Consider the following 110,660-nt stretch of genomic DNA (forward strand, 5'->3'; position numbering starts at 1 on the left):
TGCGCGGCCCGCCCCTGGTTGGGCGGGGCGCCGCCCCGCGGGGGGGGGGGGGGGGGGGGGGGGGGGGGGGGGGGGGGGGGGGGTCCCCCCCCCCACCACCGGAGCCACTTCAGCCCCCCGGAGGTATGCCTGGAGGTAGGCCAAGAGGCTGTCAGGCACCACATCGGGCTGCCCCAGCGGGGCGTGCAGTTCCCGCCGCCGCAGCGGTTCCGTTGCGGAAGCAGCGTCATCCAGCGGCGGCAGCTTCAGGTGCCAGCCGGCGTCGGTTCCGCCGGTGCGGCGGCGGAGGGTGATCCGGTGGGACGCCAGTGTATGGCGCTTCGTGTCGAAGTAGACGGCCTGAAGCACAGCAGTATGGGGAAGACCCGCCCTGGTGACTCCTGGGAGCCCCTCCAGCGGAGGCACTGTGGCGTCCTCGTCGACGTCGTACTTCTTCTCAATCTCCGTTTGTTGGCTCACCGAAACAGGCCGTCCTTCCGCGTCGTTGCGGCGGGTCCGGACCTGGCTGGCCCGGTGCCGTAACCGGATTCTATTGCCCGAAGATGAACGGCCGGGAGAGAGGTCCGCCACAAAACTGCAGACGTCAAACGTCTAACCTTTAGACTCGAGAGATGCCTGAGTCGTATCCTCCCGCCGCCAACGCGCCCGCTGCTGCCGCCCCGGCAACCCCGGCCGTCCCGGCCGCCGCTTTGTCCGGGACGGGCACCAAGCCCCGGTCCGCCGTCGTTTTCGGCGTGATTGCGCTGGTGCTGATCGGACTGAACCTGCGCGCGGGCATCACCGGAGCGTCCGCCCTGCTGCATGACCTCCAGGCAGTCCTCGGGTATGGGGCGCTGGTGGCCGCCGTCATCCCGTCCATCCCCACGCTGTGCTTTGCGCTGGCGGGCGCCGGCACCTCCTGGCTAACCGGGCGCCTTGGCGTGGAAAAGGCGATCCTGGTGGCCCTGGCCATGCTGGCCGGCGGGCTCCTCCTGCGCGGCATTCCGGCCACCGGCATGCTGGTGGCCGGCAGCGTCCTTGGCATGTCCGGCCTGGCCGTCTGCAACGTGGCCATGCCCTCTTTCATCCGGGAACACTTCGCGCGCCGCACGTCGCTCATGACCGCCGTCTACACGGTGACCATGACCACGGGTGCCACCGTGACCGCCGTCGCCGTGGTTCCGCTGGCCCACGCCCTCGGCTCGCCGTCGGCGGCCGTCGGTGCCATTGGCATCACCGCCGTCGCGGCCCTCCTTGGCTTCCTGCCCGTGGCACTGCACGCCCACCGCAACAGCCCCCGGAGGCCGGCGGCCCGCGTCTCGCCGTGGCCGCTGCTGCGGACCCGCAAAGGGCTGCTCCTTACAGTGATCTTCACGCTGCAGGCCCTGCTCGCCTATGCCCTGCTGAGCTGGTTCCCCTACATGCTGACCACCATGGGCATGAGCGCCTCGGACAGCGGACTGATGTTTGGGCTGATGCAGCTGGTCTCCGTGCCGGCAGGCATGGTGCTGATCGCGATCGGCTCCCGGCCCCGGATGCTGCGGCCTGCGTTCTACCTGGTCAGCGTCACCATGGTGGCGGGCATGGTGCTGCTACTGGTGCTCCCGGTGGGGCTGGCCGCCGTCCCTGCCGCCCTGCTGGGCTTCGGCCTGGGCATCTTCCCGCTGGTGATGGTGATGATCAGCCGCAGCGGGGCGAGCACCGCCGAAACCACCGCACTGTCCACGCTTGCCCAGTCCACGGGTTACCTCCTGGCCACGGCCGGACCGTTCGGGATGGGACTGCTGCACAGCGCCACCGGCGGCTGGACCCTGCCCCTCCTGCTCCTGCTTGGCCTGGCGCTGGCCCAGATCGTGGTGGCCCACCTGATCACCGGCAGGGCCATGACCAACGCCGTTGGAAGGAAGTAGCACGCCATGGCCCTAAGCCCATCCTCCCGCCCGCCGCTCGCGGACGAGGTCACCGCCAAGCTGCGCAGCATGGTCCACTCCGGCGAATGGCCCCTGCACCGGCGCATCCCGTCCGAAACCGAGCTGATAGCCCGCCTCGGCGTCTCCCGCGGCACCCTCCGCGAGGCCGTCAAGGCCCTTGCCCACAGCGGAATGCTGGAGGTCCGGCGCGGTGACGGCACCTACGTCCGGGCCACCAGTGAAATTTCCGGCGCGGCCCGCCGGCTGTACCAGGACCACACCGAGGAGCACATCCTGGAAGTCAGGCTGGGCCTGGACACCCAGGCGGCCCGGCTGGCGGCGAGGAATGCCACGGCCGACGACGTCACGGCGCTGCGTGCCCTGCTCGCCGCCCGGGACCAGGCCTGGGGCGCCGGCGACTACGAGGCCTGGGCGCGCGCTGACTGGGGTTTCCATGAACGGGTAGCCCAGGCCTCCGGCAACCCCCTGCTGCACGAGCTGTATGCCAGCTTTGGCGCCGCCTTCCACCAGGACCTCCTGAAGCAGCAGGGCCGGCCGGGTTTCGACGGGCGCCCGCATGAGGGGCACGGCCTGCTGGTTGATGCCATTGAACTCCGTGACGCGGAGGCCGCCGTGGCCACCGTGAACCGGAACCTGAACTCCTGCGCCGAATGGCTCGCCGGATAGTCCTCCGGGGTTTCACCCTTGCCCAATCCGTCAGTAGGCTTACTACCTGAGAAGGTAGTAAGCCTGTCCGGCATCCCGGCGCGGCAGGCACCCGCCGACGATGAGGAGTTCCCATGGCGCGATCATCACGCCTCACCGAGCACGACGTGAGCCACGAACCCCCGCAGGAGGCCACGGCACAATCACCGGCTGTTGCGGCTGCCGCTGCCGCCGCGCACGGGGAGCCGGGCGGCGAAGGCCACCGCCCTGCGGCTGCCCGGAAGCCCAAGGAACCCAGGTCCCCCTCCGAGCTCTGGGGTGACGGCCTGGGCAGGGTGGGCATCCGCGCCGCCCAGGTCCTGCTGATCCTTATCGTGGCGGTTGTATCCGTCTACGCGCTGATGCAGATCAAGCTTTTGGTCATTCCAGTCCTGATAGCGCTGATCCTGGCCGCGGCCATCGGCCCGTTCGTGAACATGCTCCGGCGCCGGGGGCTGCCCGGGGGACTGGCAACAGGGATCGCGTTCATCGGCCTTTTGCTGGCGCTGGGCGGCGTGTCCACCGTCATCTACTTCTCGGTGCGCAACCAGTGGAGCGAGCTCGCCCAGCAGGCCTCCTCCGGACTGGATGAGCTGGAGAAGTTCCTGCTGACCGGACCCGTCCCCATCGAGCAGGAACAGCTGGACCAGGCCCGGCAGGGCATCATCGACTTCGCCACCAGCAGCCAGGTCCGCTCCGGCGCCATCACCGGATTGTCCGTGGTCACCGAGTTCATCGCCGGGGCCGGCCTGATGATCGTCATCCTCTTTTTCTTCCTGAAGGACGGCGCCAAGATCTGGAACTTCTTCCTCCGCCCGTTCACCGGAGCCCGTGAAGCCAAGCTGCGCCGCGTGGGCCGCCGCACCCTTGAGGTGCTCGGCGGCTACGTCCGCGGCACCGCGATCGTCGCCCTGGTGGACACGGTGGCCATCGGCGCCGCGCTGCTGATCATGCAGGTGCCCCTGGCCATCCCGCTGGCCATCGTCGTCTTCATCACCGCCTTCATCCCCCTGGTTGGCGCCACCGTGGCCGGGATCCTTGCAGCCCTGGTGGCGCTGGTGGCGAACGGGCCGGTGGTCGCCCTGATCGTGGTGGCCGTGGTCATCGCCGTCAACCAGCTCGAGGGCGACCTCCTGCAGCCCATCGTCATGGGCAAGTCCCTGCAGCTCCACGCCCTGGTGATCCTGATGGCGTTGACGGCCGGAACCATCCTCGCCGGCATCGTGGGTGCGGTGCTGTCCGTGCCGCTGGCCGCCGTTGCCTGGGCCATCATCCAGGTATGGACTGCCGAGGACCCGAACCTCGAGGACATGAACCCGAACCTGCCACCGGCGGGCACCAAACCGATCTAGGCCGGCCGGCAAGGACACCTTCCCGGCCCGTGCACGACGACGGTCCGGCACCCAGGTGCCGGACCGTCGTCGTGCGTTGCCGCCTTACCCCGGGGCAGGCACCCGTATGGCTAGGAGCGCAGGCCCGCGAGGACGTTCTTGGGACGCTGCATCTCGCCGTGCTTCGCGCCCAGGACAACCACCAGGCCGGCGAACGCCGGGATGACCCACTGCAGCACCTTCAGCTGCTGCTGGGCCGCCTTCAGTTCGTCGGATGCCTCCGGCCGGGGCTCCGTGGCACCCGCGGCGCCCTGGTCCGCAAGCTTCTCCACCTTCTTGCCAAGGATGCCGGAGTACAGCGTTACCGCCGCGCCTACCACCGTCACCGCCGTCTTGATCACGGTGTCCCGGGCCACGCCCTCCTGCTTGGCAATGCGTCCCTTGTTCTCCCAGGCGATGGCCAGGTCCGCCACGAGGTGGGAGGCGAAGGCCGCCGTCTGGAACGGCGCCCACTTCATCCAGCCGGCACTGGAGAGCCGGGTGCGTTCGGACGGATCCTTGGCTGCCGCCGCTGCACCGTTGAGGCCGATGGCCCCCATGAGGGATCCGCCGAACCACGCCGCTGCCGTCAAATCGTGAACTGACCGGGCAATGAGATTTCCTGCCATGTTGTGCATTCCTAACGTCGAAGTGGTTGCGGGATGCCGCTCGTGCGGTCTTCGCTTGCCGTGTCCCGTCAGGGTCTTGGCCCGCCCATGGTAAGCACACTTACTAATGTTACGAAAGCCCGTCTTCCCAGAGCAGAACGCGTAACATCGTCGCCATGGGAAACACAGGGACTTTGTTTGGCTGGGCTTTTGGGGACCCGGCCCGTGAAGACGAGAACGCATACATAGAAGGCCTGCAGAACGAGGCACTGGGCAACGCCCGGGAGACGGCCAAAGCCAAGGGGGTGGCCGTGGTGCCGGACTCCCAGGTGTTCACGGTCCTGAGTGCGGACGACTCCCTGGTGGAACTGGACAACGCCCCCGGAAGGCTCGTGGTCCGCTGCACCGTGCACGTCGAGGGGCCCGGCGCCGAGAAGCTGCGGGCCGAAGGACCAATGAACGGCTGAGCCATGTCTGACGGGGAATCCACCATCCGCCAGGCCGCGGACGCTGTCGAGGAGGCCTCCAACCACAAGGCCCTGGACGTCCTGGCGCGCACCGGATTCGCCGTCATGGCCCTGCTGCACGTGATCATCGGCGCCATTGCCATCGCCGTGGCGTTCGGCCAGCCCGGCGAGGCCGAACCCACCGGGGCGATCGAGCAGCTCGCCGCCAACGCCTGGGGCCCGGCCGTGATGTGGGCCTGCGTACTGGCTTGCCTCGGCCTGGGGCTGTGGCAGGCAAGCGAGGCCACCCTGCGGGCACGCCGGCTCCCCCGCAAGGAGCGCGTGTCCAAGCTCATTTCCTCCGGTTTCCTGGCCATCGCCTACAGCAGCGTGGGGTTCAGCTTCGCCGGTTTCGCCGTCGGGCTGCGTGGGGATTCCAGTGACAGCACCCGGGATTTCAGCGCCTCGCTGATGGCTACGCCGCCAGGGCTGTGGACGCTGGTGGCCCTCGGCCTGACGATCATTGGGATTGGAATCTACTTCATGGCCAAGGGGGTCCGCCGGGGGTTCAAGGAGGAGCTGTACTACTTCGACGGCAGGCGGCGCGGCAGGCTGATCGACGTCCTGGGCGTCGGCGGCCACATCGCCAAAGGCGTAGCCCTGGTCCTCACCGGACTGCTCTTCGTCATCGCCGCCGCCAAGCACAGCCCGGACGAATCCACCGGGCTGGACGGCAGCCTCAAGGCCCTCCAGGACCATCCCTTCGGGCCGTACCTCCTGGTGGCCATCGGTGCCGGATTCATCGCCTATGGGATTTTCGCCCTTGTCCGGTCGCGGTTCGGACGCATGTAGTTCCGCCTTTTCGGGGTAGGAAGGAAGCATGACGGACCACCTTGTGAGTGACCAACCAGCGGCCGGCCGCGCCGGACCCATAGGTACGACGGCGGGCGGGGCCTTAAGTGCGACGGCGGGCGGCGCCTTCGCGGGCATGTTCCGCCTCGTCAAGCTGGCCCGGCCTGACCGGCCCATCCATCCGGACGGGGTGGCGCTGGCCGGTGACCTGGCTAGGACCGGCAGCCCCGGTGAGCCGAGCGGGCTGGACTGGCTGGACCAGCCCGGCACGGACACCGTCGAGGCGAGGTTTTCCCGTTCGGCGGGCCTGCCGCAGAACCTTCCGGACATCCTGGGGCTTGCGCTTCGGGTCACCCCGCCCGGCGGTCATGCTCCCGGCGGCCCTGCTGCCGGCTTTGCCGGCCCCGGCCCGGCCGACGTCCTCTTCGCGTCCACCGGCTGGCGGCTGCCCGGCCGGTTCCTGCTCCAGCCCAAACTCGACGTCGCAAGCGCCACCCTGACCACCCTCATGCCGTACCGCGGCCGGAAAGGTCCGGTGCTGCTGGGCCTGCGGACGGAGCAGCTTCCGGACGCGTCGCTGGCTTCCGGGGAATGGATTCTTGGACTGTACTGGGCCAGGCCAGCCGGGCAGTGGCATGAGTGCGGCGAGCTGCGCCTGCGCGCCGCCCCCGAGCCGCGGGACACTCCCCTGCGCTTCGACCCGCTCGCCAACCAGCCGCCCGGAACACAAACGTATGCCTGGGCGCGCCGCCTCCGGGAGCGCTCCTACCTGGCGGCACAGCAGCCGGCTCCTGCCGTCGTCGTACGCTCCCCCGCTGCGGCTCCCGCTGCGGCGGGAAATCCTGCCCGCTCCACCACCACAGGAAGGAACACCATGTCCACCGTGTCCCAGCTGTTCAACTCCCCCGCCGCCGATATCTGGAAAGTCATCGCCGACGGCTGGCTGTACTCCGGCTGGGTGGTGGGCGCTTCCCGGATCAGGGCCGTGGATGACACGTGGCCGCAGGCCGGCTCACGCCTGCACCACTCCGTGGGCGCGTGGCCGCTGGTGATCAACGACAGCACGCAGGTGACCGGCGTCGAACCCGGTAAATCCCTGGAACTGGTGGCCCGCGGCTGGCCCATGGGCGAAGCGAAGGTGGCCATCACCCTTGAGGACCGGGGCGATCAGTGCCTGGTGACCATCGCCGAGGACGCCATCCGCGGACCCGGCAAGCGGGTGCCCAAGGTACTGCGTGACCCCGCAATCTCAGTGCGCAACCGCGAGACCCTCAAGCGGCTCGAACTCATGGCAGCAGGCGGGGCAGGGAGATAGCACGCACGGGTTAAAGCAACGCGGGTCACATCCCGCCCAATAACTTCGGATTATCGGGCGGAAAGTGACCCCGCGTTGTTCCTGCGAACTAGACCTGCGCGGCCACGCCGTCGCGGGAGATGTCCACCATGTCCTCGCGCGGCACCACCTTGATGCGCTCACGCTTGACCTCGACACCGTGGGAGCCGCCGGCCTCGGTGGCCGCAGCACCGAGCGCGAGCTCGTGCGCGTCCAGCGCCAGCCAGCCTTCCCAGCTGGTGAACTTCACGCCCCGGGCATCGAGGAGTTCCACGACGGCGTCCTCTGCGGGAACACTGGCCACCGGGAGGTTTTCGCGGTCCTCCAGCAGGTAGGTGACGGTCTCGAGGGCGTCGCCCTTGGTGTGGCCGATCAGGCCCACCGGTCCGCGCTTGATCCAGCCGGTGGCGTAGATGCCCGGCACGTGGGTGCCCGAGGCGTCCAGGACGCGGCCGCCGTCGTTCGGGATGACGCCCTTGGTGTGGTCGAACTCGATCTCCGGCAGGGCGGAGCCGAAGTAGCCGATGGCGCGGTACACGGCCTGGACCGGGTACTCCACGAACTCGCCGGTGCCGCGGGCGTTGCCCGTGCCGTCCAGCTCGGTGCGCTCAAACCGCATGCCGGCCACCTTGCCCGGGGTCTCGGCGTCGTCATAGATCTCCACCGGGCTGTGCAGGAAGTGCAGGTGCAGGCGGCGGGAGGCCTTGAGCTCGGAGAGGTCCTCGGGCTGCTCGGCGATCCAGTTAGTGAGCGTGCCCACCATGGTCTTGGTCTGATTGTTCGTCTGGATCTGGCGGTCCGATTCCTCGTCGAACTCGAAGTCCTCCGGGTACAGGATGATGTCCACGTCCTTGGAGTGGGACAGCTCGCGCAGCTCCAGCGGGGTGAACTTCACCTGGGCGGGGCCGCGGCGGCCAAAGACGTGCACGTCCGTGACCGGGGAAGCCTTCAGGCCGGCGTAGACGTTGTCCGGGATTTCAGAGACCAGCAGGTCGTCGGCGTGCTTGGACAGGACGCGGGCCACGTCCAGGGCCACGTTGCCGTTGCCGATCACGGCGATCTCCTTGGCCTCGAGCGGCCATTCGCGCGGCACGTCCGGGTGGCCGTCGTACCAGGAGACGAAGTCTGCGCCGCCGAAGGAGCCTTCGAGCTCGATGCCGGGGATGTTCAGGTCCGCGTCCTTGATGGCGCCGGTGGCGAAGATGACGGCGTCGTAGTGGGTGCGGAGGTCCTCGATGGTGAGGTCGGTGCCGTAGTCCACGTTGCCGAAGAAGCGGATGTCGCCGCGGTCCAGGACCTTGTGCAGGGCGTTGACGATGCCCTTGATGCGGGGGTGGTCCGGGGCAACGCCGTAGCGGATCAGGCCGTAGGGTGCCGGGTAGCGGTCAAAGAGGTCGATGCTCACGGTCAGCTCGCCGCTCTTGACGGCCTCGCTCTTGGTGAGGATGTCCGCGGCATAGACGCCGGCCGGGCCGGAGCCCACGACGGCGACGCGCAGCGGACGTTCGGCAGAACCTACGGTGGTGCTTGATGACACGGCTGTGTTCCTTTTCTTCGGTCCGTCCCAACTAGGTAGCGCTAAGTGTCGTTATGAGGGTTCAAAACGACACTTGGCGCTACTTAGTTGGGTGGGGGCTACTAGGTTGTGAGGACTCGGGGCTTGCGGGGGCTGTTCGGGGTGGTGGTGCTGTAGTCAGCGGTTTTGAAGTGCGACGGCGCGAAGGGGCTCACGCCCACCACGTCGCCGATGACAATGACTGCGGGATTTGCGACGCCGGCGGCTTCCGCCTGGTCCGCAATGGAACCAAGGGTGCCGATCGTCACGCGCTGGTCCGGCAAATAGCCGTTTTCCACGATACCAACTGGCGTCCCGTCAGGCAGTCCGGCTTTGCCGAGGGCGGACGCGGACTCGCGAAGTTGGCCCACACCCATGAGCAGGACGATGGTGTGGTCGGGGCGGGCGGGGATTTCAGAGAGTTCCTCGTGGCCGGTCACCACGCTGAAGCCCTTCGCCAGTCCGCGGTGCGTCACCGGGATTCCGGCTGCGGCGGGAACGGAGATCGCCGACGTGACGCCGGAAACCACTTCAACCTCGACGCCGTGCTGCCGGCAGTGTTCGGCCTCTTCCCCGCCGCGGCCCAGGACGTACGGGTCGCCGCCCTTGAGCCGGACCACCCGGTGGCCTTTGAGGGCTTCCTCGACGAGGATCCGGTTGATCTCCGCCTGCGGCACGGGGTGGTGGCCGGGCGTCTTGCCAACCTCGATCACGCGGACATCGGGTGCAAGTTCGTTCAGGAGTTCGCGGGGGCCCAGGCGGTCGGCCACCACGACGTCGGCCTGGCCCAGGAGCCGGCGGCCGCGGACGGTGATGAGCCCGGTATCGCCGGGGCCGCCACCCACCAGCGCAACGGAACCGCGGTGGGCCCGGCGGCGGCGCAACGGAAGGTCACCCGTTTCGAGGGCGGTAGCAACGGCGTCGCGCACTGCCATGGCACGGCGGGGGTCTCCCCCGGCGTTCACTGCGATCTTGACGTCGTCCACCTCGGCGACTGCCGGGGTCCAGGCGGCGGAGGCTTCATGGTCGGAGGCGTTGACGCACCAGACGCGCTGCGCCTCGGCGTCGTTCGAGACCTGGGCGTCCACGGCGGTATCGCCGGTGGCGGTCTGGACGAACCAGGCGCCGTCGACGTCGGACGGAAGGTAGGTGCGTTGCTCCCAGGTGAGGAGGCCGGCGTCGGCCATGTCCTGGAGCGCGGCGGAGGCAACGGGAGCCACAACGGTGACCACTGCACCGGCGTCGAGCAACCCCTTGGCGCGGCGGGCAGCAACGGGGCCCCCACCCACCACCAGCACCGGGCGGCCGAGGAGGCGCAGCGCGGTGGGGTAAATATCCTGAATTGCCATGAATCAACGGTAGGGCCGCGTCACAATCGCCCACAAAGGCCGAGCAACACCAGTTCACGCAAGGTAACGCTTCGTCACAAAGCTGGCAGGCCGTCGTCGTGCGCCTTCACGGGGCACATTGGCGGGGCTCAGGGCCGTCTGCGCCCTTGTCCCCGGCGCGTCCTTGCCAATGTGCCCGGTTCAGTTGCTGATGCCGGCGAGGAACCGGCCGCGGTCCCGGATGAGCCGGTGCAGGTAGGGCCGCAGGACCAGCTTTTCGGCTGCACGGCCAAGGAGCCCGAACGGCGCCGTGAACTCCACCCGGTCTGTCATGATGCAGCCGCCGGGGGTGGCCTCGAATTCATGGACGTGGCGGAAGGACCGGAACGGGCCGCGGATTTGCTCGTCCGTGAAGCTCCGCGGGTAGTCCATCTGGGTGACGCGGCTGGTCATCGTGAGCGAAAGCCCGAAATGCCGTGCCCGCCAGGAGACTTCCTGGCCCTCACCGATCAGCCCGGACGTCACGCCGGCCACCGCCCGCTCCCCCGAGCCTTTCTGGGATTCCACGTGGGCGTCGACGCTGCGGGCCAGGTCGAACAGCCTCTCCGGTGGAAGGGAACTCTCGGTGTGGCACGCAAAATTGGCGGTCATGGAGCCAGTCTGCCATCCAGGTCCTTTGGGTCGGCACCTCCCGGGTCCGGCCGCAAATGCGTAACTTTTGGGCCTGATGCAGGATGGTGCCCGCGATACCGCGCGGCGGGGGCGGCCCCGGGCGGTCAGAAGTTACGCATTTAGGTCGGCGGACACGGCAAAGCCCGACGGCGGGAGGTCGCCGTCGGGCTTTGCGGGGTGCGGAAGGCGGGGGTGCTTAGCGGGTACTGCCGGCCAGGAGCCCGCGGCTGCGGAGGAGCCGCTTCTCGATGGGCCCGAAGACCAACAGCTCTATCAGGATGCCGACGGCGAGGATCAGCAGGATCGCCGACATCACCACGGCCATGTCGGACAGCTGCCTTCCCTGATCCAGCAGGGAGCCCAGGCCGAAGCCGATGGTGCCGCCCACGGCGATGATTTCCGCCGCCATGAGAGACCGCCAGGAGAAGGCCCAGCCCTGCTTCAGGCCGCCCAGGTAGCCGGGCAGCGCGGCGGGGAGGATGATCTGCAGCGCCATCTCCAGCCGGGACGCGCCCAGGACGGTGCCCACGCGCCGGTACTGCGGCGGGATCTGGTCCACACCGGAAATCAGGCCGTTGATGATGGACGGGATGGCGCCCATGAACACCACGAAATACACGGTGGCGTCGGTGAGGCCGAACCAGATGATGGCCGCCGGGACCCAGGCAACCGACGGCAGCACCTGGAGGCCGGAAATCAGCGGACCAAAGGCCCGGCGCAGCGGCGCGACCTGGGCCAGCAGCAGTCCCACCGGTGTGGCGATGGCGACCGAAATGACGAAGCCCACCAGCCCTCGCTGCAGTGACGTCCATACGGATTCCTGCACTTTGCCCTCGCTCCAGAGGACTCCCATCTGGCCCAGCACGTCCATCGGGCCTGGCACCTGATCGCGGCGCTTGAACCCAAGCGAGACGTAGAACTGCCACGCCAGCACCAGCACCACCAGGGCGGCGATGGGCAGCAGGATGCGGCTCCAGTCCACCCGGCGCTTCCGGTCGGCGTCGGACTGCAGGGAGTCCAGCCCGGACTCGAGTTCGCGCAGGTCCTCGCGCCCGGTGGAGGACCGGGTCAGCGCGGCGTGGATGTGGCGGGGCTCGGCCGGTTCGGCGGAAGCTTCGGCCAGGGGCGTTGGGTTACTTGGCATGGCGGCGGATCTCCTCCCGGAGCCGGGCAGTGATGACCCCGGTCAGCTGGCCGGCGAGCCCGGCGTCGGTTCGGTGTTCCTCGGTGACGTCCCACTCCTGGACCACCCGGCCCGGCCGCGAGGACAGCAGCAGCACGCGCTGGCCCAGCCGGACGGCCTCGCGGACGTTGTGGGTCACGAAGACGATGGTCCGCCCGGTTTCCTTCCAGATCCGCTCCAGTTCATCGTGCAGCAGGTCGCGGGTGATGGCGTCGAGGGCGGCGAAGGGCTCGTCCATCAGGAGCAGCTGCCGGTCCTGGGCGAGCGAGCGCGCCAGTGACACGCGCTGGCGCATGCCGCCGGAGAGCTCGTGCGGGCGCTTGTCCCCGGCCGAACCCAGGTGCACCAGCTCAAGGAGTTCCTGGGCCTTGGCCTTGCGCTCCGCCTTGCCCACGCCGCGGAGTTTCAGGGCCAGCTCGATGTTTTCCCGGGCGGTCAGCCACGGGAACAGCGCGGCGTCCTGGAACATGAAGGCGGCACCGTCGCTGGGCACCTCCAGGGCGCCCGACGACGGCGGCTCCAGTCCCGCGATGATGTTCAGCAGGGTGGATTTGCCGCAGCCGGAGGCGCCGAGGAGGGCAACGAACTCGCCCTTCCCGATGGTGGCGTTGACGTCGTCCAGTACCGGGGCGCCGTCGCCGAAGCGCTTGCCCAGGTGTTCCAGTACGACTGGCATGGTGCCGTCCTTAAGTAGGTGGGTGGGATCAGTCCTGGCCGAGGCCGGCTGATGAAATCTTGCTGCTGCCTTGGCCGGCGGGGCCTTCGCCCGCCACGTCGTTGAGCGGGCGGAGGTCGAAGAGCCCGTTGATCTCGGCCTGCTTGGTGGTGCCGGCCTCGACGCCGTCGCGCAGCAGCCGCGGGTAGCTTCCGGCCAGCGGGTCCAGCGTGTAGGTGATGTTGGCCAGGGACCGGGCCAGGACGTCCTCGGCAAGGGCCGCGCCGGCGGATTCCTGCAGTGCCGAGTTGATGACGGAAGCTTTTTCCGCGGCGGGGGCCTCGTTCAGCCAGGCCACCGACTTCGCATGGCCGGCCAGCAGTGCCTTGACGGTGTCCGGATGGTCCGCGGCGAACTTCTGGTTCACGATCAGCACCGTTGTGGGAAACTCGCCCGGCTTCCCGGTGCCGCTGCCGTCCCACAGGTCCTTTTCGTCCACCAGCACCTTGGCTCCGGCCTGGAGCACCAGGCGTGACGCCCACGGCTCAGGCAACCACGCGCCGTCGAGCTTTCCGTCCTGGAACAGCTTCAGCGTTTGCGCGTTTTCCGTGGGGTTGATGGCGACGTCGCCGCTGCCGTCCACGTTGGTCTTGTAGCCCTGGGAGGCCAGCCAGGCGCGGAGGGCAACGTCCTGCGTGCCGCCCAACTGCGGGGAGGCAAGGGTCTTACCCTGGAGGTCGGCGGCCGATTTGATCTCCGGCTTGACCACCAGCTGGGCGCCGCCCGCGGCAGCACCGGCAATGATCCTGACGGACTCGCCCCGGCTCTTGACGTACGAGTTGATGGCCGGGTTCGGGCCGATGTAGGCGGCGTCGATGGCGCCGGCGTTCAGGGCCTCGATGGCTGCCGGCCCGGCGTTGAAGGTTTCGGTGCTGAGCGACGTGCTGCCCAGGGCTTCGGCGAGGAACCCCTCCTTGATGCCAACCAGTGCCGGGGCATGGGTGACATTGCCGAAGTACCCGAGCTTCAGCTCGGCGGCTGGCGTGGGCTCAGCGGCCTGCGCCTCCGTGTTCCGCGAAACGGTGGACGCCACCACGGCCCCGACGGCGATCAGCAGGACCAGTCCGATGGCAAGGGCGGCCTCGACGGCACGCTTGCGCTTGGGTGCTGCGCTTTCGCCTGCCACGATGCGGATCATCCCGGGCTTGGAACTAGTCATTGTTTCACCATAGGGAGAGTCATATTCCCGTTCAATGAAGCCTAAACGGGGGGTCACGCACGTTCATCTAGCGTCACATTCGGCCGCCCTGCCACCGGACTTCCGCGATTCAGTTGCCCTTCACATTGACCAGCTGTCGCAGCTTGTGCCGCACCGACACCAGGTCCGCGGCGTCGTGCATCACCTGGTCAATGGGCTTGTAGGCTGCCGGAATCTCGTCGATGAAGGCCTCCGACGCCCGGAACTCAATCCCCCGCATGGCCTTCTTCAGCTCCTCCAGGGAGAACGCCTTGCGGGCGGCGTTGCGGGAGTACTCACGGCCGGCCCCGTGGGGCGAGGAGTTCAGCGACGCGGGGTTGCCGCGGCCTTCCACTACGTACGACGCCGTCCCCATAGACCCGGGAATGAGTCCAGGATCGCCGGGCCCGGCTTTGATGGCGCCCTTGCGGGACACCCACACCGACTTGCCGTAGTGCGTCTCCTGCTGGGTGAAGTTGTGGTGGCAGTTGATCCGTTCCAGCTCGCGCACCCGGCCGCGCACCCAGTGGCCGAACCGGGTGGTAACGCGGTCCATCATCTCCTCGCGGTTCAGCAGCGCGAAGTGCTGGGCCCAGCGCAGCTCCGCGATGTACCTCTCGAACTCGGGCGTGCCCTCCTCGAGGTAGGCCAGGTCCCGGTCAGGGAGGTGGACCCTGCTTTTCGTCACCACGCGCTGCGCGACGCCGATGTGGTGCTGGGCGATCTTGTTGCCGACGCCGCGCGAGCCGGAGTGCAGGAAGAGCCAGACCGCGTCGGCTTCGTCTGCGCAGACCTCGATGAAGTGGTTGCCCGAGCCCAGGGAGCCCAACTGCAGTTCCCATTTTTCGACATACTGGCCCGGATTGAAGCCGGCTTTCGCGGCCAGCCTCTTCAGCTCCGCGATCCGGGGTTCCGCCGTGGGGAGCACTGTCCGGTTGTTGTGACCGGCCGAAAGCGGGATGGCGCGTTCAATGTCCTCGCGCAGCGTCTTGCGGTTCTTGGGAAGGTCCTTAAGCGCGTACTGGGTCCGGACCGCGATCATGCCGCAGCCGATGTCCACCCCCACCGCCGCCGGGATGATGGCGCCGAGCGTGGGGATGACGGAGCCCACGGTGGCGCCCAGGCCCAGGTGCGCGTCCGGCATCAGGGCCAGGTGGGGATAGATGAAGGGCAGCTGTGAGGTCATCACGGCCTGCTCGCGGGTCTTTTCATCCAGGATCGAAGCCCAGTTCAGAAGCTTCGGGTTGATGGTCTCCATGCTCCGCCTCCTTCCAACAACCATACGAGACGACAAAACCGCGGCTTGTTCGCGAATCAGGACCTTGAAGGTCCGGATCTGCGAACAAGCCGCGGCTTCGAAAGGGAGTCCCTAGATGCTGTAGCGCTCGTCCTCGTGGTCGCCCGGGTGGTCCTTGACCAGGCCGGCGGCGAGGGTGTTGCCGTCCAGCGGGTCGATCACCAGGAACGCGCCGGTGCGGCGGTGGTGCAGGTAGTTCTCCAGCGGCAGCGGCGCGGCGAGCCGGAGCTGCGCGTTGCCGATGTCGTTCAGTTCCAGGGTGGACGCCGGTTCCAGCTTGAACGATGCCAGGTCCAGCTTGCCTCCAACGTTGCGGACCAGCGCCTGGACAGTGCGGGTGCCGTGCTTGACCAGCACCTTCTGGCCCTCGCGCAAGGGCTTCGGGGACAGCCAGCACAGTGACGCGTACAGGTCTGCGGAGGCCTCGCGGACGGTGCCGGCTGCAGCGATGGTGTCGCCGCGGGCGACGTCGAATTCCTCGGCCAGGCGGATGGCCACGGACTGCGGGGCGGCGGCTTCCTCCAGCGAGGCGCCGGCGAAGTCGATGCCCACCACCGTTGTGGTGCGCGGGTCCTGGCCGGGGGTCAGGACCGAGACCTTGTCCCCCACCTTGACCGAGCCTTCGGTGATCTGGCCGGCGTACGCGCGGTAGTCGCGGTAGTCCTCCACGTCCAGCCCGGCGGCAACGGCGTCCGGTGCCAGGGCGCCCTGCGGCCGGATGACCAGCTGCACCGGGAAGCGGAAGCTTTCCAGGTGGCTTTCCAGTTCGTCGGCGGCCGGCAGGGTCTCAAGGACCTCAAGCAGGGCGGGGCCGGTGTACCAGGGGGTCCGCTCGGAGCGGTCCACCACGTTGTCGCCGTCGAGGGCGGACACGGGGATGACCAGCAGGTCGGTGATTCCATCGGAACCCAGGCCCAGCTCGCGGCCCACCTGCTGCACGTCGGCTTCGATCCCGCGGAACACGGATTCGCTGAAGTCCACCAGGTCGATCTTGTTCACGGCCACGATCACGTGCGCCACGCGCAGCAGCTGCAGCACGGACAGGTGCCGGCGGGTCTGCTCCAGCACGCCCTTGCGGGCGTCGATGAGGACGACGACGGCATCCGCAGTGGACGCGCCGGTCACCGTGTTCTTGGTGTACTGGACGTGCCCGGGGCAGTCGGCCAGGATGAAGCTGCGGCGGTCGGTGGCGAAGTAGCGGTAGGCCACGTCGATGGTGATGCCCTGCTCGCGCTCGGCACGCAGGCCGTCCGTCAGCAGCGCCAGGTCGATCCCGCCGGCAGCCCCGCCGAAGCCGCGGTCCGCGGAGGTGCGGGCAACGGCGTCGAGGGTGTCAGCCAGGATGGCCTTGGAATCGTGAAGGAGGCGGCCCACCAAAGTGGACTTGCCGTCGTCGACCGATCCCGCGGTGGCGAAGCGGAAGAGCGTTGTGGGCAGGGCAGCTTCGAGGTCGCCGGCCGCGCCGGACAAAACTGTGTCGGTGCTCATTTAGAAATACCCGTCCTTCTTGCGGTCTTCCATGGCGGCCTCGGAGATGCGGTCATCTGCACGGGTGGCGCCACGTTCGGTCAGGGTGGAGGCAGCGACTTCAACCACGACGTCGGACACGGTGTACGCGTCCGATTCGACGGCGCCGGTGCAGGACATGTCCCCCACGGTGCGGTAGCGGACGGTCTTGGTGATGACTTCCTCGTGCGGCAGCGGCTGGGACACTTCGCCCACCGCGCGCCACATGCCGTCGCGGGCGAAGACTTCGCGCTCGTGGGCGTAGTACAGGCCGGGCAGCTCGATGTTCTCGCGCTCGATGTAGCGCCAGATGTCCAGCTCGGTCCAGTTGCTGATGGGGAACGCGCGGACGTGCTGGCCCACAGTGTGGCGGCCGTTGTAGAGGTTCCACAGCTCGGGCCGCTGGTTGCGCGGGTCCCACTGGCCGAACTCGTCGCGGAGGCTCAGGATGCGCTCCTTGGCGCGGGCCTTATCCTCGTCGCGGCGGCCGCCGCCGAAGACGGCGTCGAACTTGTTCCGCTGGATCGCGTCCAGCAGCGGGACGGTCTGCAGCGGGTTGCGGGTGCCGTCGGCACGCTCGGCGAGCTCGCCGCGGTCAATGAACTCCTGGACGGAGCCGACGACGAGCTTCAGGCCGAGGCGTTCAACGGTGCGGTCACGGAAGTCGATGACCTCGGGGAAGTTGTGGCCGGTGTCCACGTGCAGCACGGGGAAGGGGACCTTGCCCGGCCAGAAGGCCTTGGTGGCCAGGTGCAGCATCACCACGGAGTCCTTGCCGCCGGAGAACAGCAGCGCGGGCTTCTCGAACTCGGCGACAACCTCGCGGATGATGTGGATGGCCTCGGATTCGAGGGTGTCCAGGCTGCTCAGTCGGGTTGAGACGGCGGAGTCGGTCACCTGGGTAGTCTCCTCGGTTAGGAAAGTGCTCATACGTGTAGCCCGCATTCTGTCTTGTCGGTACCTGCCCAGCGGCCGGCGCGGGGGTCGTCGCCGGGCGCCACCTTGCGGGTGCAGGGCTGGCAGCCAATGGAGGGGTAACCCTGGGATAGCAGCGGGTTGACGGGCAGGAGGTTGTCGTCGGAGTACTGGACCAGCTGGTCGAATGTCCATGCGGCCACCGGGTTGACCTTGACCAGGCCGTTCTTGTCGTCCCAGCTGACCAGCGGAGTGTTGGTGCGGGTGGGCGCCTCGTCGCGGCGGACACCGGTGAACCAGAGTTCGTAGCCGGCCAGGGTGCGCTGCAGCGGGGCCACCTTGCGGAGGGCGCAGCACTGGGCGGCGTCGCGGGCGAAGAGGTCCTTGCCCAGGAGGCGGTCCTGCTGTTCCACGGTGTTCTCCGGAAGCACGTCCACCACGTTGACGCGGAGGTTAGCGGCCACCTCGTCGCGCGTGGCATAGGTTTCCGGGAAGTGGTAGCCGGTCTCCAGGAACAGGACGTCGACGCCGGGCATCTGGTCAGCGACGAGGGCCGGCAGGACGGCGTCGGCCATGGAGCAGGCGACGGCGACGGCCGGCAGTTCGAAGTTGCGCTCCACCCAGGCGATGACATCGCGGGCGGGGGCGTCCCAGCCGAGCTCGGCCGCGCCGGCTTCGGCCAGGGCCTTGAGCTCTTCCACAGGACGCTTGGCAGGTGCGGGTGCGAGATGTTTTGCCATTACTGGAGTGCCTCCTCGTCTGCTGCGTGGGCCCATTCGGCGAAGGTCTGGCCTTCGGCCCGCTGGGCTACGAAGGTGCGGACTACGCGCTCCACGTAGTCCGGGAGATCGTCCACGTAGACCTTGAGCCCGCGGACGGTGCGGCCCAGGCCTGCTTCCTCGCGGTCGTTGGAAGCCAGCCCGCCGCCCAGGTGGACCTGGAAACCCGGGGAGGGGTCGCCGTCGGGCGTGGGAAGCATCATGCCCTTGAGGCCGATGTCCGCCGTCTGGATGCGGGCGCAGGAGTTGGGGCAGCCGTTGATGTGCAGGGACAGTGCGTGCGGCAGCTCGCCGGATTCTGCGAGGTCGGCCAGGCGGCGCTCCAGCTCGGCAACTGCGGTGGCTGCCGTGTGCTTGGTTTCCACGATGGCCAGCTTGCAGTACTCGATGCCGGTGCAGGCGATGGTGCCGCGGCGGAACACGGACGGGCGGGCGGAGAGGCCCAGCGCATCCAGTTCAGCCACCAGGGGCTCAACCTGTTCCTTCTCGACGTCCAGGACCACGAGCTTCTGGTGCGGGGTGGTGCGCAGCCGGTAGGAGCCGCGGGCCTCGAGGGTGTCCGCCAGCTTGACCAGCGCGGCGCCGGACAGGCGGCCGGCCAGCGGGGTGGCACCAATGAAGAACTTGCCGTCCTTCTGCTCATGCACGCCGACGTGGTCACCGGGCGTGGTGGGCTTGGGCGCGGCGGGGCCGTCGGCCAGCTTGTAGCCGAGGTATTCGTCCTCGAGGATCTGGCGGAATTTCTCCGGACCCCAGTCGGCCATCAGGAACTTCAGGCGGGCCTTGGTGCGCATGCGCCGGTAGCCGTAGTCGCGGAAGATGCTGGTAACGCCGAGCCACACGTCGGCAGCCTGCTCCGGCGTCACGAAGGCACCGAGGCGCTTGCCGAGCATCGGGTTGGTGGACAGCGCGCCGCCGGCCCAGAGGTCGTAGCCGATGCCAAGTTCCGGGTGGCGGACACCCACCAGGGCGAAGTCGTTGATCTCGTGGACCACGTCCTGGCTGGGGTGGCCGGTGATGGCGGTCTTGTACTTGCGCGGCAGGTTGGACAGCAGCGGGTTGCCGATGAACCGCTCCCCCAGCTCCGCGATCAGCGGCGTGGGGTCGATGATCTCGTCCTTGGCGATGCCGGCCACGGGCGAACCAAGGATCACGCGGGGAACGTCGCCGCAGGCCTCGGTGGTGGACAGGCCAACACCTTCCAGGCGGGTCCAGATCTCGGGGATGTCCTCCACGCGGATCCAGTGCAGCTGGATGTTCTGGCGGTCCGTGAGGTCAGCGGAGTCACGCGCGAAGTCCACGGAGATCTGGCCGATGACGCGCAGCTGCTCGGTGGTGAGCGCCCCGCCGTCGATCCGAACCCGGAGCATGAAGTACTTGTCCTCGAGCTCGTGCGGCTCAAGGGTTGCGGTCTTGCCGCCGTCGATCCCGGGCTTGCGCTGGGTGTACAGGCCCCACCAGCGGAACCGGCCGTGCAGGTCCTGGCCGGGGATGGCGTCGAAGCCCTCTTTGGAATAGATGGTCTCGATACGCTCGCGCACGTTGAGGCCGTCGTCTTCCTGTTTCCAGGTTTCGTTGGCGTTCAGGGGCGTTTTGCCGTCCACTTTCCACTGCCCGTGCGGCTTCGCGGCGGGGCGGTTGGTGCGCGCGGGGCGCTTGGCGGCAGCGGAGTCCGCGGACGCTCCGGCTAGAGCTGTATCAGTCATGCATCGACTGTAGGTCCCGCCCGAAGTGCGTCACAAAGGCCCGGAAACGCTAAGTCACCTAGGGAAATATTTCGTCACGAAACGCCGGACAGCCTTGAAGAAGCCACCCTCCTGTGTTTCGGGCTCCGGTTCTGCGGGGGCTTCCTGGGGCTCGGGGGCCGGGGCGGCGGCCGGCGCCTGGGCCGCGGTTTCGCGGGCCTTTGCGACGGCGGCGTCGTACCGTTCCAGCGCGATCTCGGCCAGCACGGGGGACGGCAGCAGGGGTTCCGTCACAAGGTCGGCCCCGGCCTTGGCGAGCTGGTCGTGGAAGAAGCCCGGCGCCAGGAGGTAGGAGGCAATCACCACGCGCCCGCCGACGTCGACAGCCCCCGCGGACTCACCCGCCCCGGCACCGCCTTCCAGTTCCTCGCGGAGCATCGCAACGGCGTCGGGCACGGACGGCTTGGCCGAGGCACCATAGGCCGCCACCATCCGGTTGGACCGCAGTTCGCGGAGCTGGCCCAGCAGGTCTTCGACGCTGACCGCGGCGTTGGGGTTGGAGGAGCCCGCGGCGGCGAGCACGATCACGTCGTTGTCCGTGACACCGGCCTCCCGCAGCCGCTGGTCCAGCAGCGCGGCCAGGCGCGGATCCGGCCCCAGCGGCGCGGCAGCAGCACTGCCCGGCCGGCTCTTCACGGCCCGGGCGATGTCCACCTTGACGTGGTAGCCAACGCTGAGCAGCAGCGGAACCACGACAGCGGGTTCACCCTCGGGCAGGCCGGCCACCACATCCACCAGGTCCGGCTGCTGGACATCCACATAGGCTTCCCGGACATCGAGGCCCGGGCGGAGGGCGGCGATGGCGGCGCGCAGGGCGTTGACCTCCGCGGCTCCCTGTGTGTTGGACGTCCCATGGGCGCAGGCGATCATGATGGGGCTGTTCATAGGGGCTAGCGTAACGTTGGAGCCGCCCTGTCCGCCCTCTTTAAACCGCCGGGACGCTCCATGACATTCCCTTTTGACATCGCCCTGGTATGGCTGGACCTGGCCGGCATCTTCTTCTTCGCCGTGTCCGGATCGCTGCTGGCGGCCCGGAAGCAGTTCGACATCGTGGGCTCGCTCCTGCTGGCCTCGCTGGTGTCCCTCGGCGGGGGCGTGATCAGGGACATCATCCTCGCCGTCATCCCGGCCGCGTTCACCAACCCCGCATACCTCGTCCCGCCGGTGCTGGCCACGGTCCTGGTGTACTTCCTGTTCCCCGCGTTCCAGCGCTTCACGTCCCTGCTGGTGCTGTTCGACGCCGGCGGGCTGGCCCTCTTCTGCATCACCGGCACACTGAAGGCGCTGTCCTTTGGTGTGAACCCCCCGGCCGCGGTCCTGCTGGGGGTCACAACGGCGGTGGGCGGCGGGCTGCTCCGGGACATCACGGCCAACGAGGTGCCACAGCTGTTCAACCCCGCGGACCTGTACGCGGTGCCCGCGTTTTGCGGGGCCGCGCTGACCGGAGTGCTCTGGGTGACCGGAACCTTCAATGCGCTCACCGCATGCGCCGTTGCCGCCGTCGTATTTGCCTTCCGGGTGGCAAGCTGGCGGCGGTCCTGGCGCATCCCCCTGGCCGTCCACGGCTGGCACCGGGCTGAGGCCGACAGCGGCGAATCGCGGGGCCGCGATTAGCTAGGATTGAACCATGACTGACATGTTCCTCGAGAAATTCCGTGCGCTGGTTCCAAAGTATCTCGAGGACGAATGGCAGGCAGAGGACGGGCTGACTCCGGAGGAGCTGGACAAGGCCCTGGCCGACCACCAATTCCAGATTCCCCTGGTGCTCCGCGAGTTCTACCTGGCCGTTGGCGGCTGCGAGGACCTGATGGAGGCGTACCACTACTTCTGGGATCCGGACGAACTGGAAGTCGACGACGAAGGCTTCCTGATGTTCCTCGAGGACGAGGAAGAGGAGTACACCTGGGGGTTCCGCATGGGAGACCTCAGCGTCCCGGACCCCATCGTGTACCGCCGCAACAACGCCCGCGGCCAGTGGAAGTCCGAGGAAGGCACCTTCTCGGAGTTCGTGTTCGACATGTTCGAGTGGGCCTTCGAGGACGACGAAGACTAGGTTTCCGGCCAAAGCGGGGCACCTTGACACGGACGCGCCGGCCGGAAATGCGTGACTTATAGAGCCGGCACTCTGGCAGATCCCTGAGTTTCCGGGAACGGGCAGCCGTGGCAGGGCCAAAAGTTACGCATTTTCGTCGCCGCCATCGGCAGGACGCGCCGGAAAGACACCTCTGCGCCTCAACTCGAGGACAGACAGGACCTCTGCGACCATCGCCTCCGGCGCGTGGACCACGTCCTCGTAGTAGTAGCGGAGCACCAGGTAACCGCCCAGGATGCTCCGGTTGTTCCGCCGCTGGTCCTTCTTGACCGAACGTGGTTCAAAGTGGGTTGAGCCGTCGGTCTCCACAACAAGGCACTCCTCGATAAGGAAGTCCACCTCCCCCACCCCTGGAATATTCACGTGCCTCCGCACTCTTAGCCCAGCTCTGGCAAAGTGCGTATTGGCAAGCACTTCAAGCAATGAGTCCGCCCTGGGGATCACCAGGTCCAGAAGCTTCCTGGCCTTGCCATTGCGCTTGCCACTACAGCTGGCATAGAGGAACTCGAGAGAGATGTCGCCGCGTCCGGCAGCAGACTGGATCATTATCAGAGCCTCCAGCTCGGGTAGGCAACGCATGCTATGCAGCAGGACGTCTGCCAGGCCCACAACAGGAAGCCAGCCGTGCCTCGGATGTCTGGGCCGCCCATGCTCCACCACTCCCGGGGTGCGCCCCGGATGACTGCGGCAGATGTGCAAGGCCGGGTCACTCTTCAAGGTCCACAACCCGTATACGGGCGCAGCAGACACACACGTCAGAAGCCCTCCCCGATTCATGGCCTGCTGCAGGGGATTTGCTGCCGGAATGGCGTAAACGCCGCGGCTGGACTTCACGATCCGGCCACTGGCCACGGCACCCCTGACGGCTGCCCGTCCAAATCCGGCCTTTTCCAGATGCGATGTCCGGGCCACGCCACCGCGGCGCTGAAGATAGTCGCTGATGTCCACCACGACAGCGTCACCCGAGGCGGCCCGATCCGCGAGGCAAGGGAGGAGCTATGTGGACGAAGACTGAGCGTCACTCAAGGAAGGTGGTCCCGGACGCGTATCTTTTGGCGCCTTTCGGTCATTTACCCACCGGCCGCAATATGGCTTCAACGCCTGTGACAAAAGAGGTAACAACCTACTTGCGCGATGTGACAAAGCTGTCATAGACTATTCACGGATCCGCTAAACGCCTCCGGCGGGTCTGATGCGAACGGAGAGATAGCCTCGGTTCAAAGCAACGTATGACTCGTATCGTTGCGGAGAACCGGGGCTATCCCGTTTAACCCATCGATTGCTCCATACCTGCCGTTATGTGGCGCCAAAACGCCATCTGCACAGCAATCGATGACACGGAAAAGCCCGGCACCGCCTGCGGCAACCGGGCTTCCACGCAGGCACGGGCTAGCTGGCGCGGTCCACCACAGCAAGCGCGAAGTTGGACAGCGAGTCCTTGACCACGCCTTCGGGCAGCGGGGCCAGGGCGGCGATGGCTTCATCGGCCCACCGGCGGGCAACAACCCAGGACTCCGCAGTCACGGGGTGCTCGCGCAGCCCGGCGACGGCCTCGGCAAGCGCCTCATCCGAGGACAGGTCCCCGTCAATGAGCCGGAGAAGCCCGACGGCGGACTGGTCACCGTCCGCGGCCGCCTTGCGCAGGAGCAGCACCGGCAGGGTGGGAACACCTTCGCGCAGGTCGGTGCCCGGGGACTTGCCGGACTTGACCTTGATCCCGGTGACATCGATGACGTCGTCCGCGAGCTGGAAGGCCACACCCACCTTCTCGCCATATTCCACCAGGACGGGCTCGAACGCGGGATCGGCGTTGGCGAAGATGGCGCCGAGCTGGCCGGACGCCGCCACCAGCGAACCGGTCTTGTCAGCAATCACGGAAAGGTAGTGCTCGATCGGATCTTCATCCGGACGCGGCCCCACGGTCTCGTGCAGCTGGCCCAGGCACAGCCGCTCGAATGTGCGGGCCTGGATGCCGAGGGCCCGCGAACCGAGTTCGGACACCAGGATTGAGGCCCGCGCGAAGATCAGGTCGCCGGTGAGCACCGCCACCGAGTTGCCCCAGACCTCGTGGGCCGTGGGCGCGCCGCGGCGGAACGGGGCAGAGTCCATGACGTCGTCGTGGTACAGGGTGGCCAGGTGCGTCAGTTCCACCACGACGGCGGCCTGCACCACGGCGGGAAGGGAAGCGTCGCCGAGGTGAGCGCACAGCAGGGTCAGCAGGGGCCTGATGCGCTTGCCGCCGGCCTCCACCAGGTGCCGCGACGTGGCATCAGCCAGGGGATCAGAGTTGGCGATCGCTTCGCGGAGTTTCTTCTCCACGCGTGCCAGGTTGTTGGTGATGGCCGGGCCCAGCTCGGCGTCTCCGGCAATGGCGGCGAAGCCCGCAGGCAGCTGCAAACCCGTAGCGATGGCGGTGGTGTTGAGGCTGGGTTCGGAGTCCGGCAGGCCGTGCCCGGCGTGCGTCCAGCTGTGGTCTGCGGCGTTGGTCACGGGTTAACCCTAACTTTTTGTAGCGGATACCGCTGATTGGAGTCTGCCGGGGCGGGCTTTGTATTGGATGTGGCCGGAACCAGAGACTCCAGGACGCGGATCACCCGGTCCTCAAAGCCCCTCGCGGATGGGTCCGTGAGGTTGGCCAGGAGCCTGACCACAAAGCGCATCAGAACCGGGATGGGCATGCCGGTGCGCAGCGCGAGCTTCATGACGGCCGGCTTGCCGATCAGCGCGGCGAAGGCCCGGCCCAAGGTGAAGTGGGAGCCCCACTGGTCCCGCACGTAGTCCGCGTACCGCGCAAGGTGCGCGTCGGCGTCGTACGTTCCTCCCGCTGCCAGCGAGCGGGAGGAGGCGTCGACCAGGAACTCGGCGGCGAAGCGGGCGGATTCCATGGCGTAGGAGATGCCCTCGCCGTTGAACGGGGACACCATGCCGCCGGCGTCACCCAGCAGGAGCAGCCCCGGCGAATAGTGCGGGGTGCGGTTGAAGCCCATGGGCAGCGCTGCGCCGCGGATCTCGCCCACCTGGTTTTCCGGTGTGAAGCCCCATTCGGCGGGCATGCCGGCGGTCCATTCGCGCAGGACCTGCTTGTAGTCGAGCTTGCCGAATTCCTTCGAGGAGTTCAGGATGCCCAGGCCCACGTTGGAAGTGCCGTCGCCCACGCCGAACACCCAGCCGTAGCCGGGCAGCAGTTTGCCGTCGCGGCCGGGGAGCTCCAGCCAGCCTTCCATCCAGTCGTCGTCCGTGCGCGGCGAGGTGAAGTAGGTGCGCACGGCGACGCCGAGCGGGCGGTCGTCCCGCTTCTGGATGCCGAGTGAGACGGCGGTGCGGGTGGAGTTGCCGTCCGCTGCGAGGACGACGTCGGCACTGAAGTCGCGCGTCTCCCCCGCCTTGCGTCCGGACTCGTCCAGGAGCGCTGCGCGGACGCCGGTGACCCGGCCGCCGCCGTTGCGCAGTGCTTCGGTGACGCTGTGCCGCTCAAGGATGGTGGCACCGGCGGCCTGGGCGTGCCGGGCCAGTTCCTCGTCAAAGCCAAGCCGGGTGCGGATCAGGCCGTACTGCGGGAAGTCGGACACCTCGGGCCAGGGCAGTTCGATGGTGCGGCCGCCGGCGATCAGGCGCAGGCCCTTGTTCCGGCGCCAGCCTTCTCCCTCGGGGTGGGGCAGGCCCAGCTTCTGGATTTCACGGACGGCGCGGGGGGTGAGGCCGTCGCCGCAGACCTTCTCGCGCGGGAAGCTCGTTTTCTCCAGAACGGTGACGTCGATGCCCGCCTTGGCAAGGTAGTACGCGGCGGTGGAGCCGGCCGGCCCCGCGCCGACAATCAGTACCTTCACAGGTCAGCGGACGATGTTGCGGCGCAGCTTGGCCACCGGGCCCTTGTGCGCGGCGATGGCGGCAGCCGCATTGTCCGGGGCCGGCCCTGCAGGCTTGAACGCGCGGTGGACGGCCACGATCCCGCCGGAAAGGTTGCGGTAGGTGACCTGTTCCCACCCGGATTCCTGCAGCCAGGCGGCCAGGTGGTCCTGGTCCGGCCAGGCGCGGATGGACTCAGCGAGGTAGACGTACGCGTCCGGGTTGGAGGCCACCTTCGTGGCGATGGCCGGCAGGGCGCGCATCAGGTATTCGGTATACATGGTGCGCCAGAGCGGGATCACCGGCTGGGAGAACTCCGCGATGACCAGCTTGCCGCCCGGTTTGGTGACGCGGAGCATCTCCTGCAGCGCCTTCTTCGGCTCGTTGACGTTGCGGAGGCCGAAGGAGATCGTGCTGGCGTCGAACGAGTTGTCGGCGAAAGGCAGGTTGGTGGCATCCCCGGCAACAAAATTGATGTCCGGGCGGCGGCGCTTTCCAACCTTGAGCATTCCCAGGGAGAAGTCGCAGGCCACAACGTCTATTCCAGCATCGGCATACGGCTCGCTGGAGGTGCCGGTACCGGCTGCCAGGTCAAGGACGCGCTGGCCTTTGCTGACGTCCATGGCTTCCACCACAACCTTGCGCCAGCGCCGGGTCTGCCCCAGGGACAGGACATCGTTGACGACGTCGTATTTCGGTGCGACGTCGTCAAACATCGTGGCTACTTCGTCCGGACGCTTATCCAAGGATGCTCGGTTCACCATGCCATTGTCTCAAATGTTCGGGAAGGTCCGGACCAAGGCGGCATGGAGTCAAAGCTTCGCGAGGAATGCCCTGGTATCCGCGGCCACCCGCTCCGGGCATTCCCAGAGGACCACGTGGCCGGTTCCGGCGTACGTTTTCAGGACGGAGCCGGGTATGCGGGCTGCCAGGATTTCCTGCTGGCTGCGGGGCAGAAACCCGTCCTGCTCTCCCCACAGGATCAGCGTGGGCGCGTGGATGGTTCCGGTTTCGGTGGGCGGTGCCGCCAGGCAGAGCCCCGCAAGCACGGACTTCCACACGTGCGCGGGCATTTTCAGCCCATCCGCCACCCGGTCATCGAGGTACCAGCCGGGCACGGCCTGGCCCAGGGGAAACCACAGCAGCGACTGACGCACCCAGTCCTCGTCGAGCGGGTCGGCCAGGGCGTCCACTTCGTCGGCGAACGCGGGCCGGCCTTGAAGGGTCAGCGGCGAACCCACCAGGATCAGGGCATCAACACGTTCAGGCTGCATCACGGCCAGCTGCTGGGCCACGTAGCCCCCGCTTGAGGAGCCCAGGACGGCGGCCGATTCAAGAGCCAGCGCATCGAGGATGGCCGCCACGTCCCGGGCCTGGTCCTCCAGCGAGTAGCCGTTGGCAGGCTTGTCCGCGTCTCCGTGGCCGCGCAGGTCAGGCGCGAGGATCCGGAATCCCTCCAGAAGCGGGGCCAGCCGGTCAAAGCTCCGGCGCGATTCCCCCCAGGCATGGAGCAGCAGCAGGGGCCGCGGCGACGCGTCCCCCTGGATCAGGCACGGCACGTGGATCCCGGTGCTGAGGAACAGCTGGCGGACTTCGGAGTCCATGACTGAAGGGTACGCCCGCCCCCGCCGCCGCGGGTACCTCCAGCAGGCCTCCCGGGCCACCGCACGCTCGGGAGTAGTGTTGTCTCATCATGACGAGCACGTTCCGCACCTTGACAGTCCCCCTGGATGGAAAAGAATTCCCCGGGGGGCTTCCTGCGTTTCTGGTCCGGGACGATGTCCTCTGCTGGACCCGCCGCGAGGCCGGACTGGCAGGATTCGGCGAGATCGCGCGCTTCACGGCAACGGGCCCTGAGCGGTTCCTTGAGGCAGACATCTGGTGGCGCCACCTGGTCCTCGAGGCCGAAGTCATTGATACCGTGGAGCTTCCCGGCACCGGACCGGTGGCTTTCGGATCCTTTGCCTTTTCCAAGACCTCGGCGCACGAATCGCGGCTGATCGTGCCCGAAATCGTGGTGGGCGTGCGCGACGGGCAGGTGTGGCTCACCCAGCTGACGTTCGACGACGGTCTCCTCACGGAGGACGGTGCCCTCGCCGCACTGGACCGCTGGCTTGCCGGCGGTCCCGCAGCTGCCGCGGCCGCACCCGTTGCAGCAGGCACGACGGCGGCAGCGGACCCGGCCGGGGACGGCACCATGGGTGGTGCCCGCGCCAAGGCGGGCGGCGCCGTCGTACGTCCCCTCCCGCTCGCCGCGGCGGCAACCCTGCACACCGGCTCCCTGAGCGAGGAATCCTGGATGGCCGCGGTCGAAGCGGGCGTGGCGGAAATCCGGACGGGCGCACTGGAGAAGCTGGTGCTTGCGCGCGACGTGGTGGCCACTATTCCGTCGGGCGTACATGCGTCGGCGGTGCTGAGGGAGCTCGCCGCGCGGTACCGCGAGTGCTGGACGTACGGGGTAGACGGGCTGGTGGGGGCGACTCCGGAGATGCTGATCCAGGTTGAGGGCCGCACTGCCCAGGCCCGCGTGCTGGCCGGAACTCTGGACCGACGGGATGCGCACGGCGAGGACGGCCTTCCGATGGATTACGCCACCAGGGTGTTGGCAGGATCGGAAAAGCAGCGGCATGAACACGAGATCGCCATCCAATCGCTGACCTCACAGCTGGCACCGTTCTCGGAAGCCATGAACGCGCACGACGAGCCGTTCATCCTGGAACTGCCCAACGTGTGGCACCTGGCGTCCGATGTAAAGGCCGAGCTCGCCGAGATCGAAGGCCATGTGCCTACCTGCCTTGCCCTGATCAACGCCCTGCACCCCACCGCCGCCGTCTGCGGGACCCCCACGGAGGTGGCCGGTGCGCTCATCCGCAAGCTGGAGCACCTGGACCGCGGACCGTACGCCGGGCCGGTGGGCTGGCTTGACGCCGCCGGAAACGGCGAATGGGGCATTGCCCTGCGCGGCGCCGTCATCGAGTCCCCCACTTCGGTGCGGTTGTATGCCGGCTGCGGCATAGTCGACGGCTCGCAGCCGGAGGCCGAGCTTGCCGAAACGTGGGCCAAATTCCGGCCGATGCTGGAATCGCTCGGCATCAGCAGCTGACCCCTCAGTCCCAGGAAGTCCGGGATCGGAGACAAGCTCTTCTCCGACGCGCTTGATTTTCACTGTGCTTTAGTTATCCAATAGTGAAACTAAGTTTCCTGTGATGCACATCTCATAATCGGCGCTACACTATGTACCGATTTAGCACCACATACTCCCCGCAACAAAAGGTAAGAAAACATGCAGCTCAAGTCCCTGGCCACGGCCAAAATGACCGCCAAGGCAGCAGCACTCTTCGCCGTCGGCGCCCTCACCCTCACGGCCTGCGGTGGCGGAAGCTCCACCCCGGCTGCCTCCGCAGGCGGCATCCAGCTCATCAACGCCGGCAAGCTCACGGTCTGCTCGGACATCCCCTACGAGCCGTTCGAGTTCGAGAAGGACGGCCAGACCGTCGGCTTCGACATCGACATCGCCAAGGAGGTTGCCAAGGACCTCGGTGCCGAACTGAGCATCGTGGACAGCTCCTTCGAGGCCATCGAGACCGGTACCGCGCTGACCCAGTGCGACCTGGGGATCTCCTCGATCTCCATCACGGACACCCGCAAGTCCGTGATGGACTTCTCCACCCCGTACCTGGATGACGACCTGGCCCTGGTTGCCAGCGATGACTCCGGCATCAAGGGCCTGGACGACGCCAAGGGCAAGAAGGTGGGCGTCCAGCAGGCCACCACCGGCGCCGACTACGCCCAGGAAAAGGGCATCGACGCCCAGCAGTTCGAGGACACCGGCCTCCTGGTGCAGGCCCTCGAGGCCGGCACCATCGACGCCGCCCTGGGCAACCAGTCCGTCCTGGGCTACGCGATCAAGGACCAGCCCAAGTTCAAGAGCGTTGAGGACTTTGCCACCGGCGAGCAGCTGGGCATCTCCATCAAGAAGGGCAACACCGCCATGGCGGAGAAGGTCAACGGCACGCTCAAGCGCCTGACCGACGACGGCTCCCTGGCAAAGTTCAAGACCACCTGGTTCGGCGAAACCGCCAAGTAACCACGGCACTGTAGTCGCCGCGAAGGCCCCGCCCCGGGTCCTGCACGGCACTGAGGACTACGCCGCCTTGAGAACTCCGCAGTTGGGGCCCCGGACGAGCTGTACCCAGTCCGTCCGGGGCCTCTGCCACGCACTACGAATGTGAGCACCCCATGGCAATGACCGCACGTCAACGAGCCAGAGTAAGCCTGTACGTCCAAGCCGGAATCTTTGTTGTGGCCATCGCCGCGCTGATCCTGGCCACCGACTGGAAGACCATCGGCAACAGCGTCTTCAACTTCGCCAAGATCGGGCCGATGTTCCCGGGCATCTTTGTCACCGGCCTGGTCAACACCCTGATCTATACCGTCCTCGGCTTCATCGTGGGCCTCTCCGGCGGTCTGCTGCTGGCCCTGATGAAGCTCTCCAGTTTCCCCCTCTACCGCTGGATCGCCACCGGCTACATCGAGTTCTTCCGCGGCATCCCCGCGCTGCTGGTCTTCATTGCCTTCGGCTACGGCGTGCCGCTGGCGTTCGGCGTCTCGTGGAACATCACCGTGATCGTGATGGTTTCACTCGGCATGGTGGCCTCGGCGTACATCGCCGAAACCCTCCGCGCCGGCCTGCAGGCGGTGCCGAAGGGCCAGCTGGAAGCCGCCCGGTCGCTGGGCATGCCCCAGTGGCGGGCCATGGTGACCATCGTCATCCCGCAGGCCTTCAAGATTGTCCTGCCGCCGCTGACCAACGAGGTCATCCTGCTCACCAAGGACTCGTCCCTGATCTATGTCCTGGGCCTCACCGCCTCCCAGTACGAACTCACCAAGTTTGGCCGCGACGGCATCTCAAGCCTCGGTGCCGGCCTGACGCCGCTCCTCGTGGCCGGCGCCTTCTACCTGGTGATCACCATCCCCCTGAGCTTCCTGGCCCGGAAGTTCGAAAGCCGCACCGCGCGGAACAATCGATAGGCAGGGAAGACCATGAACGACGTCGTAATTCACTCCCGCAATCACACGGGTCCCGTCCACGCGGCCGGCGTGTCCATCAAGGACCTGCGCAAGTCCTACGGCAGCAACGAAGTCCTCAAGGGCATCAGCCTGGACGTGGCGCCGGGTGAAGTGGTGTGCCTGATCGGCCCGTCCGGCTCCGGCAAGTCCACCCTGCTGCGCTGCGTGAACCTGCTGGAGCAGCCCAATGAGGGCGCCATCCACGTGGGCGGATTCGAAGCCACCGACCCCGACGTGGACATCGACAAAATGCGCCGCAAGGTAGGCATGGTGTTCCAGCAGTTCAACCTGTTCCCGCACCTGGACGCCAAGCGCAACTGCTCCATCGCCCAAACGAAGGTCCTCAAGCGCTCCCAGGCCGAGGCGGACAAGGTGTCCATGCACAACCTTGAGCGCGTGGGCCTGGGACACCTCGCGGACCGTTTCCCGGACCAGCTCTCCGGTGGCCAGCAGCAGCGTGTGGCCATTGCCCGGGCGCTCAGCATGGACCCGGAGCTGATGCTCTTCGACGAGCCCACCTCCGCGCTGGATCCCGAGACCGTGGGCGATGTCCTCTCCGTCATGCGGAACCTCGCCAAGGAGGGCATGACCATGCTGGTGGTGACCCACGAGATGGGCTTCGCCCGCGAGGTGGCGGACCGCGTGGTGTTCATGGACGGCGGCGTTGTGGTGGAGGAAGGCGCGGCCGAGCAGGTCATTGCCGCCCCCACCCAGCCCCGCACCAAGGAGTTCCTGCGCCGCGTCCTCGATCCGACGCACATCGGCCTCGAGGAGTAGCGCGTTTCGCGCCCGAAAAGGACAGCCGCTATCCGGCCCCGGATGGCGGCTGTCCTTTTCGGGCGCGAACACCCGGAATGGTGGCGCGAAGCGGTAGCTTGGGCACCCCCTCCGCGATAAGGAAGGCCGCAAAAGTCTCCGCATCCCGCAGCTCAGCCCAGGTCCACCGGACAACCCTCCGTCCAGTTGCACGGACCCGGTCCTCCCTCCTTTTTTCGGCAATCACCACCTCGGAGACAGTGCGGCCCCGCAGAAACTCCGGTTTCTGGTACTTGATGAGACCATCAAACTCGCCTGCTATTCTTTCCACGCCCCATTCGAAGTCGAGGTAGGCCACAAAGCCTTTCCTGTCCGCCACCCTGCACTGAAGCAAGGGGATGGAAAACCCTCCAAGGAACATGTAGGCGCGACTCAAGGATTCACCCGGTGATCCGGAATTCGGGTCGGCGAAGTCCAGTGCCGTACTGATGCGCCTGGCCGCGGCGGCACTGTATCTTTCGGTTGCCATCGCCTTCAAAGCGTCCCTGTCCAGGGGTGGCAGCCCCGTAACGGCGTCCGGTTTGAGGACGTGGTCGAAGGCAATGACGGCCTGCTCAAACGGCCGCAGAGCGCCTAGGTCCAGAACAGTACGCTCCCTTGAGGTCACCAGGAGCCCTGTACGCTCGCAAATCTCCGAACCACTCACGCTGATGCGGTGGCGGCTGATTCCTGCCTTTGACCGGCCACCGGCCGCATCGTCGGTGCAGGAATGGACCACCTTCTGGGCCCCCAGGAGCGGAATGCGCCAAAGGGCTGCCGCCGATTCCAGGCAAAACACGTTCCGCGTCCTCAATGTGGTGGCTGTGGCCAGGATCAGCAGCGGATACCGGTCCCATGGCTTGAGGGCTTTCCAGACGGGCTCGGCAACGTATACGCCCTGCCTGATCCGGCGCAACTCCCCCGCTGCGCACTTCCGTGCAAGTTCCCGGGAGTCTTTGCCAAGGCGGGCATAATCGCTGCTGAGTATGAGTGCGTTGGTGTCCATCCAGCCATAATTGCGGGGCGTGTACGCCGCCGTAATGCCCGATCACGTGTATGTGGATTAAGGTGGCGCGCCCGATTCGGATGTCCGCTACCCGGTTCCCGGGGGCCGATGTCCGAACGGGTAGCGCAGACCCGATCCGGCCGCCGTCACCGGGCCAGCACTCCCCCGACGGCCGCGGCTACGGCTTCCGTGATCCGCGCGTGCAGGGCGCGCAGGCCGTGCCGGTCCGTGCGGACCTCCACGATGGTGCGGCCTTCGACCGGCCGGGCAAGCGCCTCGGCGAGTCCCGCCGTCGTACCCACCACTGAATGCCCGACGCCGTACGCTGCGGCGAGTGCCGAGAGGTCCACTGTGTGCGGGGTACCGAAGAGGCGCTCGACGGCGTCCCCGTAGGTTCCGGCCTCGCGCACCGCACCATGTTCCAGCAGGTCGAAGATGGCACCGCCGGAGTCGTTCAGGACCACGATCCGGAGCTGCGGCGGTTCCTCCCCGGAACCGAGGAACAGCCCCCCGGCGTCGTGCAGGAAAGTTACATCCCCCAGCAGGACGGTGGTTTCCCGCCGGCCCCCGAGCGCTATGCCGGTAGCCGTGGAGATGGTGCCGTCAATGCCTGACAGCCCGCGGTTGGCATAGACCGTGGCGGCTGGTTCCGGGGCGGGCACCCCGGCCAGGTCCACGTCCCGGATTCCATTGGAAGATCCCAGCAGCAGTTGGCCTCCGCTGTGCTTCCACACCAGCGACCCCACTGACGGGCCGGTGGCGGCGGTGTCGGCGGAAAGTATTCCATCGAGGGCATGTTGGGCTGCGGAGCCGGCCAGAAGCCAGGTATCCAGCCATTCCGGCGTCCCGCGGCCCGCGAATTCCGCCAGGTCTGCAAGGTTTTCCAGCGGCAGTTCGGTGCGGCGGCCGGGCTCGAACCAGGCTACGGGAACCGGCTGGTACAGGGCGGACGGAACCTCTGCACGGGCCAGCAGGGCTGCCACCGGGCGGGACAGGGTGGGGCGGCCGAACAACACCACGCGTTCGACCGGCATCACGGACCCTGGCCCGAAGTGCTCCAGCAGAAGCCGGTACGGCCCCACGGCGTTCGGGCCGAAGCGTGCGTTGGATGACGGCTCCGCCAGCAGCGGCAGGCCGTGGGCGCGGGCGAACGCTTCGGCGACGGGCCCGGCGTCGTGCCCTGCCAGGACCACCGTCCGCCGCTCCGGCAGCCCTGCTGAAGCTGGCGGCAGGTTCATGATGAGGGGCTCGGTGCCGACCCGGTAGCGCTGCCGCCCGGCCGCCGGCGGGAGCGCCTCCCCCGGGGAGGGGACCAGTGGATCGCGGAACGCGAGATTGAGCTGGACGGGGCCCGGCGGGAGTTCCGGGAAGGCGCCGGTGGCGGCTGACAGGCCTGTCCGGATAGCGCGCGCGGGGTCCGATCCCGCGGGCACATCGGCGGCGAAGCGCACCTGGTCGCCGAAGAGGTCCGGCTGGATGGTGGTCTGGTTGGCGCCCGTGCCGCGGAGCTCGTCGGGACGGTCGGCGGACAGCACAACCAGGGGAACCGCGGCGTGGTTGGCCTCCATGACGGCGGGCAGCAGGTTTCCGACGGCGGTCCCGGACGTTGTCAGCACGGCCGCTGGAGAGCCGGTGGACAGCGCCAGGCCCAGCGCAGTGAACCCGGCGGAGCGCTCGTCGATCCGCACCAGCAGTTCCAGGCGGCCTTCAGCTGACGCTTCGGCCAGCGCGTACGCCATGGGGGCCGAGCGGGAACCGGGTGAAACCACCACGTGCTGCACGCCGCCGTCGATCAAAACCCCGACGGCGATCCTCGCCGCCGCGATGGCGCTGAGCGAAGGGGCGGCGTCCGGTGAGCCTGTCTGGGAAGTGCCGGGAGCGGAATCGTTGTGCGAAGTCACCAAACCAGTCTGCCACCCGGCCGGTGCGTTCCGGGTCCGGCGCTCCCCCGGTTCCGTACTAAGCGCATAGACTCTGACCAGAAGGAGAATCACATGGCAAAGCGCCCCACTGTTTACCACGTCGCGGAGCGGGCAGGCGTGTCGATAGCCACCGTCTCGTTCACCTTCAGGCAGCCGGAAAAGGTCAAGGCCTCGACCCGCGAACTGGTGCTGGCGGCGGCGCAGGAACTGGGCTATGTCCCCAGCGCGAGCGCCCGCGGCCTGGCGCGCGGCAGGACCGGCGCCCTGGGCCTGTTCGCCTACGATTACCTGCTGGACCCTTCAGCACGTCCCGGCGGGCAGGCCGAACTCCCGCAGGATCCGGCGTCGGAGGGCGACCGCGAGGACGGGGACCTCCGCCTGTTCCCCTTGTATGTGGATGAGGTCCAGCGCGGTGTTGAACTGGAGTGCTGGCGCCGGGGGCAGGCGCTGCTGGTGGGCGGCGGCAATCCGGCCAACAACGAGGCCGTGCTCTCCGACATTGCCGGCCGGGTTGACGGACTTGCTGTCTTTCCGCGGTCGGTACCCGTCGATGCACTGACCCGGATAGCCCGCCGCATTCCCGTGGTGGAGGTTTCGGAGAGCCTGCGCAACCGCGGCGTGGACCATGTGACCGTGGACAACGCCGCCGGCATGCGGGCCATGACGGAGCACCTGGTCGACGTGCACGGGCTGACCGAACTGATGTTCATTGGCGCCATGCCGTCCTCCGACAACGACGAACGGCTCGAAGCCTTCCAAGCGGCACTGGCAGAGGCCGGCGTGGGGATGCGCCACGATCCCTGCTACCCGGCCGGCAGCGAAACCGCCGTCGCGGAAACCGTCCGGACCCTCTGCAGGCTCGGTACCCTGCCGCAGGCCTTCGTGTGCGCCACCGACCAGGATGCGCTGGTGGTAATGGACATGCTGGCGGAGGCCGGAGTTGACGTGCCCCGGCACGTGGCCGTCACTGGCTTCGACGGCATCGCCGCCGGGCGCGTCATCCGGCCGCCGCTGACCACAGTGCGCCAGCCCATGGAGCGGATGGGGCGGACCATGGTGGACCTGCTGCTGGACAGGCTTGACCACCCCGAAAAGCCCCCGGTGGAGCTTCGCCTGCCGGTCCGCATGGTCCTGCGCGAAAGCTGCGGCTGCCGCCCGGGCTGAGCACGCCTGCCCGCGCCGGGGCGCAACTTCGTGGGAGCCCGGCCATTTTGAGAAAGTTGGCGGCAGCTGTTGCCAAACTCACATTCAATGCGCTTAGATTGGTTTACACCGTAAATCAAAGCGCTTAGATAATTTTCGGCGGGATGACTCCCCTGCTCCTGCCTCCTCCGCTCAGTTCGGCCTGCCGGCTCGCGGAACCCCCGAAAGGAACAATGATGATCCATGCCAATGCCAAGAAGGCGGCAGCCGTCGGCATCGCCGCAGCGTTGCTTCTGACTGCTTGCGGACGGGACTCCGCCGGTCCGGCAGCAACCTCTCCGGCCAAAGCCGTCGCATCTGGTCCAGCGACCGGCACCCTCACAGTGTGGGCACAGGGCGCTGAAGGCGAGGCCCTGCCGGCGCTGCTGAAGGACTTCGAATCCGAGAACCCCGACGTCAAAGTCAATGTCACGGCCATCCCCTGGGATGCCGCGCTGAGCAAGTACCAGACCGCCATCGCCGGCGGCACCACACCTGACGTGGCCCAGATGGGAACCACCTGGATGGGTGACTTCAGCACCGCCTTCGACCCGACCCCGGCCGAAATCGACACCAGCTCCTTCTTCCCGGGCTCCTTGAAGTCCACCGAGGTCGAAGGAACCAAGTACGGCGTGCCCTGGTATGTGGACACCCGCGTGGTCTACTACCGGAGCGACCTGGCGGAAAAGGCCGGCATCACCAAGGCACCCGCGACCTGGGAGGACTTCAGGGCCCTGGCTGAGGCGCTCCAGACCAAGGCCGGCGCCAAATTCGGCGTCCAGCTGCCTACCGGCGGCGCCGACTCGTACCAGGCCACCCTGCCGTTCCAGTGGTCCAACGGCGCCAAGCTTATGAACGACGACGGCACCAAGTGGACGCTCGACACCCCGGAGTCAGCCGAGGCCCTCAAGTACTACGCGGGCTTCTTCAAGGACGGCATCGCCTCCAAGGCGGTCTCCACCGGGACCACGGCCGAGGCCTCGTTCGTGGACGGTTCCGCGCCGATGATGATCAGCGGCCCGTGGCACGTCGGTCTGCTGAACAAGACCGGCGGCGAGGGATTCGCCGACAAGTACAAGGTGGCTCCGATGCCGAAGGCAAAGACCGCCACATCCTTCGTGGGCGGCTCCAACATGGTGGTCTTCAAGAAGTCCGAAAACCGCGATTCGGCCTGGAAGCTCCTCCAGTGGCTGTCCAAGCCGGAGGTGCAGCTCAAGTGGTACAAGGCAACCGGTGACCTGCCGTCCCAGCAGACTGCCTGGAAAGACCCGACCCTGGCCGACGACAGCAAGCTCTCCGTTTTCGGTGAGCAGCTGAAGACCACCGACAACCCGCCCGCCGTCCAGACCTGGACCCAGGTTTCGGCAGCCGCAGACTCCGAAATTGAACAGATCGTCAAGGCAGGAAAAGACCCCGCCGACGCCCTGAAATCCCTGCAGCAGACCGCAGACTCGATCGGCACCGGGAAGTAACAGTGGCTGCAACCACCACCACGACGTCTGCCGGCACCTCACGGGGTGCCGGCAGGGGTCCGGCCAGGCCTGGCGGTTCGCGCCGGCGTCGCAACGCCGTGACGGCATGGCTGTTCGCTTTGCCTTTCGTCCTCATTTTCGGCGTGTTCATGCTGGGTCCGCTGGTGTCATCGTTCGTGATGTCCTTCACGGATTTCACCAGCCGCGACATCGAAAACCCGCTGTCCGTGGGATTCGTGGGGCTTGACCAGTACGCCGCACTGTTCCGGAACCCCCAGTTCCTGCACTCGGTCCTGAACACGGCTTACTTCGTGCTGGCCGGCATTCCCCTCACCACCGTCCTGGCCCTCGCCCTCGCAGTTGCCCTGAACAGCGGCATCACGCGCTTCCGCACCGCCTTCCGCGTGGGCTTCTACACCCCGGTGGTCACCAGCATCGTGGCCGTGGCCGTGGTGTGGCGGTTCATCCTCCAGCCTGACGGCCTGCTGAACGTGATCCTCGGATGGGTGGGCATCGCCGGTCCGGACTGGCTCAACAGCACCACCTGGTCCATGCCCGCCCTGATCATGCTTGCTGTCTGGCGCAACCTGGGCACGCTGATGATCATTTTCCTGGCCGGGCTCCAGGCCGTTCCGGGCGACATCCTCGAGGCGGCCCAGGTTGATGGAGCCAACGCCTGGCAGCGGTTCATGAAGATCACGCTGCCCATGCTGCGCCCCACCCTCCTCCTGGGCACAGTCCTTCTCTCGGTCGGATTCCTGCAGTTTTTCGAGGAGCCGTTCGTGATGACCAAGGGCGGGCCCCTGGACTCCACCCTCTCGGTCAGCTACTTCACCTTCAACCAGTTCGGGTTCGGTAAGTACGGGCTCGCCTCGGCCGCGAGCTATGTGCTCTTTATAGCCATTGCCCTGTTGAGCCTCATCCAATTCCGAGCCCTGCGATCCAAGGACTGAGCTCCATGACAATCCCGGAAACCGCACCCACCCCCACGGAAAAAATGCTGACAGAACGCAAAAAAGCCGAACGGACGACGGCGGGAGGCCCCCGGGTGCCGGCCGCCCCGCCCGGCCCGGCCCGCCGCCGTCGTACCGGCCGGCCGCCCGCACACCGGGCACTGACGTACGCAGTCCTCCTGGTCGCCGTCACTGCCACACTGCTGCCCTTCGCGTGGATGTTCCTTGGCGCCTTCAAGACCCAGGGAGAGCTGCTCCGCCGTCCCATCACCTGGTGGCCGGAACAGCCCACGCTGGAGAACTTCGTGGTCTGGTTCACCGAGCTGCAGATCGGCACTTTCTTCCTGAACAGCGTTGTGGTGGCGGTGTTCACCGTGCTCGGCAACTTGCTGTTTTGCTCCATGGTTGGCTACGCCTTGGCCAAGATGGACTTCCCGGGCAAGCGCTTCCTGTTCCTGCTGGTAATGGTCATGCTGATGGTCCCGGGCGTGGTGACGTTCGTCCCGCTGTTCGTCCTGATCAGCAAACTGGGGATGGTCAGCACCTATCCGGCCCTGATCCTGCCGTTCCTCGCGGCACCGATGGGTGTGTTCCTGATGCGGCAGTTCATCGCCGGGATCCCGGATTCCCTTATCGAGGCCGCACGGATCGACGGCGCCGGCGAACTGCGCACCTTCCTGCGGATCGTGATGCCGCTGTGCGGGCCGCCGCTGGCCACGCTCGGCATCCTGACCTTCCTCGGTTCGTGGAACAACTTCCTTTGGCCGCTGGTGGTGGCGCAGAGCGAGGAAATGTACACCCTGCCGGTGGCACTTTCCCTCTACTCCACGGGCCAGAACGCCACCGACTACGGGCTGCTCCTCGCCGGCTCGGTGCTGGTGATCACGCCCATCATCCTGCTTTTCGTCGCCCTCCAGCGGTACTTCATCCAGGGCGTTGCGGCCACCGGCATCAAATAGCCGTCCCTGCCCCCCACCTCCCCAGAAAGTCCCCATGACTGAAACCCAGAATCACCCGCGCCCCGGGACGCCCGTCGCCGACGGAAAAACGTTCCGGGACCTCAACGGCAACGGGATCATGGATCCCTTCGAAAATCCCGACCTCAGCCCGCAGGAGCGCGCCGCAGACCTGGTAGGCCGCCTCAGCCTCGAGGAAAAGGCCGGGCTGATGTTCCACACCGTCATCGAGACCGGTCCGGAAGGCACCCTGCTCGAGACCCCGGGCAATATCAGCAAATCGCCCACCAGCACGGTGATCCTGGGCAAGTTCATGAACCACTTCAATGTCCATGCGCTCGGCAGCGCCCGCGAGGCCGCCCGCTGGAGCAACGCCCTGCAGGAGCTGGCCGCGCAAACCCCGCACGGAATTCCCGTGACGATCTCCACAGACCCGCGCCACGCGTTCATCGAAAACTCCGGCGTTTCGTTCACGGCCGCCCATTTCTCGCAGTGGCCCGAGCCGATCGGCCTCGCGGCCGTGGGCAGCACAGACCTCATCCGCCGCTTCGCCGAGATCGCGCGCAAGGAATACACCGCCGTCGGGATCCGCGCGGCGCTGCACCCAACCGTTGACCTTGCCACCGAACCCCGATGGTGCCGGCAGGCCGGGACGTTCGGCCAGGACTCCGCGATCAGCGCAGCCTACGTGGTGGAGTACCTCCAGGGGTTCCAGGGCGAGGAGCTGGGACCGGACAGCGTCGCGTGCACCACCAAGCACTTCCCCGGCGGCGGTCCACAGGCCGACGGCGAGGACGCGCACTTCCCCTACGGCCGCGAGCAGGTCTACCCCGGCGGCCGCTTCGACGAGCACCTGGCTCCGTTCCGGGCGGCAATTGCCGAAAAGACCAGCGCCATCATGCCCTACTACGGAATGCCTGTCGGGGTTGAACTCGACGGCGAGCCGGTTGAGGAAGTCGGTTTCGGTTACAACAAGCAGATCATCACCAACCTCCTGCGGGAAAAACTCGGCTATGACGGCGTGGTCCTCAGCGACTGGGAACTGGTCAATGACAACATCGTGGGCGACCAGGTGCTCCCGGCGCGGGCCTGGGGCGTTGAGGAGCTCACCGCGCCCGAACGCATGCTGAAGATCCTCAACGCCGGCGTGGACCAGTTCGGCGGCGAGGAGTGCACCGACCTGCTGATCGGGCTGGTCCGCGACGGCCTGGTCAGCGAGGAGCGCCTCGACGAGTCCGCGCGCCGGCTGCTGCTGGTCAAGTTCCAGCTGGGCCTGTTCGACAACCCGTTCGTGGATGAGGACGCAGCAGACGCCATTGTGGGGAACGCCGAGTTCCGGCGTGAGGGCCACCGGGCGCAGTCCCGGTCCGTCACCGTGCTGACCAACGGGACGTCCGACGCCGGGCCGGTCCTGCCGCTGTCCGGCTCACCGGCGGTGTACGTGGAAGGAATGGATCCCGCAAGCCTCGACGGCTTCGGGACCGCGGTGCAGGATCCCGCCGAGGCGGACGTTGCCCTGATCCGGCTGCACTCGCCCTGGGACCACCGCGACGACCTGTTCCTGGAGCAGCATTTCCACGCCGGAAGCCTGGATTTCCCGCCGGGCCTCATCTCCCGGCTCCGCACCCTGGCCGAAAAGGTTCCGCTGGTCATCGACGTGCGGCTGGACCGGCCTGCCATCCTCACGCCCCTGGCCGGCTTCGCCACAGCATTGGTGGGCACCTTCGGGGTCTCGGACGGGGCTCTCCTGGACGCCCTGTTCGGACGCATCGGGCCCAGGGGCCGCCTGCCGTTCGAAATCCCCCGGTCCATGGACGCCGTGCGTGCTTCCCGTCCGGACGTACCGGGCGACACCGCAGATCCACTCTTCCCGTTCGGGCACGGCCTCGCCCTGCCCGAACCGGCCGCCGCAACAACCATGGAAACGCCAGGAGACACACTATGAGCCGCAACCTTGGACCAAACCCAAGCATCTCCACCGCCACGCGTCGCCAGCTTCTTGCGGGAGCGGCCGCGTTCGCTGTGACGGGCCTCGCTGCGGCATCCGCGACTCCGGGCCATGCCGCCCGGTCCGCCTCACCCGCTGCATCCGGGCTGGGAGCGCCGCTGTCCCGGGCGCGGAACAAAGAGGGCATCGACCGGAAAACCATCAACCGCTGGGCGCACGACACGTGGCAGTCCCTGGTTGCCATGACGGATCCCGAAACAGGCCTGCCGGCAGACTACATTGGCGAGTCCACCACCGCTCCGAAGCGCAGCCGCTTCACGTCGCCCACCAATATCGGCGGCTACATGTGGAGCACGGTGGTGGCCCGCGAGCTGAACATCATCAGCGCGAGCGAGTGCCGGGAACGGCTGACGCGCACCCTCACCACGCTGGCCGGGCTCAAGCACCATGAGCCCAGCGGCATGCTCTACAACTGGTACGACGAGGCCACCGGCGAGGTCATCACCATCTGGCCGGAGAACGGGAACCCCGTGGCGCCATTCATGTCCAGCGTCGACAATGGCTGGTTCGCTGCCGCCCTCATGGTGGTCCGCAACGCCGAGCCGAAGGTGGCCGGCTTGGCGAACACCATCCTTGGCAGGATGGACTTCGGGATCTTCTACAACAAGGACGCCCGGGCGGGTGTGGCGGCTGGCCTGCTGCGGGGCGGGTTCTACGACGTCAAACCGACGGTGGAAACTATCCAGGGCAACTACCTCGGCAAGGGCCCCGACGTCTTCTACACCATGAACCACTACGACATCACCAACTCCGAGCCGCGCATCGCCACGTACATCGGGATAGCCTTGGGCCAGATTCCGCCATCCCACTACTTCGCCACCATGCGCGTCTTCCCCGACACCTGCGACTGGTCCTGGCAGGAACAGAAGCCCGTCGGCGAACACCGGACCTACATGGGCATCGACGTCTTCGAAGGCGCCTACACGTACCGCGGAATGCGGATCGTCCCGAGCTGGGGAGGCGACATGTTTGAGGCTCTGATGCCCGACCTGTTCGTCCCCGAAGCCACCTGGGCACCGAAGGCCTGGGGCATCAACCACCCCCTGACCGTGCGGGCGCAGCGCGAATTCGGCTTGGACGAGGCCCAGTACGGATACTGGGGCTTCTCCCCGGCCAGCCACCCCAACGGCGGGTACTCCGAATGGGGCGTGGACATCCTGGGCATGAGCAGCGACGGCTACCCGTCCGACGTCGAACGCACCAGCGTTGACGTGGGCTTTGAGGGCTGCCGGCCGGCCACCAACCCGACGCCGGCCTGGGGCGACGGCGTGGTCACTCCGCACGCGGCGTTCCTCGCCATGGAGTACGAGCCCCAAGAGGCATACGACAACCTCGTGAAGATCGAGAACGACCTCGGCGCCTACGGCCAGGGCGGATTCTTCGATGCCGTGGCCGTGAAGTCCGGAACCATCGCCCGGCGGTACCTCTCGCTGGACCAGGCCATGGTGTTGGGTGCGATCGGCAACGTATTCGGTAACGACGTGATCCGCCGCAACTTCGTCCAGGGCGAGGTGGAGGCGGTCATCAAGCCGCTCATCGCCGACGAGGAGTTCGGCGCGGGCCTGATCGGCTAAAAGCGCTCTCTCACTTAACGTCGCTTAAACCCAAACGCTCTCTCACTTAATGTCGCTTAAACCCAAGCGCTCTCTCACCTTTCGGCCCGGACAGGGCGAAAGGTGAGAGAGCGCCTCACATCGGGCGGGGATCAGGCGTCGGTGCGGAACACCTGGACCACGGACGGGCGGGGTGCGCGCACCTGGCCGGGAGCCGGCGTCGTGCCTTCCGCGACGTAGTCAGGGAAGAAGGATACCTGCGTCTCGAACGTGCCGTCCTCGCCCGGGTGCTGCACGGCGACGAACACGCTGCGCTCCTCATCGTGGATGACGGGGCCACAGGTCTCGGCGTCGCGCGGAACAGCCAGGAACTGCTCTACCTTGCCGCGCTCCGCGCCTTCCAGAGTGACCTTGAAGAGCCCGTCCGCGCGGCCGATGCCGGAGGGGGCGCCGTCGGTGGAGATCCAGAGGTTGCCCACGGAGTCGAACGCGAGGTTGTCCGGGCAGGAGATGGGCGAGACCTGGTCCACCGGGAAGCCGGAGAAGTAGGTGACGTCGCCCTGCTTGGGATCGCCGCAGACCATGAGCAGGTTCCAGGTGAAGGTGGTGGAGGTCTGGTCGCCGGTCTCGGTGATTTCCACGATGTGGCCGTCGCGGTTCTGGTTGCGCGGGTTGACCTCGGTGGCGCCTTCGTTCGTTCCGGTGCCGCGGTTGGAGTTGTTGGTGCACGCCACGTAGACCTTGCCGGTGTGGAGGCTGGGCTGCACGTCTTCGCAGCGGTCCATCTTGGTGGGGCCAACCTTGTCGGCCGCGAGGCGGGTGTAGACCAGGACCTCTTCGACGGTCATGCCCGCAACAGCGGACTTGCCGTCCACCACCAGCGGCAGCCACTGGCCGATGCCGTCGAACGCACCGTCGGCGGGGACTGCCCCGGTGCCGGTGATTTCAGCGGCCGGTGAGTTGCCGGTGAACTTGGCGACGTACAGGTTGCCGGCGGAGAGCAGCGTCATGTTGTGCTTGCGGTCGCCCTCAATGTACTTGTCCTTGGAAACGAACTTGTACAGGTAGTCGAAGCGCTCGTCGTCGCCGGAGTAGGCCACCACGTGGCCGGACTCGGCGATGATGACGTTGGCGCCCTCGTGCTTGAAGCGGCCCAGGGCGGAGTGCTTCTTCGGGGTGGAGGTGGGGTCGAACGGGTCGACTTCCACGATCCAGCCGAAGCGGTTGGCCTCGTTCTCGTAGCCGGGCTTGCGGGTGTCCCAGCGGTCCTCGTCCAGTTCCCACTTGCGGGCGGTTGGCTTGCTGGTGATGCCGTAGCGCTTGTCTCCGGCGGAAGTGCCGTTGCCGACGAAGTAGCCCTGGAAGTTTTCCTCACCGGAGAGGATGGTGCCCCAAGGGGTGGTTCCGCCGGAGCAGTTGCCCAGGGTGCCCTTGATGAAGCGGCCGTCCTTGTCCTCAACGGTCTTGACCAGTGCCGATCCGGCAACGGGGCCGGTCAGTTCGTAGACCGTGCTGTTCAGGTAGCGGCGGTTCAGTGCCGCGCCCTTGACGTAGGTCCACGGCTGGTTCTTGTTGTGGCGCTCCAGCTCCACCACGGTCAGCCCGTGCGCGGCTGCTCCCACTTTGCGCTGCTGCTCGGCCGGCATGGCGGGAGGGAACATGATGGCGTCGTTGGTGTACTCGTGGTTGGAGAACAGAACGGCGCGGCGGCCCTTGCTGCCCGGAATCTCAAGGATGTCCGTGTAGTCGTTGTTGTACCCGAACTGCTTTTCCTGGGCTGCAACCGTCTGGTTGTTCAGGTCCAGCTCCGGCGCGTCGTTGAAGATGGGGTCTCCCCAGCGGATGACCGGCTTCCAGGTGAAGCCTTCCGGCACGGTGACAGCGTCCACCATCGCATCAATCGAGGGAATGGCGGTGAACTGCAGCTTGGACGCGCCGAAGCCTTCCTTCGCGGCCTTGGAGAGGCCGGCGGCCTGTGCGGAGTCCGGCGAGGTGACGGCGCTGCCGAGGACGACGGCGAGGGCACCGGCGGCGCCAAAGCCCAGGGCGGCGCGGCGGGACATGGTGGCGGAGGCGATGTCGCGGAAGTAGCTGTTGGAGCTGGTGTTGCAGACGTCGCCTGCGCAGGCGTTGTCGCACTTCAGGGCGCAGGTGACGGCGCTGCGCTTGCCCTTGGTGTGGCCGAGCATCGGCAGCAGGGTGAACTTGCGGGCAGTTTCAGACATGGTTGCCTTCCAAAAAATCGATGCGGTGCCCTCACCCTGCCAGCCGGTTCCTACGGGGAGCCGTCAGCGAGGTGAACCGGAGGTAAACCCGCCGGTAACCCCTGATGACCTGCGCATATGCGAGAGGGTCGGCCCAAAAGGCACGTTAAGTGAGAGAGCGTCGGCCCAAAAGGCACGTTAAGTGAGAGAGCGTCGGGGTGGGCTAGTGGGCGGCCAGGAGCGCGTGGACGCGGCGGAGCCGGTCCAGCCACCAGTCCCGCCGTTCCGCGGAAGCCGCGTACCGCTCCAGCAGCCCGGCGTCGGCGGCGACGTCACGCAGGCGGATGGCGCCGTCGTCGGCCACTAACGGATCCCGGGTGATGTCCGATTCGAACAGGGACACCGTCCCCAGACCGCACGCATACGGCAGGTCCGGCAGCGCTGCCGCCAGGGCCAGTCCCGCGCGGATTCCCACCGAGGTGTCCAGGGCGGAACTGACGACGGCGGGCAGCCCGGCCTGTGCCACGATGTCCAGGGCGCGCCGCACTCCCCCGAGCGGTGCCACCTTGACCACGATCAGGTCCGCCGCGCCGGCGCGGGCAACCCGCAGGGGGTCGGATTCCTTGCGGACGCTTTCGTCGGCCGCGATCAGCACCGGCGTTCCTGCCTCGCGCAGGGCTCGCCGCACCTCCGCCAGGCCCTCAACCGTGGGCACCGGCTGCTCTGCGTATTCAAGCCCGACGCCGGCCAGCCGGGTGAGTGCCTCGACGGCGGCCGGAACGTCCCAGCCGCCGTTGGCGTCGACGCGGACGGCGGCGTCCGGGAGGGCGGAGCGGACGGCGGCGAGGCGGGCGGCGTCGTCGTCCAGCGTTTGTCCCTGCTCGGCCACCTTGACCTTGACCGCGTCCACCCGGCCGAAGCGTGCCAGGACGTCCGGCACGCGGTCCGCGGGTACGGCGGGAACCGTGGCGTTGACGGGGATCACGGAACGCAGCGGGGCGGGGAAGCCATGCCAGCCGGCTTCGACGGCGGCGGCGAGCCAGCGGGAGGCCTCGGCGTCGCCGTACTCGGGGAACGGGCAGAACTCGCCCCAGCCGGCGGGGCCGTGCAGCAGCAGGGACTCGCGCTCCATGATGCCGCGGAACTTGACCCGCATGGGCAGGCTCACGACGTGCGCGCCGGCCAGGAGTTCCTCGAACGGGGGCACGGTGGGCAGCGGCGTGGGCATGGACCCACTGTACAAGCGGGGGCTAGATCCACCTGTTGTGGCGGAAGGTCCCGTAGAGCGCCAGCCCCATGGCAATCATCAGGCCAAGGGCAAACGGGTAGCCGAACACCCAGTCGAGCTCCGGCATGGAGCGGAAGTTCATGCCGTAGATGGTTCCCACCAGCGTGGGCGCAAACAGGATGGCCGCCCAGGAGGAAATCCGCTTGACCTGCTCGCTCTGGGCGATGCTGGATTCCGTGAGGCGGCGCATCTCGTCGTTCTGCCGCTGGGCCACGAGCGCGGCGTTCACGGCCAGTGCGTTCTGCAGCAGCACACGGAAGGATGCCACGCGTTCATTGAGCCGGAGCACGTGGTCCAGCACGTCGCGGAAGTGGTCCTGGAGTTCCGGATCGGGCTCCCGCTCCGGCGTCCCGGCCATCAGCACCTGCAGGATCCCTGCCAGCGGGCTGGTGGCGCGCTGGAACATGATGACCTGGCGGGAAAGCTCGTAGATGCGCCGGGAGACCTCCGGGTCCGCCCCGAAGAGGTCGTCCTCGATCTCGTCAATGTCGTTTTCAAGCCCCGCCGCCACGGGTTCGTACTCGTCCACCACCTGGTCCAGGATGCCGTAAAGGACCGCATCCGGGCCCAGGGCCAGGAACTCCGGCATGGCCTCCATCCGCCGGCGCACCTTGGCCAGGTCCGGGGATTCGGCATGCCGCACGGTCACTACGTAGTCGGCGCCGACAAAGACGTGGATCTCGCCGAAGTCCACCTTCTCCACATCATCCAGGTAGCGGGCCGGCCGCAGCACCAGGAAGACGCACTCGCCGTAATGCTCCAGTTTGGCGCGTTGGTGGCCGGCCAGGGCGTCCTCGACGGCGAGCGCGCTGAGGTCGAATTCCTCGGCCACCGACTGCAGTTCCGCGGGGTCCGGCCGGTAGAGGCCGATCCACGCCATCCCCTCGCGCTGGCGGAGCACGAAGTAGGTTTCGTCCAGGCTGCCCGGATCCTCCGTCCGCAGCCCGCCGACGTATACGGCGTTGTCGATGATGGTCACGGCTGGCCTCCTTTGTGTCTGCGTCCTCCTCCGGCAGGTGCACGGCGGTGGTGTCAGGAACCGTCCCCGCCGTCAGGCTGTCCCGGTTTCGCGGCGCCGCATCGCTGCCGCGGCCACGGCGGCAGTAGCCACGGCAATGGCCAGCATCCACCACGCTCCGCTCCAGTCCGTCGTCGAACCACTGGGAACAGGGGTGTGGGTGAACGGCGAGAGGTCGCGGATGGCCTGGTCCAGCCCCAGCATCCCGCCAAAGATGCCCAGCACCACGCCCGCGCCCAGGAATGCCCAGCTGGCAGCGATGGTTGCCGATGGCCACAGGACGAACACCAGCGCCGGGACGGCAAGGTAGATGAACGCCGCGGGAAGCTGGGCTGCGGCGGTCTCCCAGATGGCACCGGCGTCCATCGAGTCCTCGCCGGCTGCCGCCAGCGATGCCCAGGCCCCGAACGCCGTCAGGAACATCACCAGGACCACCGAGGCCGCGCCCAGCAGAAGGTAGCTGGCCAGCCAGCGCATCCGGCTGACGGGGGTGGCGAGGAGGAGTTCGGCCGTGCCGGCAGCCTCCTCCTGCCGCATCCTGATGATGGCCTGCAGCGCGCAGGCGGCTGCCAGGATCCCGGCGACCGAAAACATGGCCGACACCATGAGCTGGGTCAGGGACACACCCTGCGCCTGGATCATGGCCCGCAGGGCGGATGTGACACTGCTGTTGACAGTGTCCGCGGCGGCGATGGCGCTGCCGATGGACCCGGCCAGCAGCCCCATCGCCAGCCCGCCGATGCTCCAGCCTATGATCGACCCCGCCTGCAGCCGCAGCGCCAGGGCCGCAGGGCTGTTCAACCCGGGGCGGGCAGCAGCACGGCCGGGAAGCGCGCCCCACACGCTCGCGCCGCTGTCGCGCCGGTTCAGGATGAGCCAGACCGCACCCCCGCAGGCGAGGGCGAGCGCCAGCGGCAGGAGCAGCGGCCACCACCGGTCGCCGGTGTACGCGAACGTCTGCTGGCCCCAGCCGATCGGGGAAAACCAACTGGCGGGCCCCGCTGTGACCACCGTCCCGCCCGGGTCCGGCGTTCCGGTGGCGTCCCCGATGCCCCTCAGGATGTACGCCAGCACGACGAGCGCCGCGGAGAACCCGTTGGCGCCGCGGGATGTGGCCATCAGCTGGGCCACCAGCAGGCCTATACCGAGGAATGCCAGCCCGACGGCGCCCGTGGCGGCTCCCGCAACCAGGGCACCTGTGGGATCAAGCCCCGCCGCCGTGAAGCCTGCGAACACCGCGAGCGCCACGAGGACGTTGGCAGCGGTCCCGTGCAGGATCGTCGCAGCCGCGGGAGTCAGGCGCCCGGCGGGGGTGGATGCCACCAGTTCCGCGGCGCCGGTTTCCTCGTCGGCCCGGGCATGCCGCACAGCGAGGAAGGTGCTCATCAGGCCTGCCAGCAGTGCGAGGAAGGAGTAGATCTGGAAGAAGGTGAAGGCGCCGACGCCCGCCCCGCGCGCCAGGCCGCGGAGCATCAGGATCGCGGGTGTGGCAACCGCTATCTGCAGGAGCTCCGCCCGGCTGGATTCGTCGCCGTAGGTCTGTTGGATCGCCGTTGCCGAGAACAGGGCGAGGGCGCCGATGCCCGGCACCCAGATGGCCAGCTGCCAGCGGTCACGCCGCAGCCGCTGGCTCCACAGGATCCGGAGCTCGCGCACCTCAGCCACGGCCCCTCGCGCCGAGCAGGTGCCGCCGCCGGGCGTGCTGGGCAGGCCCGTTCTCCGCAGTCTCCGCGTTGGCCTGCACCGAGGTGTCACCATAGTGGCGCAGGAACAGCTCCTCCAGGGACGGCGGCGTGATGGTCAGCCCCTGGACGCCCAGGGCTCCCAGGGCCGGAAGCACCTCCGCAATACGGTCCGAGTCGGCACCAAACCTGACCCTGCCGCCGTCGGCCGTCAGGTCATGCACAGCGCCCAGCTGAGCCAGGGAACCGGTGTCCAGCCCGTCCGCTGCGAAGGAAACCTCCGTGCGCGTGAGGTGGCGCAGCGAGTCCAGCGTGCCGCCGTCCACGATCCTGCCGGCGCGGATGATGCTGACGCGGTGGCAGAGCACTTCCACCTCGGAGAGGATGTGGCTGGACAGGAGCACCGTTGCACCGCGTCCGACGGCGGCCAGCGCCTCCCGCCGGAACACCGCCTCCATGAGCGGGTCAAGGCCGCTCGTGGGCTCGTCAAAGAGGTAGAGCTCGGCGTCCGTCACCAGGGCCGCGATCAGCGCCACCTTCTGGCGGTTGCCCTTGGAGTAGGCGCGGCCCTTCTTTCCAGGGTCGAAGTCGAACGCTTCACAGAGACGGTCCTTGCGCTCCCGGTAGCTGCGGGAGTCGGAGGTGCCGCCGCGGAGGCGGGAGAGGAGGTCGATGGTCTCGCCGCCGGAAAGGTTGGGCCAGAGCCGGACGTCGCCGGGGACATAGGCGAGGCGGCGGTGCAGCTCTACCGACTGTGTCCACGGGTCGAGGCCCAGGACGGTGGCCGTGCCGGAGGTGGCCTTGGCCAGGCCCAGCAGGACGCGGAGGGTGGTTGACTTGCCCGCACCGTTGGGGCCAAGGAACCCGTGGATCTCGCCGCGCTGGACCTCCAGGTTGAGTCCGTCGAGGGCCCGCACCCGGCCAAAATGCTTGTGCAATTCAACAGTGTGGATGATGGCTTCCATAGTCCGGACACTACTCAGATTCATCCGTTTGTGAAGGGCCGAAAGTCGGCCCTTGGAGGGTGCCGCGCAGCCCTTCCAATCCATATCCATATGGATATACAATCGCGGCATGGCACGGGCGGCAACAACAGCGGACGCGTTCAACGCGGTGGCGGAACCCCGCCGGCGCGAAATCCTGGACGCCCTGGCCGCCGGCGAACGGCCGGTCAGCGAGATCGTTGACCTGCTCGGCCTGGCCCAGCCACACGTGTCCCGGCACCTGCGGGTCCTTCGCGAGGTGGGCGCCGTCGTGGTCCGCGACGAAGGGCGGCAGCGGGTGTACCGGCTGAACCCGCAGGCGCTGAAGCCTATCCACGACTGGGTTTCGGGCTACCAGCATCTCTGGAACGAGCGCTTCGAGCTGCTCGATGACGTTCTCGAGGATCTTCAACAGGAAGACACGCAAGAATAAGGGAGCAGGGCAATGGCACCAACAAACACCTTGGACATCAGCTTCCCCACCGACGAGGAAATCCTCATCACGCGCACGGTCAACGCACCCCGGCATCTCGTCTACAAGGCCTGGACCACGCCGGAACTGGTCAGGAGGTGGTGGCCCGGCCGGCGCGGCGGGATGACCGTGGCGGACATGGACTTCCGTGTGGGCGGGGCCTGGCGGTACGTCATGGTGGCGCACGGCGAATTCGAGGTGGCCTTCCACGGGACGTACCGGGAGATCGTCCCGAACGAGCGGATTGTCCACACCGAGGTGATGGAGACGCCGGGAACGCGGCCGGACAGCGAGGAGGGTGCGGTGGTCACCACGGTCACCTTTGAGGAGGCCGACGGCGGCGCGACCGTGGTGCGCATCCGCACCAACGCGGGCAGCAAGGAAGTCCGGGACATGATCGCGCAGTCCGGCATGGAGGGCGGCGTGCGGGAACAGTTCGAGATTATCGAGGAGCTGGCGGCTGCGCTCGGCTGACCCCCGCCCCTTCCCAACTAGGTAGCGCTAAGTGTCGTTCTGGAGCGTCAAAACGACACTTAGCGCTACCTACTTGGGAGGGAGGCAACCCGCACTCCCGATCATGTAACAGTTGTTACACTTCATGGTGTGACTTCCCTTGAACAAGCGCCCTGGCTGGTGATGCTCGTGCAGGTACCCTCGGAACCTTCGCGGCACCGGGTGGCGGTCTGGCGTGAACTCCGGCGCTTCGGCGCGGTCCCCGTCGGGCAGGGCGCCTGGACGGCGCCCGACGTGCCCGCCTGCCGCGAAGGCGCGAAGAAGGCCAAGGAGCTGGCCGCCGCCGGAAACGGCGAAGTGCTCCTGCTCACCACCGCGCCGGCCGACGACGACGCCGCCAGGCTGCGTGAACTCTTCACCGCTGCACGCGCGGAGGAGTGGGCGGAATTCGTTGCCGACTGCGGCAAGTTCACCGACGAAATCGCGAAGGAAATCGCCAAGCGGAAGTTCACGCTGGCCGAGCTTGAGGAGGAGGAGCAGAGCCTGGACCGGCTGCGCCGCTGGTTCCGCGCCCTCCGGACCAAGGACGTCTTCGGCAGCCCGGCTTCTGCGGGTGCCGAGCGGAAGCTCGGTGACTGCGCCGCAGCCCTGGACGGTTTTGCCGCCCTCGTCTACGGCGAGGTGCACTCGTGACCGCCGCCCGCACCGCTGCAGCCAAGGCCGCCAGCGTCTCCGCGCCCCTCTATGCCGCCGGGTTCGTTACGGCATTCGGTGCCCACAGCATCGCGGCGGGCTTGGGCGCGCAAAGCGGGAACATCGGCCTGACGCTGCTTAACCTGGGCATCCTCCTCGCCCTGTACGACGTTTCCGAAGTCTTCCTCAAGCCCGTCTTCGGTGCCCTGAGCGACAGGATCGGCGCCAAACCCGTCATCGTCGGCGGGCTGCTCGCTTTTGCCGCACTGTCCCTGATCGGGCTCTGGGCGGCGGATCCGCTGATGCTGGCCCTGGCGCGGCTCGGCCAGGGCGCGGCGGCATCCGCGTTCTCGCCGGCGTCGTCCGCCATGGTGGCCCGGCTCGCACGGGGCGGAAATGCGGGCACGTACTTCGGCAGGTACGGGTCGTGGAAAAGCCTGGGCTACATCATCGGGCCGCTGCTGGGCGCGGGCCTGATCTGGGCCGGCGGCTTCGCCCTGCTTTTCGGCACCCTGTCCGTGCTCGCGGCAGCCACGGCAGTCTGGGTCCTGCTGGTCGTGCCACACCTTGAACCCCTGCCCCGCCAGCGCTACACCGTGCTGGACCTCGCACGGCAGGTGGGCGAGCGGCGCTTCCTCGTTCCCACGCTGGTCCTGGCGGCTTCGACGGCGGCGCTCGGAGCCGCCGTCGGATTCCTCCCGGCGCTGGCCACGAGGCACGGCCTGGACGCCGTCGCCGGCACCGCCGCGGTCAGCCTCCTGGCGCTCGGCTCCGTCCTGACCCAGCCGCGGATCGGCCGGCTGCGGGACCGGAACCGCATCACGGACAACAAGGGCACGACGGCGGGGCTCCTCCTCATCGCGGCGGGCGTCGGCGTGCTCGCGGCCGCCCCGGGCCCGGTCACCATCTTCCTTGCCGCTGCGGCAATCGGGGTCGGCGTTGGGGCGGCCACGCCGCTGGGTTTCGCGCACCTGGCGGACACCACCCCGCCCGAGCGCATGGGCCGCACCATGGGCTCCGCCGAACTCGGGCGCGAACTCGGCGACGCCGGCGGGCCGCTGCTGGTAGGGGGCGTGGCCACGCTGACCGCCCTGCCCTTCGGACTCGGCGCCCTCGCGCTGTTGATAGCAGCGGCCAGCCTCCCCCGCCTCGCCCCGGCCGGCCCGCCCCCGCCCAACTAGGTAGCGCCAAGTGTCGTTATGAACCCTGAAAACGACACTTGGCGCTACCCAGTTGGGTGACGCCGGCTCCCAGCTTTCTGTGACACCCTTAAACCGATGACTTTCCAACGGCAGGCACCCAGCAGGACACCGGCCCGACCCGCGCCGGGGTCGGGCTTCCTGTTCGTGCTTGCCACCCTGGCCTGCGTGGCCGGACTGATCGCCACCTACTACTACTTCGTGCAGACCACCACCGGCCAGTTCATCGATGAGTCGGCGCTGGTGGAGGCCGTGGGCATCCACGGCCCGGCGGGCAAGGCGAGCACACGGTTCCTGGACCTGCTGCCCACCATCTCACTGGTGATGGCCGCCGTCGTGGTTTTGTTTGTCACGGTGATCCGGAAGCACTGGACGGAGGCCGGGATCGCCGTGGCCGCGTGCGTCGGGGCGAACATCGCCACCCAGGTGCTGAAGGACCTGCTCCCGGCCCGTCCGGACAAGGGTGTGGTGACGCTGGAGCTGAACTCGCTGCCGTCCGGGCACACCACGCTGGCGGCGTCGGCTGCGGCCGCGGTCTTCCTCATGGCCTCCCCCCGGTGGCGTCCGATGGCCGGTTTCGTGGGCGGCACCTTCGCCATCGCCTCAGGGGTCTCCACGCTGATCAACCAGTGGCACCGGCCTGCTGACGTGGTGGCCGCGTTCCTGCTGGTGGGCGCGTTCATGATTCCGGCGGGGTGGCTCATCATGCGGCGCGGGTCCTGGAATGAGTGGGACGGGTTCGGCAGGCACATCGGCTCGGCACGGCTCTGGCTGACGCTGCCGGTTGCGATCGGGCTGGTGTCCGCGGCGGTGGCGGTGTACTCGCTGGCCCGCATCGCGCCCGGCCCCTGGCAGGAGGCCAGCACCACGAACTATTTCTGGGCCGGGATCGCGCTGATCGTGATCGCCGGGTACCTGGCCACCGTCGCCACCACCTCACTGTTCGCGTATGCCGCACGACGGCGGGACCCGCCAGGGCGCTGACGGTCGCTTCTGACCCCGGCTGGGTGAATGTTGACCGTTTCTTGAGGAATTTCCGGCCCCTTTTTTGATACAGCCCGTGAATACTTGCTGGTGCTTGGCCGGGGATTTCGACCACATTGGTGCTCTTTGACCCCGCCCATCGGTCTCCTGGCGTCGTTTTGAAGTGGGCGCCGCCAGGTATCCCGCGTCCCGGCGCCGTATGCCCCCCAAGGCGGCGCCGGGACTTCCGGCCGCCTACCCCGTGCCGAGTGTGGTGCAGCCCAACGGGGTCAGGGATACTGTCGGTATGAACCGGGAGGCGCGGTCGTGAGGGTCCTGATCGTCGACGACGAAGTGGTGCTGGCCGAAACGGTTCGGCGCGGGCTGCGCAATGAGGGGTTCGTCGTGGACCTGGCACACGACGGCGTCAGCGGCCTGCGGGCTGCGGTGGAGAACCCCTATGACGTGATCCTGCTGGACCTGATGCTGCCCCTGAAGAACGGCTACGACGTACTCAGGGGAATCCGGGAACACCGGATCTGGACGCCGGTCCTGATGCTGACGGCAAAAGACGGTGAGTACGACCAGACCGACGCCTTCGATCTTGGCGCGGACGACTACCTTACAAAGCCCTTCAGCTTCCTGGTGCTGGTGGCCCGCATCCGGGCCCTGGCACGCCGCGGCGCCCCCGAGCGGCCTGTGGTCCTCGCCCTCGGGAGCCTGAACCTGGATTCCGTGAGCCGCAGTGTCCGCCGCGGAGACACCCCCATCGGGCTCACCGCCAAGGAATACGCGCTGCTGTATTACCTGATGCGCCGGCACGGCCAGGTGGTGTCCAAGTCCGAAATCCTGGACAACGTCTGGGGTTCCGACTTCGAGGGAGGGGGCAACGTCGTCGAGGTGTACATGGGCTACCTGAGGCGGAAAATCGATACGCCTTTCGGGCTGCACACCCTGACCACCATCCGGGGAATGGGGTACATGCTCACCCCCGACCGCCCTGCCGCAGCGGTTTCCCCGGCCCTTTCAGCGGAGTGAGCGGCTGGACCAAGGCCTTCTCGGCGGACTCAGCCCTGGTGGCCTGGGCGGGAAATGCCAGCTCGAACCGGCAGCCGCCGTCGGGAGCTTCCGTGCACAGGATCCGGCCGCCGTGGGCGCTGACGATCGCGGACGTGATGGCCAAACCCAGGCCGCTGCCGCCGCTTTCGCGCGACCGGCTTTCGTCAAGCCGGACAAAGCGTTCAAAGATCCGCTCTCGTTCGGCAACGGGCACCGGCGGCCCGTCGTCATCGATGGTGAGCAGCACGCCGTCCGGGGAGCTGCGCACCTGGATGCCGATCCGGGCCCGCGCGTACCGCTGCGCGTTGTCCAGGACATTCCTGATGGCCCGGCCGAGGCTCCGGACATCACCGGTGATCCGGGCCGGTTCAAGCCTGGCCTCGATCTCGTGCCTGCTGGTGCAGCGCAGGCGGCGGACTTCGTCGTTGAGGACGTCGTCCAGGTCCACGTCCGCCGCCTCCAGGCGCAGGCCCTGGTCATCGGCCTTGGCCAGGGTCAGCAGGTCCTGGACCAGGTAGCGCATCCGGGCCGTTTCCCCGGCCACAACTTCCTTGCTCTCCTCCCACATGGCCCCGGACGGATCGGCAGCTGCGATCTCCACCGCGGCGCTGAGGGTTGCCAGCGGGCTGCGCAGTTCGTGGCTCGCATCGGAAACGAAGCGCCGCTGTTCCCGGTCCGAGGCCTCCAGCCGGTCCAGCATCATGTTCATCGTCTGCGCCAAGGCCTGGATCTCGTCGGACGTCCGGGGCACCCCCACCCGGCCGTCCAGGCTCCGGGCGTTAATGCCCGCAACCTGATCGCGGATCTGCTCAACCTGCCGCAGTGACCGTCCCACGAGGACCCAGACCCCGAAGCCCACACCTGCCAGGAGGAGTGGCGCGGCGCCAAGGATGAACCATGCCACGGTGGCCACGGTCTCCGCCTGCACTGTTACCGTGGCGGCAACGGCTACGGTGTACACCTTCCCGTCCTCGCCGACGCCCGTGGCCGCAACGAGCAGGTCATCATCGAACAGGCTCTGCTGCACGGAGACATTCTCGAACAGCGTTTGTTTGGCTTCCGGCCGCAGCGCCGTAATGGGCCTGGTAGCCGCGGCGGGGACCGACGCCGCCAGGACAGCTCCGTTGGGGTCCAGGATCTGGATGTACTGGCCCGGGCGCGCCGCAGACCTGACGTAGTTGGCCGCTTCCTCGAGGTCCTGTTCCGCGATGTGGGCCACCACATCCTCGGCTTGGAGCCGGGTGAGCCTTTCGGTGGACGCTACCAGGGCCCTCTGCAGCAGCAGCAGCAGAATCAGGCCGCCGACGAGCAGCGCGGCCGCCACAAAGGCGACCGCCGTGGCCGTTGCCCGTTTGCGCACCCCCCAGCGTCGGGTGCGCGTTTTCCCGAAGCGGGGGCGCCGCTTTTCGGCATCCATGAACCAAGGATGCGTCCCGCTGCCGCCTGTGACAAACCCTCCCGGCAACTGTTTTTGATTCCCTTGTCCAGGCTGTGCCCCTGCTGAGGCAAACTGAGACCTGGCTGAGATTTGCCCGGCGGAATTTGTGGGCGCAGAAGCCTTGGCAGCACACTGGTTTTATCGATCAGGATCTGCTGGGGGCCACACAACAGGAGACCGTCATGGGCCGGAAAATTCTATTGATCACAGGCGTTGCTGCCGCGGCAGCCGCCATCACCGGAGCGTCCGTCGCCACTGCCGGCACCGCCCCGGGCGACGACCAGCCGTTGACCGGAAGCGCCCTGCAGCAGGCCAGCGATGCGGCCATTGCCCGCACGGGTCCCGGCACCGTTATCAGCGCCGAGACTGACAACGACCCCAATACTTCCTATGAAGTAAACGTTCAGTTGAACAACGGCAACCGGGTGGAAGTGGAACTCGACAGCTCGTTCCGGGTGGTCTCGGAGGGCCGGGACGACGATTCAGGGCAGCCGCTGAGCGCTGCAGACCGCGACAGGGCAGGACAAGCCGCACTGGCGAACGTGGGCAAGGGCCGGATCGGGGACGTCGAAAGGGAGAATGAAGGCGGCGCCGCCTACGAGGCGGAAATCATTCTTGACGACGGCTCCGAAGTTGACGTTGAACTGGGAGCAGACTTCCAGGTCCTGCGCACGGGCGCGCCTGAACGCGACTGATCCGCGGGCCAGGCAAAGCGTGCCGGGCGGGGAGGCGTCAGATGAGGATACCGCCGAGGATTCACTTCCTCGCCTTGGCAATGGACAGCGGGTTCCTGGCCGCGGGCTTGCTGGCCGGGCCCGAGGCCACAGGTACTGCCCTCATCCTGGTTTCGATTGGACTCGGAACGTATGCGAGGTTCGGGCGCCGCGCACCTGCAGTCAGGCGGAAACACCCGGCCGGCCCGGCTCGTACAGGTCAATGATCGGCAGATGCCCGTCGGTGCGGATGGCATCGCCGCCGCCGTTGCGGTGGTGGTAGCCGCTGGAGTAGTTGAGGATGACGTGCACGGACTGCACGGCCTCGGCTGCCTGCAGCGTGGCGATGATGAAGTCGCGTTCCTCGTCCGTACGGTCGGCAATTTTGTGCGTGATCTGGAACGTGAACAGGGACAGTCCCACGCTCCTGTCGTACGTGCCGGCCCCCACCCAGTCCACGGACAGGCCTCCCGGCAGCATCCAACCGGGCGGGCACTTCCAGAACCGGACATGGTGCCGCTTGCGCGGGTTCCCGTCGATCTCGCGCTGGAACGCCAGGTCCTGCCTGTTGCCGAAGACGTACAGGGAACTTACCGGGGCGGCGGGATAGCTGCGGCCCAGGACGGTGGACACCAGGGTGTGCCAGGCGGTCGCCGGGGTGATGGGATCCGCCTCCACCCAGCCGGCGGAAAGCATGGCCCGCCGCAGCTCTTCCTCCGTCCCCACTACGGCGAGATTGACGGGATCGCCCAGCACGCCGTCGCCCGTCCTTGCCCGGCCGATGAAGTAGTCAGGGATGTACAGGCTGCTCAGGATCTTGTGGACGCGCGGCAGCAGCGCATAGGCCAGGATCAGCCAGACGGGCAGGAACACCCACGCCTGCTCAGGGCCGCGGGAAAGCCTGGCGAGCAGGAAAAAGTACACCGCCCAGCCAACGGCGACGGTGACCGCCAGGTACAGCAGCCGCTGCAGCACCGCCAGGACTGTGGCCCACCTGCTCTGCCGGCGCTCCACGGCGCTGCTGGAACGGGAGTGGTCAGGCTCGTCCGGAACCGCCCGCGCGGACCCCGCGTCGGAGGACCCCGCATGCGGATCCCCGACATCCGGATTTTCCAGCCCGGGGGTCACGGCTCGTCGAGGTTCAGCTGCTCAACGATGATCCGCGCCGTCTCAGGATCACCCAAAATCCGGAAGTGCCCTGCGGTGGGCAGCTCGATGTTGGTGGCGCCCGGAAGGACGCTGCCCTCCGGAATGTGCGGATCGAACGGGCCGTAGATGGACGTGATCCGGCTGTTGATCGCCTCTTCGCGGGCCAGTTCGAGGGTCAGGGGGTGCCGGGGCGAAAAGATGCGCAGGCTCGGCATCAGCATGTACCTGGCATAGCGTGAACCGGAGAACGGCGTGCACACCGTGACCATCCTGTCGATCCGCTGCTCGGGGTCCAGCATCAGCATGGCGTACTTTCCGATCAGGCCGCCCTTGCTGTGCGCCACGATCGCGGCGTCCCGCAGCCCCGCTTCCTCCAGGTGCTGCGCCACCATCCGGGCCGCCGCGGGGACGTCCAGCTGGTTCCGCTGCAGCACCGTGACCACGTGGACGGGATGGCCGGCATCGTGGATGGACTGGATGAGCGGCATCATGAACTGCCAGTTTTCGTATACACCCGGGATGATCAGCACCGGCCGCCGGTGGCCCTGGTGGAACGACCCGGGCTGGACGCGCGACAACATGCCGCGGACCTGCCATCCCGCGGCATAAAGGTAGTCCTGCAGCCACCAGACACCTTTTTGCAGCGCACTGATCCTCATGGGCGTGCCCGGTTCACTCATCTGTCGAGGATATCCCGCGCTCCCGCCGGTCAGTAGTTGCGGCGGTGCTTCAGGCGCGGAATCACGACGGCGAACACGGCCGCCGCCGCGAACCCCAGTAGGCCGGTGGCTGAGATCCCCGCGCCAAGGGTGGCAAGGGCAGTCACCCCGGAGAGCAGCACGGGCCCGGCGGTGGAGCCTGCGTCGGCCATGAACCGCCACAGCCCCAGGAACTGCCCGCGGCCCCGGTCCGGCGAAAAGTCGGCGCCCAGCGTCATCACCAGGCCCGAACTGATGCCGTTGCCGAACCCGATCAGCAGTGCCGCCAGCAGCAGCCCCGCAAAGGAGCCGGTCAGCGGAATCACCAGCAGGGCCGCGCCCATCAGCAGCGTGGACGGGACGGCGACGAACTGCCTGCCCTTCCGGTCCATGAGCTTGCCGGCGGGATAGAACACCAGCATGTCGATCGCGCCGGAGAGCCCGTAGATCAGTGAAGCTGAGGTGGCATCCAGGCCCAGGTTGTCCGCCCACAGCGGGATGACCACCTGCCGGGAGGAGCGGAGGGCGCTGAGCAGCAGGATCCCCACCCCCAGCGAAAGGAACACGCCTGCGTGGGACGCCGCAACGCTCCGGAGGGTGGGCTCCGGACCCTTGTGGCCGCCGTCGGGCCCTGGCGCAACGGCCAGGTCCGGGATGGTGAGGGACAGCAGCGCGGCTCCCGCCATGGCCACCACGCCCACCCAGTAGGCACCGCTGATCCCGGCGAACTGCATCACCGCCGCGCCCAGGAACGGGCCGATGAACACGCCGATGCGGTTCACCCCGCCCAGCGTGGAGAGCGCCCGGGCCCGGAATTCGACGGGCACGGCCTCGGTGAGGTACTTCTGCCGGGCCAGGCCGAACACGGCCCCGGACATCCCGACGACGGCCATCGCCACTGCGAGCAGCCACAGCCCGTTGGGGACCACGGAAGTCAGCCCGGCCGCCGCGAGCGCGAGCCCGGCGGCGACGGCGGCAGCCACGATGGACCAGCGCTCACCGAACTTGAGGGTCACCAGGGAGGCGGGCAGGTTGAAGAACCAGGACCCCACGCCGATCAGCGTGACGACCAGGGCCGCGACGGCCACCGAAGCGCCGAGATCGCGGGCGGTGAGGGCCACCACGGGCAGGATGGCTCCCGTGCCGATCCCGTAGAGCAGCGTGGGCCCGAAAGCAGCCACCGCCATGCCGCGCAGGCTGAAGGGCTGGGGGTCGTCCGGGGAAGTCATCAGATTTATCCTATGACCGCGCCCGGCACGCCCTTCCCCGGCACGCCGCCGGCCTGCGCCTCGAGGCCCGGGCTCAGTGCGCAGGGACTGTCCGTGCGCACCGAACCCGGGCCTCGGTGCGCAGCGCGGTACAACGCCAAGCCGACTATCCCCAGCGCCGGGAGACTACTGGCGGGCCCGCTCTCCGAAGCCTGCCAGCGACCTGAACATGGCCACGATTTCCACCACCATGCCGATGATGGAGCCCACGATGCCCAGCACCAGCAGGACCCGCACCACCACGGGCCAGCCGGACCAGCTGTCCCCAAAGTCGAAGGGAAAGACCTCCAGCATCCGGAGGGTGGCCGCAAGTCCGATGCCCAGGACCACCAGGTTCCCCAGGGCCATGACGCCCCGGTTGCGGATCACCACGAAGATGAGGTTGGCGATGATGCCCGCGGTCAGGGACGCGTTGATCATTCCGAGCACACGTTCCATGTCCGCCGTCAGGAAGGGCACAACCTTCCAGCCCGGCCAGATGTTGATCCCCCACAGCAGCACGGCGTTAACCAGCACGGAGCCAATGTTGCCGCCGCGGGTGGTCACGGTCTTGTCCGCCATAGTGACTCCCAAAGCGAGTGGACGGCCGGAATGATTGGGCGCGCCGCCTGCCAACATCGTTCCCACGGGAAACCCCGGCCGGAAGTGCCAAAAGGCCCGTAAATGTAGCAATTCGGGGGTCACAAATGCCCCGCGGAGGAGTAGCGTTCGCTTTATGGGGCGCTGTTCCGCGCCCATGCCAACGGGGAGGTCATTCGATGGGTGAAGTGTGGATCCGCACGCTCGGCAACGGGCTGGTCCGGGCAGACAGAGTCACCGAAATTTCATCCACCAGGGGGTCCTTGCACGAGGACCAGGGGTATTCACTGAAAGTCATCGTGGACGGCAAGGGCCATGTGCTGATTGACGACGCCGACCTGCAGGGCACGCTGGCGGAGCGGCTGGAGTACGCCCGGCACGTGGAGGACGCCCTGCTGCTCGCCATGGACGAGGCACGGGACAGCGACGCCGCCGTCGTCATTTCCTATGAGCCCGAGCGCGAGCGCTGGTCCGCCGCACCGGTCACGGTGTTAGCCGGAAGGCTTGCCGAACCGGTGGGCTGAGCCTGTTGCCTTTCGCCGCGGACGACGCCGGGCGGCCGCTGGGGTGCCGCCCGCTGCGGCTTGGCAGCCGCTTGCGCCTGCACGGGTTCACCGGTCCGCGCCGGCAGGCCCGTTATGCTCGTGCGCGTGAAGCAGAGCGCCCAGAGCGCAACCACCAGCACCACCACGGCCACCCAGGGCAGGTCCGGCCACGCCAGCATGAACGGCACGGCCACGGCCACCGCCGTCACGATCAGCAAATACCACGTGACGTACCACCAGGGGTTGGCCGGCAGGTTCCGCCTGGGATCGCTGGACTGCCGGAAGGACGGCTTGCGCAGCCGCTGCAGCCGGTCGTGCAGCACTCCCCACACCGGCCCGTTCAGGAGTCCCACCAGCACGCCGGCGAACACGGCGGTTGTCACGGCCAGCACGCCCAGGTCCTGCCAGTGCGCCCAGTGGTAGGTCGGGCCGGAGCACAGCCAGGCGGACCACCAGGGATCCCCGGCGGCGCCGGGCGGGCCGCACTGGACCAGGTTCCGCGTCCAGTCCAGGGAACCGAGCCACACCAGCGCAGCAGGAGCGCTCAGCGCTGAGGTGATGACGGCGAGAAGCCGCGTCACGCCCAGGCTCTTCACCATGACGCGGTGCGGGCGGAGCCGCCGGTCGCCGTCGAGCATCCTGAACGCCAGCCCGGCAGTGTCCGGTGGCGGCGGGTCCAGGACCAGCCTCGCCAGCGGATCCAGCACCTCAACGCGGTTCTTGGAGTAGACAATGTGGTCGTAGATCAGGGCGGACCTGTTGTACACGGGATGTTCCTCGGGGCCCGGACCGCCGTCGCCCCCGGTGTCCCGGGCGTAGATCTTGCCGAAGACCGGCAGCGGGCCGTTGGCGTGCGTGGAGATGGGCCCGGCGGGCACAAAGTCGAACTTCCCCCACACGTTAATCCACCGGGGGCGACGGGGGTTGGCCAGCCAGTCCGTCACCGGGTCCTCCCCCGTCCCGCCGCCCCACTGCGCGTAGCCCAGCAGGTCCAGCCCGCTGCCCACGCTGACAAAGTTGGTGGCGCGGGCCTGGTTCTGGAACAGGACCTGCCCGGTGATCGCCGCGCCCTGGCTGTGCGCCACCACGGTCACCTCCGTGCCCGGGCTGTGGTCCCAGCGCTGGAGCGTGTCCACCACCCGCTGCCGCATGGCCGCGGCCTGAAGTGGCTTGCGCTTCCACACCTGGGGATCGCCCAGGAAGTCCGCGAACAGGGACACGAGCTTCCCCGCCCAACGTCCCGGCCCCGGAATCCAAGCCAGGATGATGATCAGGAGCAGCACCACCAGCACCGCAAGCAGGATGAAGAACCCGGCGAACGCGGCCAGCGATGTGAGGACCAGCTGCCTCAGCCAGGCGCCGAGCCACCGGATGTCCTTCCGCCGGCCGGGATGGAGGTTCCACTTGATCAGCTGCACGGACCGCATGTACACGCGCAGGGCCGTGCGCAGCGCCCACGAGTAGGTTGAAGCGGCCGACGCCGGCTCGAAGTCCCTGCCCCAGGACGCCTCGGTCATGAGCACAGTCAGGTAGTCCGGTTCGTGGCCGTCCACGCCGCGGAGGACCTTGACCAGCACCTCCGGCGCGTCGCCCACCGCGTTGGCCTTGGTGATCACCAGGTGCGGATGCGCGGTGTGCGGCACCATGTCCAGGGAGAGATCGTGCAGGCTCAGCATCAGCGGCTGGGCCCACTCCTGCAGGGTGCCGCCCTTGAGGGCCCGGCCCATGCCGTGGACGAACACCACCACGTGGTCCGGCCGGCCAGGTTGCCCGGGGCGCCCGGGCCCGTTCGCGGCCTCCGCGCCCTCGGCGGCGCCATGGCCGCCACGGCTTGCGCGCTTGTCCATGGCTAAATGATCCACCCGCGCCAACTGGCGGGGAAGGGAAAGTGCGGAACCCGGATCCTGGTTCCGCACTGCGGTCCGGACGTTCCCCGGGGTGGAGGCGGGCGCTCAGCGGCCGGACGGCGGCGGCCCGGATGCCGGGGTTTCCGGCGCCGGCTGGGCGTCTGCCTGGCAGCCGGTGCAGCAGGCAGCGTCTTCTTCACCAGGGCCGTTGCCGTCATTGGCGTGCAGGACAGGGCAGCAGGCCTCACCCCGCCAGGCGTCGATTCCTTCACGGACGGCGATGCCGGCGATGACCAGGGCGGCCCCGGCATCGGCCCACCACCAGCCCAATGCACTGTTCAGGACCAGGCCAACCAGCAGCACGGCCGAAAGGTACGTGCAGAGCAGCGTCTGCTTGGAATCGGCCACGGCGGTCCTGGAGCCCAGTTCCCGCCCGGCGCGGCGCTGCGCCCAGGACAGGACAGGCATGACCGCCAGGCTCAAGGCTGCGATTGCGATTCCCGGCGCCGAGTGCCGGGCTTCTCCCCCGCCCGTGAGTGACCGGACCGCGTCCACGCTCACGAACGCGGCCAGGGCAAAGAAGGAAATGGCAATGATCCGCAGGGTCAGGTGCTCGCGCCGCTCCGGATCCTTGGCGGTGAACTGCCAGGACAGCGCCAGGGCGGATGCCACCTCTATGACCGAGTCCAGGCCGAAGCCCACCAGCGCCGAGGAGTCCGCGGTCCCGCCGGCCCAGAGTGCCACCACGGCCTCGATGACGTTATAGCTGATGGTGGCGGCCGCGAACAGCCGGATCCTCCGGCTCAACACCGCACGGCGTTCCGGGGTTGGTGTGTGGATCAGCGTCATGCCACGCACTCCCCGTCCGGGGCGCAGCAGGCCGGATCCACGGCAAGGACAACGCCGATCAGGTCCTTGATGGCGTGGCCAAGCCGGGCGTCCGCGAGTTCGTAGCGGCTCCGCCGCCCGTCCTGGACAGCAACCACCAGTCCACAGCCGCGCAGGCAGGCCAGGTGGTTGGACATGCTCTGCCGCGAGACGCCCAGGGAGTCCGCCAAATCCGAGGGATAAGCAGGCGCTTCCGAGAGGGCCAGGAGAATCCGCGCTCGGGTGGCATCCGACACCGCATAACCGAACCTGGACAGCACGGGGGCCTGAGTGAGCAATTCCATGGACTCAAAGTACATCCACAGATGTATTCAGGCAAGCGTGTACTAACGGCCGGAGGTTACTCCGCCTTTACCCGTTACCTTTGCCCTTGCCCTTCTCGGCGTCCTTCTTGGCATCCTCGAGCTGCTTTTCAGCCTCCTTTTGGGCGTCCTCCTGGTCCTCAGCGGCCGTTGGTTCCGCGGAAGGTGCGGGCTGCGGCTCCGCCGCCTGCTGCGCCGCCTCGAGTTCAGCCCTGATCTTGCTGATCGCAGCCTCCGCGCGCGCCTTCCGTTCGGCCGACATCAGGCCCTTTTCCGCTGCGGTTGCCACGTCCTGGCCCAGCTGTTGAAGCTCGGCGAGCGCCGCCGGAAAGTCCTGCTGCGCGGCGAACTGCTTAGCCGAGGCCACCCGGGCCTGCAGGCCTTCCGCCGTTCCTGCATCCAGCTCCGACGCACCGGCGCAGGACGTCAACAGCACAAGCCCCAGGCAGGCGGCCAGGATCCGGACCGCGTGTTTTGTCCGGCTCATGGCGTGACGCTCTCTTCCAGTTCCTTGAAGTGCTCGCCCAGCGGTCCGGTGATGACCGGTTGGGGTGTTTCCACGGGGGCCGGGGAGGGGCGTTGGATGGCGGCCAGCAGGACTGCCGCGAGGACCAGCCCAAGAACGGCGACGGCGGCAAGGACCCAGGGCCGGCGGCCTCCCATTGTGCCGGGCTTCTTCCACGGACGCCGCGCGATTGATGGCCCGCGGGCCGGCGCTTCAGGGATTCCTGCCCCGGCTTCAGGGATTCCTGACCGGGGAGCCCGCTGCCATGACGTCGCGTTGGTTGCTTCGCTGCCGGAAAGGGAGGGAATCCTGGGACCCCGGGTACCTGCCGGCGCTGCGGGCCCGGAGTTCCCGGACGGTCCGGGAGCATTTCCGGGCCGTTGGGGAGCAAGGACGCGGGTGGGCTGCGGAAGGGCTGCGGTGGCGGCCGTTGCCCCGCCGCCTGCATCGGCCAGCCGGCCCCAGTCTCCGGCCGTGCCGAATTCTGCGGCCACGGCCGAGGCCTCCGGCCGTGCACGGGGGTCCCGTGCAGTCATGGCGGCGAGAAGCGGCACCCAGCTCGGGCCCAGGGAAGCGGGAATATCCGGGTCCCGCGAGAGCCTGGCCACTGCGGCCTCAAGCGGCGGCCCGGGGAATGCCACCTTCCCGGTCAGCGCCTCCAGCAGCACAAGCCCCAGCGCATAGATGTCCGCCGGCGGTCCAACCTGCTCCCCGCTGGCCTGCTCCGGACTCAAGTAGGCCGCCGTCCCCGGAACCATGTTGGTGGCGGTGACCCGGGCGCCGTCGAGCATCCGTGCGATGCCGAAGTCCGCCAGCTTGGGGCGCAGGGGGGAATCCGCCGTGTAACGGGTCAGGAGGATGTTGGCGGGTTTGATGTCGCGATGGACCACGCCCCGGTGGTGGATGTACTGCAGCGCCCCCGCGAGCTCGGCGCCCAGCCGGGCCACCTCAGCGCCGGGCAGCGGGCCCGAAGCCAGGTGGCCGCGCAGGTCCACGCCGCTGACCAGTTCCATCACCAGGAACGGCACCTCCCGCCCGCCGCTCAGCAGGGTTCCGGTGTCGAAGAGCGTGACCAGGCCGGGGTGGTTCAGCCCGGCAAGCATCCGGGCTTCTGCCTGCTGCCTCCGCAGTTCGTCCGGATCGGTGACGTCGGCACGGAAGACCTTAAGCGCCACTTCCCTGCCCAGCACCACGTCGGTTCCCCGGTAGACGCTCCCCATGCCGCCGTCGCCAATTACCTGGCCAACCCTGTAGCGTTCGCCCAGGATCGTCCCGGCCATACCCGTCTGCGTTTCTTCCACCATGCGGCCCCCTGCCTTCAGTCCACCCATCACTCTAGCCAAACCACCATGTGCGCAGGGGGAACGATCGCGCAGGGGGAACAATAGAGCCATGGCACGAGGTAATCTGCGCATCTTTCTTGGGGCTGCGCCCGGGGCAGGCAAGACGTTTGCGTTGCTGGAAGAAGGCCGCAGGCTGGCCGGGGAGGGCTTCGACGTCGTCGTCGGTGCGGTCGCTGCCAAAGGCCGTGCCGACAATGAGGAGATGCTGGAGGGCCTGGAGCTGTGCCCGAAACCGGCGACCGAGGGCCTGGAAGGCGGGCTGGACGTCCAGGCCCTCAAGGACCGGGCGCCGGACATTGTCCTGGTGGACGACTACGCCGCCGCCTCGGGCGGTGTGCACCGGTGGGAGCAGGTGGACGCCCTGCTCGACGCCGGGATCAACGTCATCTCCACCCTGGACATCAGGAACCTGGAATCCCTCTCCGACGCGGTCCGGGAGGTCACGGGAGAGCAGGAATCACTCACTGTCCCGGACACCGTGGTGCGGGGCGCCGGCCAGATCGAACTGGTGGACGCCTCGCCTGAGCTGCTGCGCCAGCGGCTTGCCGACGGAAAGATCTACGGCACCCGGGAAGAGGCCGACGCCGCGCTTGCCGGCGTTTTCCGCATCGGCACGCTCGCCGCCCTGCGGGAGCTCGCACTCTTGTGGCTGGCTGAGCGCGTGGACGCAGACCTGTCCGACTACAAGGAATTGAAGAGGGTCCGGGAGAGCTGGCCGGCCCGGGAAAAGATCGCCGTCGGGGTGGGCGGGAAGAGCCGCGACCAGGTCCTGGTCCGCCGTGCCGCAAGGATGCTCGCCGCGGCCACCGGCGGGGAGCTCCACGTAATCCACGTCCGTACCGGCACGGAGGGAGCCGCGGAGTCCGGCAAGGACCTGGAGATGCTGCGCAGGCTCACGGCGGAATTCGGCGGCGTATTCCACGCCATCGGCGGGCGGGACGTCGGGCAGGCCCTGGTGGACTTCGCCCGGAGCATCAACGCCACCCAGATCATGGTGGGGGCCCCCTCGCGCCGGTCCCCTTTCCGGGGCCGGAGCGGGGTGGCAGCCGGTGTGCTGAGGGATGCGGGCGCCATGGATGTCCACCTCATCAACCACCTTCCCGGCCCCTCCGGCGGCCAGAGGCGGACGCCTCCCCGGCTGGGCCGGCGCCGGGAGATCCCCGCGTTTGCCCTGGCGGTGGGGCTTCCCCCTGCCCTGCAGTTCATCCTGGACCTCCTCCCCCACAACCAGCTGTCAACGGACATGCTGGTCCACCTGACCGGCATTGTGGGCGTCGCCCTGCTCGGGGGGCTTTGGCCGGCCGTGGCGGCGGCCGTCCTCGCAGGGCTCATCGTCAACTACTTCAGTGTCCGGCCGGTCGGGTCCCTGTCAGTCCTCGATCCGGAAAACGTCCTGGCGCTGCTCATCTTTGTCCTGGTGGCGGTGGCCGTCTCGCTGGTGGTGGACCGCTCGGCCAAGCTCAGCAAGGAAGCACACATAGCCGGCGCGGAGGCCGCCGTCCTGGGCGAACTGAGCCGCCGGGCCGTCGCCGAAGGCAACAGCATCCCCGCCTTCCTGGACCAGGTCAGGGAACATTTCCAGGTGAAGGGTGCCGGGCTGTGGGCCAGGCGCGGGACCGGCAGGTCCGCGGTCTGGGAGCTCCGGGAATTCTCCGGCGAACCCCGCACCGCTGAAGTATCGGAGGCGGACACGGTGGAGCAGCTGAACGGGGACAGGATGCTCACCCTGACGGGAAGGGAACTCTCGCAGGACGAAAGGCGGCTGCTGGCCGCCTTCGGCGCACACCTGCTGGCCATGGTGCAGCGCGAGGAACTCTCTGCCAGCCAGCGTGAAAACCTGCGCCTGGCCGAGGGCAACACCATGCGGACCTCCATCCTGCGGGCGGTGTCCCATGACCTGCGCACCCCCCTGGCCGGCATCAAGCTGGCCTCCAGCAGCCTGCGGGACAAGAGCATCACCTTCGGGCCCGAGGAACAGGAAGAACTCCTGGCCACCATCGAGTACGGCGCGGACAGGCTGGACCGGCTGGTCAGCAACCTCCTGGACATGTCCAGGATCACGGCCGATTCGGTGGCGCCGCTCATCCGCCCGGTCTACTGGGTGGATGTGGTGGGCGAGGCGCTGCGGGGAACGGACTCGGAGCGCCTCCGGGTGCTGCTGCCGGACAACATGCCCCCCGTAGATGCGGACCCGGGGATGCTGGAGCGCGTCATCGCCAACCTCGTGGAGAACGCACTCAAGTACGCCCCGGATTCCGATGTGGTGATTGCCGGCGCGGTGGGAGGTGCGGGCAGTGCGAGAATTGGGGATGTTCCCGCCAGTGAGCTCACCGTGGTTGATCACGGCTCGGGCATCCCCGCCGATGAGGTCCTGGCCATGTTCCGGCCCTTCCAGCGCGCGGATGACACCACTCCGGGGACGGGGATCGGCCTTGGCCTGGCTGTCGCAAAGGGGTTCACCGAGGCCATGGGCGGGGTCCTTCTGGCTGAACCCACTCCTGGCGGGGGCCTGACCATGGTGGTCCGGCTGCCGCTCTCCACCGGCGCCGCGCCGGAACCCGGCATAAGGGGGGCATCATGGCAACAGTCCTGATTGTTGACGACGAGGTCCAGATCCTCCGTGCGCTCCAGATCAACCTGAACGCCAGGGGCTATTCCACCGTGACCGCGTTCACCGGCCAGAGCGCGCTGGAGCAGGCTGCGCAGCACCCGGTGGACATCATCATCCTGGACCTGGGGCTTCCCGACCTGGACGGCGTCGAGGTCATCCGCCGCCTCAGGCGTTGGAACAAAGTGCCCATCCTGGTCCTCTCGGCACGGCACGGCTCCGAGGACAAGATCCTGGCCCTGGACGCCGGCGCGGATGACTACGTAACCAAGCCGTTCGGGATGGATGAACTCCTTGCCCGGCTCCGCGCCGCCCTGCGCCGCGGGGCCCCGGGGGACGCCCCGGTTGTGAAGACGGATGTGTTCACTGTTAATCTGCCCGCCAAACAGGTGACCCGCCGCGGAGTGCCTGTGCGGCTGACGCCCACCGAGTGGAACATCCTGGAACTGCTGGTCAGGAACAGCGGCGCCCTGGTCACCCACGAGGACATCCTTACCCGGGTGTGGGGCCCGGGTTACGCGGACGAGACCGCCTACCTGCGGGTCTACCTGGCACAGCTGCGGCGGAAGCTTGAACTGGACCCGGCCAACCCCCGGCACCTGCTCACTGAAACCGGCCTGGGGTACCGCTTCCAGGAGTGACCCTCCGGACCCGGTGAATCCCTGCGCCGCTACACCCTGCGCTGCTGCGGCAGAGGCGTTAAGAAAGCATTAAGATCCCCGGAAACGCGCGTTGGACAGGAACTGCCCGGTGCTAGGCTCCGGTGGTTACAGCACAGTGCCGCGCCTGGAAACGGGGGCCGGTGTGTCCTCATCCGGCAGAAAAGAAAGACACGTCCCTTGACGGCTCCCGCCCAGTTCTCCCTTCCCGCCACCGTTCCCAACCCTGAACGTGAAATAGTGCCCGGCAGCGCCTTCACCCGGTGGCTGCTTGAACACCGGGTGCACCAGCCCGTCGGCCCGGAAGCCGCCGAAGCCCATGCCCCGCAGCAGAGCTGGTGGAAGGTCATGTGCCTCACCGGGGTGGACTACTTTTCAACCCTGTCCTACCTTCCGGGCATCGCGGCCCTGGCCGCCGGTGCGCTGTCCCCGCTCGCCACCCTGCTGATCGTGGCCCTGACGCTGCTCGGAATGCTGCCCATGTACCGGCGGGTGGCCAAGGAAAGCCCCCACGGGCAGGGGTCCGTGGCCATGCTCGAACGGCTCCTGCCGTTCTGGCGAGGCAAGGTCTTCGTGCTGATCCTGCTCGGCTTCGTGGCCACGTCCTGGATCGTCACCATCACCCTGTCAGCCGCCGATGCCTCCGTGCACCTGCTCGAGAACCCGTTCCTGCCGCACTTCCTGGAAGGCCAGGCCGTCACGATCACCGTGGTCCTGCTCCTGATCCTGGGCGGGGTGTTCCTGATGGGCTTCTCCGAAGCCGTGGCCGTGGCCATCCCGCTGGTAGCGGTCTTCCTGCTGATGAATGCGGTGATCATCGGGGCAGGAGTCATGGAGATCTTCACTACCCCCGGCGCCCTGAACGGCTGGACCTCCGCCCTCACGTCCTCCGGCGGAGGCTTGGGCGGGGTCGTCGGCCCGGCCCTGATGGCTTTCCCCCTGCTGGTGCTGGGGCTGTCAGGCTTCGAGACCGGCGTCAGCATGATGCCCCTGGTGGCCTCCGAAGGCGCCACTGCCGAGGAGAAGCTCGCCGCCAAGATCAAGAACACCCGCAAACTCCTGACCGCAGCCGCGGTCATCATGAGCGTGTACCTGATCGGCAGCAGCTTCGTCACCACGGTCCTGATCCCTGCTGAACAGTTCCAGGACGGCGGCGAAGCGAACGGCCGCGCCCTGGCATACCTTGCCCACGAAAAGCTCGGCAACGGCTTCGGCTCCGTCTATGACATCAGCAGCATCCTCATCCTCTGGTTCGCCGGCGCCTCGGCGATGGCCGGCCTGATCAACATCGTGCCGCGCTACCTGCCCTCCTACGGCATGGCCCCGGACTGGTCCCGCGCCGTCCGCCCGGTGGTGCTGGTCTACACGGCCATCAGCGTCCTGATCACCATCGGCTTCAACGCCGACGTCAACGCCCAGGCCGGTGCCTACGCCACAGGCGTCCTGGCCATGATGGTTTCCGGCGCCATCGCCGTCACCATTTCCGCCATCCGCCGGAAGCAGCGCGCGGCGTCCATCGGTTTCACCGTGCTCACGCTGGTGATGCTCTACGCGCTGGCCGCCAACGTGATCGAAAAACCGGACGGCATCACCATCTCCGCGTTCTTCATCCTTGGCATCATTGCCATCTCCCTCGTCTCCCGCGTCAGCCGCACCACTGAGCTGCGCGTGGACAAAATAGAGTTCGACGACGGCGCACGCCGCTTCATCAGGGACACGCTGGAGTACGACGGCCGGATCAACCTGATCGCCAACCGTCCGCAGGACCGGGACGGCGCCGAGTACAGGGACAAGGAAGCGGTGCAGCGGGAAAACAACCCCGTGCCCGGCACCGCGGATGTCATCTTCCTGGAAATCGACATCACCGACCCCTCCGAGTTCAGCGAGACCCTGGAAGTCCGGGGCGTGGAAGTGGACGGCCACAGGATCCTGCGGGCAAACAGCCCGGCGGCACCCAATGCCATCGCCGCGATCCTCCTTGCGCTGCGGGACGGCACGGGTGTCAAACCGCATGCCTACTTCGAGTGGTCCGAAGGTAACCCGCTGGCCCACCTGATGCGCTACCTCCTCCTGGGCCGCGGCGACACTGCCCCGGTGGTCCGGGAAATCATCCGCGAAAACGAACCCGACCCGGACCGCCGCCCGGGCATCCACGTGGGATGAGCCTGCGAAGGAGCGGCCCGCCGCCGTCGGATTCGCCGAATGCCGGGAACCCCGGCACGGAACCGGCCAATGTCGCCGCAATCCAGAAGATGCTCCGGGACGCCAAAAGCGGGAAGGAAAGCAAAAAGGACAACTTTGTCCGCCGCCTGCTGACCCACCCCGTCAGGGCCGTCCCGGTGGCCTTCCTGCTGGTCATCATCACCGGCGGCGCCCTGCTGATGATCCCGGCAGCCCGGCAGGACGGGGGCTCCGCGGAGTTCATCGACGCGCTGTTCACCTCCGTCTCCGCCGTCTGCGTCACGGGCCTGATCACCGTAGACACCGCCACCTACTGGACACCGTTCGGGCAGGGAATCATCCTGGGCCTCATCCAGGTGGGCGGGTTCGGCATCATGACCCTGGCAACGCTGCTGGCGCTGCTGGTCCGCAAGAGCATCGGCCTTCGCGGCCAGCTTGTGGCCCAGTCCGAGACCCACACCCTGAACCTGGGGGACGTCCGGGCCGTGCTGCTCCGGGTGGCCAAGATCATGCTCGGCTTCGAGGCAGCAACAGCCTTGATCCTGACCGCCCGGTTCTGGATCGCTTACGACCAGAACCCTGCCACCGCCCTGTGGCACGGGCTGTTCCATGCCATCTCAGCGTTCAACAACGCGGGCTTTTCCCTCTTCAGCGACAACCTGATCGGCTTCGCCGAAGACCCGTGGATCATCGTTCCGATCTGCCTCGCCGTGATTGCCGGCGGGCTCGGTTTCCCGGTGCTCATCCAGCTCACCCGCGCTGACGTGGCGCCGAAGAACTGGACCGTCCACCTGCGCCTGACCGTCTACGGAACGCTGCTGCTCCTGGTGGCCGGCTTCGCACTGTTCGCGGCCTTCGAGTGGAACAGGCACCAAACCCTGGGCCCGCTTTCCCTGACGGGCAAGATCCTGGGCTCCTTCGCCGGCAGCGTCTTTCCCCGCACCGCCGGCTTCAACAGCATTGACTACGGTGCCGCTGCCCCCGAAACGCTGATGGTCACCAACATCCTGATGTTCATCGGCGGCGGCAGCGCCGGCACCGCCGGTGGTATCAAGATCACGACGTTCCTGGTGCTGGGCTTCGCCATCTGGAATGAGGTCCGCGGCCGCGACCAGGTGACCATCGCCCACCGCTCCATCAGCTCGTCCTCCCAGCGGCAGGCCCTGTCCGTCGCACTGCTGGGGATCGCCGCCGTCGTCATTGGAACCATGCTCCTGCTGATGTTCACGGACTACAGCCTGGAAAAGGTCCTTTTCGAATCCATCTCCGCATTCGCCACGGTGGGCATGAGCACCGGCATCACGTACGACCTCCCCCCGGCAGCGAAATGGGTGCTTATGGCGCTCATGTTCACCGGCCGCATCGGAACGGTGGCGGTGGCGTCAGCACTCGCCCTGGCGGCACGCCCGCGCCTCTTCCGGCTGCCGGAGGAACGGCCCATCATCGGCTGACCTCCGCCAGGGCCGGTACACAAAGGCGTTCCGCCGCGACGGGCCCCGTCCGCAGGGAACCCTGCTTCAGGGAACCCTGCTCAGCGGATCCTGCGCCGGTAGGCTGCGATGGCGAAGCCGTAGGCCAGGGCGAGGAGGCCTGCCAGCCAGGCGACGGCGGTCCAGGCTTCGCTGCCGACGGGTTCCTGGGCCAGCAGGGCCCGGAGGGTATCCACGACGGAGGTCACGGGCTGGTTCTCTGCGAACCACGCGACCGGGCCGGGCATGGATCCGGTAGGCACGAACGCCGAGCTGATGAACGGAAGGAAGATCAGCGGGTAGCTGAACGCGCTCGCCCCGTCCACGGTCCTCGCGGAAAGGCCGGCGATCACGGCGATCCAGGTCAGTGCGAGGGTGAAAAGGACCAGGATGCCGGCGACGGCGAGCCAGGCGGCCGGGGAGGCCCCGGTGCGGAAACCCATGATGAGCGCGACGCCGATGACGATCGCCACGGAGGCCAGGTTCGCCACAAGGGAGGTGAGCACATGGGCCCAGAGGACGCTCGGCCTCGCGATCGGCATGGACTGGAAGCGTTCGAAGATGCCGCCCTGCAAGTCGAGGAACAGCCGGTAGGCGGTGTACGCGACGCCGGATGCGATGGTGATGAGCAGGATGCCGGGGAGCATGTAGTTGACGTAGGACTCGTCGGATCCGGTGTTGATGGCGCCGCCGAACACGTACACGAACAGCAGCATCAGCGCGATCGGGGTGACCGCTGTGGTCATGATGGTGTCCGGGCTGCGCAGGATGTGGCGCAGCGAGCGGCCGGTGAGGACGCCGGTGTCGCCGAGGACGCGGGTTGTCATCGAAGGTCCTTTCGTACCCCGCCGACCAGGGTGAGGAAGACATCCTCCAGGGAGGGCTGCTTCTCGATGTATTCCACCCGGGCGGGCGGGAGGAGTTGCTTGAGTTCGGCGAGGGTTCCGTTCTGGATGATGGTCCCCTCGTGCAGGATCGCAATGCGGTCGGCGAGTTGTTCGGCTTCCTCGAGGTGCTGCGTGGTGAGCAGGACTGTGGTGCCCTGGCCTGCCAGCCTCTTGACGGTCTGCCAGACCTCGAGGCGCGCCTGCGGGTCCAGCCCGGTGGTCGGTTCGTCGAGGAAGATGACCGGCGGGTTGCCGATCAGGCTCATGGCAATGTCCAGCCGGCGGCGCATGCCACCAGAGTATGTTGATGCTTTCCGGTTTCCGGCTTCGGTGAGCGAGAACCGGGCCAGCAGGTCGTCGGCGATAGCTCCGGGGTCCTTCAGGTGGCGCAACCTGGCCACCAGCACCAGGTTCTCCCGGCCGGTAAGCACTTCGTCGACCGCGGCGAACTGGCCTGTCAGGCTGATCGCCCCGCGCACGTCGCCGGGGTGCGTGGCGACGTCGAAACCGTGCACGGTGGCAGTGCCTGCGTCGGCCTTCAGCAGCGTTGACAGGATCCGCACGAGGGTGGTCTTTCCGGCTCCGTTCGAGCCGAGCAGCGCGAAGATACTTCCCGCCTTCACGTCGAAGTCGACGCCCCGCAGCACGTGCAGGTCCTTGAACGACTTCTCGATGCCGTGCACCCGGATGGCGGGTTGCACGGCCTGGTCTGCGGTCATTTCCGTTCCTTCCTTAGCGGCGCGGTTACGCGCCGTCCCCGGATGCTTCGTCAATGGAGTCAGCCAGGCGCTTGCGTTCCTTGTTGATCCATTGCCCGTCCGCGTAGTTCTGGATAAAGGTGTCGGCGAACTCCACGGGGTCGTCCCCCACGATGTCGCGGATGGGCGTGCCGTCAACGGCCGCCCGCTCAATCAGGTCTGCGAGGTCCTCAAGCATCTGCATGAGGACCTCACCCTTGACGATGGACCCGGCATACATGAAGTAGCGCTCAAGTCCATCGATCGCCGTCCGGTAGCTCTTGGGGAGTTCTTCCTTGCGGGCCTTGTACCGGCGCCAGCGCTTTTTGTCCTCGAAAGGGCCTGTAACCCGCTCGATCCATCCTGGGGCCATGGTTACTCTCCTTGTTCCTGGGGGTTTTTGACGTGACGGTGAAGTTGTCCGATCCGCTTTTCGAGGAAGCTCCAGGACCTCCAGAACTCTTCGAGGTACTCCCTGCCCTGCGCGTTCAGCGAATAGACCTTGCGCGGCGGCCCCTTCTCGGACGGGACTTTTGCCACGTCCACCAGGCCGCGCTGCTCGATCCTGACCAGCAGGGCGTAGACAGTCCCCTCGGCAATATCGGAGAAGCCCTGCTCCCGCAGCCGCGCCGTGATGTCGTAGCCATAGGCCGGCTGCACGGCCAGGATGGCCAGGATGATGCCCTCGAGTGTTCCCTTGAGCATCTCGGTCATCTGCTTGCCCATGTGGCCGCCCTCCAGCTACCTAGTACTACTGACTACCGGTACATAGTATCACTGAATAGCAGCCTGGCAAGGGCTGGCTGCAGGGCAGCCCTTGCACCGGCAAGGGCGGTGGCAGGAAAGAAATATCCCTTCTTTTTGGCCGTGACCTGCGTGCCAGCCTTAGACTTTTGGCAGGTGCAAGAGCCGGGGGGCCAAGTGGAAGAACAAGGCGTTTGCCTGGTCATAGAAGATGACCCGGACATCCGTGGATTGATTACTGTCGTGCTGGGCCGTGCAGGATTCAAGGTGCTGACCGCAGAATCCGGGGCCGAGGGAATTGCCGCCTGCACAGCCGCCGGCTCCTCCCTGTCCCTGATCACCCTTGACCTCGGCCTGCCGGACATGGACGGTCATGAGGTTGCCCGGGCCCTGCGGGAAGTGACCCAGACTCCGCTACTGTTCCTCACCGCCAGGTCTGAGGAAGAGGACGTCCTTTCCGGAATGGCGTCAGGAGCCGCCGCCTACATCACCAAGCCTTTCCTTCCACGGGCCTTGAAGGAAGCGGCCCTGGGCCTGGCGGGGCTGCAGGGCCGCACGAAGCTTCCGGCAACGGGGAAACCCTAACCGTTGTAATAATTGGCCCGATGTTGCGTCCGTCACATTCAGCCCCTACTCTGATTGAGGCTTAAGAAACAGGCCATAGCAAGAAGCTGCAGCGTCGCAGCCAATGCCGGGGAAGGCTTTACAACTTGAATTCCAAGCTGAACATTGTTGTCCGTGTAGATCTCGACCACGCCAGGGCCCTCGTGATTGCCAAGGGGCACGTCACCGTCCACAGCGTCAACGCCCTTTATGTAGTAGTTAAACGCGCCAATTCCCTGCGGAATGGCCTCGACCTCGAACTGGACATTTCCCACGCCCGGGTGGACCCGGAAGCGCTGGAAATGCTCCATACGTCCTCTGCAACACACCACCTGCCGGCCAGGATCGATCCGGAGCAGGCACCCTGCACCATCAGCGTCCTTGCACCGCGCGCAGACGCCGGGCGCCGCGCTTATTCGCCGGCCCTCATCGCCGCCTAGGCACCCAAGGCAACGGCACCCGAAGCGCCCAATCGTCGGGCCAGGGAGCCGGCCGCAACCTTTTTCTTCGTGGTTTCCACGGCCTGTGAGCGCAGTTGTATCCGAATGGACGGGTAGCTGCGCTCCGGGCCTGCCGCAAGCCCATCAGGCATCGACATCGCGCCGCCGGAATCCCAGCACAGCCATGGCAAGGAGCACGACGGCGGTCGCGGCAGAAATTGCCACGCTTCCGCCGTCGAGTCCGTTCCGCAACGGATCGTGGCCGATGTACTGGTAGAAGGGCGAAAACTCCTGGATGTCTGCCAGCCAGTCCACCAGGGGCGCCAGGCCGTTGACAACGTAGGCGACCACGGCCACCAGCGCGGGCACACCCTTGCTGATTCCGGTCCGCCCCGTCGAGGCGGACAGCATCAGGGCCAACGTTCCAAAGACCACGCCCAGGAGGGCCAGGTGCAGCATGGCGGCGGCCACCTTGCCGGCCGGCAGGTCGAGGTCCACGAGGTTTCCTTCCGCCACCAGGGCCACACCCATGACGGCAGCGATCAGGAAGGTCCCTGCGGTCATGGCCAGGAATTTGTCCAGGACCACACGGCTCCTGCTGACCGGGTTGGAAAGCAGCAGGTCCAGGGTGTGGCGGTCTTCCTCGCCGGCGATTGCCCCGGCACCCGAGCCGACGGCGTACATCAAAACCGCGGCCGGTCCCATAAAGGCAAGCAGTTCCACCTCGACGTAGCCCGTGGGGGTGGACATGTCCGCGCCGGAGGAAGCGAACAGGGCCCTGAACGCCTCGGGCATCTGGTCCAAGAGGTCGCTCATGGAGGGCTGGTCCCGCACTGTGGGCCAGAACGCCACATACATGGCAATAAGCAGCGCAACCGAAATGCACCAGCCGAGGAGCGCCCGGCCCTGGTCCCGGAGTGCCTTGGCCAGAACGTTAGTGAGCATCGGGACCTTCTGTTCCGGCGTGCTGCGGCCCGTAATAGGTGAGGAAGGTTTCCTCCAGTGGCGCTTCCGCGCACTCGAAGTCCACTACCCGGTGCGCGCTGACCCTTTTCAGCAAAGCGTCGAGGGAGGCCTGGGGCGCATTGCAGGTCATGGTCCGCTTGTTCACCACGAGGTCGCGAAGGCCGGGCAGGTCGTCGTAGTCCGAGTGGGCTATGTCTTCGGCGAAACTGGCACGGACCCGGTGCAAAGACCGGGCAGCGAGCTCCTGCAGGCGCTCCACGGCAACGAGGCGCCCTTCGCGCACCACGCCGATCCGGTCCGCCACCCGTTCCACCTCGCCGAGCACGTGGGAGGAAAGCAGCACGGAACCGCCGGCCGCGGTGTGCTCGCGGAGAAACGAATGGAAAACCTGCTGTACCAGGGGGTCCATGCCGCTGGTGGGTTCGTCGAGCACCAGCAGCCGTGGGCTGGACATCATGGCCAGAACCACCGCCAGCTTTTGCCGGTTCCCCCGTGAGAGCGTCTTTGCCGGGCGGTCCAGGTCAAGGTCCATCCCGGCGGCCAGCTCTATGGCCCGTGCCGAGGCATCGTGGCGGCGGAGATGGGAGCAGAAGGCAATGTGGTCGCGGCCGGTGAGCCGGTCATAGAGTGCCGGTTCACCGGGGACGTAACCCACCAGCTGCCGCACCTCCACGGACTGCCGCCACGAGTCCCGACCCAGGATTTCCGCACGCCCCGCAGTCGGGCGCAGCATGCCCATCAGGACGCGGATCGTCGTCGTCTTGCCCGCCCCGTTGGGCCCGAGGTAGCCGAAGACTTCGCCCTCGCCAATAGTGAAGCTCACGCCGTCCAGTGCGGTGGTCTTCCCGAAGCTCTTTCGGAGGTCCACCAGCTGCACCACCGCATCAGCGCCCATACCCCAGTTTCCGGCCGGGGCTCCCCGGCCCACAGAGTCTTTCGACCTTGGAACGGGCTAACTGCTGGAGTGTGCCTCCAGCCATTCCTTGAGGAGGGGGGCCGGAAGCGGACGGGTGAAGTGGTAACCCTGGGCAAGATCGCAGCCCATCTCCTTGAGGGTTCGCAGCTGGCCGGACGTTTCCACGCCTTCGGCAACCGCCCGCAGGCCCACCGCGTGTGCCAGCTCGATGCAGCTGCCCACGATTGCGGCGTCCCCCTTGTCCGAGTCCAGTCCGCCGATGAAGGAACGGTCGATCTTCAACTCGTCAATCGGGAATTTCTTCAGGTAAGTCAGGCTGGAGTATCCCGTGCCGAAGTCGTCGACGGCAAGGCCCACGCCCAGGTTCTTGAGGGCGGTCAGGGACTCGAGGGCAGCGCCGGGATCCGCCATCAAGGCTGTTTCGGTGATCTCCAGGAGCAGCACCGCGGGGTCGATCCGCCGAAGCCGGAGGGCCTCTTCCACCATCGGCACCAGCCCGGGGTCATTCAGCTGCCGGGTTGACAGGTTGACCGCAACTTCGAGCTCCGCGGCACGGCGGCCCTCGCGGCGCCAACTGGCTGCCTGCCTGAGGGTTTCATCCAGGACCCACGCGCCCAGGGGCCGCACCAGGCCTGATTCCTCGGCCATGGTGATGAATTCCGACGGCGGCAGCAGCCCGCGGGTCGGGTGCTGCCACCTGACCAGGGCTTCCACCCCGCTGGCGAGGCCGGTGCGCAGGTCCACGCGGGGCTGGTAATGCACCCGCAGGTCGCCGTCGCTGATCCCCCGGCGCAGCTCGCCGAGGGACCGGAGCCGGTCCACGGTGGGGTCGGATTCCGCGTGCCGGTGAATCTCCCAGCGGTTGCGGCCGAGCGCCTTTGCCCGGAACATCGCGATGTCTGCGCGGCGGACAAGATCGTCCAGGGTTTCCGGCTCGTCCCCGGATACGGCCACTCCGATGCTGGCGGAGGTCACGATCTCCAGGCCCTCGAGCAGGATCGGGGCGCTGAGGACGTCCAGGAGCCTGGCCGCGAGCGCTGTTGCTTCCTCGGCGGACCCAAACACGTCCACCACGAGAAACTCGTCCCCGGAAAGCCGGGCCACGGTGCGGGCCTCCCCGGCCGCCGGCACCAGCCGCTGCGCCACGGACTTCAGGAGTTCGTCCCCTGCGGCATGGCCCAGGCTGTCATTGACCGCCTTGAAATGGTCAAGGTCAATGAAGAGGGCGGCCAGGGTGCCAGTGCCGTTAGGGCGATCCGCCAGGATCGGACTGAGCCGGGCTCTCAGCCCCGCCCTGTTGGGGAGGCCGGTCAAGGCGTCGTGGGCCGCAAGGTGCTGCAGTTCGGTTTCGGCCTGCACCCGCCGGGCTTCGGATTCCTCGGCCTCCCGCAGGGCGGACACCAGTTCTTTTTCATACATCCGGCGTTCGTGGGCGCTGAAGACGATGACGCGGACACTCGCGGCCTGCTGCGGGGAGCCGGGAGATCTCGAGGCCGAAAGCAGCGCGGCGCGGCGCCGTCCGTCAGCGGCAACTATCTCTATGGCTATTTCCGAAACAGCCCCGGTGATGCCGAGCTGCGGAATGCAGTGCGTGGAGTACAGCATTTGGTCGCCGATGGGCATCAGGGACTGCAGCCGGGTTCCCAGGAGTTCCGCCCGGGCATAACCCGACCAGTGTGCAAAGGTGTCGTTGACCGCGGTGATTTTCCCGCCGTCGTCCGTTACCAGGTAGCCGCACGGCGCCTTGTGGAACAGTGACTCGAAGTCCGCCGGCCCGCCGGCCTGGGTGCCTGTCACGGGTCGGCGGCAAGGTACTGCCGGATGGCCGCCGCTGTTGCCTCCGGTGCGCTGACGTGCGGGCAATGGCCGGCGGCCTTGAGGTGCACCAGCGAACTGCGTTCCAGCTGCCGGTTCAGGTACGTGCCCACTTCGGGCGGCGCGAGCAGATCGTCGGAGCACTGCAGGATCAGGCTGCTGGTGCGTACTTTGCCGAGTTCGTTCCGGGTGTCGGAGAGGAAGGTGACCCTGGCGAAGTGCCGCGCGATGGAGGGGTTGGTCCGGCAGAAGCTGCCGCGGAGATCCTCGGCCAGTTCGGGTTCGTCCGGGTTGCCCATCACCATCGGCGCGAGGGCTGCGGCCCAGGCAAAGTAGTTGCTGTCCAGGGAGTCCAGCAGGCTCTCGATGTCCTCCCGCGAGAACCCGCCCACGTAGCCGCTGGACGGGTCGTTGGTGTAGCGGGGCGACGGCGCCACCAGGATCAGATGCGCAAAGCGGCCGGGCTCCTTGACTTCCGCCAGCACGGAAATCATGGCGCTGACGCTGTGGCCGACGACGGTGACGTCCCTCAGGTCAAGGGCCGCGCAGATTTCCAGCAGGTCGGCCGCATAGCCGTCCAGGGATCCGTATTTGGTGCGGTCGTAGGCAGAGGCATCCGAGCGTCCGGCGCCCACGTGGTCGAAGAGGACCAGCCGGTGGTCCTCGGCGAAATGCGGCAGGAGCCTGCGCCACATGTCCTGGTCGCAGCCGAAACCATGCGCGAACAGCATCACCGGCCCATCAGGGCGGCCGGAGAGGGTGACGTTGTTCCGGCGGATAACCGGCGAATCAGTTGCGGGTGCCGCTTCGACCATTTCTTTACCAAACGTAAGGAGGCTGACCTTATTCCTGCATCAGATACTATCGGCGGGACGTCCACGAATCCTAGGATCGCTGGACGGCATCGCGGTGCGGCGCTAGTCCTCCACGAACTCCAGCAGGTCGCCGGGCTGGCACTCGAGGACCCGGCACATCGCTTCCAGCGTGCTGAAGCGGACCGCCTTGGCACGGCCGTTTTTCAGGACCGCCACATTGGCGGGAGTGAGGCCCACACGTTCGGCAAACTCCCCCACGCTCATCTTCCGTTTGGCCAGTTCGACGTCGATGCGCACCACGATGGGCATCAGATGACGGCTTCCATGTCCGCGCGGAGGTCCGCAGCCTGCCGGAGCAGGGCGCGGAGCACCACCACCACAAGGCCCACGGCGGCGCCGGCCACCAGGACCAGCAGCAGCAGGAGCGGCAGTCCGGGATCGTCGGCATTGAGGACCACCACGGCGGCGAGCATGGCCCAGCCGGCCGCGATGGCCCACACGATCGCGTTCACCCACACGAGGGCGCCTCGGCTGAAGATCCTGTCCTGCCTGACAAGCGTCAGCAGCTTCCAGGTGCTCACGATCACCACTTGGACGCAGGCCACCTCCAGGATGAAGAACATGGTCAGCGGCCACTGCAGGTACGCCCGCTCCGGGTTCTCCTGCGCCATATGGGCGAACTGGCCGGGAATGGACATGACCTGGAACAGGACCAGGAGGAGGAACGCGGCAACGAGCACCACCCTAAGAGCAGTGACGGCCAGGCGGGTGATTTTCATGTATCGAGTTTCGACCACTACCTATCGAAAGTCAATCGATAGGGGGCCGGACCTCGCGGAGGGTGGGTTCCCGGGCCGGATCAGGGAACCAGTTGGGCCCTGCGGAACCGGAGCTCCCTGCGTGCGCCGTTGAGGGGTGATCCCGCAAAGGGCAGGGCGTCCAGGTCGATGCCCTCGGCTGCTACGAGGGCAAGGGCATTGGCGGCAGCCGCTGCCCGCGGGGGCAGCGCGATGGCGGCTGCGAACTCCTGCCAGTGCCTGGCTTTGAGTCCCTTGACCTTGCCGGCGATGGGCAGCGCCATGGTGTCGTCGCCGTAGAGCAGTGTGCACGGGATGTCGTACATCGGGGAAACGGCCCAGCCGCCGTTCCGGCCCGCAAGGATGGCGGCGTTCTTGGCGTGGAGGTCCCCGTTGCCGGTCAGCCACGCGAAGGCGAACTGCAGGTAGAGGTTCCTGGCGGCTACGGCCTTGGCCTTGCACAGTCCGGCCAGCGCCAGGACCAGGCGCTCGGAGCTGACCGCGTATTTCGACGCCGGCGGAAGGTTCAGCACCTGCGCCCCGTCCTCGAGCGCCAGCCGGACCGGCCCGTCAGCGTGGACGCGGTCGAACCGCTCCACAAGGAGCCCCGGCCTGCCTTTCCTGTCGGTGACCACGCTGTGTTTGGCCACCGGTATCTTGAGGGCTTTGGCCCCGGCGAGGTGGGCAGCCTCGTTCACCACAAGGTGCGGGTACTGGGGAGGGTCCAGCTTGAGGAGGTAGCGCCGGTTGGCGAGGGCCAGCGGCGTGGTCATCATTGAGGCACTGGCTTTGTGCTGCACGCCGGGGAGTCCGTGCGGGTCCACCGCGTCCGCCAGGTACGCGAAATCCAGGTCCTCCGGCCGGGATGTATCCGCCAGCGGCTGCTGCTCCACCAGGGGTTCGCCTGCCGGGACGACCTGCACATCGCCGGGCACATCCGCGCCGACGGCGAGGAGCAGGCTCAGCTCATCGCCCAGGCTCGTCTTAACGGCGTCCTTGAGCACGGTGAGCCGGTGGCCTTCCGGCAGGAGGCCGGAGAAGAAGGCGGGCAGTGCGCCGCTGGGCGATTCCACGGGTTCGGCAGTGACGGGCAGGGTGGTTGCCACGGGCCGCGCACCGGCACGGAGGTAGTGCTCAGCATAGGAGAAGGTCACGCTGCCGCGTTCCGTGCGGGTCAGGTGCCCTGCCAGGATGCCTGCCTTGTACACATCCGCCCCGCGGACGAATTTGAGGCGCCGCAGGTCCTCAGTCATCGGTAGCCCGGAGGTGGAGCCCCACCGCGTTGGCGGCGGCGGCCACCGTAACCAGGGACGGGTTGCCCGTGCCTGTTTCAATGGCATGGATGGTGCGGGCGGAGGTACCCGCAAGGTCCGCCAGCGTGGCCTGGGTAATTCCGGACTCCTTCCGCGCGCGCCGGATCATCTCCCCAATGGCCGCCACGTCTTCCATCGTTCCCTTTCCGCAGGATATTGCCGATTAACACGCTTGCTCCTGACACAATCCACCAGAACAAGGAAAACCGCAAGATATTGCAGAAAAGAAGACAATCCGAGGTTAGGGCGCCTCCTCCGGCAGGAACCGGAAATATCCTTCCGGTCAGCAGACCATCGGCGCGGTAATTTACGTAGGATTTCCCCATGAGGATCGCCGTTGCAGGGGGAACCGGTACCGTCGGACGCCACGTGGTAGCCGTAGCGAAGGAGCGCGGCCACCACGTTGTCAGCCTGAGCCGTGCCGAGGGTGTGGACCTGGTGAACGGGCGCGGCCTGGCCCAGGCCCTCGCCGGCCTGGATACCGTGATAGACGTCTCCGGGATCCAGACCATCTCCACCAAGCAGGCCGTGGACTTCTACACCAACGCCACCCAGAACCTTCTGGCCGCGGAACAGGAAGCGGGCGTGCGGCACCACGTGGCACTCTCCATCGTGGGGATCGACGGCGCCACGTCCGGCCTGTATGCGGGAAAGCTGGTGCAGGAGGACGAGGTCCGCCACGGCGGCGTCCCGTGGACCCTGCTGCGCTCCACCCAGTTCCACGAGTTCGTCCCGCTGACCGTGAAGATCGGGACGGTGGGCCCGCTGGTGGCCGTTCCAAAAATGGTCACCCGGCCCGTCGCTGCCCGCGAGGTGGCCGAGGCCCTGGTGGATGCGGCGGAGGCGGGACCGCAGGGACGGATCAATGACCTCGGCGGGCCGCGGACCGAGGAGCTCGCAGACCTGGTCCGCACCTATCTCGCGAAGACCGGTGAGCGCAAGAAGGTCCTGGAGGCAGTGCTGCCGGGCCGCATGGGCAAAGCCATGCGCAGCGGCGCGCTGATCCCGGCGCCGGGCGCCGCCGTCGGACGCCAAACGTTCCAGCAGTGGCTGGAAGCAGGCAAGTAGTCCCCGCACCGGGCAGGAAAAGTAGAGTACCTGCTACTCGTGCCCTTTCCGCGCCGCTCCATTAAGTTCAGGGAAAGCCCGCGCATCGGCAAGGCGCGGGACGTACGTGGACGGGGGCAAAAGCGTGGCAGCACATCCGGCGACTGACGGCAGGCGCCAGGACCGGCCCGGGTTCCTGCTGGACCTGATCACCGGGACCGAAACAGAACTGGACTCCCTCCAGCGGCTGACCGAGGCCGCTGCGAAGGCGGTCATCGGCCCGGACGGGCCAGGGCCGGACTGCGCCGCGGTCCTGGCGCGCGGAGGCTCTGCCCCGCTCACTGCCGGCAGCAGCCTCACGGCATCCGAACTGGCGGCATCGGAGGACCGGTACGGGGACGGGCCCCTGATGCAGGCACTGAGCACTGCCGGTGCGGTGACGGTCGACGGCGACACGTCAGTGCGGTGGCGGACGTACCAGCGGCGGCTGGCAGCTGCCGGGTATGGCGGTGCGGTGGCCGTTCCGCTGGGGTTGAACGGCGGCACGTCCTGCGCCCTGGTGTTCCTGGCGCGCACCGGCCCCGGGTTCGAGGGCCTGCTCGCCGAGGCCAAATGGTTTGCCGGGGTGGCGACGCACAGCATGCGGCTGGCCCTTGAGGTGCGCAGCGTCCGGTCCGCCGGGGACAACCTCAAGGCTGTGCTGGAAAGCCGCACCTCCATCGACGTGGCGTGCGGGGTGATCATGGCGCAGAACCGCTGTACGTACCCCGAAGCCTTCATCAAGCTGGCCAGCGCGTCCCGCCAGCGGAACCTCAAGGTCCGCAGCGTGGCCGAGAACATCCTCAAGGCGCTGCCCAGCGGCGCTCCGGCGGCCAGGTTCGAATCCTGAGGCAGGAGACGGAGCGGCCGGGCCGGCCGGGCAAGGGGAAAGCCCCTCCTAGGAGGGGCTTTCAACGTAGTGGTCAATTGTCTTCGAGTTACGGTCAGTGGTGATGCGCTACCCCCTCCCAGACGCCCCCCGGCGCCCATCTGGACTATGACAAGACCTGACTTTAATAACCTGTGCCCAGGAAGTAAACACCAAATTAAAAGTCCGCGCGCTCCCGCTGCGGATTTCCGCACGTTTCGGAACTTTTACTTGCGCGAAACAGGCCCGACCGTATTATTCATGCATGTGGACTAAACAGCACCAGGCCCTTTGCGTCACGTGCGGCAGGAGCACCAAGCACGTGACGCACTATAAGAAGGACGACGTCGGCGGCTCGCTGGTTGCCGAGGTCCAGTGTGCTGAGCACCACGAAGCGGCGGTCTGCAGCGAGCAGTACCAGCCCGTGCGGCTGACGCAGGCGGCTGAGCCCGCGGCCTGACCTCCCAGGTGCCGCTGCCAGGTCCCGGCTTGGCGCGAACCGCTCTCTGCTGCGCCCACAAACGTAATAACCCTCCGCCGGGTTAGGGGCAGGCGAAATTAGTAAGTAGACTGATTAGCATGGCCGGTAAATCAGCACATGCGTATGGGCTGGATGCACCTTATGCCTTGCCCGGGCGGACATCATGAGCGACGAGTCAGAGCGGCGGCTTGAGCTTGCAGCCATGGTTGTTGCCGGCCTGGACCCGGCGGACATCTGGCCGACCTACTTTGGCGGGCCGCGCTTTTCCGATTTTGAGCTGCATGCCTACCTTCACGGCGCACTGGCCTTGCCCGAATTTGAACGCGGTTACAGTGCCGGCACGGAGCCCATGCCTGCGCCGCCGCAGGGCCAGGGACGCCAGCACCGGAGAGGACGTGCCGGCGAGGATGCGCTGGCCGGCCTGGGGGCCGCGGGCAGGTTCCTCCTGACGCCTGAACGGGCGGAGGAGGAACGGCTGCAGTCGCTTCGGGAGACCGACCTGCTCCACACAGGCACAGTGGACATCTTTGACCAGGTGGTGGAAACCGCCAGGGACTATTTTGGCGTCGGTGCTGCGTCATTGTCCCTGATCGCCGAAAATTCCCAGTTCCTCAAGTCCGTGGTCGGCCCCCTTCGCGAGGAGACGCCCCGGGAGATCGCGCTCTGCACGCATACCGTGCGGCTGAACACGATGCTCATCATCAACGACACCCTCACCGATGACCGGTTCGCCACCAATCCGCTAGTCGTCGGGGAACCCTTCATCCGCTTCTACGCCGGTTACCCCCTGCACGGGCCGCGCGGCTGGAACATCGGAACGCTGTGCGTCATTGACCACCGCCCCCGGGCGTTCAGCGCCTCGGACCAGCAGGTGCTCCGCACCCTGGCCACCATCGTCCAGAACAACATCAACGCCCGCACTGACGCCGCCGGCTAGGATCCCCGGCGAGCGGACGCCAGTTCGGGCCCGCGGCCAGGTGCCGGTGCAGACGTTCGCGCCGCTTCCGGAGTTGACGCCGCTTCGGGCGTGGAGCGGACGACGGCGGGCTCCAGCCTTCTGTTTGCCCAGCGGCGGACGGGCGTCTCCACCAGGCGGTGGGACGCATAGGCCAGCAGGACGGTCAACGCTGCGGCCAGCGGCACACGGAGCCACAGCGAAGGGATCAGCGGCATCAGCAACAGGTAGACGGGCAGGTGCCAGAGGTAGAAGGCGTAGGACAGATCTCGGCCCGGCCCGGCAAGCCAGGGGTGGCTGAGGACTCGGGCGGCGAAGCCGGCGGGCTGCAGGACCAGTGATCCGATCAGGGCGGCCGCCAGCAGGGAAAGCACGGCGGGCCCAACGGTCCAGAAGGCGCTGAACCAGGGCCCGGGGGTGTCCGGCTCCTTGAGCAGGAACACGGCGGCCAGGAGGATGAGCCCGGCGGCCGGTCCGGCCCGGCGCGCCGCCGTCCGGAGGGCTGCGTGGAACCGGGAACCGGGGGTGACTGCCGTGAACACGAGCGCCAGGGTGCATCCGATCAGCAGCTCGTCGGCCCGGGTGTCCGGCCCGTTGTAGAGGCGGTTCAGCGGCGCCCCGATCAGCACCAGGACGAACCGTTCCAGCAGGAACGCCGCGGCCAGGCCTGCGGTGATCCAGGTGACCGTGCGGACCTTCCAGAACCGCAGCAGCACCAGCAGCAGGAGCGGCCACACCAGGTAGAACTGCTCCTCGACGGCCAGGGTCCAGGTGGGGCCAAGGGTTTCCCCCGCCACGGAGTCGCCGAACATCCCGAAGCGGGCCAGGTTCATCACGTACGCGGCGGCCGGGAGGACAAACCCTTCCTGGCCGGCCCACTTCGACGCCGGGAAGGCCAGGCCCACGGCGACGATCACCCCGCACAGCGCCAGCAGCGCCGGCCACAGCCTGGCCAGCCGCTTGGCGTAGAAGATGCCCAGCCGCAGCCGGCCCGTGGCCAGATGCTCCTTCATGATCAGGAGGGTGATCACAAAGCCGCTGAGCGTGAAAAAGACGTCCACGCCAATGGAGCCGCCCGGCACCAGGGCGGTTGCCGCGTGGAAGAAAAACACGCCCGCCACGGCAACAGTCCGGAGCCCGTCCAGGGCATGCTTCCGCCCGGCGATGAGGCTTGTTCCGGGTACTGCGTTACGTTCGGGGGCTGACAAATTTCCGCTGCTTGACCTAAAAACCACTCACCCAGCATATATAACGTTTCCATAACTGCGCTGGGTGCAGGCTGGACGCAGGCTGCACGCAGCCACGCAGAAGGCGTACGACGGCGGTGCGCGCCGCCGTCGTACGCCTTCAGTTTTTGGACCGCTGTCAGTCAGTTACCGGTTGACGTAGACCCCGCCACAGGCTGCCTTCTCGGCGTCGCTTCCGAGGACGTAGAGCGTGTTGTTTTCTCCGGGAACGCCCTGGTGCACCAGCACGTGGAGGGGGTGGGTCCGGCCGTCCGTTTGTGGCAGGTCGGCGGCGTGGACGTTGTGCTCGAAGACGGCAGCGGGAAGGTCCACCGCTTCCTCCCCCGCACCCTCAGCCATCACCACGCAGCCTCCGCTGCCAACGACTTTGACGTGGGTGTGGTCAGCTGCTGCCGGCCCGGCGGCAGCAAGCAGCAGCAGTGCTGATGCAGCCGCAGCGGCTCCGGCCGCGCCCAGTGCTTTCGTGGATTTCATGACAGGCCCTCTCAATGTCAACGGGAACTTCATCGTTACCAGAACGGCGCCGGCAGTCAATAGCCGGCCCGGCAGTAACGGTGCAGTAACGCGGAGAATGGTCCACTGTTCCCGTGTTCCCTCGCATGTGAGGACGGTCTTATGGGGCAGCCGTGGAATTCCTTCCGAGTGTCAGGCCTGGTGCTGGACGTGCCGGACCAGCTTGCACCCTCACATGAGCACGGCATCGAGGGCGGCGCTGCCGTCCTGGAGGGTGGCGGCATGCGCCTGACCGTCGACGCAAGCCCGTTCGCCGACCCGCTCACCCGCTATGCAAACAAACCTGGCTACGAGCGTTGGCGGGAAGCCCTGGGCAACCACATCGCGGACTTCGTCCTGTTTGAGGAAGAGGGCATCCGCACCGTTGCCGTGAATATTCCAGGGCGCGCCACCGCCGTCGTCCATCTGCCTGCGGACGCCGAACGGGACGTCGCGCTGCAGATCCTGCGAAGCATCAGAACCGATCAAGGAGAGCCAAATGACTGACGAACTGTACCCTGCGGCACCGTACCTTGCCGCAGTCGAAAACACCGCCCCGGGTGGACGAACGCCGGGCTTCAGCAAGGTGCAAACGTATCTCGAGCGCTTCGGCTACCTGGGGGAATCCACCCCCAGGGAAATCGGCGTCCTGGACGATCCCACCGAAGGGGCGCTTCGGAATTTCCAGGAGTTTTTCCACCTGCCGGTCACCGGCGTCTTCGATGATGCCACGCGCGAAGCAATGATGCGGCCGCGCTGCGGGCTTCCGGACATGCGGGCCGGCGAAATCGCCTTCGCCACTGCGTGCGCATGGGCGGACCGGACCCTGACCTACGCCTTCGACACCGGGACCGACGACGTCGCGGGCACCGCCGAATTCGACGCCATCCGGCGCGCCATCCAGACCTGGCAGACCGTGGGCGGACTGACCTTCACCGAGGTGGCCCTCGGCTCCAGTCCGGACATCCGCATCGGATGGCGCCCGGCGGCGGACCCGGACCATTCGATGGTGGGCGGCGTCCTGGCCCACGCCGACTTCCCTCCCGGCTGCAGCGTGGTCACCAACACGCTGCCCAAGCCGGTCCACTTTGATGACAGCGAACACGTGTGGAGCGTTGGCGCCGCGGCCAACGCCTTCGATATCGAAACAGTGGCGCTGCACGAGTTTGGCCATATCGTGGGGCTGGCCCACTCCAGCGTCGCGAACGCCGTGATGGCCCCCACCGTGGCGTCCAACTTCACCAAACGGGCCCTCACCCAGGACGACCTCGACGGATTCCGGGCACTGTATCCGGCCGCGCCGCAGGCATGGTCCGGGTGGGATTCCCTGGGCGGGATCATCACAACGGACGCCTCCGTGGCCAACAACAAGGACGGCCGGCTGGAAGCCTTTGCCCGGGGCACCGATGGCGCCGTGTGGCACAGATGGCAGAACACCCCCAACGGCAGCTGGTCCGGCTGGAACTCCCTGGGCGGCGTCATCACCACCGACATCGCGGCGGCAAGCAACCTGGACGGCCGGCTGGAAATCTTCGCCCGGGGCACGGACAACGCCCTGTGGCACAAATGGCAGACCGCGCCCAACAGCGGCTGGTCCGGCTGGAACTCCCTGGGCGGGGTGATCACCGGGCCGCCGGCCACAGGCCGCAACGCCGATGGCCGCCTGGAGGTCTTCGCCCGCGGAACCGACGGCGCCGTGTGGCACCGCTGGCAGACGGCGCCGAACGGCAACTGGTCCGGCTGGCATTCCCTGGGCGGCGTGATCACCTCGGAAATCGGGGTGGGCAAGAACAAGGACGGCCGCCTGGAGGTGTTCGCCCGGGGCACGGACAACGCCCTGTGGCACTTGTGGCAGACAGCCCCCAACGGCAACTGGTCCGGCTGGAACTCCCTGGGCGGCGTCCTCACCTCCAACATCACGGTGGGCAGCAACGCCGACGGCCGCCTGGAAGCGTTCGTCCGGGGCACGGACAACGCCCTCTGGCACATGTGGCAGACGGCCCCCAACGGCAACTGGTCCGGCTGGCAGTCCCTGGGCGGCCTGCTCACCTCCGAGATTGCCGCAGGCAAGAATGCGAGCGGCCGGCTGGAGGTGTTTGTCCGCGGCACGGACAACGCCCTGTGGCACATGTGGCAGACAGCCCCCAACAGCGGCTGGTCCGGCTGGCACTCCCTGGGCGGCGTCCTCACGTCCAATATCACTGTGGGCAGCAATGCCGACGGCCGGCTTGAGGTCTTCGTCCGCGGCACGGACAACGCCCTGTGGCACAAGTGGCAAAACATGCCGTTCCTGACCGAGGAGTCCACGGGTTCGTCCGGTGCCGCGGCCATGACCGAGGCGACGGGCGCGGATATGCCCTCCGCCGGCGTCGTCCCCCAAACCGTCGAGATGCCAACCGGCACCATGGACGGAAGCGTGACGACGCACGGCCAGGAGCGGCGCCCGGCCCCGGCCGCCGAGGAATCCGGTTCGGACAGGATGCCGGCCGGGGAAATGCACGCCACCGCGTGAGCCGCCGCGTGGAAAGGGACTGAAACGTACGACGGCGGCCCGCGGCCGCCGTCGTACGTTCACTTTTGGGCCAGCGTCAGTGGTGTGAAGCCGCGGCGCTCCGCATTCCGGTGTAGGCCGCCACGACCCCCGCGAGGAAAATGAGGACGGCGAGGTAGATCAGGCCGAGGTGCCCCAGCGTGGCCAGGCCCCACGGGTAATGTGCGGGGAGGGCCACTGCGAGTCCAACGACAGGGACGATGACTGCGGTGGCGAAGGCCCACCGTTCTCCGCGGCGCACCCCGAACCAGGACAGGCCTGCGACTGCCAGGCCGGTTGCCGCGATGAAGCCGCTGACCGCGATGTGCAGATGGCTGATGTAGTGGTACAGCTGCGGGCTGAACGCCTCGATCTCTGCCTTCCCCTTGTCCACTTGCTCGGGTCCGATGCCCAGTTCAAGGAAGGCGTCCGTGAAGTTCATTATCAAAAAGATCACGGCGTACCCCACGAAGGCCAGCCCGGCCAGCGTCATGAGGCCCGCTCCTGTCCGAAGGCGGGACTCCTGCTGGTGTGGCGTTTGGATGGTGGACACGGCCACCGCCCCCTCTCTTATTCAAGTAGATACTTGAATAAGAAACCCGCGGAGGTAGGCTTGTCAAGAGATATCTTGAATAGGAGGCACACATGGGCGACCAGCAGGACAAGGACGCGCTCTACGACGTCCTCGTGGAAACTGCCAAGGCGATAGGGAACGGCCGGAGGGCCCAGCTCATCGATGTCCTCGCCCAGGGCGAGCGGCCGGTTGAAGAGCTCGCCGCAGAGATCCACCAGAGCATGGCCAACACATCCCAGCACCTGCAGCGCCTGCTGCGGGCCGGCCTCGCCTCCTCACGGCGCTCGGGGACGCGGATCTACTATTCCCTCGCCAGCCCGGCCGTGGAACGGCTGTGGCGGGCACTTCGGGAGACAGCCGAAACCCACGCCGGGGAGCTGGGCGAACTGGTCCGCGCCTACGTCGGCGACCGCGCCGACCTGAGCACCATCACGCGCGACGATCTGCTGCTGCGGCTGCGGCAGGGCGACGTGGTAGTGCTGGACGTGCGGCCACAGCCGGAATACGACGCCGGACATATCCCCGGTGCGATCTCCGTGCCCCTCTCGGACGTCAAGTCCCGGTTGCGGGAGGTTCCCCGAGGGGGCGAAGTCGTGGCCTACTGCCGCGGACCGTACTGCCTGTTTGCGGACGAGGCCGTGCGGCTGCTCACGGACGAAGGACGCACGGCCGCACGGCTTGAGGAGGGCTTCCCTGAGTGGAAGGCGGCAGGGCTCCCGGTAGAGCAGTCGGTCACCTGACGCCGGCCTCAGCGGGACGATGGGCCCGAATTTGAGGAAGTCTTGGGAAGTTCTTGACGCTATCTGCCGCCTCCCTTGAGGATGGGAGTCCACAGTAGTCAGTGAAAGGCAGCGGCGCATGGGGGTGCGGCTGGAACTGGGTCCAGGAGTACCGCAGCCTTGAGTCGGGCAACCGATGGGTCTCAGCGCTTGGCGGTGCCAGGGGGGCACCGCCAAGCGCGACCCGCCGCGCATGGGCCGTCACAGCAGGCAAATGGACCGCACGTTATGCGCGCCTCCCCCGGCATCCGGAATTGAGGACGCATGCCGTGCGCTCAGCCCATTCCCGCGGGCCCCGCCCAGGCGCCGGGAGCGCCGGTCCCGCCTCCGCCACGGTCGTCATCCTTTCCGCAGCAAAGGCATCGTTTGTACAAGCCGCCGTCCTCGGTGTGTTCGACGTGCCACTCGTGGCGGAGGTTCAATCTGCACATCAGGGCCTGCAACATGGCTTCTCCTCACTGAGAAATCCTGCCGTCCCCCCATCTCAAGTATGTTCCACGGACCCGTGCCTGGAGTAGGTCTGGTGGATTGAGGGGTTGGCACCACGGCGGCGGCCCCGGGGAATGCGCGCAAGGAACGGGGGTTTTGGATCTGGCCGCCCCCAGCAGCGGCCAGTCCGTCAGGGGATCAGCGCAGGACGCCGCATACCGCCGGATCGGTGGCTTCGGCAGGCAAGGCACCGTTCAGCTCGCTTGCGCCTTCGGGGTCGCTGAAGTTGTAGGTTCCGTTGCCGTCGTAGTCCAGCCCGTGGATGACCAGAACGCCTTCGCCTTCCCGGATGGAATCCGCGATCTGCTTGGCCGTGCCGAGTCCGCCGGCACCGGGGTAGCCCGTTCCGGCGACATCGGTGAATTCGATATTGTCCCGGCTGTAGCTGAAGGTCCCGTCGCTGGAGACGGGGAAGCGGGCCACATCGAGGAAGCTGGCCGGGGTGGTGTCCCCCGTGGTGTTCAGCGATACCACCACCGGGCCGTAGGCCGGTATCCCTTCAACAGTGTTGATGCGCCCGTCCCGGTTCGAGTCCTGGGCAAGGGTGGGGCACTCGTTCAGTGCGTCATTGCCGTAATGGATGTGCTGGGCGTGGGGCGCGTCCGGTGTCAGGCCCTCAGCGTGGACCTCGATGTGTTCGATCTTCTGGTTCTTCACCACGGCCGTTGCGGTACCCGATGCGCCGGAGCCGTTCAGTTCGCTGAGCACAGCCGTGAGCGTGACGGACTTGTCCGGTGACTTTCCGTTATTGGCCAGAACGGGGCCTGCACCCAGGGATACCACTGTGATTACAGCTGCTGCCGCGCCGCCAATAGCCAGCTTGGAATTTCTGTTCATTTTCTGCTCCCTACCAGGGGCCACCGAGGAGGTTCCGTGACCTCTCTGTGATTCGCACCACCATGGCTCAGGGATGGGTGGTCCCCGCAGGTTACGGATGTTCGTGCCGTTCCGCCGGGCGGGTGGAGGGGTTGTGGTTTGAGCCCGCACTGGACCACTGTTTCCATTCCTCCGTGGCCACAGTGGGCCTGCCCAGCAGGTACCCCTGGCCTGCGCCCATGCCCAGCTTCCGCACGGCGGCAAGTTCAGCCTCGGTTTCAATCCCTTCGGCAACGAGGGAAGCACCGATCTCCCGGGCGAAGCCGACCATGGCGGCGCCCAAAGCCTGCAGGCCAGCGTCGGCGTTGATGCCGGTGATGACCTTCCGGTCGAGCTTAATCAGGTCTGGCCTGAGTTCAACGATGTGGCGCATGGAAGCGAACCCTGCACCGGCGTCATCTATAGCAATCCTCAAACCCGCGCTCCGCAGTGGAGCCAGCACTCCTCCAAGTTGGCCGTAGTCGGCCACTTCGTGGTGCTCCGTCAGTTCCAGCACGATGCGCCCCAGTGGAATGCCGCAGCCCAGCAGGAGACCGGCCACCCGATTATCAAGGCACGCCCCGGGGGAAAGGTTGACGGCCACGTAGAGGTCTTCCGGCAGGGACTCCGCGGCAATCAGGGCCGACTGAAGCGCAATTATTTCCAGGTCAACACCCAGCCCCACAGAGGCGGCCTCAGCAAACCAGGCCTCCGGGGACATCCCGGGATCGTCAGCGCTCAGGAACCTCGTCAGCGCCTCCGCCCCGATCACAGCGCCGGAGTCCGAAGCGCGGATGGGCTGGAAGGCCGTCAACAAAGTGCGGGAGGAAAGCATGGCTTCTACCCCGGCGAAGGCTTCTTCGGCCGCAGCGTCATGGGCCGGGGGCGCGTCCAGGGCTCGCGTGGTCCCCTCGAAGCCGCACACTTGCCCCTGCCCGTCAAAGATCGACCTGCCGGAAACCTCAACAAGGACCCGGCGGCCGTCCCGGTGCCGGCAGGTGGTCACGAGACCGGACCATGAAGCGTCAGGGCCCTCCAGGCCCACCCTGTCCTGCAGCGCCCGGGCCAGGTCATCGGGTTCGATGATCTGGCTGTAGTGCTGGCCGATGAGTTCGGAGGGGTCATACCCGAGGAGCTCCCGGGACATTGGCCCGGAAAAGGTGAACCTGCCGTCCGGGCCGATGGTCCACAGCCATTCCCTGCTGGTGGCCAGCACAGCTTCCAGGAGATGGGACGCTCCGGACGCGGCGGAGGATTTCCTGCTCTGTATGCGCAGCAGCGCCCACACCAAGTAGACAGCAACCGGCGCAATCACGGCGGCGAGCACAACCACTCCCCACGGTTCCCTGAGCAGGACCGCCGAGACGCCAAGCGCGAGGATCAGGCCGGCCAGGAAGCAGGAGTACAACATCCATGGCCGCAACGGGGAGGGCCGAAGCTGTGCCTGCCCGCCGGGGACCGGGGAGCGGGAAGAATCATTCTTCGCCGGTCGGGGACTGCCGGCCGGCGGGGGCTTCCGCATCAGGGCACCTCAGGGTTTCCCCGTGCCGGCCTCAGGATTGGCCGGTCCCGCTTTGGCACCGTAGACGTACCGGAATGACTGAAAGGTCGAAACGCGGACACTGCTGACTGGAGCCATGGTTCCCCCCGGAGACCAATTACCAAACATGTTTAGTAACTCAATATAGCCTGACGGCATGCCTGTGCCCGTAACGCTGTAGTAACGCCATGGAAGGTAGGGCCGGGCGGACCGCTCGACACACAAGCCAGAAGCCAGGAGCCACGGCACCTGGCAATACGCCAGGGAGAAGAACCGTGAAGAACACATCGCCTAGGGAAATCCGGATCACGCATTCTGAGCCAGGGGCAAGCCCATGCGCCCGCACCCGAAGGGGCAGTGCGGGGCGCATGGGTCTGCTGGCCGCCGTCATCGCCGGACTGCTGGCCGGCTCCGTCGCTGCGCCGGCAGCCGCCCAGGACGCGGCGCCGCTGGACTACGTCGCCCTGGGGGATTCCTTTACCTCCGGCATCGGCGCCTCCCCGTCTGTCACCGTCTCTCCTCTCTACCCCGCCGAGCTGCAGCCGTGCTACCAGTCATCGCCTGGCTACGCCGATGTGCTGGACACCCAGGACCACGTGCAGCTCACGGCCAACGCAGCCTGCGCGGGCTGGACCGCCGCCATGGTGCCCCTGCAGGTCCAGGTGGCATCCGCCGCCGGCGTCCTGAACGCGGAAACGGACCTGGTGACCATCACCGCCGGAGGGAACGACGTCGGGTTCGGGAACCTGCTCGGGGCCTGCATGCTGCGCCCCCTGGAGGTTTGCGCGGCGGAGGTGAAGGCCGCGGAAGCCGTTGCCCAGGCCGTGGTCCTCCCGGCCCTGACCGCTGCCTACGCAGCCATCCGCGCCCAGGCACCGAATGCCAGAATCGTGGCACTGGGCTATCCGCACCTGTTCTCCCCGGAAGTCGGGGCCAACGGCTACATCACCAACGAAGCGGCGAAGGTCTTCAACAAAGGCACGGACACCCTGAACAAGGCCATCAAGGACGCGGCCAAGAAGTCTCCCGGAACCGTCTACGTCAGCGTCACCGACGAGTTCGAGGGACACGGCGTCGGCCTGCCCGGCTCCTGGTTCTTTTTCGATCCGGCCGACCCCTTCAGCGGCATGAGCTTCCACCCGAATGCCACCGGCTACGCCCTGGGCTACGCTGACGCCATCCTCCGCGAAGCGAAAATCCCCGCCCTCAGCAACTGACGGGGCGCCGCACCACCGATCGGCCAAGAATTGATGAAATGTTGATTCTGGAGCAGAGCTTTCTTGACGGTGGACCGCCAGAATCAAGTGGTTCGGCCGAGCCGCTGTGGCTCGGCCCGTCACTTGAACGGGGTAAACCTCATGGTTATCGACGTGAAAATCGTGTCCGGTGAGCTCCAGGTCCCGCAGACGGTTAATGCGGGCAGCTCAGGCCTGGGGGCACGAACGGCTGGGCACGCGCCAGCGTTCGACCTCGCGCCGATCATGGAAATTGGCGACGATCTCAGCCCGGAAATCGCGCTCAGATTTCTGTCTGACTACCTGAGCATGATTCCTGGCCGCTGGTCCCGCATCCTCCTGGCCCTGGACGACGAAGACCCGGACGTGGTCTTGGATGCCCTGGTCAGTTTGAGGATCACCTCGTCTATGACGGGCGCCTTAGAGGCAGAAACGCACTGCCGGGAGCTGGAATTGCTGGTGCGTGCAGGGTGCACTGCCAAAGCACGGGTGGAAGCCTCGAAGCTCGGCCCGAAGCTTGAGCGCCTCTTCTGCGCGGCCCCGGATCTGCTGAAGCAGGCTCAAGTCAGCCTGCAGAGGCCGATCTCCGGTAAGTAAGGACCGTCGCAGGAGAATCCCAAGCGGGTTATGCCGTGGTTGGGACATGCATCGGCTCAGCCACGCATCAGGACGTAGGCGGCCAGAACCAGGACCACCGCCAGGACGACACCAAAGATAAACAGCGGCTGGCGACCACCTTTGGCCGGACCCGGCCCCCTGCGGCGACCGTGCTTTCGTTCAATTACATTGGCCATGCGCAGACTCTACGCATCCCCACGCTTCGGCGCCTGCGTATTTCCTACTCGTTTTACAAATTCCGCACCACGTGGTTCGGGGCGGCGTCGGCAGCCCTGGCGGCACCCGCCCGGCTTACCGCGTCAGGCCCGCCCAGGACTCCAGGAACTTCCCGGCGATGTAGGCGTGGCCGGCGGTGTTGGGGTGGGCGCCGTCGGCGTCGAAGCCCGGACTGTTGGCGCCCGTGAACCAGTTGCCCTCGACGGCGTCGATAAAGGGTGCGTTGGCTGCCGCGGCACCGGCCCGGACGGCGCTGTTCACGCCGCGCAGCCCCTCCGCCAGTGGCTGCGGCGCCGACGGCCCGAGCACCACCACCTGGACACCCGGCCAGAACCTCCGTGCCGCCTCGATGGTCTGGGCAGTGGCGGCTTCCACTTCAGCCGGATTAGCGACGGCGGAATCGTTCTGTCCGCCCTGCAGCACCAGGACGTTGGGCACGAAGGCGGCATTGTCGGCGATCTTCCGCAACCGGACTTCGTACTCTTCACCCCCGTCGTCCTGCGCCCCGCCGCCCCAGGCGAACCCGGTTCCGCCCGCGCCGTCCACCGTGGCGGGGTAGCCGAGCTCCGCGGCAACCAGGTACGCCCACCCCTGGTCCGGCTGGTCCGCCCCCACCCCGGCCGTGTACGAATCGCCGAGAATCAGCAGGACGGGCTCGGCGGGCAGCTCAATTCCCGGCGTTCCGCCCGTTGCAGGCGCGGCGGTACCGCTGGGTGTCGGCGCCACGGAAGCTGTAATTGTCGGCGCGGCGGCCGCGGGGCTTGCGGCCGCCGGGCCCGCTTCGTCCGGGTTCGGGGGTCCCATCAGGGCAATGGCAGCCACCCCGAACGCCAGCACGGCCAGCACAAAAAGTCCGCCGTACTTGAGCCATTCCTGCCTGGACCTGAAGGCACCGCCGGCCGGCCGGCGCGGCCCGCTAGCCATCGAACCGGGCACTGGTGCTGCTTTCCGGCACCACAACGTGCACGGCATTGCGCTCGATGGTGAAGTCGGCGGGCGTGGCCGTGGCGATCTCGCCGTCGAGATTCACGGGCATGGGCGGCTCGGTAACCAGCCGGACCCGCCGGGTGGTCAGGTGGTGCACGCCGTGGCGCTCCACAAAGCTGCCGTCCTTCAGCAGCCGTGCGATCCGCACGTGCTCGCGGAGCGGCGCCCCGGGGATGGCGTAGATATCCAGGAGGTGGTCGTCAATCCCGGCCGTCGGCGAGACCGTGTTGCCGCCGCCGTAGTGGCGGCCGTTGCCCACCGCCACCTGCAGCATGTCCTCGAGCTCCAGCGTGCCATGGTCCCCCTCCGGGAACTCGAGCCGGGCCCGGAACGGCCGGTGGCGGGCGTAGGCGCGCACGGCGGCCACGGCGTAGGCGGCCGGACCGAGGTACCGCTTCAGGCGGGGGCTGAGGGTCTCGGTGACCCCGACCGACAGGCCAACGGACGCGACGTTCAGGAAGGGCTGGCCGTTCGCCCGCCCCAGGTCGATGTCCACCACCTTGCCGCCGGCGAGCGCGGCGCAGGCGCCGGCAAGATCGCCCGGGATCTCCAGCGTGCGGGCAAGGTCGTTTGCGGTGCCCAGCGGCAGGACGCCGAGCACGATTCCGGTCCCGGCGAGCCGGCCGGCGGCACAGGACACCGTTCCGTCACCGCCGCCAACCACCACCAGGTCGTGTCCGTCGGCCACCACCCGGTCAAGGATTCCGGGCAGCTCCGCGCCGGACAGCACGTGGTGCACGGAGGAGACGGGCAGGCCGGCCCTCTGCAGGGTGTCCACCGCCAGCTCGGGCGCCGCCGCTCCCAGGCGCGCCCCGGCGTTTATCACCACGGCAGCGGAGTTCGCCTCTCGGGCAACCTTCATGGGGAACATCCTAGGCGGGGCGGGCTGGGAAAACGCCGGGCTGCCGGGCTGAAGGTCCCCCCTGCGAAACACAAGGCGAACGACGGCGGCACGCGGCCGCCGTCGTACGTTCTACTTTGGCTAGTGCTCGCGGCGGGTCTCCTGCAGCCGCTTGATGAACCAGCGCGACTGTTCCGGCCCGTAGGGCAGGACCGGGATGGCCTTGGTGGCGTCGTCCGGGGTGTCGCGGATGGACTGGCGCGCTTGGCGGACCGCGGTGGTCAGCGTGTGGGCCATGGTCTTGACGAACTGGTCGCTGCACGGCTTCCCGTGCCCGGGGATCAGGAACTCGTAGCGGTGGCGGAGCGCCGAGATGTGGCGGAGCACGTCCGCCCACTCCTCCGGGTAGGAGTCCTCGAAGGACGGGTGCGCGCCCTGCTCCACCAGGTCCCCCACATACAGCGTGGTGGGGGTGCCCACCAGCAGGTCGCCGTCCGTGTGGCCGCGGCCCAGGTAGAACAGGGTGGCGGTCAGCCCGCCGAGGTCAACCAGCACCGGCTGGTCCTTGACGATGGCGTTGGGGACCACGAGCTCCACGTTTTCGCCCTCCCCGGTGGACATCTCCGGCTCCAGCGTCCCCACGAAGCGGCGCTGGAGGTCCCCGCGCTCTTCGATTTCGGTGGCGCAGTTCTGGTGCGCCCAGAACTCGGTGGCGCCGGCCTCCGCAAACACCGCGTTGCCGAAGAAATGGTCGTAATGCGCGTGGGTGTTGACCACGACGAGCGGCAGCTGGGTCTTGTCCCGCACCGCGTCCAGAATTTCCTGGCCCTGCCGGGGGCCGCAGCCGGTATCGATCACCATGGCCCGCTCGGATCCCACCACCAGTCCGGTGTTCAGCAGCGATCCTTCGGTGACCAGCACATAGTTGTTCGCGCCGACTTCGAGCCATTCCGACATTGTTTCTCCGTACCTCCGGCAAAGCAGTGTGCGTTCCTCTAGGCGTTGATTGTACCTACCGGCCCCTGAAGTTCCCGGGACCCGCACGCATGCCGGTGGCCGGGCCTGCCGGAAAACCCGGGCGGACCGTGCCTAGTTCCTGGCCCAGATGGCCACCCAGTCGACGTACACGTGGCCGCTGGTCTCGGGTGCCGGGCAGCCTGTCAGGCAGGACTCGGTCTGCAGGAGGTAGCGCATTGGCTTGTCCGGGACCATTGACGTGGCAACGCCGATGGACTTGCCGTCAAGGAAGAATTCGATGCGCCCGGGGCTCCACTCGGTGGTTGCCACATGCCAGTCCGTAAACGGAACGTTGGGACGGAAGACGTCGAAGGTGTGCCCGTCCGGGCCGATGCCGTGCAAGGCAGCATAGATGACTTTGGACAGGTCCCCTTCCGGGAAATCGACCTCCCCGTCCTGCGGCCACTGCTTACTGACGGGCCAGAGCAGCCAGGCCACCTTGAAACCCGGCACGGAATCTGCCTTGAAACGCACGGAGTAGCGCCCGTAGAGCTGGCTGTTGTACGGCGGCTGGCTGGCGCCGTCGAATTTCGGGGAGGGTGCCGCACCCATGGAGACGCCGTTTTCCGAGTGCAGGTACATATCCAGGAGGCCGTCATGGACGCTCAATACCTTGGATGGAAAATAGCCGGACGTTCTGGCGGCCTTTTCTTGCGTCTTGGCATGGGTGTCTGGCGTGCCGTCCTTGTAGGTCTCGGTCCATCTCGAACCGTAGATGCCGGGAAAACCGCCCAGGGGCACGTCCCCGTCCGTGAAATCCTCAACAAAGACCTGCCTCCAGCCGGGCAGGTCGCCCACCGGCACGGCTTCAAGGGAGGGTGAGGACTCGGTATTGGCAGCCGGCCCGGACCCGCCGTCCTGGGCGGGCTCCGGGGATGCGGTTTCCGCCGTGGGTTCCGGAAATCCGGCCTCGGCAATTGGCTGCGGCGGCCCAGGATCAGAAGTAGTTGGCTCCGGGGAAGCAGCACCCGTAGCGGGCTGCGCCGAGCCAGTCGCCTGGGTCACCGGCTCTGCGTCTTTCCCTTCTGGAGGCTGGGGTCCAGGGGTATTCGCGGCAACGCTGAGCGAGCCGATTGTGAGCGCCAGGGAAACTATCATCAGGACGGCGCCGCCGGTCCGCGCGGGCTGCCTGATCGACTCCGCCGGTGACGTTCCGTCCTCAGGGACAGGACGCCGCGGCGTCCGTGGCGCACCCATCCAGGCGAAAAGGCCGTTGCGGGGCCTGTTTGCCATGTGTCCTCCCAGCGTGGTCCGCAGGGGACTGCGGGCAAGAACGCAGCGCCCCGGTCTGATCCCCTTCCGTCCAGCCTAGGTGCGACGCCGCAGCCGGTCACGAGTACCGAGTACTCATATTTGGGATTCAACTCCCGCCCGGGTACCTGCCTAGGTAGCTGCCAGCGGAATGCCGTTGGCCCCGGAGCCTGCCTTGCCCCGGCTCCAGTAGCCGCGGAACTCTGACGTTCGAGGATCAAGCCCGGCGCCAACAAGGCAGCGGCGAAGGGCCCCGACGGTTCCCGTTTCGGCGCCCACCCAGGCGTAGGTGCCCGGGCCAACGCCGTTACGGGCGACGGCGTCCCCGACGGCCTGCTCCAGGCGCCGGCCCCGGGGGACGGCGCCGCCGCCGCGGTCCAGCCACGTGATCCCCACGTCGCTGCGGGTAGTGATCGGCAGGACGCCGCGGGCATCAGGGACTTCCAGGTAGGCGTTTCCGGTGAGGTGTTCGGGAAGGGCCTCAAGGATGGAGCCGATGGCCGGGACGGCGGTTTCGTCGCCGGCGAGCAGGACGTGCCGCGCACTGCCCGGGTTCCAGTTGATGCCGGCCTCCGGCAGGGGCGTGGCGGCGGTGACCGCGGCGGCATCGGGTCCAACGAACCATGCCGTCTGCCCGGGTACGACGTTCCGCGCCCAGGCCGAACCGGGCCCGGCGTGGGCGGCGGGGCCGTCATGGAGCACAACGTCGATGTCGATGTGCGGCCCGCCGGGGCCCTGGCGGATGGCACGGACGGTGTAGCTGCGGATGAAGCCCCGGCCCGGCTGCTCCTGCCGGAGCCAGGCCTGGTACCAGCCCGGTTGGAGGGTGCCATCGGGGGCACCGGGGGGTGTGAGGGGGTGACCCGGGGCGGGCAGGATCAGCTTGACGCGGAGGTCCAGGGTGGGGCCCGGCACCCCGAACCCCCGCAGTGACGGACCGGCCAGGGTGATGCGGCGGAAGTGCGGGCCCAGGTCCCGCACTTCCGCCACTACTGCCTCGAAGACCCGGACAGGGTGCCGGGACACCGATGGTGAAGCAGCCGTCCGCAGCATTAGGGCAGCTGCGGATCCACGCCGTAGTGCTTGGCCAGGTCGGTGATCACCGCGTGGGCGCCCTGGATGCTGACCGAGGCCAGGAACGTGGCGTCGTCCACATTGATGACCTCGCCCTGGAGCCGCTGCCACAGCGGGTTGGACGTGAAGGCCTCCCGCTGGGCGCGGGCCTTGTCCCCTTCGGCTCCGGCCGGGGTGAAAGCACTGACCATGACCAGGCCGGCGTCACCCTGCAGGATCTGCTCCGCGGACAGCGGCACGAAGATTTCCTTCTCGCTGTCCGGCTGGTCCTTGGGACGCGGAATGTTCATGTCGGCCATGATCTCGCCGATGAAGGATTTGGAGGAGTACAGGCGGGCGGTGTCGCCGCCGGTAAAGCGGACCAGGGAGTAGGTGGCGTCCGGTTTCTTGGCCAGGATCTCAGCGCCGACCTTGGCGGCACGGTCCTCATAGGCCTTGACCAGTTCCTCGGCCTTGGCCTTCTTGCCCAGGGCCTCGCCGAGGAAGACGACGTTCTCCTTCCAGGTGGGGCCGGTGCTCACGGAGAAGATGGTGGGCGCGATCCTGGACAGCTGCTTGTACAGGGCCTCGTGGCGGACCTTCGCGGAAACGATCAGGTCCGGCTGCAGTTCGAGGATCTTTTCCAGGTTGGGTTCGGCCAGGGTCCCCACGTTCACGGAGTCCTTGGTGGCCTCGGCGACGTCGCCGAGGTAAGGGGCGAAAGGCGCTTTGGGGTCCTGCCGGTACTGCACGTAGCCCACCAGGTCAGCCTCGAGCAGGAGGGCTGCGTCGATGTAGCTGGGGTCCAGCGCAACGACGCGCTTGGGGGCGGACTCGATGGTGGTGGAACCCATGGTGTGGTCCATGGTCAGCGGGAAGCCGGCCGCTTCCGCAGCGGTGGAGGTGATGCTGCTGGTGCTGGCTGCCGGGGAGGCGCAGCCGGCGGTGGCCAGGAGCACCAGGCCTGCGGCGGCAGCGGTGAGCTGCCGGGTGATGCGAATGTTCACGGGGATGCCTTCGAAAGATTACGGGGGATGCGGGGCGTTAGGTAAGGCTTACCTGTGCCTGCCGTAGACTGTAGCAGGACTTCGGGGATTAGCTCACAAACCCGTGACGTAATAGAAAGCCGCATGTGAAAACGCTTAATGCTGGACCGGCGCCGGGGCCGCCCGTGGCCCGGGAGGCGCATCCTTCCGCCGGCCCCGCAGGCGTCCCCGGCAGGAAGCCGCCCCGAAACAGCACGGCATGGCTTATGGCTTCGGCCCTCGCCTTGTTCGCGGCCTGTGTACTCAGCCTGTGCATCGGCGGCCAGCCCTCATCCCTGCAGGAGGTCTGGCACGCGGTCTTCACCCCTACCGGGGACGTGATGGACGTGACCGTCCGCGAACTGCGCTGGCCCCGCACCGTACTGGGCGTCTGCGCCGGGATCTGCCTGGGCCTCGCCGGGACCCTGGTGCAGGGACACACCCGCAATCCGGTGGCGGACCCCGGCCTGCTCGGCATCAACCAGGGCGCGGCCTTGGCCATTGTTGCCGCGACGGCGGTTGCAGGCGAGCTCCCCGCCCTTACCCAGGCGGGACTGGCCTTCGCCGGAGCGCTGGCGGCGAGTGTCCTGGTGTTCATGATCGGTTCGGCGGCCCGCTACGGCGCCACCCCGGTCACCCTGGTCCTGGCCGGCGCCGCCGTCACCGCCCTGTGTTCCGGGCTGGTGGCGGGAATCGTGCTGCTCAACGACCAGGCGCTGGACACCCTGCGGTTCTGGCAGGTGGGATCCCTGGCGGGGCGCTCAGGCGCCCTTGACCTGGTCTGGCCGTTCATCGTCGCCGGGGTGGCGCTGGCCCTGGCGAACATCCGCGCCCTGAACGCCCTCGCCCTGGGATCAGACACCGCAGTTTCCCTGGGCATCTCCGTGCTGCGCGCCCGTGCGGTGGGGATCGGCGCCGTCACCCTGCTGGCCGGGACCGCCGTCACGCTGGCCGGCCCCATCGCCTTCGCTGGACTGCTGGTCCCCCACCTCACCCGCGCCATCACGGGCCCGGACTACCGGTGGCTCGTTCCGTTGTCCCTCTTCACCGGGGCAACCCTGGTGCTCCTTGCGGACACGGCGGGCCGGCTCATCGCCCGCCCCGGGGAACTGTCCGTCGCCGTGGTCCTGGCCGTGGCGGGCGCCCCGTTCTTCGTCTACCTGGCCCGGCGCCGGAGGCTGGCTACGCTATGACCCTCCTGCAGGAAACACAGCCCCACAAGCCCGGCCCGGGTGCCACCGGCATCAGGGCGCTGCGCGCCGGGCCGGTATCCGTCCGCGTCAACGTCCGCGCCATGGTTGTTGCGGGGCTGCTCGTCCTCGGCACCGTGGCGGCCATGGCGCTGCACGTCGCCTTCGGCGGCACTCCCCTGGCATACCCGGATGTCCTGCGGGCCCTGCTCGGCGATGACTCCAATGCCCGCATCCACCTTGCCGTGACGGAGTTCCGCGCACCCCGCATGGTTGCCGCCGTCGTCGTCGGTGCCTGCCTCGCCGCGGCAGGCGCCATCACCCAAACCGTGGCACGCAACCCGCTGGCCAGCCCGGACCTCCTGGGCGTGACGGCAGGGGCCTCCCTGGGCGCCGTCAGCGTGCTGGTGATCGCCGGCGGCGGGCATGCCGGCCTCAGCGGCGTGGCGGCAACGGTGGGCATGCCGGCGGCGGCCTTCGGTGCGGGCATCCTCAGCGGCATCGCCGTGTACGTGCTCTCCTACCGGCGGGGCCTGGACAGCTACCGCCTGGTGCTGGCCGGCCTGGGCATCTCCGGCCTGGCGGCAAGCCTCACCACCTGGATCCTCACGCTGGGCGACGTGACCAGTGCCGCCCAGGCCCTCACCTGGATGATGGGTTCCCTGAACGGGAAGGAGTGGGAGACCGTGCAGCCCTTGGCGCTCAGCGCGGCCGTGCTGCTCGTGGCGGGCATTGCCAGCGGCAGGTGGCTGCTGCTGACCAGCCTGGGTGAGGACACCGCCGTCGGGCTCGGCGCCCGCATCGGCACCGTCCGGCTGGTTGTGCTCACTATCGCCGTCCTGCTCGCCTCGGTGGCCACGGTGGCAGCCGGGCCGGTGGCATTCGTCGCGCTGGCCAGCCCACGGATTGCCCGCGCCCTGGCCGCCACGGTGGTTCCGCCCGTTGGTGTGTCCGCCCTGGTGGGCGCCATTTTCGTGCTCGCGGCTGACACGGTGTCCGCGAACGTCCTTGCTGCTCCCCTGCCCGTGGGCGTGGCCACGGCCGTAGTGGGCGCGCCTTTCCTGGTCCACCTGATCCTCAAGTACCAGCGGAGGCTGAGTTGAACACGTCCACAGAGCAGCAGGAGGGCCTCCGCGCCAGCAGCCTCAGCCTCGGTTACGAGGGGGCCGACATCATCAGCAACCTGTCGCTTGAGGTCCCCAATGCGCAGGTCACCTCGATCATCGGCCCGAACGGCTGCGGCAAGTCCACGCTGCTGCGGGGGCTGGGCAGGCTCCTGGCGCCGCGGGGCGGCGAGGTGTTCCTCGACGGCGCCCCGCTGAGGCAGCATTCCACCCGCCATATTGCCACCCGGATCAGCCTGCTGCCGCAGACGCCCACGGCGCCGTCGGGGCTCACGGTGGCGGACCTCGTGTCCCGGGGCAGGCACCCCCGGCAGAAGTGGTACCAGCAGTTTTCGGCGTCCGATGAGTCAGTGGTGGAGGCGGCCCTGGCTGCCACCGACATCCTGGAGCTGGCCGATACACCGCTGGACGACCTCTCCGGCGGGCAGCGGCAGCGCGCCTGGATCTCGATGACCCTGGCGCAGGAAACGGGGATCCTGCTCCTGGATGAACCCACCACCTACCTGGACCTGGCGCACCAGGTGGACGTGCTGGAACTCGTCCGCAGGCTGAACCGCGAACACCGGCGCACAGTGGTGATGGTCCTGCACGACATCTCGCTCGCGGCCCGGTACTCGGACCACATCATTGCCATGAAGGACGGCGCCGTCATGGCGCAGGGAACCCCCGCGGAGGTCATCACGCCGGCCCGCCTGCTGGAGGTGTTCGGCCTGGACGCGCATGTGGTGCCCGAACCCACGGAAGGCCGCCCGCACGTCATCCCCCTCGGGACCGCAGGGGCCGCTGCGGTGTCGGTGCAGTCTTGAGGAATTCTTGACGCAATGCCCGCCTGTTCTTGAGCCGCCGGGTCCAAAGTGTTGAAAAACAGACCGGGGCCGATGGCGGAGGCGGCGGATCAGCGTCGATTCGCAAAGAAGCCGTCGGCCCCTGCGCCTCCCGAGCCCTGCTGCCCCGTGCGATCACCACCGCTGGCCCTCCAGGCGGCGCCGCAGGGAGGGCCGTTGGCCTGGTTTTATGCCAGCAGTGCGCAGATGTCCGTTACATCTCCAGTACCGCTGAACACTCTTTCTTCAGTCCCATCCGCTTTGAGGGCAAAATTGAAGTTTCCCTCCAACAGATAGATTCCCGGCAATTCTGAGTTTGACTCCCGCGGATTAAGCACCACGTTCAATCCGGTCACGGTGACTTCCGTTGTGCCGTCAGCCTCTACCTGTGCATGCGTGCTGCCCGTAATGAGAAAGGTTGCTTCCTCTCCAGTCTTCAGGTTGGTGATGGTTACCTCCTGCCCCGGAGATGCTATGAAGAATCGGTCGCCGGGAAGGTCAATAAACTTTGATTTACCGGTAACCACCAACTGCACCGGGTACTTGCAAAGCTGGTTGGCCTTGAAGGTCACATCCAGGAGGACGTCACCACCCGGGGCAGCAGTAGCGGGGCTGGCACTGGCAAAAAAGGCAAAGAACAGGGCGCACAGGACTAGCAGTTTCTTCATCGGAAACTCCATTCAAGAATTCAGGTGGGCGCGCAGGGGGAAGCTATATTCAAAACAAATGCGCGCAATGGACCATGCTGATACTCGGCGTTGAATGTTCAGCATCCGCGGCAGCCACATTAGGTGACTCCGCGGACGGATTGCGGGCGCGGCGCAAAGTGCCGGGGTTATCTCCGCATAATTTCTTACTTAGTGAGTAAATTCGGCTTCTGTATCGACTGAATGACGATCACCAGATGGCAGGATGTTAGTCCGCTGATTCCGGGCTTGTGAAGCACTAAAGGCGAAATAGGGGGCTTGAATAAGAAGTAGGGGGGACCTGCACGCATCGGCTGCCGAACTGGCGGTCCTTGGCCCTTTGCACGGAACACGAACGACGGCGGCACGCGGCCGCCGTCGTTCGCTTTGCCTTTCGAGGCTGGTCCCCACATCGAGTGGGAGAGGGTTTGGGTTAAACCCACATCAAGTGAGAGATGGTTGGAATTAAACCGACGTTAAGTGAGAGAGCGTCGGGTGGGTGGGGGGTTAGAGGTCGGCGAGGAGGGTGGTTGGGTTTTCGATTGCGTCGGCCACGAAGCGGAGGAAGCCGGCTGCCGTGCCGCCGTCGCAGACTCGGTGGTCGAAGGTCAGCGTCAGTTCGGTGACCTTGCGGACGGCCAGCTCGCCGTTCACCACCCACGGCTTGTCGATGATCCGGCCTACGCCCAGGATGGCCACCTCGGGGTGGTTGATGATCGCAGCGGAGCCGTCCACGCCGAACACGCCGTAGTTGTTGAGCGTGAAGGTGCCGCTGCCGAGCTCGGTGGGGGTCGCCTTGCCCTGGCGTGCAACGTCGGTGAGCCGGCGGATCTCGGCGTCCAGTTCACGGGAGGTCAGCTTCTCGGCGGCGCGGACGGACGGGACCACCAGGCCGCGGTCGGTCTGGGCGGCGATGCCGAGGTTGACGCCGTCGAACGAGACAATCTCCTGGGACCCATCGGACGCAGTCTCGATCCGCGTGTTCAGTTCCGGGTACTTTTTTAGCCCGGCTGTGACAAAACGCGCGATGAACGCGAGCAGGCCCGGCACCGAGGAGCCGCCGGCCTTGAGCCCCTCGCGGAGCTCCAACAGACCGGTGGCGTCCACGTCCACCCAGACGGTCGCCTCGGGGATTTCGGAACGGCTGCGCGCCATGTTGGCGGCAACGGCCTTGCGCACGCCCCTGACCGGTGTCCGGGCAGCGATGGGCAGCCCGGTCCGGGCGTCGACGCCCTCCGGAGCCGCTGCAGGTTCGGCAGTCTTGGTCTCAACCGGCTTGGTTTCGGCAGGCTCGACCACCGGGGCATGGATGGCCTTCTCCACGTCGCGCCGCATGATCAGCCCGCCCTCGCCCGAGCCGGGGAGCTCGCCGAGGTCCACGCCGTGTTCCCGGGCCATGCGCCGGACCAGCGGGGAGATCACGGCACCGAGCCTGCCGGGAACGCGGGTGCGCAGCAGGGTGAGGTCGTCCTCGGTGGGAGTTTCGGCTGGCTTGGTGTCGACAGGCTCAGCCAAGGCAACGGATGACCTGCGGGCACGGGTCCGCCGGGCAACACCGTGCCCGCCCGGGGTCCCGTAGCCGATCAGCACGTTGCCGGACCCGGCCTTCTCCTCCTCGCGGTATGCCTCCGCCTCGGGGTGGGCTTTGGCGGGCTCGGCTGCGGGCTCGCCCAGCTCGGTTTCGGCAGGCTCCACCACCGGTCCGGCAGGCTCGGCGGGGGCGGCATCATCCGCGGCGGTGCCAGCCACGGAGACAGGCGTCACCGAGATCAGCGGCTTCCCCACGTCCAGGGTCTCGCCGGGCTGGCCGTGCAGCTCGGCCACGATCCCGGCGTACGGGGAGGGCACCTCAACCGTGGACTTCGCGGTCTCCACCTCGGCGATGGGCTGGTCCACGGAGATCTCGTCCCCCACGGCAACGTGCCAGGACACCAGCTCGGCTTCGGTCAGGCCCTCGCCCAGGTCCGGCAACAAAAACACACGCGTTTCACTCATGGTCAGTTCTCCCACTGAAGGTCGTCGACGGCGTCGAGGATGCGGTCCACGCCGGGCAGGTAGTACTTCTCAAGCTTGGGCGCCGGGTACGGGATGTCGAACCCGGTGACGCGGCGGATGGGGGCGGCCAGGTGGTGGAAGCAGCGCTCCTGCACCCGGGCCACGATCTCCGAGGACACGGACGCGAAGCCATGGGCTTCGGCAATCACCACGGCCCGGCCGGTCTTCCGCACCGACGCACACACCGTCTCGTCGTCGAACGGCACAATGGTGCGCACGTCGATGACCTCCAGCGAGCGCCCTTCCAGCGCGGCGGCCTCGGCGGCGGCGAGCGCGGTGGGGACGGACGGGCCGTAGGCGATCAGCGTGGCGTCCGTGCCGGGACGGGCGACGGCGGCGCGGCCTTCGGTGGTGCGTCCCGCCGCGCTGCCTTCCGCGTGAAGGCGGCGGAGCTCGTCCAGGTCCACCAGGTCCTTGGACCAGTAGAGCTTCTTGGGCTCCATGAACATCACGGGATCGTCGGAGTCGATGGCCTCGCGGAGCATCCGGTACCCGTCCGCCACGGTGGCCGGGGTGAACACCTTCAGGCCGGCGGTGTGGGCGTAGTAGGACTCGGAGGAGTCGCAGTGGTGCTCCACCCCCCCGATGCCGCCGCCGTAGGGAACCCGGATCACCATGGGCAGCTTCACGGCGCCCTTGGTGCGGTTGTGCATCTTGGCCACGTGGCTGACGATCTGCTCGAACGCCGGGTAGGCGAACGCGTCGAACTGCATCTCGATCACCGGGCGCATCCCGTTGATGGCCATGCCCACCGCCATGCCCACGATGCCGGACTCGGCCAGCGGGGTGTCGAAGCAGCGCTGCTCCCCGAAGGTGGCGGTGAGCCCGTCGGTGATGCGGAACACCCCGCCCAGCATGCCCACGTCCTCGCCGAACACCAGCACGGACGGATCGGCGTGCATGGCGTCGGCCAAAGCCGTATTCAACGCCTTGGCCATGGTGACCGGCTGCGGGCCGGACGCTTCCGCGGTGGCGGCGGCGGAGGCTGCTGCCCGGGCGGTGGCGGCGCTGACGTTGCCGTTGGCCTCGGACGAGGTGGTGATGGTGGGGCTCACTTGCCGGCCTCCTGTGATGATGCTGCGTCGCGGGCGAGTTCGTCGGCGAGCAGGGCGGACTGTTCCTTCAGCTGGGGCGTGGTCTTTTCGAAGACGTGGCGGAAGAGTTCCTGCGGGTCCACGGGGACGTCCTCGCTGAGGCCGTCGCGCAGCTGCGTGGCCACGGCTTCGGCGTGCCCGGCGATCCGCGCTTCCACGGAGGGGTCCAGCAGGCCGCGGTCCGTCAGGTAGGTCCGCATCCGGTTCACGGGGTCCTTGGCGCGCCATTCCGCAACCTCGCTGCTTTCGCGGTAGCGGGTGTCGTCGTCGGCGTTGGTGTGGGCCTGCATGCGGTAGGTGTTGGCTTCCACCAGCAGGGGGCCGGAGCCTTCGCGGGCCAGCTTCACGGCGCGGTCCAGGACGGCGAGGAGGGCCACGA

General features: G+C 67.4%; 108 protein-coding genes and 1 pseudogene (1 of these 109 cut by a window edge). 44 read left to right on the forward strand and 65 right to left on the reverse strand.

Annotated features, from left to right (window positions below):
- On the reverse strand, positions 1–570 hold a 570-nt coding region (locus tag ACQ3DC_RS02885; protein ID WP_430751665.1), incomplete at its 3' end, for a CYTH domain-containing protein.
- Positions 571–611: 41 nt separating this feature from the next.
- On the opposite strand from ACQ3DC_RS02885, the gene ACQ3DC_RS02890 reads away from it, so the two are divergent.
- The 3 genes from ACQ3DC_RS02890 to ACQ3DC_RS02900 all read left to right on the forward strand — a co-directional run bounded on the left by ACQ3DC_RS02890 (position 612) and on the right by ACQ3DC_RS02900 (position 3,946).
- A complete protein-coding gene (locus ACQ3DC_RS02890; protein ID WP_430751477.1) occupies positions 612–1,889 on the forward strand; it encodes a CynX/NimT family MFS transporter in 1,278 nt (425 codons plus the stop codon).
- A 6-nt stretch (positions 1,890–1,895) separates the two neighbouring features.
- Positions 1,896–2,576, forward strand: a complete 681-nt coding sequence (locus ACQ3DC_RS02895) for a FadR/GntR family transcriptional regulator (RefSeq protein WP_430751478.1) — start codon at positions 1,896–1,898, stop codon at positions 2,574–2,576.
- Positions 2,577–2,689: 113 nt separating this feature from the next.
- A complete protein-coding gene (locus ACQ3DC_RS02900; protein ID WP_430751479.1) occupies positions 2,690–3,946 on the forward strand; it encodes an AI-2E family transporter in 1,257 nt (418 codons plus the stop codon).
- A gap of 110 nt (positions 3,947–4,056) precedes the next feature.
- Here ACQ3DC_RS02900 and ACQ3DC_RS02905 read toward each other — a convergent pair whose 3' ends face one another.
- Entirely contained in the window at positions 4,057–4,593 is a 537-nt protein-coding gene (locus ACQ3DC_RS02905) for a hypothetical protein (RefSeq protein WP_157241531.1), read from the reverse strand.
- 155 nt (positions 4,594–4,748) lie between these two features.
- Here ACQ3DC_RS02905 and ACQ3DC_RS02910 point away from each other — a divergent pair, with 155 nt between their 5' ends.
- Genes ACQ3DC_RS02910 through ACQ3DC_RS02920 form a run of 3 tightly spaced genes read left to right on the forward strand, consistent with a single transcriptional unit; the run spans position 4,749 to position 7,185 of the window.
- Positions 4,749–5,039, forward strand: a complete 291-nt coding sequence (locus tag ACQ3DC_RS02910) for a hypothetical protein (protein ID WP_157241530.1) — start codon at positions 4,749–4,751, stop codon at positions 5,037–5,039.
- 3 nt (positions 5,040–5,042) lie between these two features.
- Positions 5,043–5,870 carry a DUF1206 domain-containing protein gene (locus tag ACQ3DC_RS02915; protein WP_421092428.1) on the forward strand — a complete coding sequence of 276 codons (828 nt, stop codon included), beginning with the start codon at positions 5,043–5,045 and terminating at the stop codon, positions 5,868–5,870.
- A 28-nt stretch (positions 5,871–5,898) separates the two neighbouring features.
- The gene (locus tag ACQ3DC_RS02920; RefSeq protein ID WP_421092427.1) at positions 5,899–7,185 is read left to right on the forward strand and encodes an SRPBCC family protein; all 1,287 of its coding nucleotides are present in this window, start codon (positions 5,899–5,901) and stop codon (positions 7,183–7,185) included.
- An 88-nt stretch (positions 7,186–7,273) separates the two neighbouring features.
- On the opposite strand, the gene ACQ3DC_RS02925 is transcribed toward ACQ3DC_RS02920, so the two are convergent.
- The 12 genes from ACQ3DC_RS02925 to ACQ3DC_RS02980 form a co-directional block, all read right to left on the reverse strand.
- Positions 7,274–8,740: an FAD-dependent oxidoreductase gene (locus ACQ3DC_RS02925; RefSeq protein ID WP_321214157.1), complete on the reverse strand. Its 1,467-nt coding sequence runs from the start codon at positions 8,738–8,740 to the stop codon at positions 7,274–7,276.
- A gap of 101 nt (positions 8,741–8,841) precedes the next feature.
- The gene (gene cobA / locus ACQ3DC_RS02930) at positions 8,842–10,107 is read right to left on the reverse strand and encodes a uroporphyrinogen-III C-methyltransferase (RefSeq protein WP_430751480.1); all 1,266 of its coding nucleotides are present in this window, start codon (positions 10,105–10,107) and stop codon (positions 8,842–8,844) included.
- A 180-nt stretch (positions 10,108–10,287) separates the two neighbouring features.
- Entirely contained in the window at positions 10,288–10,737 is a 450-nt protein-coding gene (locus tag ACQ3DC_RS02935; RefSeq protein WP_321214159.1) for an SRPBCC family protein, read from the reverse strand.
- A 217-nt stretch (positions 10,738–10,954) separates the two neighbouring features.
- Complete coding sequence (locus ACQ3DC_RS02940; RefSeq protein ID WP_430751481.1) at positions 10,955–11,902, reverse strand: ABC transporter permease; 948 nt, start codon at positions 11,900–11,902, stop codon at positions 10,955–10,957.
- Entirely contained in the window at positions 11,892–12,617 is a 726-nt protein-coding gene (locus ACQ3DC_RS02945) for an ABC transporter ATP-binding protein (protein ID WP_157241525.1), read from the reverse strand. The genes ACQ3DC_RS02940 and ACQ3DC_RS02945 overlap by 11 nt, the downstream gene beginning before the upstream one ends.
- A 28-nt stretch (positions 12,618–12,645) precedes the next feature.
- On the reverse strand, positions 12,646–13,794 hold the full coding sequence (locus tag ACQ3DC_RS02950) for an ABC transporter substrate-binding protein (RefSeq protein WP_430751666.1): 1,149 nt from the start codon (positions 13,792–13,794) through the stop codon (positions 12,646–12,648).
- A gap of 130 nt (positions 13,795–13,924) precedes the next feature.
- Positions 13,925–15,091, reverse strand: coding sequence for an RtcB family protein (locus tag ACQ3DC_RS02955; protein ID WP_430751482.1), 1,167 nt, complete (start codon positions 15,089–15,091; stop codon positions 13,925–13,927).
- Between the two features lie 111 nt (positions 15,092–15,202).
- On the reverse strand, positions 15,203–16,618 hold the full coding sequence (locus ACQ3DC_RS02960; protein WP_157241523.1) for a sulfate adenylyltransferase subunit 1: 1,416 nt from the start codon (positions 16,616–16,618) through the stop codon (positions 15,203–15,205).
- Positions 16,619–17,566, reverse strand: a complete 948-nt coding sequence (gene cysD, locus ACQ3DC_RS02965) for a sulfate adenylyltransferase subunit CysD (RefSeq protein WP_104998738.1) — start codon at positions 17,564–17,566, stop codon at positions 16,619–16,621.
- Positions 17,563–18,291 carry a phosphoadenylyl-sulfate reductase gene (locus ACQ3DC_RS02970; RefSeq protein ID WP_430751483.1) on the reverse strand — a complete coding sequence of 243 codons (729 nt, stop codon included), beginning with the start codon at positions 18,289–18,291 and terminating at the stop codon, positions 17,563–17,565. The genes cysD and ACQ3DC_RS02970 overlap by 4 nt, the downstream gene beginning before the upstream one ends.
- Complete coding sequence (locus ACQ3DC_RS02975; RefSeq protein WP_323056933.1) at positions 18,291–20,036, reverse strand: nitrite/sulfite reductase; 1,746 nt, start codon at positions 20,034–20,036, stop codon at positions 18,291–18,293. Before ACQ3DC_RS02975 ends, ACQ3DC_RS02970 begins: the two co-directional genes overlap by 1 nt.
- A gap of 54 nt (positions 20,037–20,090) precedes the next feature.
- Positions 20,091–20,960 carry a sirohydrochlorin chelatase gene (locus ACQ3DC_RS02980; protein WP_321214163.1) on the reverse strand — a complete coding sequence of 290 codons (870 nt, stop codon included), beginning with the start codon at positions 20,958–20,960 and terminating at the stop codon, positions 20,091–20,093.
- 60 nt (positions 20,961–21,020) lie between these two features.
- On the opposite strand from ACQ3DC_RS02980, the gene ACQ3DC_RS02985 reads away from it, so the two are divergent.
- Positions 21,021–21,689 carry a trimeric intracellular cation channel family protein gene (locus tag ACQ3DC_RS02985; protein ID WP_321214164.1) on the forward strand — a complete coding sequence of 223 codons (669 nt, stop codon included), beginning with the start codon at positions 21,021–21,023 and terminating at the stop codon, positions 21,687–21,689.
- Between the two features lie 13 nt (positions 21,690–21,702).
- Positions 21,703–22,128, forward strand: a complete 426-nt coding sequence (locus ACQ3DC_RS02990; RefSeq protein WP_157241517.1) for an SMI1/KNR4 family protein — start codon at positions 21,703–21,705, stop codon at positions 22,126–22,128.
- A 123-nt stretch (positions 22,129–22,251) separates the two neighbouring features.
- Here the strand turns inward: ACQ3DC_RS02990 and ACQ3DC_RS02995 are convergent, their stop codons facing one another.
- The 6 genes and pseudogenes from ACQ3DC_RS02995 to ACQ3DC_RS03020 form a co-directional block, all read right to left on the reverse strand.
- Positions 22,252–22,713, reverse strand: a complete 462-nt coding sequence (locus tag ACQ3DC_RS02995) for an endonuclease domain-containing protein (protein WP_430751667.1) — start codon at positions 22,711–22,713, stop codon at positions 22,252–22,254.
- A gap of 315 nt (positions 22,714–23,028) precedes the next feature.
- A pseudogene (locus ACQ3DC_RS03000) lies at positions 23,029–23,118 on the reverse strand (hypothetical protein); the annotation flags it as partial.
- Between the two features lie 438 nt (positions 23,119–23,556).
- Positions 23,557–24,657, reverse strand: a complete 1,101-nt coding sequence (locus ACQ3DC_RS03005) for a polyprenyl synthetase family protein (RefSeq protein WP_321214165.1) — start codon at positions 24,655–24,657, stop codon at positions 23,557–23,559.
- Positions 24,654–25,994, reverse strand: coding sequence for a geranylgeranyl reductase family protein (locus tag ACQ3DC_RS03010; protein WP_321214166.1), 1,341 nt, complete (start codon positions 25,992–25,994; stop codon positions 24,654–24,656). The genes ACQ3DC_RS03005 and ACQ3DC_RS03010 overlap by 4 nt, the downstream gene beginning before the upstream one ends.
- A 3-nt stretch (positions 25,995–25,997) precedes the next feature.
- Positions 25,998–26,774, reverse strand: a complete 777-nt coding sequence (locus ACQ3DC_RS03015) for a demethylmenaquinone methyltransferase (protein ID WP_323056930.1) — start codon at positions 26,772–26,774, stop codon at positions 25,998–26,000.
- 51 nt (positions 26,775–26,825) lie between these two features.
- Complete coding sequence (locus tag ACQ3DC_RS03020; protein ID WP_430751484.1) at positions 26,826–27,617, reverse strand: alpha/beta fold hydrolase; 792 nt, start codon at positions 27,615–27,617, stop codon at positions 26,826–26,828.
- An 89-nt stretch (positions 27,618–27,706) separates the two neighbouring features.
- Between ACQ3DC_RS03020 and ACQ3DC_RS03025 the strand changes: the two genes are divergently transcribed.
- From ACQ3DC_RS03025 to ACQ3DC_RS03040, 4 genes are all read left to right on the forward strand, one after another.
- On the forward strand, positions 27,707–29,116 hold the full coding sequence (locus tag ACQ3DC_RS03025; RefSeq protein WP_157241514.1) for an isochorismate synthase: 1,410 nt from the start codon (positions 27,707–27,709) through the stop codon (positions 29,114–29,116).
- A 180-nt stretch (positions 29,117–29,296) separates the two neighbouring features.
- A complete protein-coding gene (locus ACQ3DC_RS03030) occupies positions 29,297–30,100 on the forward strand; it encodes an ABC transporter substrate-binding protein (RefSeq protein ID WP_157241513.1) in 804 nt (267 codons plus the stop codon).
- A gap of 152 nt (positions 30,101–30,252) precedes the next feature.
- Positions 30,253–31,044, forward strand: a complete 792-nt coding sequence (locus ACQ3DC_RS03035) for an amino acid ABC transporter permease (RefSeq protein WP_157241512.1) — start codon at positions 30,253–30,255, stop codon at positions 31,042–31,044.
- Positions 31,045–31,056: 12 nt separating this feature from the next.
- Positions 31,057–31,860, forward strand: coding sequence for an amino acid ABC transporter ATP-binding protein (locus ACQ3DC_RS03040; RefSeq protein ID WP_157241511.1), 804 nt, complete (start codon positions 31,057–31,059; stop codon positions 31,858–31,860).
- Positions 31,861–31,888: 28 nt separating this feature from the next.
- Here ACQ3DC_RS03040 and ACQ3DC_RS03045 read toward each other — a convergent pair whose 3' ends face one another.
- A complete protein-coding gene (locus ACQ3DC_RS03045) occupies positions 31,889–32,884 on the reverse strand; it encodes a hypothetical protein (RefSeq protein ID WP_430751485.1) in 996 nt (331 codons plus the stop codon).
- 146 nt (positions 32,885–33,030) lie between these two features.
- Positions 33,031–34,785 (reverse strand): 2-succinyl-5-enolpyruvyl-6-hydroxy-3-cyclohexene-1-carboxylic-acid synthase, encoded by a 1,755-nt coding sequence (menD, locus tag ACQ3DC_RS03050; protein ID WP_430751486.1) that lies wholly within the window; start codon positions 34,783–34,785, stop codon positions 33,031–33,033.
- Positions 34,786–34,878: 93 nt separating this feature from the next.
- On the opposite strand from menD, the gene ACQ3DC_RS03055 reads away from it, so the two are divergent.
- The 6 genes from ACQ3DC_RS03055 (at position 34,879) to ACQ3DC_RS03080 (ending at position 42,951) form a co-directional block, all read left to right on the forward strand.
- On the forward strand, positions 34,879–35,970 hold the full coding sequence (locus tag ACQ3DC_RS03055) for a LacI family DNA-binding transcriptional regulator (RefSeq protein WP_430751487.1): 1,092 nt from the start codon (positions 34,879–34,881) through the stop codon (positions 35,968–35,970).
- Positions 35,971–36,185: 215 nt separating this feature from the next.
- Positions 36,186–37,460 (forward strand): sugar ABC transporter substrate-binding protein, encoded by a 1,275-nt coding sequence (locus ACQ3DC_RS03060; protein WP_157242997.1) that lies wholly within the window; start codon positions 36,186–36,188, stop codon positions 37,458–37,460.
- A gap of 2 nt (positions 37,461–37,462) precedes the next feature.
- Positions 37,463–38,413: a carbohydrate ABC transporter permease gene (locus tag ACQ3DC_RS03065; RefSeq protein ID WP_370460619.1), complete on the forward strand. Its 951-nt coding sequence runs from the start codon at positions 37,463–37,465 to the stop codon at positions 38,411–38,413.
- A gap of 44 nt (positions 38,414–38,457) precedes the next feature.
- The gene (locus tag ACQ3DC_RS03070) at positions 38,458–39,372 is read left to right on the forward strand and encodes a carbohydrate ABC transporter permease (protein ID WP_157242995.1); all 915 of its coding nucleotides are present in this window, start codon (positions 38,458–38,460) and stop codon (positions 39,370–39,372) included.
- A gap of 34 nt (positions 39,373–39,406) precedes the next feature.
- On the forward strand, positions 39,407–41,314 hold the full coding sequence (locus tag ACQ3DC_RS03075) for a glycoside hydrolase family 3 protein (protein ID WP_421092417.1): 1,908 nt from the start codon (positions 39,407–39,409) through the stop codon (positions 41,312–41,314).
- Positions 41,311–42,951 (forward strand): glucoamylase family protein, encoded by a 1,641-nt coding sequence (locus ACQ3DC_RS03080; protein WP_430751488.1) that lies wholly within the window; start codon positions 41,311–41,313, stop codon positions 42,949–42,951. The genes ACQ3DC_RS03075 and ACQ3DC_RS03080 overlap by 4 nt, the downstream gene beginning before the upstream one ends.
- Positions 42,952–43,082: 131 nt before the next feature.
- Here the strand turns inward: ACQ3DC_RS03080 and ACQ3DC_RS03085 are convergent, their stop codons facing one another.
- The 5 genes from ACQ3DC_RS03085 to ACQ3DC_RS03105 all read right to left on the reverse strand — a co-directional run bounded on the left by ACQ3DC_RS03085 (position 43,083) and on the right by ACQ3DC_RS03105 (position 50,087).
- A complete protein-coding gene (locus tag ACQ3DC_RS03085) occupies positions 43,083–45,155 on the reverse strand; it encodes a PhoX family protein (protein ID WP_157241505.1) in 2,073 nt (690 codons plus the stop codon).
- A gap of 202 nt (positions 45,156–45,357) precedes the next feature.
- A complete protein-coding gene (locus ACQ3DC_RS03090; protein WP_430751489.1) occupies positions 45,358–46,362 on the reverse strand; it encodes an o-succinylbenzoate synthase in 1,005 nt (334 codons plus the stop codon).
- 22 nt (positions 46,363–46,384) lie between these two features.
- Positions 46,385–47,401, reverse strand: coding sequence for a magnesium and cobalt transport protein CorA (locus ACQ3DC_RS03095; RefSeq protein WP_430751490.1), 1,017 nt, complete (start codon positions 47,399–47,401; stop codon positions 46,385–46,387).
- Positions 47,402–47,473: 72 nt separating this feature from the next.
- A complete protein-coding gene (locus ACQ3DC_RS03100; RefSeq protein ID WP_321214177.1) occupies positions 47,474–49,105 on the reverse strand; it encodes an ABC transporter permease in 1,632 nt (543 codons plus the stop codon).
- Positions 49,098–50,087, reverse strand: a complete 990-nt coding sequence (locus tag ACQ3DC_RS03105; protein ID WP_321214178.1) for an ABC transporter ATP-binding protein — start codon at positions 50,085–50,087, stop codon at positions 49,098–49,100. Before ACQ3DC_RS03105 ends, ACQ3DC_RS03100 begins: the two co-directional genes overlap by 8 nt.
- A 109-nt stretch (positions 50,088–50,196) precedes the next feature.
- Between ACQ3DC_RS03105 and ACQ3DC_RS03110 the strand changes: the two genes are divergently transcribed.
- From ACQ3DC_RS03110 to ACQ3DC_RS03135, 6 genes are all read left to right on the forward strand, one after another.
- On the forward strand, positions 50,197–50,538 hold the full coding sequence (locus tag ACQ3DC_RS03110; protein WP_157241502.1) for an ArsR/SmtB family transcription factor: 342 nt from the start codon (positions 50,197–50,199) through the stop codon (positions 50,536–50,538).
- Positions 50,539–50,550: 12 nt separating this feature from the next.
- Positions 50,551–51,051 carry an SRPBCC family protein gene (locus ACQ3DC_RS03115; RefSeq protein ID WP_321214179.1) on the forward strand — a complete coding sequence of 167 codons (501 nt, stop codon included), beginning with the start codon at positions 50,551–50,553 and terminating at the stop codon, positions 51,049–51,051.
- Positions 51,052–51,180: 129 nt separating this feature from the next.
- Positions 51,181–51,723, forward strand: a complete 543-nt coding sequence (locus ACQ3DC_RS03120; protein WP_321214180.1) for a Chromate resistance protein ChrB — start codon at positions 51,181–51,183, stop codon at positions 51,721–51,723.
- Positions 51,720–52,904, forward strand: a complete 1,185-nt coding sequence (locus ACQ3DC_RS03125; protein WP_430751491.1) for an MFS transporter — start codon at positions 51,720–51,722, stop codon at positions 52,902–52,904. The genes ACQ3DC_RS03120 and ACQ3DC_RS03125 overlap by 4 nt, the downstream gene beginning before the upstream one ends.
- A 96-nt stretch (positions 52,905–53,000) precedes the next feature.
- Complete coding sequence (locus ACQ3DC_RS03130) at positions 53,001–53,906, forward strand: phosphatase PAP2 family protein (protein ID WP_323056918.1); 906 nt, start codon at positions 53,001–53,003, stop codon at positions 53,904–53,906.
- A 306-nt stretch (positions 53,907–54,212) separates the two neighbouring features.
- Complete coding sequence (locus ACQ3DC_RS03135; protein ID WP_157241499.1) at positions 54,213–54,923, forward strand: response regulator transcription factor; 711 nt, start codon at positions 54,213–54,215, stop codon at positions 54,921–54,923.
- Here the strand turns inward: ACQ3DC_RS03135 and ACQ3DC_RS03140 are convergent.
- On the reverse strand, positions 54,871–56,361 hold the full coding sequence (locus tag ACQ3DC_RS03140) for an ATP-binding protein (RefSeq protein WP_430751492.1): 1,491 nt from the start codon (positions 56,359–56,361) through the stop codon (positions 54,871–54,873). The two genes, ACQ3DC_RS03135 and ACQ3DC_RS03140, sit on opposite strands and share 53 nt — an antisense overlap.
- Before the next feature lie 203 nt (positions 56,362–56,564).
- Here ACQ3DC_RS03140 and ACQ3DC_RS03145 point away from each other — a divergent pair, with 203 nt between their 5' ends.
- Complete coding sequence (locus ACQ3DC_RS03145; RefSeq protein WP_157241497.1) at positions 56,565–57,077, forward strand: PepSY domain-containing protein; 513 nt, start codon at positions 56,565–56,567, stop codon at positions 57,075–57,077.
- A gap of 201 nt (positions 57,078–57,278) precedes the next feature.
- Here the strand turns inward: ACQ3DC_RS03145 and ACQ3DC_RS03150 are convergent, their stop codons facing one another.
- From ACQ3DC_RS03150 to ACQ3DC_RS03165, 4 genes are all read right to left on the reverse strand, one after another.
- Entirely contained in the window at positions 57,279–58,223 is a 945-nt protein-coding gene (locus ACQ3DC_RS03150; RefSeq protein WP_430751493.1) for an LssY C-terminal domain-containing protein, read from the reverse strand.
- Positions 58,220–58,924 (reverse strand): esterase/lipase family protein, encoded by a 705-nt coding sequence (locus ACQ3DC_RS03155; RefSeq protein ID WP_430751494.1) that lies wholly within the window; start codon positions 58,922–58,924, stop codon positions 58,220–58,222. The genes ACQ3DC_RS03150 and ACQ3DC_RS03155 overlap by 4 nt, the downstream gene beginning before the upstream one ends.
- Positions 58,925–58,953: 29 nt before the next feature.
- Positions 58,954–60,171 (reverse strand): MFS transporter, encoded by a 1,218-nt coding sequence (locus ACQ3DC_RS03160; protein WP_430751495.1) that lies wholly within the window; start codon positions 60,169–60,171, stop codon positions 58,954–58,956.
- A gap of 165 nt (positions 60,172–60,336) precedes the next feature.
- Positions 60,337–60,771, reverse strand: coding sequence for a hypothetical protein (locus tag ACQ3DC_RS03165; protein WP_430751496.1), 435 nt, complete (start codon positions 60,769–60,771; stop codon positions 60,337–60,339).
- A 197-nt stretch (positions 60,772–60,968) separates the two neighbouring features.
- On the opposite strand from ACQ3DC_RS03165, the gene ACQ3DC_RS03170 reads away from it, so the two are divergent.
- Positions 60,969–61,313: a hypothetical protein gene (locus ACQ3DC_RS03170; RefSeq protein WP_104998767.1), complete on the forward strand. Its 345-nt coding sequence runs from the start codon at positions 60,969–60,971 to the stop codon at positions 61,311–61,313.
- Here ACQ3DC_RS03170 and ACQ3DC_RS03175 read toward each other — a convergent pair.
- The 5 genes from ACQ3DC_RS03175 to ACQ3DC_RS03195 form a co-directional block, all read right to left on the reverse strand.
- On the reverse strand, positions 61,235–63,181 hold the full coding sequence (locus ACQ3DC_RS03175) for a hypothetical protein (protein WP_430751497.1): 1,947 nt from the start codon (positions 63,179–63,181) through the stop codon (positions 61,235–61,237). The genes ACQ3DC_RS03170 and ACQ3DC_RS03175 overlap by 79 nt on opposite strands.
- A gap of 105 nt (positions 63,182–63,286) precedes the next feature.
- Positions 63,287–64,030, reverse strand: a complete 744-nt coding sequence (locus ACQ3DC_RS03180) for a cation diffusion facilitator family transporter (protein ID WP_430751498.1) — start codon at positions 64,028–64,030, stop codon at positions 63,287–63,289.
- Positions 64,027–64,353 (reverse strand): ArsR/SmtB family transcription factor, encoded by a 327-nt coding sequence (locus tag ACQ3DC_RS03185; RefSeq protein ID WP_430751499.1) that lies wholly within the window; start codon positions 64,351–64,353, stop codon positions 64,027–64,029. Before ACQ3DC_RS03185 ends, ACQ3DC_RS03180 begins: the two co-directional genes overlap by 4 nt.
- Positions 64,354–64,420: 67 nt before the next feature.
- Entirely contained in the window at positions 64,421–64,858 is a 438-nt protein-coding gene (locus tag ACQ3DC_RS03190) for a hypothetical protein (protein WP_430751500.1), read from the reverse strand.
- Positions 64,855–66,180, reverse strand: a complete 1,326-nt coding sequence (locus ACQ3DC_RS03195; RefSeq protein WP_323056906.1) for a serine/threonine-protein kinase — start codon at positions 66,178–66,180, stop codon at positions 64,855–64,857. Before ACQ3DC_RS03195 ends, ACQ3DC_RS03190 begins: the two co-directional genes overlap by 4 nt.
- Before the next feature lie 88 nt (positions 66,181–66,268).
- Here ACQ3DC_RS03195 and ACQ3DC_RS03200 point away from each other — a divergent pair, with 88 nt between their 5' ends.
- The 4 genes from ACQ3DC_RS03200 (at position 66,269) to ACQ3DC_RS03215 (ending at position 73,118) form a co-directional block, all read left to right on the forward strand.
- Complete coding sequence (locus ACQ3DC_RS03200; RefSeq protein WP_323056905.1) at positions 66,269–68,812, forward strand: DUF4118 domain-containing protein; 2,544 nt, start codon at positions 66,269–66,271, stop codon at positions 68,810–68,812.
- On the forward strand, positions 68,797–69,468 hold the full coding sequence (locus ACQ3DC_RS03205) for a response regulator (RefSeq protein WP_157241488.1): 672 nt from the start codon (positions 68,797–68,799) through the stop codon (positions 69,466–69,468). The genes ACQ3DC_RS03200 and ACQ3DC_RS03205 overlap by 16 nt, the downstream gene beginning before the upstream one ends.
- 198 nt (positions 69,469–69,666) lie before the next feature.
- The gene (locus ACQ3DC_RS03210; RefSeq protein WP_157241487.1) at positions 69,667–71,649 is read left to right on the forward strand and encodes an amino acid transporter; all 1,983 of its coding nucleotides are present in this window, start codon (positions 69,667–69,669) and stop codon (positions 71,647–71,649) included.
- Between the two features lie 89 nt (positions 71,650–71,738).
- Entirely contained in the window at positions 71,739–73,118 is a 1,380-nt protein-coding gene (locus tag ACQ3DC_RS03215; protein ID WP_430751668.1) for a TrkH family potassium uptake protein, read from the forward strand.
- Between the two features lie 80 nt (positions 73,119–73,198).
- Here the strand turns inward: ACQ3DC_RS03215 and ACQ3DC_RS03220 are convergent, their stop codons facing one another.
- From ACQ3DC_RS03220 to ACQ3DC_RS03235, 4 genes are read right to left on the reverse strand one after another with little or no spacing between them, the layout of a single operon-like run.
- Complete coding sequence (locus ACQ3DC_RS03220; RefSeq protein WP_430751501.1) at positions 73,199–73,963, reverse strand: ABC transporter permease; 765 nt, start codon at positions 73,961–73,963, stop codon at positions 73,199–73,201.
- On the reverse strand, positions 73,960–74,742 hold the full coding sequence (locus tag ACQ3DC_RS03225) for an ABC transporter ATP-binding protein (RefSeq protein WP_430751502.1): 783 nt from the start codon (positions 74,740–74,742) through the stop codon (positions 73,960–73,962). Before ACQ3DC_RS03225 ends, ACQ3DC_RS03220 begins: the two co-directional genes overlap by 4 nt.
- A 25-nt stretch (positions 74,743–74,767) precedes the next feature.
- Positions 74,768–75,133, reverse strand: a complete 366-nt coding sequence (locus tag ACQ3DC_RS03230) for a DUF1048 domain-containing protein (RefSeq protein WP_430751503.1) — start codon at positions 75,131–75,133, stop codon at positions 74,768–74,770.
- A gap of 2 nt (positions 75,134–75,135) precedes the next feature.
- Positions 75,136–75,486, reverse strand: a complete 351-nt coding sequence (locus tag ACQ3DC_RS03235; protein WP_323056902.1) for a PadR family transcriptional regulator — start codon at positions 75,484–75,486, stop codon at positions 75,136–75,138.
- 195 nt (positions 75,487–75,681) lie between these two features.
- Between ACQ3DC_RS03235 and ACQ3DC_RS03240 the strand changes: the two genes are divergently transcribed.
- Both ACQ3DC_RS03240 and ACQ3DC_RS03245 read left to right on the forward strand, forming a co-directional pair.
- Positions 75,682–76,089 carry a response regulator transcription factor gene (locus tag ACQ3DC_RS03240; RefSeq protein WP_430751504.1) on the forward strand — a complete coding sequence of 136 codons (408 nt, stop codon included), beginning with the start codon at positions 75,682–75,684 and terminating at the stop codon, positions 76,087–76,089.
- A gap of 125 nt (positions 76,090–76,214) precedes the next feature.
- Entirely contained in the window at positions 76,215–76,547 is a 333-nt protein-coding gene (locus tag ACQ3DC_RS03245) for a hypothetical protein (RefSeq protein WP_157241482.1), read from the forward strand.
- A gap of 144 nt (positions 76,548–76,691) precedes the next feature.
- On the opposite strand, the gene ACQ3DC_RS03250 is transcribed toward ACQ3DC_RS03245, so the two are convergent.
- The 8 genes from ACQ3DC_RS03250 to ACQ3DC_RS03285 all read right to left on the reverse strand — a co-directional run bounded on the left by ACQ3DC_RS03250 (position 76,692) and on the right by ACQ3DC_RS03285 (position 83,305).
- A complete protein-coding gene (locus ACQ3DC_RS03250; RefSeq protein ID WP_430751505.1) occupies positions 76,692–77,492 on the reverse strand; it encodes an ABC transporter permease subunit in 801 nt (266 codons plus the stop codon).
- Positions 77,482–78,408, reverse strand: coding sequence for an ABC transporter ATP-binding protein (locus ACQ3DC_RS03255; protein ID WP_430751506.1), 927 nt, complete (start codon positions 78,406–78,408; stop codon positions 77,482–77,484). The genes ACQ3DC_RS03250 and ACQ3DC_RS03255 overlap by 11 nt, the downstream gene beginning before the upstream one ends.
- 57 nt (positions 78,409–78,465) lie before the next feature.
- Complete coding sequence (locus ACQ3DC_RS03260; protein WP_430751507.1) at positions 78,466–80,226, reverse strand: EAL domain-containing protein; 1,761 nt, start codon at positions 80,224–80,226, stop codon at positions 78,466–78,468.
- Entirely contained in the window at positions 80,223–81,059 is an 837-nt protein-coding gene (locus ACQ3DC_RS03265) for an alpha/beta fold hydrolase (RefSeq protein WP_430751508.1), read from the reverse strand. The genes ACQ3DC_RS03260 and ACQ3DC_RS03265 overlap by 4 nt, the downstream gene beginning before the upstream one ends.
- Positions 81,060–81,161: 102 nt before the next feature.
- Positions 81,162–81,368: a helix-turn-helix domain-containing protein gene (locus ACQ3DC_RS03270; RefSeq protein ID WP_104998778.1), complete on the reverse strand. Its 207-nt coding sequence runs from the start codon at positions 81,366–81,368 to the stop codon at positions 81,162–81,164.
- Entirely contained in the window at positions 81,368–81,838 is a 471-nt protein-coding gene (locus ACQ3DC_RS03275) for a DUF2975 domain-containing protein (RefSeq protein WP_430751509.1), read from the reverse strand. Before ACQ3DC_RS03275 ends, ACQ3DC_RS03270 begins: the two co-directional genes overlap by 1 nt.
- 80 nt (positions 81,839–81,918) lie before the next feature.
- A complete protein-coding gene (locus ACQ3DC_RS03280; RefSeq protein WP_430751510.1) occupies positions 81,919–83,109 on the reverse strand; it encodes a type II toxin-antitoxin system HipA family toxin in 1,191 nt (396 codons plus the stop codon).
- Positions 83,102–83,305 (reverse strand): helix-turn-helix transcriptional regulator, encoded by a 204-nt coding sequence (locus ACQ3DC_RS03285; RefSeq protein WP_321214198.1) that lies wholly within the window; start codon positions 83,303–83,305, stop codon positions 83,102–83,104. The genes ACQ3DC_RS03280 and ACQ3DC_RS03285 overlap by 8 nt, the downstream gene beginning before the upstream one ends.
- 188 nt (positions 83,306–83,493) lie before the next feature.
- Here ACQ3DC_RS03285 and ACQ3DC_RS03290 point away from each other — a divergent pair, with 188 nt between their 5' ends.
- The 4 genes from ACQ3DC_RS03290 to ACQ3DC_RS03305 all read left to right on the forward strand — a co-directional run bounded on the left by ACQ3DC_RS03290 (position 83,494) and on the right by ACQ3DC_RS03305 (position 86,541).
- Positions 83,494–84,237 carry an SDR family oxidoreductase gene (locus tag ACQ3DC_RS03290; RefSeq protein WP_430751511.1) on the forward strand — a complete coding sequence of 248 codons (744 nt, stop codon included), beginning with the start codon at positions 83,494–83,496 and terminating at the stop codon, positions 84,235–84,237.
- A 124-nt stretch (positions 84,238–84,361) separates the two neighbouring features.
- Entirely contained in the window at positions 84,362–85,105 is a 744-nt protein-coding gene (locus ACQ3DC_RS03295) for an ANTAR domain-containing protein (RefSeq protein ID WP_430751512.1), read from the forward strand.
- Positions 85,106–85,388: 283 nt separating this feature from the next.
- Positions 85,389–85,583 (forward strand): hypothetical protein, encoded by a 195-nt coding sequence (locus ACQ3DC_RS03300; protein WP_321214201.1) that lies wholly within the window; start codon positions 85,389–85,391, stop codon positions 85,581–85,583.
- 184 nt (positions 85,584–85,767) lie between these two features.
- Positions 85,768–86,541 carry a GAF domain-containing protein gene (locus tag ACQ3DC_RS03305; protein WP_430751513.1) on the forward strand — a complete coding sequence of 258 codons (774 nt, stop codon included), beginning with the start codon at positions 85,768–85,770 and terminating at the stop codon, positions 86,539–86,541.
- Here ACQ3DC_RS03305 and ACQ3DC_RS03310 read toward each other — a convergent pair.
- Positions 86,538–87,767, reverse strand: a complete 1,230-nt coding sequence (locus tag ACQ3DC_RS03310; RefSeq protein ID WP_430751514.1) for an acyltransferase family protein — start codon at positions 87,765–87,767, stop codon at positions 86,538–86,540. The genes ACQ3DC_RS03305 and ACQ3DC_RS03310 overlap by 4 nt on opposite strands.
- A gap of 165 nt (positions 87,768–87,932) precedes the next feature.
- A complete protein-coding gene (locus tag ACQ3DC_RS03315; protein WP_157241469.1) occupies positions 87,933–88,280 on the reverse strand; it encodes a hypothetical protein in 348 nt (115 codons plus the stop codon).
- Positions 88,281–88,421: 141 nt separating this feature from the next.
- Here ACQ3DC_RS03315 and ACQ3DC_RS03320 point away from each other — a divergent pair, with 141 nt between their 5' ends.
- A complete protein-coding gene (locus tag ACQ3DC_RS03320) occupies positions 88,422–88,805 on the forward strand; it encodes a hypothetical protein (protein ID WP_323056887.1) in 384 nt (127 codons plus the stop codon).
- Positions 88,798–90,810 carry a matrixin family metalloprotease gene (locus ACQ3DC_RS03325; RefSeq protein WP_430751515.1) on the forward strand — a complete coding sequence of 671 codons (2,013 nt, stop codon included), beginning with the start codon at positions 88,798–88,800 and terminating at the stop codon, positions 90,808–90,810. The genes ACQ3DC_RS03320 and ACQ3DC_RS03325 overlap by 8 nt, the downstream gene beginning before the upstream one ends.
- 76 nt (positions 90,811–90,886) lie before the next feature.
- Here ACQ3DC_RS03325 and ACQ3DC_RS03330 read toward each other — a convergent pair whose 3' ends face one another.
- The gene (locus tag ACQ3DC_RS03330) at positions 90,887–91,381 is read right to left on the reverse strand and encodes a hypothetical protein (protein ID WP_430751516.1); all 495 of its coding nucleotides are present in this window, start codon (positions 91,379–91,381) and stop codon (positions 90,887–90,889) included.
- Positions 91,382–91,473: 92 nt separating this feature from the next.
- Here ACQ3DC_RS03330 and ACQ3DC_RS03335 point away from each other — a divergent pair, with 92 nt between their 5' ends.
- Positions 91,474–92,142, forward strand: a complete 669-nt coding sequence (locus ACQ3DC_RS03335; RefSeq protein WP_430751517.1) for an ArsR/SmtB family transcription factor — start codon at positions 91,474–91,476, stop codon at positions 92,140–92,142.
- 666 nt (positions 92,143–92,808) lie between these two features.
- On the opposite strand, the gene ACQ3DC_RS03340 is transcribed toward ACQ3DC_RS03335, so the two are convergent.
- Positions 92,809–93,507, reverse strand: a complete 699-nt coding sequence (locus ACQ3DC_RS03340) for a hypothetical protein (protein ID WP_430751518.1) — start codon at positions 93,505–93,507, stop codon at positions 92,809–92,811.
- A 91-nt stretch (positions 93,508–93,598) separates the two neighbouring features.
- Positions 93,599–94,936 (reverse strand): sensor domain-containing phosphodiesterase, encoded by a 1,338-nt coding sequence (locus ACQ3DC_RS03345; RefSeq protein WP_430751519.1) that lies wholly within the window; start codon positions 94,934–94,936, stop codon positions 93,599–93,601.
- Between the two features lie 497 nt (positions 94,937–95,433).
- Here ACQ3DC_RS03345 and ACQ3DC_RS03350 point away from each other — a divergent pair, with 497 nt between their 5' ends.
- Both ACQ3DC_RS03350 and ACQ3DC_RS03355 read left to right on the forward strand, forming a co-directional pair.
- Positions 95,434–96,282 (forward strand): SGNH/GDSL hydrolase family protein, encoded by an 849-nt coding sequence (locus ACQ3DC_RS03350; RefSeq protein ID WP_430751520.1) that lies wholly within the window; start codon positions 95,434–95,436, stop codon positions 96,280–96,282.
- Positions 96,283–96,423: 141 nt separating this feature from the next.
- Complete coding sequence (locus ACQ3DC_RS03355) at positions 96,424–96,897, forward strand: Hpt domain-containing protein (RefSeq protein ID WP_157241461.1); 474 nt, start codon at positions 96,424–96,426, stop codon at positions 96,895–96,897.
- Between the two features lie 56 nt (positions 96,898–96,953).
- On the opposite strand, the gene ACQ3DC_RS03360 is transcribed toward ACQ3DC_RS03355, so the two are convergent.
- From ACQ3DC_RS03360 to ACQ3DC_RS03390, 7 genes are all read right to left on the reverse strand, one after another.
- Complete coding sequence (locus ACQ3DC_RS03360; RefSeq protein ID WP_197432475.1) at positions 96,954–97,094, reverse strand: hypothetical protein; 141 nt, start codon at positions 97,092–97,094, stop codon at positions 96,954–96,956.
- A gap of 115 nt (positions 97,095–97,209) precedes the next feature.
- Positions 97,210–98,058, reverse strand: coding sequence for an SGNH/GDSL hydrolase family protein (locus ACQ3DC_RS03365; RefSeq protein WP_430751521.1), 849 nt, complete (start codon positions 98,056–98,058; stop codon positions 97,210–97,212).
- On the reverse strand, positions 98,051–98,983 hold the full coding sequence (locus tag ACQ3DC_RS03370) for a lipid kinase (RefSeq protein WP_157241459.1): 933 nt from the start codon (positions 98,981–98,983) through the stop codon (positions 98,051–98,053). The genes ACQ3DC_RS03365 and ACQ3DC_RS03370 overlap by 8 nt, the downstream gene beginning before the upstream one ends.
- Positions 98,984–99,103: 120 nt before the next feature.
- Positions 99,104–99,919 carry an MBL fold metallo-hydrolase gene (locus ACQ3DC_RS03375; RefSeq protein ID WP_157241458.1) on the reverse strand — a complete coding sequence of 272 codons (816 nt, stop codon included), beginning with the start codon at positions 99,917–99,919 and terminating at the stop codon, positions 99,104–99,106.
- A 132-nt stretch (positions 99,920–100,051) separates the two neighbouring features.
- Positions 100,052–101,212 carry a family 16 glycosylhydrolase gene (locus ACQ3DC_RS03380; protein ID WP_430751522.1) on the reverse strand — a complete coding sequence of 387 codons (1,161 nt, stop codon included), beginning with the start codon at positions 101,210–101,212 and terminating at the stop codon, positions 100,052–100,054.
- Positions 101,213–101,362: 150 nt separating this feature from the next.
- The gene (locus ACQ3DC_RS03385) at positions 101,363–102,283 is read right to left on the reverse strand and encodes a siderophore-interacting protein (protein WP_430751523.1); all 921 of its coding nucleotides are present in this window, start codon (positions 102,281–102,283) and stop codon (positions 101,363–101,365) included.
- Positions 102,283–103,290 (reverse strand): ABC transporter substrate-binding protein, encoded by a 1,008-nt coding sequence (locus tag ACQ3DC_RS03390; protein ID WP_430751524.1) that lies wholly within the window; start codon positions 103,288–103,290, stop codon positions 102,283–102,285. The genes ACQ3DC_RS03385 and ACQ3DC_RS03390 overlap by 1 nt, the downstream gene beginning before the upstream one ends.
- A 125-nt stretch (positions 103,291–103,415) precedes the next feature.
- Here ACQ3DC_RS03390 and ACQ3DC_RS03395 point away from each other — a divergent pair, with 125 nt between their 5' ends.
- Genes ACQ3DC_RS03395 through ACQ3DC_RS03405 form a run of 3 tightly spaced genes read left to right on the forward strand, consistent with a single transcriptional unit; the run spans position 103,416 to position 106,428 of the window.
- Positions 103,416–104,501 carry a FecCD family ABC transporter permease gene (locus ACQ3DC_RS03395; protein WP_430751525.1) on the forward strand — a complete coding sequence of 362 codons (1,086 nt, stop codon included), beginning with the start codon at positions 103,416–103,418 and terminating at the stop codon, positions 104,499–104,501.
- On the forward strand, positions 104,498–105,601 hold the full coding sequence (locus ACQ3DC_RS03400; protein WP_430751526.1) for a FecCD family ABC transporter permease: 1,104 nt from the start codon (positions 104,498–104,500) through the stop codon (positions 105,599–105,601). The genes ACQ3DC_RS03395 and ACQ3DC_RS03400 overlap by 4 nt, the downstream gene beginning before the upstream one ends.
- On the forward strand, positions 105,598–106,428 hold the full coding sequence (locus ACQ3DC_RS03405) for an ABC transporter ATP-binding protein (protein ID WP_430751527.1): 831 nt from the start codon (positions 105,598–105,600) through the stop codon (positions 106,426–106,428). Before ACQ3DC_RS03400 ends, ACQ3DC_RS03405 begins: the two co-directional genes overlap by 4 nt.
- A 206-nt stretch (positions 106,429–106,634) precedes the next feature.
- Here ACQ3DC_RS03405 and ACQ3DC_RS03410 read toward each other — a convergent pair whose 3' ends face one another.
- From ACQ3DC_RS03410 to ACQ3DC_RS03425, 4 genes are all read right to left on the reverse strand, one after another.
- Positions 106,635–107,114, reverse strand: a complete 480-nt coding sequence (locus ACQ3DC_RS03410) for a hypothetical protein (protein WP_157241455.1) — start codon at positions 107,112–107,114, stop codon at positions 106,635–106,637.
- Between the two features lie 525 nt (positions 107,115–107,639).
- The gene (locus ACQ3DC_RS03415; RefSeq protein WP_430751528.1) at positions 107,640–109,127 is read right to left on the reverse strand and encodes a dihydrolipoamide acetyltransferase family protein; all 1,488 of its coding nucleotides are present in this window, start codon (positions 109,125–109,127) and stop codon (positions 107,640–107,642) included.
- Positions 109,128–109,129: 2 nt separating this feature from the next.
- Complete coding sequence (locus ACQ3DC_RS03420) at positions 109,130–110,242, reverse strand: alpha-ketoacid dehydrogenase subunit beta (protein ID WP_430751529.1); 1,113 nt, start codon at positions 110,240–110,242, stop codon at positions 109,130–109,132.
- On the reverse strand, positions 110,239–110,660 hold the final stretch of the coding sequence (locus tag ACQ3DC_RS03425; RefSeq protein ID WP_430751530.1) for a thiamine pyrophosphate-dependent enzyme. 799 nt of this gene lie beyond the right edge of the window; the window shows 422 of its 1,221 coding nt (coding positions 800–1,221); its start codon lies off the right edge, out of view — the gene reads right to left on this strand; it ends in the stop codon at positions 110,239–110,241. The genes ACQ3DC_RS03420 and ACQ3DC_RS03425 overlap by 4 nt, the downstream gene beginning before the upstream one ends.

The organism is Paenarthrobacter sp. NEAU-H11, assembly GCF_050573415.1.
Taxonomy (GTDB): domain Bacteria; phylum Actinomycetota; class Actinomycetes; order Actinomycetales; family Micrococcaceae; genus Arthrobacter.

What these genes read in the sequence shown, in the direction of transcription:
- ACQ3DC_RS02900 (WP_430751479.1), top strand. Translation starts at nt 2,690, where the DNA reads ATGGCGCGATCATCACGCCTCACCGAGCACGACGTGAGCCACGAACCC.
- ACQ3DC_RS03140 (WP_430751492.1), bottom strand. Translation starts at nt 56,361, where the DNA reads ATGGATGCCGAAAAGCGGCGCCCCCGCTTCGGGAAAACGCGCACCCGA.
- ACQ3DC_RS02915 (WP_421092428.1), top strand. Translation starts at nt 5,043, where the DNA reads ATGTCTGACGGGGAATCCACCATCCGCCAGGCCGCGGACGCTGTCGAG.
- ACQ3DC_RS03320 (WP_323056887.1), top strand. Translation starts at nt 88,422, where the DNA reads ATGGGGCAGCCGTGGAATTCCTTCCGAGTGTCAGGCCTGGTGCTGGAC.
- ACQ3DC_RS03190 (WP_430751500.1), bottom strand. Translation starts at nt 64,858, where the DNA reads ATGAGCCGGACAAAACACGCGGTCCGGATCCTGGCCGCCTGCCTGGGG.
- ACQ3DC_RS03290 (WP_430751511.1), top strand. Translation starts at nt 83,494, where the DNA reads ATGAGGATCGCCGTTGCAGGGGGAACCGGTACCGTCGGACGCCACGTG.
- ACQ3DC_RS03265 (WP_430751508.1), bottom strand. Translation starts at nt 81,059, where the DNA reads ATGGTCGAAGCGGCACCCGCAACTGATTCGCCGGTTATCCGCCGGAAC.
- ACQ3DC_RS03070 (WP_157242995.1), top strand. Translation starts at nt 38,458, where the DNA reads ATGCTGACAGAACGCAAAAAAGCCGAACGGACGACGGCGGGAGGCCCC.
- ACQ3DC_RS03220 (WP_430751501.1), bottom strand. Translation starts at nt 73,963, where the DNA reads ATGACAACCCGCGTCCTCGGCGACACCGGCGTCCTCACCGGCCGCTCG.
- ACQ3DC_RS03180 (WP_430751498.1), bottom strand. Translation starts at nt 64,030, where the DNA reads ATGACGCTGATCCACACACCAACCCCGGAACGCCGTGCGGTGTTGAGC.
- ACQ3DC_RS03365 (WP_430751521.1), bottom strand. Translation starts at nt 98,058, where the DNA reads ATGGCTAGCGGGCCGCGCCGGCCGGCCGGCGGTGCCTTCAGGTCCAGG.
- ACQ3DC_RS03085 (WP_157241505.1), bottom strand. Translation starts at nt 45,155, where the DNA reads ATGTCTGAAACTGCCCGCAAGTTCACCCTGCTGCCGATGCTCGGCCAC.
- ACQ3DC_RS03255 (WP_430751506.1), bottom strand. Translation starts at nt 78,408, where the DNA reads ATGGGCGCTGATGCGGTGGTGCAGCTGGTGGACCTCCGAAAGAGCTTC.
- ACQ3DC_RS03160 (WP_430751495.1), bottom strand. Translation starts at nt 60,171, where the DNA reads ATGACTTCCCCGGACGACCCCCAGCCCTTCAGCCTGCGCGGCATGGCG.
- ACQ3DC_RS03385 (WP_430751523.1), bottom strand. Translation starts at nt 102,283, where the DNA reads ATGCTGCGGACGGCTGCTTCACCATCGGTGTCCCGGCACCCTGTCCGG.
- ACQ3DC_RS02940 (WP_430751481.1), bottom strand. Translation starts at nt 11,902, where the DNA reads ATGCCAAGTAACCCAACGCCCCTGGCCGAAGCTTCCGCCGAACCGGCC.
- ACQ3DC_RS03030 (WP_157241513.1), top strand. Translation starts at nt 29,297, where the DNA reads ATGCAGCTCAAGTCCCTGGCCACGGCCAAAATGACCGCCAAGGCAGCA.
- ACQ3DC_RS03285 (WP_321214198.1), bottom strand. Translation starts at nt 83,305, where the DNA reads ATGGAAGACGTGGCGGCCATTGGGGAGATGATCCGGCGCGCGCGGAAG.
- ACQ3DC_RS03325 (WP_430751515.1), top strand. Translation starts at nt 88,798, where the DNA reads ATGACTGACGAACTGTACCCTGCGGCACCGTACCTTGCCGCAGTCGAA.
- ACQ3DC_RS02955 (WP_430751482.1), bottom strand. Translation starts at nt 15,091, where the DNA reads ATGGAGACCATCAACCCGAAGCTTCTGAACTGGGCTTCGATCCTGGAT.
- ACQ3DC_RS03090 (WP_430751489.1), bottom strand. Translation starts at nt 46,362, where the DNA reads ATGCCCACGCCGCTGCCCACCGTGCCCCCGTTCGAGGAACTCCTGGCC.
- ACQ3DC_RS02995 (WP_430751667.1), bottom strand. Translation starts at nt 22,713, where the DNA reads ATGATCCAGTCTGCTGCCGGACGCGGCGACATCTCTCTCGAGTTCCTC.
- ACQ3DC_RS03315 (WP_157241469.1), bottom strand. Translation starts at nt 88,280, where the DNA reads ATGAAATCCACGAAAGCACTGGGCGCGGCCGGAGCCGCTGCGGCTGCA.
- ACQ3DC_RS03165 (WP_430751496.1), bottom strand. Translation starts at nt 60,771, where the DNA reads ATGGCGGACAAGACCGTGACCACCCGCGGCGGCAACATTGGCTCCGTG.
- ACQ3DC_RS03205 (WP_157241488.1), top strand. Translation starts at nt 68,797, where the DNA reads ATGGCAACAGTCCTGATTGTTGACGACGAGGTCCAGATCCTCCGTGCG.
- ACQ3DC_RS02975 (WP_323056933.1), bottom strand. Translation starts at nt 20,036, where the DNA reads ATGACTGATACAGCTCTAGCCGGAGCGTCCGCGGACTCCGCTGCCGCC.
- ACQ3DC_RS03230 (WP_430751503.1), bottom strand. Translation starts at nt 75,133, where the DNA reads ATGGCCCCAGGATGGATCGAGCGGGTTACAGGCCCTTTCGAGGACAAA.
- ACQ3DC_RS03155 (WP_430751494.1), bottom strand. Translation starts at nt 58,924, where the DNA reads ATGAGTGAACCGGGCACGCCCATGAGGATCAGTGCGCTGCAAAAAGGT.
- ACQ3DC_RS03275 (WP_430751509.1), bottom strand. Translation starts at nt 81,838, where the DNA reads ATGAAAATCACCCGCCTGGCCGTCACTGCTCTTAGGGTGGTGCTCGTT.
- ACQ3DC_RS02935 (WP_321214159.1), bottom strand. Translation starts at nt 10,737, where the DNA reads ATGACCGCCAATTTTGCGTGCCACACCGAGAGTTCCCTTCCACCGGAG.
- ACQ3DC_RS03075 (WP_421092417.1), top strand. Translation starts at nt 39,407, where the DNA reads ATGACTGAAACCCAGAATCACCCGCGCCCCGGGACGCCCGTCGCCGAC.
- ACQ3DC_RS03360 (WP_197432475.1), bottom strand. Translation starts at nt 97,094, where the DNA reads ATGGCCAATGTAATTGAACGAAAGCACGGTCGCCGCAGGGGGCCGGGT.
- ACQ3DC_RS03305 (WP_430751513.1), top strand. Translation starts at nt 85,768, where the DNA reads ATGAGCGACGAGTCAGAGCGGCGGCTTGAGCTTGCAGCCATGGTTGTT.
- ACQ3DC_RS03060 (WP_157242997.1), top strand. Translation starts at nt 36,186, where the DNA reads ATGATCCATGCCAATGCCAAGAAGGCGGCAGCCGTCGGCATCGCCGCA.
- ACQ3DC_RS03200 (WP_323056905.1), top strand. Translation starts at nt 66,269, where the DNA reads ATGGCACGAGGTAATCTGCGCATCTTTCTTGGGGCTGCGCCCGGGGCA.
- ACQ3DC_RS03225 (WP_430751502.1), bottom strand. Translation starts at nt 74,742, where the DNA reads ATGACCGCAGACCAGGCCGTGCAACCCGCCATCCGGGTGCACGGCATC.
- ACQ3DC_RS02960 (WP_157241523.1), bottom strand. Translation starts at nt 16,618, where the DNA reads ATGAGCACCGACACAGTTTTGTCCGGCGCGGCCGGCGACCTCGAAGCT.
- ACQ3DC_RS02910 (WP_157241530.1), top strand. Translation starts at nt 4,749, where the DNA reads ATGGGAAACACAGGGACTTTGTTTGGCTGGGCTTTTGGGGACCCGGCC.
- ACQ3DC_RS02950 (WP_430751666.1), bottom strand. Translation starts at nt 13,794, where the DNA reads ATGATCCGCATCGTGGCAGGCGAAAGCGCAGCACCCAAGCGCAAGCGT.
- ACQ3DC_RS03300 (WP_321214201.1), top strand. Translation starts at nt 85,389, where the DNA reads ATGTGGACTAAACAGCACCAGGCCCTTTGCGTCACGTGCGGCAGGAGC.
- ACQ3DC_RS02970 (WP_430751483.1), bottom strand. Translation starts at nt 18,291, where the DNA reads ATGGCAAAACATCTCGCACCCGCACCTGCCAAGCGTCCTGTGGAAGAG.
- ACQ3DC_RS03375 (WP_157241458.1), bottom strand. Translation starts at nt 99,919, where the DNA reads ATGTCGGAATGGCTCGAAGTCGGCGCGAACAACTATGTGCTGGTCACC.
- ACQ3DC_RS03235 (WP_323056902.1), bottom strand. Translation starts at nt 75,486, where the DNA reads ATGGGCAAGCAGATGACCGAGATGCTCAAGGGAACACTCGAGGGCATC.
- ACQ3DC_RS03130 (WP_323056918.1), top strand. Translation starts at nt 53,001, where the DNA reads ATGACTTTCCAACGGCAGGCACCCAGCAGGACACCGGCCCGACCCGCG.
- ACQ3DC_RS03280 (WP_430751510.1), bottom strand. Translation starts at nt 83,109, where the DNA reads ATGACTGAGGACCTGCGGCGCCTCAAATTCGTCCGCGGGGCGGATGTG.
- ACQ3DC_RS03335 (WP_430751517.1), top strand. Translation starts at nt 91,474, where the DNA reads ATGGGCGACCAGCAGGACAAGGACGCGCTCTACGACGTCCTCGTGGAA.
- ACQ3DC_RS03270 (WP_104998778.1), bottom strand. Translation starts at nt 81,368, where the DNA reads ATGCCCATCGTGGTGCGCATCGACGTCGAACTGGCCAAACGGAAGATG.
- ACQ3DC_RS03250 (WP_430751505.1), bottom strand. Translation starts at nt 77,492, where the DNA reads ATGCTCACTAACGTTCTGGCCAAGGCACTCCGGGACCAGGGCCGGGCG.
- ACQ3DC_RS03400 (WP_430751526.1), top strand. Translation starts at nt 104,498, where the DNA reads ATGACCCTCCTGCAGGAAACACAGCCCCACAAGCCCGGCCCGGGTGCC.
- ACQ3DC_RS03215 (WP_430751668.1), top strand. Translation starts at nt 71,739, where the DNA reads ATGCTCCGGGACGCCAAAAGCGGGAAGGAAAGCAAAAAGGACAACTTT.
- ACQ3DC_RS03415 (WP_430751528.1), bottom strand. Translation starts at nt 109,127, where the DNA reads ATGAGTGAAACGCGTGTGTTTTTGTTGCCGGACCTGGGCGAGGGCCTG.
- ACQ3DC_RS03115 (WP_321214179.1), top strand. Translation starts at nt 50,551, where the DNA reads ATGGCACCAACAAACACCTTGGACATCAGCTTCCCCACCGACGAGGAA.
- ACQ3DC_RS02905 (WP_157241531.1), bottom strand. Translation starts at nt 4,593, where the DNA reads ATGGCAGGAAATCTCATTGCCCGGTCAGTTCACGATTTGACGGCAGCG.
- ACQ3DC_RS03350 (WP_430751520.1), top strand. Translation starts at nt 95,434, where the DNA reads ATGGGTCTGCTGGCCGCCGTCATCGCCGGACTGCTGGCCGGCTCCGTC.
- ACQ3DC_RS03170 (WP_104998767.1), top strand. Translation starts at nt 60,969, where the DNA reads ATGGGTGAAGTGTGGATCCGCACGCTCGGCAACGGGCTGGTCCGGGCA.
- ACQ3DC_RS03185 (WP_430751499.1), bottom strand. Translation starts at nt 64,353, where the DNA reads ATGGAATTGCTCACTCAGGCCCCCGTGCTGTCCAGGTTCGGTTATGCG.
- ACQ3DC_RS03370 (WP_157241459.1), bottom strand. Translation starts at nt 98,983, where the DNA reads ATGAAGGTTGCCCGAGAGGCGAACTCCGCTGCCGTGGTGATAAACGCC.
- ACQ3DC_RS03105 (WP_321214178.1), bottom strand. Translation starts at nt 50,087, where the DNA reads ATGGAAGCCATCATCCACACTGTTGAATTGCACAAGCATTTTGGCCGG.
- ACQ3DC_RS02895 (WP_430751478.1), top strand. Translation starts at nt 1,896, where the DNA reads ATGGCCCTAAGCCCATCCTCCCGCCCGCCGCTCGCGGACGAGGTCACC.
- ACQ3DC_RS03035 (WP_157241512.1), top strand. Translation starts at nt 30,253, where the DNA reads ATGGCAATGACCGCACGTCAACGAGCCAGAGTAAGCCTGTACGTCCAA.
- ACQ3DC_RS03175 (WP_430751497.1), bottom strand. Translation starts at nt 63,181, where the DNA reads ATGGACAAGCGCGCAAGCCGTGGCGGCCATGGCGCCGCCGAGGGCGCG.
- cysD (WP_104998738.1), bottom strand. Translation starts at nt 17,566, where the DNA reads ATGAGCACTTTCCTAACCGAGGAGACTACCCAGGTGACCGACTCCGCC.
- ACQ3DC_RS03110 (WP_157241502.1), top strand. Translation starts at nt 50,197, where the DNA reads ATGGCACGGGCGGCAACAACAGCGGACGCGTTCAACGCGGTGGCGGAA.
- ACQ3DC_RS03410 (WP_157241455.1), bottom strand. Translation starts at nt 107,114, where the DNA reads ATGAAGAAACTGCTAGTCCTGTGCGCCCTGTTCTTTGCCTTTTTTGCC.
- ACQ3DC_RS02985 (WP_321214164.1), top strand. Translation starts at nt 21,021, where the DNA reads ATGACATTCCCTTTTGACATCGCCCTGGTATGGCTGGACCTGGCCGGC.
- ACQ3DC_RS03045 (WP_430751485.1), bottom strand. Translation starts at nt 32,884, where the DNA reads ATGGACACCAACGCACTCATACTCAGCAGCGATTATGCCCGCCTTGGC.
- ACQ3DC_RS03055 (WP_430751487.1), top strand. Translation starts at nt 34,879, where the DNA reads ATGGCAAAGCGCCCCACTGTTTACCACGTCGCGGAGCGGGCAGGCGTG.
- ACQ3DC_RS02980 (WP_321214163.1), bottom strand. Translation starts at nt 20,960, where the DNA reads ATGAACAGCCCCATCATGATCGCCTGCGCCCATGGGACGTCCAACACA.
- ACQ3DC_RS02920 (WP_421092427.1), top strand. Translation starts at nt 5,899, where the DNA reads ATGACGGACCACCTTGTGAGTGACCAACCAGCGGCCGGCCGCGCCGGA.
- ACQ3DC_RS03145 (WP_157241497.1), top strand. Translation starts at nt 56,565, where the DNA reads ATGGGCCGGAAAATTCTATTGATCACAGGCGTTGCTGCCGCGGCAGCC.
- ACQ3DC_RS02945 (WP_157241525.1), bottom strand. Translation starts at nt 12,617, where the DNA reads ATGCCAGTCGTACTGGAACACCTGGGCAAGCGCTTCGGCGACGGCGCC.
- ACQ3DC_RS03025 (WP_157241514.1), top strand. Translation starts at nt 27,707, where the DNA reads ATGACGAGCACGTTCCGCACCTTGACAGTCCCCCTGGATGGAAAAGAA.
- ACQ3DC_RS03380 (WP_430751522.1), bottom strand. Translation starts at nt 101,212, where the DNA reads ATGGCAAACAGGCCCCGCAACGGCCTTTTCGCCTGGATGGGTGCGCCA.
- ACQ3DC_RS03355 (WP_157241461.1), top strand. Translation starts at nt 96,424, where the DNA reads ATGGTTATCGACGTGAAAATCGTGTCCGGTGAGCTCCAGGTCCCGCAG.
- ACQ3DC_RS03020 (WP_430751484.1), bottom strand. Translation starts at nt 27,617, where the DNA reads ATGGACTCCGAAGTCCGCCAGCTGTTCCTCAGCACCGGGATCCACGTG.
- ACQ3DC_RS03080 (WP_430751488.1), top strand. Translation starts at nt 41,311, where the DNA reads ATGAGCCGCAACCTTGGACCAAACCCAAGCATCTCCACCGCCACGCGT.
- ACQ3DC_RS03340 (WP_430751518.1), bottom strand. Translation starts at nt 93,507, where the DNA reads ATGAACAGAAATTCCAAGCTGGCTATTGGCGGCGCGGCAGCAGCTGTA.
- cobA (WP_430751480.1), bottom strand. Translation starts at nt 10,107, where the DNA reads ATGGCAATTCAGGATATTTACCCCACCGCGCTGCGCCTCCTCGGCCGC.
- ACQ3DC_RS02890 (WP_430751477.1), top strand. Translation starts at nt 612, where the DNA reads ATGCCTGAGTCGTATCCTCCCGCCGCCAACGCGCCCGCTGCTGCCGCC.
- ACQ3DC_RS02990 (WP_157241517.1), top strand. Translation starts at nt 21,703, where the DNA reads ATGACTGACATGTTCCTCGAGAAATTCCGTGCGCTGGTTCCAAAGTAT.
- ACQ3DC_RS03345 (WP_430751519.1), bottom strand. Translation starts at nt 94,936, where the DNA reads ATGTTGTACTCCTGCTTCCTGGCCGGCCTGATCCTCGCGCTTGGCGTC.
- ACQ3DC_RS03040 (WP_157241511.1), top strand. Translation starts at nt 31,057, where the DNA reads ATGAACGACGTCGTAATTCACTCCCGCAATCACACGGGTCCCGTCCAC.
- ACQ3DC_RS03195 (WP_323056906.1), bottom strand. Translation starts at nt 66,180, where the DNA reads ATGGTGGAAGAAACGCAGACGGGTATGGCCGGGACGATCCTGGGCGAA.